The following is a 115,011-nucleotide window of genomic DNA, read 5'->3' as shown; positions in this document are numbered from 1 at the left end:
GCCGGTCAACAAGGCCGCCGTGGCCAAGGCCAAGCCTGAGGTCGTGGAGTTCTTCGGCACGCTCAAGCAGCAGGACATCGACTGGAACTTCGTCCAGGAGAACATGGGCGCCTGGGTTGAAAAGATCGAACTGGAATACATGAGCTGAGCTGATCCGGGGTCGCAGCCGGGCAACGCTGCCGGCTGTGACCCCGGATCCGGTTCACCACCAGCCGCCGACTGCCGCCAGACAAGACAGGTTCCCATGATCCGTTTCGAGAACATCGAGGTCACTTTCGGTGACTTCACCGCCATCCCCCAGCTGAACCTGGACGTGAAGCAGGGCGAGTTCTTCACGCTCCTCGGTCCCTCCGGCTGCGGAAAGACGACGGCGTTGCGCACCCTGGCGGGGTTCATTGAGCCCTCCGCCGGCGAGGTCTACGTCGAGGGCAAGGCCGTTACCCGGCTCCCGAGCGACAAACGCCATGTCGGCATGGTCTTCCAGAACTATGCCCTGTTCCCCGGCATGAGCGTGTGGGAGAACATCGCGTTCGGGCTGCGGGTCCGGAAGGAGAAGCCGGCCGAGGCCGACCGGCTGGTCCGCGACATCGCCAGGCGTGTTGACCTCTCCGAAGAACAGCTGGGCAAGAACGTGGCGGAGCTGTCCGGCGGGCAGCAGCAGCGCGTCGCCGTCGCCCGGGCGCTGGTACTGCAGCCCAAGATCCTGCTGCTGGACGAGCCGCTCTCCAATCTGGACGCCAAGCTCCGCCACCAGCTTCGGCAGCAGCTCAAAGACCTCCAAAGCGAATTCGGCATCACCACCGTCTACGTCACCCATGACCAGGACGAGGCGCTGGCGATGAGTGACCGGGTAGCGGTCTTCAACAAGGGAGTGGTGGAACAGATTGGCACTCCACAAAGCATCTACGACCAGTCCGCTACCGAATTCGTCTGTAATTTCATCGGGGACAGCTCCCGCCTCACACCCGAGTTCGTCGCGGAACTGAACCGGCAGTCGAGTCAACCCCTCGATCCCGCGGCCAACTCCTACTTGCGGGTGGAAAAAGCGTCCCTCGAGCCCTCCGGCGGGGATGCCCCGGCCGTCCCCGTGGCGGGAACCGTGGTCTCGAAGACCTATCACGGGCAGCACAGCCGATATGTTGTCCGCTGCCACGGCTCCGATATCCGGCTGCTGGTCAAGGAAGACGGCGGTGCCCAGCCGGACACAGGCAGCCAGACCACGGTGTACGTCCAGCCGTCCCGCGTTCTTCAGTACCACCCGGAAACCGGCGCCGCCCTCGGGAGCCGGCCACAGGAAGCGGTCCGCCTGTGAGTAACGGAGGCAGCGCAAATGGGGCAAGCACGCGGAGCATGCTCCGCTCGCCAGCCGTGCTGGTCGCCGGGGTGGTGCTGACCTGGTTCATCGCCGCTTTTCTGGTCTGGCCCAATGCGAACGTGCTGATCCAGACGTTCTTTCCGGACGGGAGCTTCTCCGGGCGCGCGGCCGAAAAGCTCTTCTCCTCCCAGCGGGCGATGAAATCACTGGGGAACAGCTTCCTGCTGGCCATCGCGCTGTCCATCACCGTCAACGTGGTGGGCGTCTTCATTGTGTTGGTCACCCAGTACTTCAAGATCCGCGGCTCCAGGATACTGTTCCTCGGCTACGCCACGACCTTCATCTATGGCGGTATTGTGCTGGCGGCCGGGTACAAGTTCATTTACGGGGACAAGGGGATTGTCACCGGCTTCCTGCTGGGGATGTTTCCCGGCATGGAGCCCGGCTGGTTCTCCGGTTTCCTTGCCGTTCTGGCCGTGATGACGTTCGCCACGACCACCAACCACATGCTGTTCGTCACCAATGCCCTCAAAGGCGTGGACTACCAGACCATCGAAGCGGCCAGAAACATGGGGGCCTCCACCTGGACCATCCTGCGGCGGATCGTCCTGCCGGTACTCAAACCCACCCTCTTTGCCGTGACCGTCCTGTCCTTCCTGACCGGCCTGGGCGCGCTGTCCGCGCCGCAGGTCCTCGGCGGGCGGGACTTCCAAACCATCACGCCGATGATCCTCACCTTCGCCAACAGCCCGACGTCGAGGGACCTCGCCGCGCTGTTGGCCGTGATCCTCGGCGTGGCCACCATGCTGATGCTGGCGTTCATGACGCGGCTGGAAAAGGGGGGAACCTACTTCTCGGTGTCGAAGGTCTCCTCCGGGCTCCAGAAGCAGCAGATCCAGAACCCCGTGGCGAACGTGGCGGTCCACGCCGTCGCGTACCTGCTGTTCGCTGTTTACACACTCCCCGTGGTCCTGATCGCGCTCTACTCGTTTGCCGACGGCGCCGCGATCCAGACCGGACAGCTGTCCCCCGGCAGCCTCACCTTAGAGAACTACATCCGGGTGCTTACCCAGCCATCGGGCCTGCGCCCTTTTATCATCAGCATCGTCTACAGCGGGCTGGCCGCCGTAATCGCCGTCGGCGGCCTGCTGTTTGTGGCCCGGCTCCTGCAGAAGTACCGCAACTGGGTCACCAGCGTCTTCGAGTACCTGCTCCACATCCCGTGGATCCTTCCCTCGGCATTGCTCGCCCTGGGCCTGATTCTCAGCTACGACCATCCGAATCCGCTGGTCGGCGGCGCAGTGCTGACCGGTACCACGGTCATCCTGCTCATCGCGTTCGTGACCGTGAAGATCCCTTTCACCCTGCGGATGCTCAAGGCCTCCTTCGCATCGGTCAACACCTCGCTCGAAGAAGCCGCCAGCCTCATGGGCGCCGGGACCCTGTACGTGTTCCGCCGGATCCTGCTGCCGATCGTACTGCCGGCGGCCACGGCCATCACGGCGCTCAACTTCAACAGCATGCTGGACGACTACGACACCGCGGTATTCCTCGCCCACCCGCTGTTCCAGCCTCTGGGCCTGGTCATCAAGGCGAACACGGACGGCGCCGACGGCGTGGACGGGGTTTCAAACACGTTCGTGTATACGGTGCTGCTGATGGTCATCACCGGAGTGACGATGTATCTGGTCTACGGCAGGGCGGGCCGGAAGCCGGCCAAGTCGCCCAGGACCGGAGCGGCCGGCAAGGACGGCACGACGCCGGCACGGGTGGAAGCCGCATTGGACGAACACGTCCCCATCCCCTGACGGCGGACGAGTTCATTGGCCTCCTCCGGTGCGGGCGTGGTCATCGCCGTCCGCCGACGGCCCGCGCCCGGAGTTACAGGACCCGGCGCTACAGGGCCCGGGTGAGGCTGCGGCGCAGCAGCCGGGCGCCTACCAGGAGCAGGAACGCCGCCATCAGGGCCAGCACCCCCAACTGGGGAAGGATGTCAGCCAGGGTCCCTTCGTGGCGCTGGATGTCGGCGAGGGCGTCATAGGCCCAGCGGTGCGGGGTGGCGTAGGAGACGGAGCGGAGCGCCGCCGGGAAGAACTCGGGCGGGACCATGGAGCCGCCCAGCCCGCCCAGCACCAGACCGCCGCCGACCCCGATTCCGGCGGCGGCGGCGTCGTTGTCCATCACCGAGCCGACCACCATCGCGGCGGCGGCCGAGACGGCGCAGAAGAGCGTCAGGACGAGGGCGGACAGCCAGAGGTTGCCCCACGCAACGCCGAAGAGCACTGCTGTGCCGATCATGATGTAGGCGCCCTGGACCAGGGCAATGGCGAACCGTCCCAGCGCCTGCCCCGCCACGGTCTGCCCGCTGGAAACGGGTGCGGCCATGACCCGGCCCACCACACCGAACCGCCGGGCCTGGATCAGCGTTGCCGCGCCGGTGAGCGAGCTGAGGAACACAAACAGCAGCAGCTGCTGCGAGGCGCCCAGATCGAACCGGCCCAGGCCCCGGAACTCCTGCGAAATCTCGTTGGTGTCCGTGATCTCCACCGTCGGCACCACGGCCAGCTGCCTGGCACGGTCCAGGGCGTCCTTCGCCTGGCCGGCCGGGATTCCGGCGCCGGTCAGGGCCGCGAGCTGGCCCTGTTCCATGCTCACGGCCTGCACGGCGGTGCGTACCTCCTGCATGACGGCCTGCGCGGACGGCTGGGAGGCCATCACGACGGCGAGCCCGGCCGGCCGGCCGGCGTCGAAGTCCGCCGCAGCGGCGCCGTCGATGAACAGCCCCACGTCGGTGCGTCCGCGGCTGAGCTCCGCCCGGACGGTGTCCGCATCGGCGAAGATGACCTCGGTGCCGGAGGCAGCCAGCTTGGCGGCCAGGGCGTGCGGGAGCGCGCCGCCCGGGCCGGAGATGCCCACGCGGGCCTGGCCGCTGCCGGCGCCGAACTGCGAGCCAAGCAGCAGGATCAGGACAAGAGGAAAGATGAACACAAAAAAGATGTTGGATTTGTCGCGCAGGAACCGTCGCAGTTCGACGCCGGCGATCGCCAGGATGGCGCTCATGCCTGCGCTCCCCGGTCCGGCAGGACGCGGGAGAGGAGGGTCCCGGCCACCGCGAAAACCAGCATCACTCCTATCGGCGCCACGACGTCGGCGAGGTTGCCGCCGCCGGCCGAGATGCCGAGGCCGCGGATGAACGCCCCGATGGGGTTCAGGTCAAGGAGCGTCGCGGCGAAGCCGGTGCCCTGGACCGGGAAGAACGCGCCGCCGGCGATGCCGAGCACCATCGCCAGGATGGATTGGGCCACGTTGGCCTGCTCCGCCGTCCGGACCAGGCGCGCGACGATGAACGTCAGGCTGGTCGCTGCCGCTACGACGCTGAGAATCAGGGCGGCCACCACCAGCGGGGAGCCGAAGGAGACGCCGAAAAGCACGGAACCGGCGGTGAGCAGCACCGTGGTGGCCACGACGCCGAGGACGAAGCCGGTGCAGGCCTTGGCCGTGACCACGGTACCGGCGCTGATCGGCATCGACCGCAGGCGGGCCAGGGTCCCCTGTTCGCGCTCCGCCAGCAGCCCCAGTACGCCGAACCCGACCGTGAACATCAGGAACAGCCCGGCCTGGCCGGCCACCAGGGTGCCGCGGAGCGAGAGCTGCCCGGCGGCCGCCTGCCCTTCGGCCAGCGTGATCAGCGGCGCGCCGGCCGCCGCCCGTTGGGCCAGGGCCGCGAGCTCCTGCGGCGGAAGCCCTGAGATGCCGGCGGCGGATGCCGTGACTGTTCCGGCAGCGAACTGGTCCACTACGCCCTGGACCACGGAAATGAGCACGCTCGTCTCCAGACTGGCGCCGTTGCCTTCGACGAGCCTTACGGCCGCCGGCTGCCCGGACAGCACGGCGGCGCTGAAGCCGTCTGGGACGATGATGCCGAGGTCAGCCCCGCTGGACTGGGTCTCGCTGCGGACCTCGGTGGCGGGCACCCTTTTGACCGTGACGTCCATGGTCTCGAGCGAATCGACGGCGCCTAGCAGCGCGGCCCCCAGCTGGTCGGCGTCGTCCGCGCTGGCGACGACGGTGGCCGGCTGAAGGCCCGCTGTGTCATCGCCGAGTCCGCCGAAGAGGAGGCTCAGCACGCCCATCAGGGCGAGCGGGACGACGAGGGAGAAGATGATGACGGATTTGTCCCGGATGCGCTGGCGCACATCACTTGCCACCATGGTCCACAGCCCGCGCATCTCAGTCCCTCAGCGCCTTGCCGGTCAGGTGCAGGAAGACCGATTCAAGGTCGGGCCGGACGATTTCCACGGAGGTCACGGACATTCCGGCGTCCCCGGCTCCCGTCACGATGCCGGCGAGGGCGGTGGGCCCGTCGCTGACCGTGAGCTCCAGGCCGGCGCCGTCGCTGTCTACATGCTGCACGGCAGGCAGCCCGCGGAGGGCATCGGCCGCGCGTGCGGTATTGCCGCCGCCGTGAAGCTTGATCCGGTCCACGCCGCCGGTGAGCCGGATCAGCTGCTCCCGGGTGCCTTCGGCCTTGATCCGGCCCTCATCAATGATTGCGATCCGGTCGCACAGCCGCTCCGCTTCCTCCATGTAGTGGGTGGTGTACAGGACCGCCATGCCTTCCACGGAGAGTTTTTCCACGGATTCCAGGATGGCGTTGCGGGACTGCGGATCTACCCCCACTGTCGGTTCGTCCAGGATCAGGAGGGCGGGCCGGTGGAGCAGGCCGATGCCGATGTTCAACCGGCGCTTCATGCCGCCCGAGTATTTTTTGGTCAGGTCCCCTGCCCTGTCGCTCAGGCCGATCAGTTCAAGCACCTCGTTGCAGCGCCGGGTGAGTTCCTTGCCCGTCAGTCCCTGCAGCCGCCCAAAGAACAACAGGTTCTCCCGCGCGGTCAGGTCCGGGTAGATGGCCAGGTCCTGGGGGACGAGACCGATGTTCCGCTTGGCCGCGGTTTCGGTCGGGGTCATGTCCCGGCCCGCGACGCTCACCGTGCCGGAGCTGGCGGGGATCAGGCCCGCCACCATGGAGATGATGGTGGTTTTTCCGGCGCCGTTGGGGCCCAGCAGCCCGAAGGTTTCGCCGCCGCGGATATGGAACGAGACGCCGTCGACCGCGGTCAGGTCGCCGTAGCGCTTGACGAGCCCTGCAACGGCCAGGACGTCCTTGATTCGTGTCTGTACCACTTCCATCGGCGCTCCCCCATGCATCGCTGTACGCCGATGCTCTGCGCCGACGTGTCCAGACTAGCTTTCCGGCTGGACCGCCGGCGGGACAGTGCCGTTGGACCCGGGCGTGACCGGGCTCTACACGCTCGGGGCGGTCATCCGGAGGGTCAGGGCGTTGTGCTCCACGGTGACTTTCAGGTGTTGGGCCTTGCCCAGGTGGTCGCCGTCGAGCTGGAATTCCTGCTTGTGGTCGAGGGTGATTTCTGCGGATTTACCGGTGAGGTATTCCACGGACTTGTTTTTGTTGTTCTTCCGGCCGAACACGCCGGCAATCACCTTCAGCCAGCCGAATCTCCCGGCGGGGGCCAGGATCACGACGTCGAGGATGCCGTCGTCGACCTTTGCGCCGGGGAAAATTTCCACGCCGCCCATGATCTTGCCGCAATTGCCCACCATGACACTGCGGATCCGGCGGCGTACCTCAGGCTGCCCGTCGATGCTGATTTTCGCCCTCACGGGTTTCCCCGGCAGGTGCCGGATGCCGGCCTCAACGTACGCGAGCCAGCCCACCCGGTCCTTGAGCTCATCCACAGTGTTCGCCATAATGGCCGCGTCATAGCCGAGCCCGGCCATCACCAGGAAGAGCTGTTCGTCCCCAGAATGGTCCAGGACAGCCTTCACCACGTCCACGGTGGCGTCCGTGCCGTTGAGGACGTCGCGGCTGGCCGCCATCGGATCCGTGATGTCGATCCCGAGGTTGCGCGCCAGCAGGTTGCCGGTCCCCAGCGGCACGAGGCCCATCGGGGTGCCGGTGCCCGCGAGGACCTCGGCCACGCAGCGGACCGTGCCGTCGCCGCCGGCGGCAATGACGACCTCGGCTCCCGCCTCCAGGGCCTGGCGCGCCTGGCCGAGGCCGGTGTCCTCTGCGGTGGTCTCCAGCCAGAGCGGCTCGGCCCAGCCTTCGTCCTCGCACAGGCGGTGGAAGGCTGCCTTGAAGTCTTCCCCCGAGGATTTCATCGGGTTGATGATCACGGCGGCGCGCCGCGCCTGTGTTGTGCTGTCAGGCGCCGTTGTTCTTGCTGGCGCGGTTTGGCTATCAGGTGCAGGAGTGTTCTCTGACATGGCGTCCTTCGGGGCAAGGGGGCGGGAAGTGGCCCAGACTGAAATCCTAGCCGGACTCGCGGCGTAACCTCCACAGCGAACTTCCGCAGCCGGGCCCCCGATCATGGACGTTGAGCCGCCCGGTCAGTAAACTGGCCATGCTTATGTTCTGGAGCATGGCGCCCGGTGATTGATAGCCGGCCGGAACCTGTTGGGATTTCCCCGGCAGGCGCGCTCCAGGCGCGGGAAGAGGGGGCACATGACCGAACCACAGGAGAACTACTCGGCCGAGGCGGAGGCGTCCAGCATGGATCCCCATGACTGGGGCAGGGCGATGTCACTGGCGGTCACCCGGCTGGCTGAGCAGCTCGCCCCTGAGGACAGCGAGGACATCCACGCCACGCTGGTGGGCAGGGATCTGCATCTCAAGATCCGTGACGACTCCACCGGGGTCACTATCACCGTGTCGACGGCCCCGGTTCCGGACAGCGACAGCTGACTGCCAGCGACCTCCGGAGAGATCAGCGAAGACGGGATCGGCTGAGACGAGTCCTGCGGTGGCCACTGCCGCCTGACGCGCCGAACGGACCGGGCGCACCATCGGGTCAGTCCCTGCCGGTCCCCAGCACTGCGGCCAGATCGTAGCTGACCGGTTCCTCGAGCTGTCCGTAGGTGCAGGAGCGCGGATCCCGGTCCGGCCGCCACCGCACGAACTGCGTGGTGTGGCGGAACCGCTCGCCTTCCATGTGGTCGTATTTCACTTCGACGACGCGTTCCGGCCGGAGCGGGGTGAAGGAGAGGTCCTTGCCCCCGCTCCACCGGCTGCCCTCGGCATTGCGCGGCGTCCGGGCCCCCTCCTCCTGCCGGGCCCAGGCCCAGGGGTGCCCCTCGAAGCCGGTCACGAGCGGCTGGAGTTCCTCGAAGAGTTCTTTCCGCCGCTGCAGCGGAAAGGCGCCCGCGACCCCCGCGTGGGCGAGTACGCCGCCGTCGTCGTAGAGTCCCAGGAGCAGCGATCCGATCCGGTCCGGCCCGCTCGTGTGCACTCGGTATCCGGCGAGAACGCAGTCCGCGGTGCGTTCATGCTTGATCTTGAACATCGCGCGCTTGTCCGGCTGGTACGGCCCGTCCAGCGCTTTGGCGACGATCCCGTCAAGGCCTGCCCCTTCAAACTGGCGAAACCACTTCCCGGCAGTCTCCCGGTCCTCGGTCGCTGCCGTCAGATGGATCGGCGCGGCACTGCCGGCGAGGACCTGCTCCAGCGCGGCCCGCCGCTCGGCGAAGGCACGCGCGGTGAGGTCCTCGTCGTCGAGGGCCAGCAAATCGAATGCGACAAAGCTCGCCGGAGTCTGTTCGGCCAGCAGGCGGACCCTGCTCGCGGCGGGATGGATCCGCTGCTGAAGCCCGTCGAAGTCGAGCCGGTCCCCCGCGGCTCCGAGCAGGATGATCTCGCCGTCGAGCACACAGCGCGGCGGGAGGTTTAGCTTCAGGGCCTCGACGAGTTCCGGGAAGTAACGGGTAAGGGGTTTGCCGTTGCGGCTGCCGATCTCCACGTCCTCGCCGTCGCGGAAGATGATGGACCGGAAGCCGTCCCACTTCGGCTCGAACAGCATGGCTCCCTCGGGCAGGGAACTCACGGCCTTCGCCAGCATCGGCGCGATCGGGGGCATCAGCGGCAGTCGCATAGGCCCATTCTGGTCCCGCAGGCCGCTGCCCGCCAGAGCCCACCCGTAGGGCTCTCCTTGAGTCCCGGTCCACCGCATCGTGCCGGCACGCAAACCTTACCCGCCGCTTACCGCGCCGAAACGCCGCCGCAACATTGACGCAGGACACTGGAGGTGCCGGCAAGAGCAGGCACCAGCTCCAGTCCAGGAGGCCCCGTCATGGTGAAAGACGCCAAAGCCCATGTGACCCGTATCCGCGCCCTGGGCCAACTGCACCGCGGCGACGAGATCGAAGCCCGCCTGAAGGTGGGCCGCGACTACGACAACGTCGTGATCCACCGCGGCATCGTTCGGGAAACCGCACCCGGCATCGGCGTCGTGTGGATCATGGACCGGCAATCCGGACTGCGCAAGGCTATCGACACGGACGAGTGCACCCTCTGGCGCGTCGCCTGAGGCCGTCAGCCTCCTGCGACCGACTGAAGGATCAGGATCTCCTGGCCCGGCACCACTTTGGTGGCGAGGCCCTGGAGCCGGCGGATTTCATTCCCGTTGACGTATATGTTCACGTAGCGTCGGACCGCCCCGGTCTCGTCCCGCAGCCGCCTCGACAGTGCCGGGTGGTCCCCGGTCACCGAGTCCAGCACTCTCTCCACGGTCACCGCCCCGTCGGCGGGCGAAGTCAGGATGGATTGCCCGCCGGCGAGCGGCTGAAGCACGCTGGGCAGCAACACAGAGATATCAGTCATAAAAGCGCTCAGGCGTTCATGGCGGTGGCGGTCACGGCGTCCGGCACCCGCGCAGACCGCACGGCCGCGGCACGGACACACAAAACGTCGGGCAGGTGCGCAGCGATCTCGGCGAAGTGTTCGCCTTCATCGGCACTTGCGTAGACGCATCCGCCGCGCGTTCCGAAGTACACGCCGGCCGGCTCCGCGGCATCAACACACGCGGCGTCGCGGAGCACGGAGTTGAACTCGGAGTCCGGCAGTCCGTCGTCCAGCCGCTTCCACGTCCTGCCGGCGTCATCGGTCCGATGGACCGCCAGTTTGCCGTCCGGCGGGATACGCTCGCCGTCGGCTTTGAGCGGGATCACCCAGGCAGTACCCGCCCGGCGCAGGTGCGTGAGCATCACAAAGCCGAAGTCCGCGGGCAGCCCCTCGGCGATCGAATCCCAGTGCTCGGCATCGTCATCGCTGCGATAGACGCCGTGGTGGTTCTGCGCATAGAGACGGCCGGCGACGGCGGCGTCGGCCGCGATTTTGTGGACGCACTGGCCGAATTCCGGATTCGGATCGGGCATGAAGTATGCGGAGATCCCGTTGTTGCGGGGCTCCCAGGACGTGCCGCCGTCGAGCGAGCGGTAGACCCCGCCGGTACTCATGGCCACGTGCACTCTCTCGCCCGAGGGATCGACGACGATCGAGTGCGCCGCGGCGCCGCCGTAGCCGGCACCCCACTCGGTGCGGTGCGGGTGGTCCCAGAGCCCGCGATTGAGTTCGAAGTGTTCGCCGCCGTCGGTCGACTTCCAGACTGAGATCGGCTCGCAGCCGGCCCAGACCACGCCCGGGCGGGATTCGGTATCGGGATGGATCTGCCAGACGCGCTCCAAGGCGGCATCGGTGCCCTCGGGGAAACGGATGGCGCCGTGCTCGGGCTCGTTCCACGTTTTTCCCAGGTCATCGGAGTGGAAGACCGTCGGGCCCCAGTGCTCGGACCGGACGCCAACAAGGATCCGGGTCCGGCCGTCGCGGGTGTCGATGCCGATGCTGGGGATTTCGCTCATCAGGAAATGCGGGCCGGAAAGGGACCAGTCTTTGCGGTCCGGGCTGGTTGCCAGCCAGAGCCCTTTCTTGGTTCCGATCGCCAGGACGTAACTCTCTGCAGTAGCCATGGCCCCCATGCAACCACCCCGGCCCGAAGGCCGCAATGCTTTCTTGCTTCCTGTTTGTCTGCCGGGCGCGGTCAGTCCACGAATTCGGACTGCGTCTCGATGAAGTCCCAGTCGGCGTCAGTCAAGACCCCGGCCACATTGTCCGGGTGGGGGCCGCCGGCCTCCGCAATGCCCTGCAGAACCGGCAGCGGAAGTTCCGCGGCGCGCAGGTTCTCCCGCAGCCACTCCTTGCTTGCCAGATCCAGATCCAGCCACCACATGAAGATTTCCACCGCGGTCACCCTTTCCCTAGTTCTCCAACGTTAGGCCGGGTCAGGCGTGGGTTCAAGAGCCGTCGCCCAGGCCGGATCCGGGGCATAACAGCCCGGTCAGAACCTCGGCGGTCCGCTCCAGTGCGCCGGGCACGAGGGAGTAGTAGGCCCAGGTGCCCCGCTTCTCGCGGTTCAGCAGGCCTGCGTCGACGAGGATCCTCAGGTGATGGGAGACTCTGGGCTGGCCAAGGCCAAGCGGCTCGGTGAGATCGCAGACGCAGGACTCACCGCCGTCGGAGCCCTTGACGATGGATAACAGGCACAGCCGGGTTCCCGGGCGAGTTCGGCAGGAGCGGCAAACCACCCTTTCAAGCTGCGCCATAGCGCCATTCCGGGCTGACACTCACAGTCGACCAGACCGGGCGGGGGCCCTCGATAGGCTGTCGCGGCAATGTGGACGACGAAGTCCATTACTGGAACCGATTCCCGGGCGGTTTCGAAATCGACCTCCCGAGAGAGCAATTCAGAAGTCACCGCATCATTGGGGAGTCCCGCGTCGTCGTCCGGCCATCAGGAGGGCCACGAGAGTACGTCAGCGAGTACCAACTGCTGCATGCGAGGGTGTTGTCTGCACTGAACCTCTGAACGCTGCGCTGATAGAGCATCCGCTGACGAAACCTCTAACAAGCACGCGGGCTCCTACTTTCGTGCGCGAGAGCCGGGACAATGACTTCATGCGCCTCTATCTGTCGTCGTACCAGCTTGGTGACCATCCCGAAATGTTCACGGGCATGGTCCGGGGGCGTCGGCGCGGGTGGGTCATCATGAACGCTGTCGACGGGGCCGATCCTGAGGTGCGGCGGCTGGAGACAGAACGTCAGATGGTGAATCTCGAGGGCATTGGGCTCGCAGCGCGTGAGCTCGACCTTCGGGAGCACGATGCCGAGAGCCTTTCTGTGAAGTTTGGCCAACCTGACTTTCTTCGGGTTCGGGGCGGCAATGTCTTCATGCTCCGGGCGGCTCTGGCGCGATCGGGGGCCGACGCGCTCATTAAGGATCGTCTCAGAGCGGATGAACTGGTCTACGCCGGCTTCAGTGCGGGGGTGTGCGTCCTCGCCCCGAGCCTGTTGGGCCTCGAAGAATGTGACTCAACGGAGGATGCCTTGTCCATGTATGGGGCCGTCGAATTTGAGGGCCTCAGCATCCTGGATCGATCCGTCGTGCCCCACCTTGGATCTCCGGGTCACCCCGAGAGCGAGGCCCTAACCCGGGTGGCTGCCGCTTACACCCAGGAGCGCAAGCCCTATTGGGCCCTTCGCGACGGTCAGGCGTTGGTGGTCAATGGCAACAGTGTTGTGCTTCACTGAGCGATCCCCGCCGGGCTGGCCCTCGACCGTTCCCGCGAAGGCTCAACAACGACCCGGCCGGAAGGCTGCCCGGACAAGCCGTGGCCCCCCGGGAAGTAAGGCCCTGTTCAAGCCGGTGAGCCGGGGAAACAATTGACTATGTCTGCAGATAGTTTCAGCGGCACGCCGCCCCTCGTCGCCGGCGTGCTTCCAGGACAGAGTCCCGAGGTGCTGCAGACTGCCGCAGCCCTTGCCGGCCATCTCGGCGTCCCGCTGATCTGCGCGTTCGTGGACGAGGCGAGCTACCTTGTGGAGTGGGATCCGGCCCGGTCCGCGCACCGGCTTTCACTGCACCCGGAAACAGACAACGCCGAAATCAAAGCGGTGACGCAGGAGCTGCGGTCCGCCATCGGGACGGCCTGCGGCGGCCCCGGGATCAACTGGACGCTGCGGATTCTCGCCGGCGATCCGGCCCGGGCACTGGGTAGACTGGCCGCGGACACCGGGGCTGCGATGATCATCGTGGGAACTCCCGAACCGGGCCTCGGACACCGGATTAGCGCCGCACTCAACGGCTCCGTGGCCGCGTGGCTCAGCCACCACCAGGAGCGCCCGATCCTGATCGTGCCGGTCCGGGCTGCGGTCCATCACCGGACACGCCGCGGCACGTGACCGCACCGCTGGAACGGCGGCCCAGGCAGGAGAATTCGGCGGAAAAGTAAAGTGAAAGAACTTATCCGGGGTGCTGGCTTTACTCCACTACCGGCTAGTAAGCTGAAGATCGTAGGCCGCCAGGAGGCCTGCCCAACTGCTGCTCCGGAGTGCGTATCCCCCAATAACGCACTCCGGAGCTCTTTAATGTCCGGACCGCTTTCCTCAACCACCGGCCGCAGATACCCCCTCCGGGTACTTGCGTCATACCCCTAGGGGGTATATGTTGAGGGTATGAATAAGTCTGAGATCCCTGTTATGGTGCCGGCAGAGGCGGAGCATCAGCAGCACGGCTACGCCGCCAACAAAGAGGCGTACTTGCGGCGGCTCAAACGGATTGAGGGGCAGGTGCGGGGCATTGCCCGGATGGTTGACGACGACAAGTACTGCATCGACATCCTCACCCAGGTCGCCGCCGTCACCAAGGCCCTGCACGCCGTTAGCCTGGGGCTGGTGGAAGAACACATCGGTCACTGCGTCGTCGGTGCAGCGTCCGAGCCGGATCCCGCACTCCGTGCGGAAGCCATCGACTTCAAGGTCAAGGAGGCCACCGATGCCATCGGGCGCCTGCTGCGGTAGCGGCAACACCACTCACCACACGATCGGGCTGCGGAACCACCAGCAGCCCACCAACAAGGAGCAAGCCATGGACACCGTTTCTACTTCCGTCAGCGTATCCGGCATGACCTGCGGCCACTGCGTCTCCTCCGTCAGCGAAGAGCTCGAGTCCCTCGCCGGCGTCGAGAAGGTCGACGTCGACCTCAACTCCGGCGGCATCTCCACCGTCACCATCACCTCCACCGGGGCGCTGTCCTCCTCGGAGATCGGCGAAGCCGTTGCCGAAGCTGGCTACATGGTGGTGGCCAACGAAGCCTGAGCACCGTCTCCACAGACCGTCGCCAGGCAGCGCACAGCACCGGAACAGACAGGAAACACCTTGAGTAACGAACAACTGCTGGACCAGCCCGGAAGCCGCGTGATCGAACTCGACATCGAGGGCATGACCTGCGCCTCCTGCGTCGGCCGGGTCGAACGCAAGCTCGGAAAGCTCGGTGGCGTCCAGGCCTCGGTCAACCTGCCGCTCGAATCGGCCAGCGTTACCGTCCCCGGGGACATCACGGACGAGCAAATCACGGCCACGGTAGCCGCGGCCGGCTACAAAGCCACCATCCGCGGAGGTGAGCTGTCCGGGAGCGCCGCCGGTGCCGGCATGCGGCAGCATGCGTCTAAGCGAGGCACGAGCGAGCATGCCGAGCATGGCGGACCGGCGGTGCGCAGCGCCCCCCACACTGGTGACCACCCGGCGTCCGCGGCGGCAGCCAAGCTCCGCCCGCGCCTGATCGTGGCCGCGGTTCTCACGGTCCCGATCTTCCTGATTTCGATGTTCCCGGCCTTCCAGTTCGCCAACTGGGGCTGGGTGGCAGCTGCCCTGGCCTTGCCGGTGGTCAGCTGGGCGGCGTGGCCGTTCCACCGGGCTGCCGCCGTGAACGCACGGCACTTCGCCTCCACCATGGACACGCTGGTCTCCATCGGCGTGACCGCGGCGTACGTCTTCTCGGCCTGGCAGCTCATCGAGGACCCGCGGATGACCGACCACCTGCGGGGAATGGAAGGGATGGAGGGCATGGGCTCCGGCGGGCTCTACTTCGAGGTCGCCGCCGTCGTCACCACATTCCTGCTGCTGGGACGCTATCTGGAGGCCAACGCCAAGCAGAAAGCGGGCGATGCCCTCAAGGCGCTGCTGGACCTGGGTGCTAAAGACGCCACTGTGCTCCGCGACGGCAAGGAATACCAGGTGCCGGCCGGGCAGCTGGTGGTGGGCGATGTGGTTGTGGTCCGCCCCGGTGAGAAAATCGCCACTGACGGCGTCGTCGTCGAGGGTTCCTCCGCAGTCGATGCCTCCCTCGTGACGGGCGAATCGGTACCGGTGGAAGTCGGCCCGGACAGCCCCGTCACAGGCGCCACCATCAACACCTCCGGCCGGCTTCTGGTCCGCGCCACCCGCGTCGGTTCCGAGACCACCCTGGCCCAGATGGGCCGGCTGGTCTCCCAGGCGCAGACCGGCAAGGCTCCGATCGCACGCCTGGCGGACCGCATCAGCGCCGTCTTCGTCCCGGTGGTTCTCGTTATCGCCGCCCTCACCTTCGGCGCCTGGCTGCTCGCGGCAGGCCCGGTCATCAGCGATGCCGAGCTCCGCACGGCGTTCACGGCCGCCGTCGCTGTCCTGGTCATCGCGTGCCCCTGCGCGCTGGGCCTCGCCACCCCGGTGGGTCTCCTCACCGGGACCGGCCGGGGCGCCCAGCTCGGCATCCTTATCAAGGGCCCGCAGGTCCTTGAGGACACCCGGACGGTGGACACCATACTGCTGGACAAGACCGGCACCGTGACCACCGGGCACCTCTCAGTGGACGGCACCGACGCGTTCGGTTCCTTCGGTGAGTCCGAGATCCTGCGCCTCGCCGGTGCCGTGGAGGCCGCTTCCGAGCATCCCATCGCCCGCGCCATCGCCGCGGCGGCGCTCTCGGCAGAATCCGGCCAGCACGACGCCGGCCAGCTTCCCGCCGTCGCCGGCTTCCGCTCAGCACCGGGCGGCGGGGTCCGGGGCACCGTTGAGGGCCGGCTCGTGACCGCCGGCCGGACCGGCTGGCTGCAGGAGAACGGAATCGCCCTGGCTCCCGGCCGGCTGGAGATGCTCCGGCGCGCCGAGGAATCCGGCGCCACCGCCATCTGGCTTGCCGTGGACGGGGAACCGGCCGGCATCATCAGCCTGCGGGACACTCTCAAACCCGGCTCGGCCGCGGCGATCGCCCGGCTCCGGAAGCTCGGGCTCCGGCCGATCCTGTTGACCGGGGACAACGCCGCGGTGGCCGCCCAGGTGGCCGCCGCCGTCGGCATCGCTCCGGAGGACGTGTTTGCCGGCGTACTGCCGGAGGGCAAGGTCGAGGCCGTACGTCAGCTGCAGGCCGCCGGCGCCACCGTGGCCATGGCCGGCGACGGCGTGAACGACGCCGCGGCGCTGGCGCAGGCGGATCTGGGCATCGCGATGGGCTCCGGAACCGACGTCGCGATCGAAGCGGCCGACCTCACGGTCATGGGCAACGACCTCGGGCAGGTGGCCCAGGCCATCGAGCTCTCCCGCCGGACGCTCGCCACAATCAAGACCAACCTCTTCTGGGCCTTCTTCTACAACGCCGTCGGGATCCCGGTGGCGGCCCTGGGCCTGCTCAACCCGATGATCGCCGGTGCCGCGATGGCTGCCAGTTCCGTTCTGGTGGTGGCAAACTCCCTCCGGCTGCGCAGCTTCGGCAAGTAGCCGGTCCGACGGCGGATATGGGGAGCGGTGCCCATCGACAGGTTTTTTCCGGGCGCGGTAGGTTCAGGGCAATGGACCTTCCCGAGAAGCCGGGGGCCGCTGGGGATGCCGAGGATGATCGGATCCGGGTAAGGGGAGATCGCATAGCTATTTGGGGCGCAGACATTGCTCAACTCAAGACACTTGGGACGAAGCTGCAGACGGGTTCGTCGGAGATCGACAAGCAGAAGTCGCTGCTGACCAAGGTGCTCGAGGGCACCGACTGGAAAGGTCCGGACGCGGACTAGTTCCGCAGCGAGTGGAACGGCCAGCACACCGCGTCGCTGGCGAAGGTCTCGCAGGCGCTGCAGGAGGCCGGCAAGCAGGCCAGCCGCAACGCGTCCGAGCAGGAGAGCGCCTCGCGCTAGTCGGCATTTTCGTTAGTTCGTCGCGGGTTCAGGCAGCGCCAGGACACTTTAGCGCCGGGGGGACATGCCCATTCTTTGCCCCCGGGACTGGGCAGAATGGGACTATGTCCACCGGCCGGCCCGGGCGCGGGGCATGTCCGTTGGCACGGAGTCCAGTCCAGCGGGACATGCCCATTCTCTGCCCCCGGGACTGGGCAGAATGGGACTATGTCCACCGGCCGGCCCGGGCGCGGGGCATGTCCGTTGGCACGGAGTCCAGTCCGGCGGGCACGTCCCGTCCGTTGGGTATTTTCGTTGGCCTGGCCGGACGCAGGTGGCCGTTTGCGGCGCTCCTTCCCGGTTACCTGCCGCCACGCCTCCTTTCGGCCCAGGGAAGGCCCGGATTCCCGCGGGCTCGTGGTGCCGGGCGCCGAAGTAACTGGGCAGGAACGTCGCGGCCCGTCGCGTTGGGCTGGTCCGGTCCGGCTTTGGGCGGGTCCGGCGGCTTGGAATCTGGCGCTTTTCGCGCCGCGGGAGGACATGTCCATTCTTCGCACCCGGGACCGGGCACAACGGGACTGTTCCCATCCGCGCACCCCGGCGCGGGGAACGTCCCTGAGCTGTGCCCTCCCGGCCCCCGGGCCAAGACCCCCGACGAACTAACGAAAATGACCGCTAGTCGGCCCCGAGCAGGACAGCATCTTTTCGCCGCTTGGCCCGGACGCACCACGCGTCGGGCCAGCGCTTTTATGCCGGCTACGGAACGGGTTCGACGTCGTTCGCGTGGTCCAACGCCGGCGTCAGCAGGGCCGCACCGCCCGGACCGGGGGTCCGCAGCTCGTCCACCCGCACCAGCACCACCCCGCCGACGATCAGCAGCCCACCCAGGAGCTGGACGGGGCCGGGCAGTTCGCCGAGCAGCAGCCAGGCCCAGATGACCGCAAACAGGACCTCGGTGAGGGAGACAAAGGACGCCACCTTTGAACCGAGAGCACGCGCGGCCATGATGCCGGAGACGTAGGCCAGCACGGTGGCCAGTACCACCAGTCCGCCCAGGGGCACCCACCAGGGTGTGACAAACAGGCCAAGGCGAGTGTCAGCGGTGCTGAACGCCATCGGCAGCAGACCGCTTGCCGCGGCAAGCCACATCACAACGGCACCTGTCAGAAGGCCGCCGGAGGCCAGGACGATCGGCGGGAGGGTGTCGTTTTCCCTGGCGGTGATGAAGAAGTAGATGGCCAGGCAGACGGCCGCCGCCATGCCCCACAGCACACCGATGACGTCGATTTTGACCGCCCCGGTGAGGTCCAGGACCAGGACCAGGCCGCCCAGGGACAGCAGGGTTCCGGCGATGGTCAGCGGCCGCGGGCGTTTCCGGCTGGCGGCCCAGAGCCACAGCACGATGATGACCGGGGCCAAGTATTCCAACAGTAGTGCGACGCCGACCGAGAGCCTGGACACGGCGTTGAAGTAGAACAACTGACAGGCGGCGACGCCCACCAGGCCGAAGAGCAGGATGGTGAGCCAGTTGTCCTTGAGCTGGTGCCAGCGGCCGCGCAAAGCGGGAATGGCGGGGATGGCCAGGATCAACGCCGCGCCCGTCAGCCGGGCTGTGACCGCGGCACCGGGGGTCCAGCCCGTTTCCAGCAGCGCCTTGGCGAACGAACCGGACAGGCCGAAGACAGCGGAAGAGAACAGGGCAACGCCGAGGCCCGAGGCCATGAACCCCGAGGCCGCGCCGGGCGTCCCGGCACCGGACGTTGAGGCACGGTTTCCGGCAAGGTTGGTGGCCGGTACTTCGGCGGGACGGCGTGCGGCAGACACGGAGTGCCTCCTGTCAGGAGTAAAGTAGGGTTATGGTCATGACACTACGCCGCGGCCATGTAAGGAGTCAAGATGGTTTTTACCCCTGACACGGAAGTTGCCCTGCGTTCCGTGGTCAACCTCATCAACAGCGCGGCCAACGGCTTCGAACAGCTCGAATCGACGGCGGCCCTGGACCACTTCCTCAGCGCCGAAGGCTTTACCGGCTCCAGGACCCGTGACGCGGCCGAACTGGCCAGCGTGCACCGCCTCCGGGGCGAACTGGCCGAGCTCTGGCTTGCGGACGAGGGCGCCGCCGTCGACACCGTGAACCGGCTGCTGCGGGAGGCCAGAGCCCTCCCCCAACTGGTGCAACACGATGAATGGGACTGGCATCTGCACGCCACCGCCCCGGAGGCGCCGCTGGCGGACCGGATGAGCACCGAGGCGGCCATGGCTCTCGTCGACGTGATCCGCAGCAGGGAAATGGACCGGATGCTGGTGTGCGCGGCGGAGGACTGCGACGCCGTAGTGCTGGATCTCAGCCGGAACCACTCGAAACGCTATTGCGATACCGGCAACTGCGCAAACCGCGTGCATGTTGCCGCCTACCGCGCACGCAAGGCCGCCTCCTGAGCTGCCTCTTGGGCCGCCTTTTTGGGGAGAGTCACATCCATGGACTGCGGAGCGCCGCGGAGGCGCCGCGGCCGGAATTCCCCATAGACTGGAATTATTCGCGAAGCCATCAGGCCGGCGAAACCCGATCTAGGGATATACCTTCACATGGCACAGCGTCCACAGCTTCAAAAAGTCACGGCAGCACTGGGGATCACCGGAATCTTGGCAGTTGGACTGATGGGTTGTGGCGGGGGTGGCACCTCACCCGCTGCCAGCGGTACACCGGAGCCGGCCTCGCCCTCGGCCAGCTCAAGTTCAAGTGCCAACCCTGCCTCGAGCGCAACGGCATCGTCGGCTCCGGCGGCGGCAGACGGCAAGCTCACCGCTCCGGGAACGAAACTCAAGGGCGGCGAAACCGCCGTTACCCACAGCAACACGGGCAAGGACGCGGCCGACCCGAAGTATGTGGAAGCCGTTTTCACCTCCGCCCTGACCAGCGTGGTGGCCGGCACCGAGGCCGATTTGGCCAAGTTCAAGGACGCGGCCAAGTACGCCGGCCAAACCCCGTATTACGTCTCGGTTACGCACCGGATGGACAGCATCAGCAAGGCTGCCGTCAGCATCAGCGAGCCTAAAGTCACTGCCCAGCTCAAGGACGGTTCCGACGCCCAGTCGCTCATTGTCTTCGGCGCCTTCGACCAGTGCAAGAGCACACGCTTCGCAACGACGGGCACCGGTGATTCGCTGAGCCTGGTGGCGGGCAGCAGCATGGTGTCCTGCCAGGTGTTCCTGGCGCCCACCGGCGACGAAGTGAAAAGCGTCGAATATGAAGACTCCCGGTTCAACTACGCCAAGTACGGCGACAACCCCTACCTGAAGAACCCGATTTCCTGGTCCAAGTAGGAACCCGATCCCGCTGACAACCCCGGCCGCCCGGGGGCGGCCGGGGTCGGAGTGCCACTGGGAGGAAGGGGGCGACGGCATCCGCAAAGCTAGCCCGGATTTCGTTGCGGGGCGTCCCGCCGCTGTTGGTGTCGGCCGGGCCGCCGCCTGATCCGGGCATTTTCTTTAGTTCGTCGGGGGTCAGACGCAGCCCGGACCTTGTCGCTCCAGCGGGACATGCCCATTCTTCGCACCCCGGACTGGGCAAAATGACACTATGTCCGCCCGCTGCCCCCGGCGCGGAGCATGTCCCTTGGGCCGCTGTCCAGTCCGCGCGGGACATGCCCATTCTTCGCACCCGGGACTGGGCAAAATGACACTATGTCCATCCGCTGCCCCCGGCGCGGGGCATGTCCCAGAGCCCGGCCACCGCGCCCAGACCCCGACGAGCTAAAGAAAATGACCCCTAGCGGATGTCGTCGCGGGGCGTCCCGCCGCTGTTGGTGTCGGCCGGGCCGGCGCCTGATCCGGGCTGTGCCGGGCTGCCGCCGTGGCCGCCGCTCCGGGAGCTCAGGTTCACGCCGGATCCCTTGCCCAGGTGTTCGGCGTTGGGCTTGTGGCCCATCGACAGCATGGCCAGTACCACCAGAATCACGATGAAGGCGATACCCGCCGCGGTGAGGGCCAGGTCAAAACGGGGGGTTTTGGCGCTGCCGCCGGAGGCGAAAATAAGGGTGGCAACGAAAGCCACGACAGCCCAGAACGCGGAGAACATGAGTGGTCCCTTGACCGAGGTGCGCAGGCTGCGCGGTTCTCCGGATTTCTGCTGTCCCACGGTGCTTTCCTCCTGCAGCCGACGCCCGGAAGGCGTGGCAGTTGTGATGCCGCAATCGTTCTACGCAAGGTAGAACCTGTCGGTACTAGTTTACGGCCTCCGAGGAATCGCCCCGCTCATCGTGCCGCAACGACAGCCCCGCCAGCGTCCACAGCACGCCGCTGATGATGGCACCGCCGCCGGCGACGCCGAGCAGGGCGTGCGGGCCGAGGTCGACAAAGAACGGCAGCAAGACCGCTGTGCCGACGCCGATCACACCGGCGGCGATCCAGTCGCGCGCCAGCACGGACCGGCCGCGGAGTCTAACACCGAGGGACAGTTCCGCGACAGCGGCCAGGCCAAGACCCAGCGCCGCAATGATGCCGAAGACGAGATTGGAAGGGATCAGCGCGACAGCCGCGCCGGTCCCGATCAGCACAGCACCCGCGGCCGAGAGGACCTTGCCGGCGCGGGAGGTGCCGGCGAAACCGGCCTTCCTGATAGTCCAGATCAGCACCAGTCCGGTGGCCAGCAGATAGAGACCGCCGGCCCAGCCCATGCCTGCCGTCGAGGGCGACGCCCAGAACACGGTCAGCGCGCCGAAGCCGAGCGCAATGGCAGCCCGGACCAGCACCGGCTTCCAGAGGTCCGCCGCGGCGGGCGTGGCGATGGAGGCGTCAGGGGATGCGGGGAGAGTCACCCGTCCAGTTTAGTGCGAAGCCGGTCCGCTGCGCACCGGGAACTGAACCGCGGGCCGGACGGGCCAGACGGGCCAGACGGGCCGGACGGGCCAGACGGGCCGGACGGCTCAGTGCGCGCCGAGCACCATCCATCGGTCCGTCCGCGCACGGAGGCCGAGCGTTAGCGCCCGCGCCAGCATGTACCCCAGCGAGAAGGCTGCCCACAGCCAGAGCAGCCCCGCACCGCCGTCGACCCCGGAGAAACGGACTGCCAGCAGCAGCGGCAGATATAAGGCCAGATTCACGACGCCGGCGATCGCCAGGTACTTCGCGTCCCCTGCCCCGATCAGCACACCGTCGAGGACAAAAACATACCCGGCGATCGGCTGGCCGGCGGCAAGCGCCCACAGCGCCAGCGTGAGCGCCGCCCGGACCTCGGCGTCGGACGTGAACAGCAGTCCCGCCCACGGCGCCGCGACGGCCAGCAGGATCCCGGTGAACACCCCAAACCCGAGACCCCAGCGGATCATGGTGCCGGTGAGTTCGCGTGCCGCGGCCGGGCGGGCCGCACCAAGCTCCTTGCCGATCAGGGCCTGGGCCGCAATGGCCAGGGCGTCCAGGGCGAACGCCAGGAGCGTAAAGACGGTCATCGCCAGCTGGTGGGCCGCCAGGTTTACGGGCCCCTGCGCCGTGACCACCACGACCGTGGCGAGGATCCCGATGCGCAGGCTCAGCGTGCGCAGCATCAGCCAGGAGCCCACCCTGGTCAGGGCCCGGACGCCACGCCAGTCCGGCCGCAGGGAGACGCCGTGGGTGCGGGCCTTGCGCCGGACCGTCAGCACGTAGACCAGGGCCATGGCCCACTGCGCGATGCTGGTGCCGATCGCGGAGCCGGTGACGGAGAGCTGCAGCCCGTAGACCAGGACGAGGTTCAGCACGATATTCAGCGTGAAGCCGGCGGCGGCAACCACCAGCGGCGTCCGGGTGTCCTGCAGACCGCGCAAAACCCCGGTGCCCGCGAAGATCAGCAGCATCGCGACGAGTCCCGGCATGGACCAGCGCAGGTAGTCCACCGCGAAGATCCGCACCTCATCCCGGGCCCCCATCAGCTCCAGAAGCGGTTCGGCGGCAAAAAGGCCGGCAGCGGCCAGGACGAGCCCCAGCAGCAGTGCCAGCCAGACGCCGTCGCGCCCGGCCGCGAGGGCCTTGGGCAGCTGGCCGTTGCCGATCGCCCGCGCCACAGCCGGGGTGGTGGAGTAAGCGAGGAAGACCATGAGTCCCACCGCCGTATGCAGCACCGCGGAGGCCAGACCAACGCCGGCGAGCTGGGCCACGCCGAGGTGGCCCACGATCGCCGAATCCGCGAGGAGGAACATCGGTTCGGCGATCAGGGCTCCGAACGCCGGAACCGCAAGGCGCAGGATTTCCCGCCTGCGGCCTGCCGGGGACGGGAGGGTGGCGGGAGTCGGGGCGGGGGTGGGCACGGGTCTACCCTAACGGCCCTGCCGGCGCTGAACGGCTTCCGCTCCCACCCGCGTTTTCGCAGCCCGTTAGTACACTCACTTGCATGAGTAAGACTGCCGGCAATGCCGTGACCCTGCGATTCCTTGCGGCGCCTACCGACGTTGGCCATAGCGGTTCGGTCGACGCCGGCACCGTGCTCGAGTGGGTGGACAAGGCGGCCTACGCCGCCGCCGTCGGCTGGGCGAAGTCCTATTGCGTGACGGCCTATGTGGGCAACATCCACTTCGCGCATCCGGTCAACAGCGGGGACATGGTGGAAGTCGAGGCCACGATCGTTTACACGGGCCGGTCCTCGATGCACATCCGCACCGTGGTGTCCTCGGGCGACCCCAGGGGCGGCCCGGCGACGATGCGCAGCCAGTGCATGGTGATCTTCGTGGCCGTCGGCGGGGACGGTAAACCCAATCCGGTGCCGCCGTTTATGCCAACAACGCCGGAAGCAATCGAACAACGGGACCATGCGCTGGCCCGGATCAGGGTGCGCGAGGACATCGTCCAGGCCATGAACGGACAGGAATATACCGGCGCGGGCACCGCCGAGAAGGTGATTCTCCGGTTTATGGCGGCCCCCACGGATGTGAACTGGGGCGGTAAGGTGCACGGCGGCATCGTCATGAAGTGGATCGACGAAGCGGCCTACGTCTGCGCCTCGCGCTACTGCGGGATGGACACGGTGGCCGTCTTCTCCGGCGGGGTCCGGTTCTACCGGCCCTTGCTGATCGGACATGTGGTGGAGGTGGAGGCGCGGCTGGTCTACACCGGCACCAAAGGTATGCACATTGCGGTACATGTCCGCTCGGGGGATCCCAAGGGACGCGAACTGAACCTCACGACTTACTGCCTGACGGTTATGGTAGCCCGCGACGAACATGGCACCTCCGTCCCGATCCCGCAATGGGTTCCGGTATCCGGGGAGGACAAACGGCTGCACGCCCATGCCCGTGAGCTGCTGGAGATCCGCGGAAGGGCACCCGGGAACAGGCTGCCCAACCACCTGCTGCGGGCGGGTGGCCAGTAACGGCCGGAAGCGGCCTGAAGCGGCCTGCCGCTGGTCGGAAGCGGTCGGCGCTGGCCGGAAGCGGCCTGCCGCTGGTCGGCGCTTAGAAGCCGCCACCGGCGTCGGCCGCCATGTTCGCAAACCTCGAGTAGTGGCCCTGGAACGCCACCACTATGTCCTTCGTGGGACCGTTGCGGTGTTTGGCAATGAGGATGTCCGCCTCGCCGGCGCGCGGCGATTCCTTGTCATAGACGTCTTCACGGTGCAGCAGGATAACCATGTCCGCGTCCTGCTCGATGGACCCTGATTCACGAAGGTCCGAGACCATCGGGCGCTTGTCCTGGCGCTGCTCGGAGCCACGGTTCAGCTGCGAGAGAGCAATCACCGGAACCTGCAGTTCTTTGGCGAGCAGCTTCAGCGCACGCGAGAATTCGGAAACTTCCTGCTGGCGCGATTCCACCTTCTTGCCCGAGCTCATCAGCTGGAGGTAGTCGAGGATCACGAGTTTGAGGTCGTGCTGCTGCTTAAGGCGGCGGCACTTGGCGCGGATTTCCATCAGCGACATGTTGGGGCTGTCATCGATGAACAGCGGGGCGTCGTTCATCCGGCCCATGGTGGTGGCGATCTTGGACCACTGTTCGTCCTCGATGGTGCCCTTGCGGAGGTCCTGGAGGCCGATCGTGGCCTCGGCGGACAGCAGGCGCATGGCGATCTCGTTCCGGCCCATTTCCAGGGAGAACATGACGGTGGCGAGGTTGTTCTTGATCGCGGCGGAACGCGCGAAGTCCAGGGCGAAGGTGGACTTACCGACGGCCGGGCGGGCCGCGATGACAATCATCTGCCCCGGGTGCAGGCCATGGGTCAGCTCATCCAGTTCGTAGAAGCCGGTGGGCACACCCGTCAGCCCCTCGCCGCGGTGGCCGGAGGCCTCGATCTCGTCGACAGCGGATTCCATGACGTCCTTGAGGACAACGTAATCCTCGGCGGTGCGGCGTTCGGCCACGGCGTAAATCTCGGCCTGCGCCTGGTTGACCAGGTCCTCGACTTCGCCATCGGCGCCATAGCCGAGCTGGACGATCTTGGTGCCGGCGTTGACGAGGCGGCGCAGCACTGCCCGCTCGCCGACGATTTCAGCGTAATAGCCGGCGTTCGCTGCTGTCGGGACCGTCTGGATCAGCTCGTGCAGGTAGGCGGGGCCGCCAATGCGGTTGATCTCGCCCCGCTTGGTCAGTTCATCCGAGACGGTGACGGCATCGGCGGGTTCGCCGCGGCCGTAGAGGTCGATGATGGCCTCGTAGATCGTCTCGTGGGCCGGACGGTAAAAGTCCTGGCCACGCAGGATTTCGACGACGTCGGCAATGGCGTCCTTGGACAGCATCATGCCGCCAAGAACGGATTGCTCCGCGGGGATATCCTGCGGCGGCTTGCGGCTGCCTTCGGATCCCCTCGCGCCCTCGACTGAGTCCAGATGCGTAACTGACAAAACTGCCGTCCTCCATTGTGTGCCGCGGCGGATGTCCGTTCGCGGGCGACGTGTGAGCCGTGCGCCGTGGTGCCGGAGCCCTTCGAGCGTCCGGAGTCGATGGCCGTATGACGCCCATCTCCGCGAATTCCGACTGTCCTAGTCCTATCAGCGGGCTCCGACGGTTTGCCTGCAGCCCTGAGCTGCGGGTATTCCACAGCTCAGGATTCTGGAGCAGGTCCACTGGCTGCCGGGAACCTGATCGACTCGCATCATGTAACGATCCCGGGATCGTCCGGATCCACGGGTCGATCTCCAGCTACGGTAGCCGTCGATCGGGCTGGCACCAACCCGACCGGGCACCAACCCTGTGGATAAAGTGTGCACTACCGGCTCCAGCTTGTGCACAGCCTGTGGGAACACCTGTGGATAAAAAAATAGTTTGACCACGCATATGCTCCTGACCTGCGAAAACAGAGACTTCACCTTGTGGACACAGAACTATTTTGGCAAAGCTTCATCCACAGTTTGTGGGCTATAGCTGGGGATACTGGACGGAAGACGAGGCCACATTTGGGGTCAAATATGCACATTCAGTGATGGGCCTCACCGGAAAACCCCGAATTGGCGGCACCGTGGGGCGCGCTGTATACGCCGGTCCGAATATGCTGTGGATAGCGGGGATCTGGCCTAAGCTCTACCCATGGGCGATGTCTTGTTAGTCATACTGCCTGCCCTCATCCTGGCGGCAGTCCTCTGGGCGTTTGCCACGGCTCTCAGACCCCGCGATTTTGGTCTGTCCGACGCCGACCGCTATCAGCAGGAGCTGGCGGTCCGCTCCCAGGCCCACTACACGGCGCAGGTGCAGGCCGCCACCGCCGCGCGGGCCCGGGTGGACGCCGCCACCCGTCCCAGCCAGAACGAGCAGCAGCAATCACAGCAGGCCGATCATGCCAGAGCAGCGCTGCGCGCCCAGACCGGCTCCGCCCCGGCCGTGGGACAACCCGGCTATCAGGGTCCGATTTTGCCCGGCGGCCAGCTTAACCCGCAGTTTGCCCTGCAGCTTCAGTCGATGGCCCGGAGCGGCAAGAAGATCCAGGCCATCAAATTGTTGCGCCAAGCGACGCATTCGGATCTTTTGACCGCCAAGAAATATGTAGATCGGCTCTAGTTTCATGGAATCCCTGATCGTCCCCGTCCTGATACTCGCGCTCGTCGGCGCCGGCGTTCTGCTGGCCGTGCGGGCCCTTGGCCGCCGTCGTGCACCGTCCCGGCCCGACGCGCCGTCCCGGCCTGACGCGCCGCCCCAGCCGGTCCGCGACCCGGTTAGGCTTGCCCGCTCGGCCGCGGCGAGGCTCAACCAAGAGCAGCACCGGCGCCTGTACGCGCTGATCGCACAGGGGCAGGCCATGGCCGCGATCAAGCTCTACCTCGAGGCCACCGGCGACGGCCTGCGGGCCTCCCGCGACGCCGTCGGTGCGCTGGCGGCCCATCCGCAGCCCTTCCGGCCTGCAGCCCCCGAACAGGCGCCCGGCGACGACGAAGACGATGCCCCGCAGCGCTTCGCCTATCGCTACCGCGCTATCGCCAGCAAAGGCGATGTCACCCGTGAGGTCAGCAGCAACATGCTCAACGACGAGATCTACGGCAGGATCCGGACGCTGGCCAGGAGCGGCGACGCCGAGGCGGCCGCAATGGCGCTGACCCGCCACTCGGAAATCTCCCTCAAACAGGCCCGGGAGTTCATCGCCCTGCTGGACGACTGAGCCACGGGCGGCGCCGCCAAGCGCGGGTTGCTGACTGGGCAGCCCGCCGCCGTACCGCAGCCGGCAGCCTTTTCGACGAATGGTCCGCCACCCGGTGCGGGTCTCCGTCCGAGGACGCGGAGTGACTATCCTGTTTCTGCAGTCGCTCCCGGCGACCGGGCCACGTCATTGTGAATTACCGGCGCCGGAACGAAGGGATCGGACGTATGCTGCCGGCGTGATCCCTGCCGCATTTCGGAAGTCACTGGTGAGGTGCGCCTGATCGCCGTAGCCAAGTTCCGTCGCCAGCGCGGCCAGGTTGTCAGCACCTTCGGACGCGAGTGCCCGGGCGACCTCCTGGAGCCGAATGCGCCGGCTCACCCATTTGGGTCCGTGCCCCAGCGTCGACCGCAGGGCGCGCTGGATGGTGCGCTCACTCACCCCAAAGGCGTCGGCGACGGACGCACCGGACCTTGAGCGGATCCGCGATAACAATTCGGTCATGACTGCGTTTGCCAGCAGGAGCTCCTGCCCGGGAGGCCGCGCGTCGACTAGTGCGCCAATCGCCCTGTCGGCGAGCCGCGCGCGGGCTTCCGGCATCCCGGCGTCGGCGATATGACTGAGAAGACGGGACAGGCGCGGGTCAAGCTTTGGCGTGAGTGGAAGTGTTCGGTCGGCAATCTCCTGCGGGCTCAGATCGCTCAGGACGGCGAGGCCGGCAGGCCGCAGACGGATCGCGAACACCGACCCCGCCCCGCTGATCCGGCGCTTCCACGCCCGACTCTGCAGGCCGGTCACGACGAGCGGCGCCGGAACGTTGCCCTCTTCGGCCGTCAGAGTGACCGCTGGCAGGTCGATAATGCGTTGTTCAATGGATTCACCCGCTGGCAGGCTCCATTGGGCGTGCCAGTACTGGTCGACGACGGCACTTACCGCCGGGTCCGGATCGAACCAGCCTGCTCCATACCGCTTTAGATTCTGCGGGTATAGGACGCCGGAACGCTCGCCGGGCTGGATCGGACGCTGGCGACCCGTGTTGTTGGCGGTGGCGGTCATACGGCTAATTGTGACTCATGTCGGTTTTCTTCAAGACGGGCGGTCCTTCGCGGACTGATGATGGTGTTCCGGGCCAGCACGGTCAGTACCCTCAACCGTTGGAGAGAGACGTGACAACGACGAACTACATCAACACCTTTATAGAGGTAGCGGACGACTGCCCGACTGCAGTCGCAGAGCACCCGCCTTCCCCGGGCACGAGCAAGTCCGTTGCAGCGCTCCAGCACGAACTCATCACACGTCATCCGTTCGAATTCACCTCCGACGACGTCCTCTTCGAGGTCTTCGCGGTACGGCACGGTATCCCGGACGCAGAAAAACCGGCCCGGCGGGCGCTCTTCTTCGCGAAGGACCAGGCCGGCCTCCGCTCCTCACCACTGGGAAAGCGCTACGGATGGGGAATCCATCATGATCACGCGGGCCGCATCGCGCTGGTCGCCCTTGACTCAAGCGAGTATCAGGCGCTATGCGGGAACGATTCGCTTAAGCACGTCAAGGCACTGCGTACACGGCGGGCGTGAACGACCATGATCGACGGGCTCGCCCACCTCAACTGGCTCAGTGTCGCCCTCGCCACCCTGGCCTCCTACCTGCTCGGGGCCCTGTGGTTCACGCCTCTCTTCGGAAAGGCCTGGGACGCCTCGCTTGGCTTCCGCAGAACGAAGAACCAGCGCTTCACGATAAGCTACTACGTCGTGCCGCTCATCTGCAGCCTGCTCGTCGCGGTGGCCACCGCCCTGCTGGCCAACGCGCTCGAGCTGCAACAACTACCGGACGCGCTGCTGCTCGGCGGCATCGTCGGCATCGGCTACGCCGCAAGCGCCTCTCTCAACGGCGCCATCACGCCTAACAACCCAAGGCCGTTTTTGTTCGCGGCAGTGACGGGTGGCTACCACGTTGTGGGATCCATTATCGTCTCCGTGATCATCGTGGCTATGAGGTGACCCCGTGTAGCCGGCGGCCGCTGGTGCTACCGCCGGCCCGAGATCCCGGCTAGTAACACCTCGAACGGCAGCGACGCCAGGGTTGCCGGCTTCTGTTGCGGCTGCGGGCCCTGCAGCAGTCCGGCGAACTCCCCCGCCGCCCGGTCGATCCGGGACGAGAGCGGAGAACCGCCGCCGTCACTGTTTCCCCAGTCTTGGGGGCCTGCAAACACCGCGGTGGCGGCGATCCGGGTGCGCAGGTAGGTGAACAGCGGCCGCATCGCGAAGTCCAGCACCATCTGGTGCCGGTCTGTGCCCGCGGTGGCCCCGAGCAGGACGGCCTTGCCGTCGAGGGAGTGCGGATCCAGGACATCGATGAAGGACTTGAACAGCCCGCTGTAGGAGGCGCTGAAGACGGGGCTGACGGCGATGATCCCGTCGGATGACTCGACGCCGGCGATCGCTTCGGCCAGCCGCGGGCCCGCATAGCCGGTCACGAAGTTGTTGGCGATGTCCACGGCCAGATCCCGAAGTTCCACCACCTCGATATCGACGGCGCTGCCCTCCGCCGCGAGCCGGCGTTCGGCCGCGGAAGCCAGCTGGTCCGCCAGCAGGCGGCTCGACGACGGGACGCCGAGTCCGGCGGAGAGAACGGTGATGCGGCGGGTTTCCACGGGTGCTCCTAGATTGGTTCGAGGTCAGCTACGCACATACATGCGTTTGCATCTACCTATGCAAGCGGTGATCCGCTCGGTTTATTCCCCCGGCGTCGTGGCGTCCCGAAGACGCTGACAGGGGCCCTCCGTTCTGCCAGACTGCCCTCATGGCTGAAAACAAGACCGAGAACAAAACTGCAGCGACCGGTGCATCCGTGGACGCATACCTTGCCGCCGTCGAGCATCCTGTCCGACGCCGGGACGGACTCCGGTTGCTGACGCTGATGGCAGAGGTGACGGGCCGACCGGCCGAGATGTGGGACCCGACGATTGTGGGCTTCGGCCGATACCACTTCAAGTACGAGACCGGGCGCGAAGGCGACGCACCGGCGGTCGGCTTCTCCCCACGGAAGGCCAGCCTGTCACTCTACGGCCTCACCTACGCTCCGGAGTCGGCGGGACTGCTCGCGCGGCTGGGGAAGCACAGAACAGGCGCGGGCTGCCTCTACGTCAACAAGCTCGACGACGTTGACGAGACGGTGCTCACCGAGTTGATCCGGACCGGCTACCGGCACGTGACCACGGTTCTGAACCGCGGCTAGTCCCGCCCACATGAAACAACGCGGGGTCACTTCGCGCCCATGGCGCCGCCCACAATGGGCGCGAAGTGACCCCGCGTTGGGTTAAAGCAGATGGCCCCCGCGTCCGGATCCTTTGAGGAATCCGGAGGCGGGGGCCTCCCGGCAGTTCAGGACTGCGCAGCCGGTAAGGGCTACTTGCCTGCGACTACGTCGAGTTCGATCACAGCGGCAACGTCGTCGTGCAGACGGACGTTGGCCTGGTAGGAACCAACCGACTTGATGTGAGCCGGCAGTTCAACCTTGCGCTTGTCGATCTTGCCGAGACCAGCGGCCTCAACAGCATCGGCCACGTCGGCCTGCTTGACGGTGCCGAACAGGCGTCCGGTCTCGCCAGCCTTGACCAACAGCTTGACCGGCTTGGCGGAGAGCGCGGCGGCCTGCTTCTGAGCGTCTTCCAGGGAAGCGTGCTCGCGGGCAACGCGGGCAGCCTTGATGGACTCAACCTGCTTCTCGCCACCCTTGGACCAGGTCAGGGCGAAGTTGCGGGGCAGCAGGTAGTTACGTGCGTAACCGTCCTTGACCTCGACAACATCGCCTGCAGCACCGAGACCGGTTACTTCGTGGGTCAGAATGAGCTTTGCCATGTTAGTTAATCCCTTCCTTAGCCGCGGCCAGCGCCGGAGTAAGGCAGCAGAGCAACTTCGCGGGCGTTCTTGATTGCCTGGGCGATCTTGCGCTGTTCCTGCACCGTGACGCCGGTGACGCGACGGGCGCGGATCTTTCCGCGGTCGGAGATGAACTTGCGCAGCAATGCTACGTCCTTGTAGTCGATGACAGTGATGTCAGCGGCCTTCAAGGGGTTGGACTTTGGTTTGGGCTTACGGAGTTCAGCCTTAGCCATCGTGGAGCTCCTATTCGATGGAGCCCGTGGATATTGATCCACGGGATGGTGGTGATCCAACGCAGGTCTGCACCCGGCCGCCTTGCGGCGTCCCGGCGGGTCCCGGCGTCGAACCTTAAATGTTGTTTAAAAGGGAGGTTCGGAATCGGGGCCGTTGCCCCAGCCGCCGCCCGCATTGCTGACACCGGGCGTAGCCCAAGGGTCATCCTGCGCTGCCGCGGGCTGGTTGCCGCCCCAGGTTCCGCCGGAGTTGCCGCCCTGGTTTCCACCAGAGCCACCGCCGCTGTTGCCGCCGCCGAAGCCACCCTGGGCACCGTTGCCAGCCCCCCCACCGCCTGAGCGCTGGGTGCGGTTGACCTTGGCGTTGGCGTAGCGCAGGCTCGGGCCGATTTCATCGACCTCGAGCTCCATAACGGTGCGCTTCTCGCCTTCCTTGGTTTCGTAGGTACGGCTCTTCAAGCGGCCGGAAACGATCACGCGCATGCCCTTGGTCAGGGACTCGGCGACGTTTTCGGCTGCCTCACGCCATACCGACGCGCGGAGGAACAGGGTTTCCCCGTCCTTCCACTCATTGGACTGGCGATCGAAGGTACGGGGCGTAGAAGCGATGGTGAAATTCGCTACTGCCGAACCTGACGGTGTGAACCTCAGTTCGGGGTCATTGGTGAGATTACCTACGACCGTAATAGTGGTTTCGCCTGCCATCTACTGCCTCCTTATGCGTTCCTGCGGGGATGAAGAGTGAAAATCTGGAGCTGAAGTTATTCAGCAACAACTTTCTGTACTTCGGGGCGGGTGATCTTGGTGCGCATGATGGTCTCATTGAGACTCAGCTGGCGGTCAAGTTCCTTGGCGGTAGCCGGCTCAGCGGTGAAGTTCACCACGGCGTAGATACCTTCAGACTTCTTCTGGATTTCGTAAGCCAGGCGACGACGGCCCCAGATGTCAACCTTTTCGATGGTTCCACCATCGGTGGTGATGACACTCAGGAACTTCTGAAGCGTTGGCTCGACGGTACGCTCTTCGACCTCGGGGTCGATGATTACCATCAATTCGTAAGGACGCATATGTGAACCCACCTCCTTTGGGCTAAGCGGTTACGGCATTTCCGTAACAGGAGGTTCATTTGCGGTGCCTTGTGCCCGCTACACCCCCAGAAACGGGGGCAGGGCGCAGCACAGACTCCAATAGCTTAGTGCATCGGGAACGGATTCCGCGATTCCATCCTGGTCCAGCGTAGGCGCAGCCGTCGGGTCCCGGAAGCGTAGCCGGCCTCCCTGTGGATAACCGCCCCGGCGGGGCGGATCCCGGCGGGGCGGATCCCGGCGGCATGCCATGATCAAGGAATGACTACAGGCTCCCCGTCCCGACGTTCCGTGCGCACCCGGAGGAGCCGGCTGCGCTTCGCCATCATGCTGCTGGGCGGACTTCTGGCAGCGGCGGCGGCCGGTCTGGCCGGCCGCTGGGTCCAGGCCCCGGCGATCGGCTGGTGCGGCGCTTCGCTGACCTACACGGCCTGGGTCTGGCTGGTTATCGGGCGGCTGGATCCGGCGGAAACACAATCCCACGCCACGGCGGAGGATCCGGCCCGGGGCACCACGGATCTGCTGATCCTGGCCGCGAACGTCGCCAGCCTCGCGGCGGTGGCGGCCGTCGTCGTCGACTCCCACAACAACGCCGACGCCGTGTCCCGGCTCGGCGGCGGGCTGCTCGCGCTGGTCTCGGTGGCACTGTCCTGGATACTGGTCCAGACGCTTTTCACCCTGCGCTACGCGGAGCTGTACTACAACACGGGCCGGAAGGCCGGCTCCGGGGTGGGCGGCATCGACTTCAACCAGAGCCGTCCGCCGCAGTACACCGACTTCGCCTACCTGGCCACGAGCCTGGGCATGACCTACCAGGTTTCAGACACGGCCCTGCAGAACCACGGCATCCGCGCCGAAGCCCTCAAGCACAGCCTGCTGTCGTACCTGTTCGGGACAATCATCCTGGCCGCCACGCTCAACCTCGTCATCGGTCTCGCCTTCTAATCCGGCCGGCCAGGTATGTCCTGAAGACTTAGGCCTCTGTCCGGAAAAACTGTTCGGTCACCAGCGCGAGCCGGTGCGGGTCCTCGACGCCGCACAGCTCGCGCGCGGAGTGCATGGAGAGCAGGGGCACGCCGACGTCGACCGTGCGGATACCCAACCGGGTAGCGGTCAGCGGGCCGATCGTGGAGCCGCACGGCATCACGTTGTTGGAGACGAACTCCTGGTAGGGGATACCCGCGTCGGTGCACAGCCGGGCCCAGAGCGCGGCGCCCGTAGCGTCCGTGGCGTAGCGCTGGTTGGCGTTGATCTTCAGCAGCGGCCCGCCGTTCAGGGCCGGCCTGTTCGCCGGGTCGTGCCGCTCGGCGTAGTTCGGGTGCACCGCGTGGCCGGCGTCGGCTGAGACACAGAACGACGCCGCGAAGGCCTGCCGCCGCTGGCTCACCGAGGCACCCAGTCCGTCGGAGATGCGGACCAGAACATCCTCGAGGATGGGGCCGCTGGCGCCCGAGCGGGAGGCGGAGCCGATTTCCTCATGGTCGAAGGCCGCGAGCACGGCGATCGGGGCATTGGCCGGGGCACCCTCCGGCAGCGGGCTCGAACCGTGGGCGATCAGTGCGGTGAGTCCGGCGTGCGTCGCCGAGAGGTTGTCCAGCCGGCCGGAGGCGAAGAACTCGCCCCTGGCCCCGAAGACGGCGGGCGCCTGGGTGTCCGCGATAACGACGTCGTAGCCACCGATCTGCGCAGGGTTGAGGTTTGTCCCCGTGACCCGGACGGCGAGCAGTGCCAGCAGGTCTTCACCGGCGGGATCGCCGAGGCCGTAGACGGGGTTCATGTGCTGCTGCTTGTCGAGGGCGAGCCCCTCGTTCACGGCGCGGTCCAGGTGGATGGCCAACTGCGGGAAGCGCAGCAGCGGCCCGGTGGCGGTGAGGTGCTGCGTGCCGTCCAGCATCACGAGGCGACCGGCTAGTTGGAGTTCGCGGTCCAGCCAGGAGTTCAGCAGCGGGCCGCCGTAGACCTCGACGCCGGCCTGCAGCCAGCCGAACTTTCCGGTGGTGGGCCTGGGCTTGAGCTTGAAGGACGGCGAATCCGTATGCGCGCCCAGGATGTTGAAACCCGTGGTGGGGCCGGCCGTCCCGGGCATCACCCAGGCGATGAGGGCGCCGTCCCGGATGATGTAAAACTTGCCGGCGGTGCCGGGCTCGGCAGAGGCGGCGCCGTCCCAGGGCTGCAGCTCGTCCAGGCCGGTGAAGCCCGCCGCATCCAGCCGACGGGCGGCCTCGTGCACCGCGTGGAAGCTCGACGGCGAGGCGGTGACATACGCGCCGAGGTCCTGGATGTGGTCTGCGGCAGTGGAATGTGTTGGCATGGCACCGAGTCTAGCGCCGCGCCTACACGCTGACCTTGAGCCCGGCCGTGTAGCCCCCGGACGTCGATCCGGCCATCGTGGCGAGCTGGTAGATCCCGCCGTCGTTGCCGAAGGCGTTGTCCGATTTCAGCGTGGTCCGGGGAAGTTCTTCGCACCGGCTGCGTGGGGCACAAACAGGTACCTCAGGGGCAATCTGATATGTGCCGGAGCCCACTAAATCAGTAGTCCGGGTTGCTTGGCACCACGAGGCCGGTTTCGTAGGCGTACACAACGGCCTGGACCCGGTCGCGCAGATGGAGCTTCGCGAGGATCCTGCGCACATGCGTTTTGACGGTGGCTTCGGAAAGGAAGTACCGGTGGGCAATCTCGGCGTTGGAGAGTGCCTCGGCCATCGCCCCGAGCATCTCGGTCTCCCGCGGGGTGAGGTCCTCGAGCAGCGGGTCCGTGACCGCCCGGGCCGCGGGTCCCGGGGTCCCAAGACCGCCGGCGTCGCCCGCACCGCCCGCACCCGGGCGCGTTCCCCGGACATATGTTTCCAGCAGCCGCCGCGTCACGCGCGGGGCCACGACGGCGTCGCCGCTGGCCACCACCCGGACGGCGCTGATCAGCTCGGCCGGCGCCACGTCCTTGAGCAGGAAGGCCGAGGCCCCGGCCCGGAGCCCGGCGAAGGCGTATTCGTCGAGGTCGAAGGTGGTGAGGATGATGATTCTGGCGGCCGAACCGGCGGTGGTAATGGCCCGCGTGGCTTCGATCCCGTCCAGTACCGGCATCCGCACATCCATCAGCACGACGTCCGGCGTGAGCGCCCGGACGCGGCGCACCGCCTCGGCGCCGTCGGATGCCTCGCCCACGATGCACAGGTCATCCTCCCCCTCCAGGATCAGACGGAACCCCATCCGCAGGAGCGGCTGGTCGTCCACCAGCAGGATGCGGATCCGTGCGGTCTCGCTCATTGTTTCCCCTTGCCGTTGCAGTTCAGGACGGCGTGCACGCGCCAGCCGTCGTCGATCCTGCGCCCGGCCTCCACAGTGCCGGCGTAGATGCGGGCGCGCTCCCTCATCCCGGGAAGGCCCTGGCCGGCCCCCGGCCGCCACACGGGTCCCTGCGGGTCCTGTGTCCCGGCCGCCGGGGGGCCGAAGCCGCCGGGGCCGAAGCCACCGGCACCCATGGTCCCCTTGCCGTCGTCGGCCACGTCGATGGTGACGGTATCGCCGTCCCGGGAAATCGCCACGTCGACCCGGCCCAGCGACCGGCCGTAGCGCAGCACATTGGTCAGCGATTCCTGCACGATCCGGTAGACGGTCAGCTGGAACGCGGCCTCATCGGGCAGCGCCTGGCCCGTGTGCGTGTAGTGCAGCGGCAGACCCGCGGTGCGGAATCCGTCCAACAGCTTGGCCAGGTTGCCGCCGGCCACCAGCGGTTCCCTCGGCGCGTGGCCGGCGGCGGACTCATCGCGCAGCACTCCGAGCACACGCCGCATGTCCGCCAAGGCGGCACGTCCGGTGCGGGACAGTTCGCCGAGTACCTCGGCGGCCCGCTGCGGATCCTTCTTCACCACGACGGCGGCACCGTCGGAGAGGCTGATCATGACCGTGAGCGAATGCGCCACGACGTCGTGCATTTCCCGGGCGATCCGGTTCCGTTCGTTGACCGAGCCAAGCTGCGCCGCTCTCGCGGCCCAGGCGGCGATCTCAAGTTCGTGCTCCCGCCGCTGCCGGACCGAGATGCCGATAACCGTGGCGATGACGTTGGACAGGGTGATAACGATGCCAACCGCGAGGCTCGCGATGAGCTGGAAGTTCTCCGGGGTGCGGGCGGAGGTGTCCGGCAGCCGGCCGTCCAGCGGGCCTCCGGCTGCGAGGAAATACAACAGCGCCAGCGGCGCCGTGGACAGCGCCAGGGCGATCAGGGCGAAACGCCGCGTGCGGACCACGGCCACGGCGTACAGCGCGAACCAGAGTCCCGCGGAGACGTTGGAGCCCCAGGGATGGAGCAGGGTGACGGCCACTTCCAGCATGGTGACTGCCGCCACCACCGGGACCGGGTGGCTCCGGCGGAAGAGAAGGGCCGCGGCAACCGCCGCCAGCAGCGCGGCGGCCGGCCAAGCGCCGTCGGTCACTGCTTCCACCGCGGTGGGGGTGGCAAGGAGGACATAGACGAAGACGACGATGGCGTCCGTGACCCGCGGGTGCTGGAACAGGTAGCGCCGGAGCCGGCCCCGCCTTCGGGCGGTGATTTCCGCGAAGGACGCGTCAGCCTGGCCGGCTGCCGCGTCCGTCACTGATACTGCATGGATCATGCTCTGAGCCTAGACGGCGGGCCCGCCGGCTTAGACGTCGCGCCTTTTGAGCAGGACACCGGCGAGGACCACCGGGATGAGCACCCAGGCGCCAAGGACCAGGGCTGCCTGCCAGGCTTCCAGGGTCTCCGCGGCGTGCTGCGCAGCAGTCATCGGCTCTACCGTGTTGCCGGGCAGGTACTTCCGGGCTTCCACGAAGAAGTCGCCCGGAATGAGCTGGAAGGCGATCGGCGCCACGAAGAACAGGGCCACCAGGCTCATGATGCCGCCCGCGGAGTTCCGGATCAGGGCACCCAGCGCCATGCCGATTGCAGCGACGGCTGCGACGTAGAGGCTGCTGACCAGCAGCAGTTTGACCGACTGGGAGCTGGCGAGGTCCAGCTTGAGGTTGTAGTTGTCCAGGATTGGCAGCGCCACCAGGCCGGCCAGGTACACGGAGACCGTGGTGACAGCAAACGCGGTCACGGTAACCACCAGCAGCTTCGCGATGAATGCGGGCGTCCGCCTGGGCACCGCCGCAAACGTGGAACGGGCCATCCCGGTGGTGAACTCCGAACTCATCAGCAGCACGCCGAGCGAGCCAAGGATCAGCTGGGCGAAGACGATGCCGGAGGTGGGGACGCTGACGGCGAGCTCCCCGCCCTGGGCGGCGAACGCGGCGGCCGCCTCCGGGTCCTGGGTGGCAGCCTCGGCGAACTGACCGGTTCCCCAGGCGGAGAGTGCGCCGAAGCCCACCATCACCAGCGCGGTGGAGCCAAGCAGGATCAGCGTGGAGAGCAGGGTGCGGAACTTGATGAATTCGGAATTCAGGACCCGGAAGAAGCCGGGGCCCGGGCCGGTGCTGGTGCCGTCGCCGGCCAGAGTGGCCTTGGCGCCCGAGTGGGCTCCCCGGCTGGAGGGGACGGGGTCGAGGGTGGTTGAGCTCATGGCTTAGTTGCCTCCGGAGGTGACGGGAGCAGCGGCTCCCGTGGTGATCAGCGAGTGGTATTCGACCTCATCCTTGGTCAGTTCCATGTAGGCCTCCTCGAGGCTGGCCTGAAGCGGGGTGAGTTCGTAAATCATGACGCGGCTTTCGAAGGCCGCCCGGGCAATCTCGCGCGGGTCGAGGCCCTTGACCTCCAGGAGTTCGTGGTCCTGCAGTTCCACCGAGATGCCGGTGCCGGCCAGCAACTGCATCAGTTGGTCCGGCTGATCGGTGCGGACGCGGGTGCGGCTCTGGCCCTTGCCGTTGATGATGTCCTGGATCGGGGCATCGGCGATGATCCGGCCGCGGCCGATCACGATCAGGTGATCGGCGGTGACGGCCATCTCGCTCATGAGATGGCTGGAGAGGAACACGGTGCGTCCCTCGGAGGCCAGATACTTGACGAGGTTGCGGACCCAGACCACGCCTTCCGGATCGAGGCCGTTGACCGGCTCGTCCAGGATGATGGTCTGCGGATCGCCCAGCAGCGCCGCGGCGATTCCCAGCCGCTGGCCCATCCCGAGCGAAAAGCCGCCCACCTTCTTCTTGGCCACCTCGGCCAGGCCGGTCATCTCGATGACCTCGTTCACGCGCTTCTTCGGGATGCTGTGCGTGGCGGCCATGGCCAGCAGGTGGTTGTAGGCTGAGCGGCTGGTGTGGACGGCCTTGGCATCCAGTAGGGCGCCGACGTCGCGCAACGGCGCGGCGTGCCGGGCGAGCGCGGCACCGTTGACGGTGACAGAGCCCGACGTCGGGCGGTCCAGTCCCATAATCATGCGCATGGTGGTGGATTTGCCGGCTCCGTTGGGTCCCAGGAAGCCGGTGACCCGGCCGGCCTGGACGGTGAAATTGACGCCGGCAACGGCGGTCTTGTCGCCGTAAACCTTGGTCAGGCCTCGTGCTTCGATCATGAACGCGTTCCTTTGCGTAGCAGTGGGAGTGTGTACGCACCACGCTACCGAGCCAGCGGGCGGATTTCGCCGGTCTCAGGGATGATTCAGGGTCGGTTCAGGGTAGTCCCCAAGGATGACAGGGCGGCTGTCAGGATGCCGGCGAGTAGTACGTCAAGGCGCCCGGCTTCACCGTGAACTCGACGGCGCGGACCCCCGGCATGACCTCCCCGTCCACCGCCAGGACCATGGTGGTGCCGCCCGGTTCCACCCGGATCGTACTGGATTCGCTGAGGTGGGTGATCCGGGACGTGGCGACGGTTCCGGTCAGCACGGACCACAGCAGGCGCAGCCGGGCGAACGATTCGTCTGCCGTGATCATCCGAAGGTCAAAGACCCCGTCGTCCAGGACCGGGCGGACCAGCGGGGCGTGGTCGCGCGGGTAGTAGCGCCCGCGGCCGATGTACATAATCCAAAGTTTGTGCCGCACCCCGTCGACAATCAGGGTGGTGGGTGTTCCGGCGGCGAAGGTCCGGAGCATCGCGACGACGCCGGCCAGCGGCTTGCCCAGTGCGGGCTGGAGGAGTTCCCGGCGGCGGACCAGGTTCGGGTAGAGGCCGATGCTCGCGGTGTTGAGCATGGTCAGGTGCACCCGCTCGGGACTGTCGGGAAGGCCGCGCTCCACCACGACGTGTCCAACGTCGGCCCGGGCCGCCTCGCCGCGGGACGCGGCGTCGACGGCGGCCTCAAGGCTGGGGATTCCGGCGTCCCGGGCGAAATGGTTCAGTGTGCCGCCGGGCAGCACCAGCAGCGGGAGGGAGAGTTCGACGGCGGCCGCAGCTGCCGTACCCACCGTTCCGTCTCCGCCCCAGACGCCCAGGGCCAGGATGTCCGGTCGTGTGGCCACCGCGGCGATGTCGGCATCGATGTCCTTATCCTTCGCGATTTCCCGTATATACGCCTTAGGGAATACTTTCTGAAGGGCGGCCGCTGTCTCCGCGGCGTAGGAGCCGCCGAGGGTGTTCACGGCGATGCCCAGGCCCTGACCCGCGGGCAGTTCCGCGGCCCGTACGGCGGTCCGCCGGGTTTCCGGGAAGGGCGGCCGGGCGGGCCACCACGTCCGCGTCACGAGGGCGGCTCCCGCTCCGATCGCCGAGCCGAACAGCACGTCGGAGGGCCAATGGGCTCCCGTGTGCACCCGGGAGTAGGCCACACCGGCAGCGACCGGGGCCAGCGCGGCACCCAGCCCCGGGCGCACGAGCCCGACGCCGAGGGCGAACGCCGCGGCCGAGGCGGAGTGGCCCGAGGGCATCGAGGAACTGGTCGGCTGGGGATGGACAAACCGGAAGGCCGGAAGGTGTTCCGGGAGCGGACGGGCACGGGGGAGCAGGGTCTTGAACCCAAGGTTGGTGACACCCGAGGCCAGGCCCTGTGCAAGGAGTCCGTGAACGGCCGCGCGGCGGACCTTCCCGGGGAACATCGCCATGATTCCGGCAGTGCCAAGCCAGAGTTTTCCGTTGTTCGCAGCCGCGGACAGCTGCCGGAAGAACTTGTCATGGTGTCCGCCCGGGAGCGCGGACACGGCCCGCATCAGTTTCCGGTCGAGTCTCCGCAGCCGTCCCGGCGCTTTCCTCAGCATGCTTCGCATCCGACCACCTTACTGCCGGTGCCGGCGCGCACACTGTCGGACAGGGGCGGAAGCGCCGGAGGATCCCGTGTCAGCAGGGTTCAGCCCGTCGGGGCGTCCGGTTGGCTAGGATGAGTCGATGACCCGAGTGCTGGATCCTCAGCGGCTGCCGGCTAGCCGCATCACTGCGGTCAGCACCGTACTGCTGACGGTCGGCGTGATTCTCGCCGGCCTGCTGCTGACCGACGTCGCACATCCGCCATTCCAGGGGCCGGATGAGGGCTGGGCCGGCTGGATGGCGTCCCTGCGCAGTCCATTCTGGGACGGTATCAATGCCTTCCTGAACCTGGCCGGCTACCGGGGCGTGCTGGTGCTCCACGGACTGCTCGTCGTGGCCCTGTTGCTGAGGAGACGCCCGCAAGCCGCGGTCTTCGGCGCCGCGGCCGGCATCACCGTCCTGATCCTGACCCAAATCCTCAAGGCGGGCATCCTCCGGGACCGGCCGTCCAACACCATCGTGCTGACCGACACCGGATCCTTTCCTTCGGGCCACGTGGCCACCACAACAGCCTTCGTGCTGGTGGTGGCGATACTCACGGGCCGGGCCTGGGTCTGGGTGCTCGCGGCCGCCGGGGTCCTGGCCATGATGGCCAGCCGCACATATCTGTCCGCCCATTGGCTGACGGATACCGTGGGCAGCGTGTGCCTGGCTGTGCCCGTGGTATTCCTGCTGTGGTTGTTCTACCGGGACATATGCATTCAGGAGAATGGAGACGCGCGGCGGCTGCTTACCTGGCGCGCAAGGGCTTCGCGGCGCCGGCGAGCAGCAGCGCCCCCAGAATCGGGACTCCAATAGCCAGCAGGGCCAGCCGGATTCCGGTCACGTCGCCGAGGTAACCCAACAGCGGCGGTCCGGCCAGGAACGCGACGTAACCTACCGTCGAGACCACTGCCACCCGGGCGGCGGCGTGCCTGGGGTCGTCCGCGGCGGCGGACATACCGACCGGGAATGCCAGGGCGGCTCCCGCCCCCCAGAGCACAGCACCGGCCGTGGCCAGCCAGATGTTGCCCGCGAGTACAAAGAGCGCGAGCCCTGCGGCGGCGGCTGCCATGCTGGCACGGAGCACCGCCACGCGGCCATAAGCGTCAATCGCGCGACCGCCAAAGAAGCGCGTGGCCGTCATCGCCAGGACGAAGGCGGCGAACAGCAGCGCGCCCGTGGACTGTGAGGCGCCCAGCCCGTCCACGGAGGCCTTGGCGATCCAGTCGTTCCCGGCGCCTTCTGTCAGTGTGGCGCCCAGGACCACCATCCCGATCAGCAGGGTGCGCCCGTCGCGCCAGGCCGAGGGGCCTTTCGCCGGCTTCGCTTCCCCGGCCGGCGGAACAGGTGCCGCAATGTGCGGCAGGAAGTAGCGCGGGGCCAGCGTGGTCAGCACGGCGACGACGGCGGCTATCACCAGCAGGTGCGCCGGCAGCCCGACGCCGAGACTGGACAGGCCAGCGCCGATCAGCGCGCCAAGGAAGGCGCCGCCGCTGAACGCGGCGTGAAACTGGGGCATGATGGTGCGCCCGAGCCTGTGCTCGACGTCGGCCCCCTCGATGTTCTGGGCCACGTCCCACAGCCCGATGCCGATGCCGAAGAAGAACAGTGCGACGGCCGTCCCGGGAACCGATTCGGCCAGCAGGGCCAGGGCGATGCCGACTCCGGCGGCCGCTGCGGCGAGTCCGGCGGCGCGTACGGTGTTTGCCGTCCCGATCCTGCCCACCACGAGCCCTGCCGACGGTAGGGCGATCAGCGAACCGACCGCCACGCACAGCAGCAGTGTCCCCATCTGGCCGGAAGTAATGTGCAGGATGTCCGTTACCGCCGGGATCCGGGCCGCCCAACTGGCGAACACGAGCCCGTTGATCCCGAAAATCAGGAAGGTTGCCGCAGCAGCGGCCTTGAGCTGCGGGCGGGTTGCCGTCATGGTCATACGATCACTGCTTCCACCGAGTGTTGGGCGAGCTGGGTAAGTTCGTTGGGGCTGAGGACCCTGTCCGTGACGAGGACGTCCACGGCCTCGAGGGCCGCGACGAGCGCGACGGCGCTGGCGTTCCATTTGGATCCGGAGCAGGCGACGATCACCCTGCCCGCGGATTCGAGCCCGGCGCGCTTCACGGCGGCGTCGTCGAGGTCGTGGGCCAGCAGCCCGTCCCGGAGGTTCAGGGCGCAGGGCGTGACCACGGCGGTGTCGAAGCGGAGCGAGCGGATATTGGCTTCCGCCATCGGTCCGCGGAAGGACAGTTCGCCGGGAATCAGGCTCCCGCCGGGAAGCAACAACTCGGGGCGGCGCCCGGCCGGGGCGTCATCTGCGGTCAGAGCGCTGGCGGCCCGCAATGACATCGGCATGATCGTCATCTCCCGCCGCCGCAGCTGGCGGGCGATCTCCGTGGCCGTGGTGCCGCTGTCCAGCCAGAGGTGCCCCCGGTCCGTGAGCATTGCCGCTACCCCGGCAGCAATCCGCACCTTGACGGCGTGGTCCTCCAGTTCGCGCTGCCTGTACTCCGGGTTCTCTCCCCGCAGCAGCAGGCTCACGGCCCCGCCGTGGACTCTCCGCAGCACGCCGTGCAGTGCCAGAACGTCAAGGTCGCGCCGGATGGTGGCACCCGAGGCGCCGCATTCCGTCATGAGTTCGTCCACAGTCATGTGCTCCCGGCTGCGAAGCAACTCGCCGATCAGGCGGTGCCGCTCATCAGTACTCATAGTCATATGCTAACGAATTCTGCATATTTAATCATTTCCTGCGCAAATGAAGTCCATCAGTCCAGCCAAAGAGCAACGCGGGGTCACTTAGCGCCCATAATCCCCTCGGGAATGGGCGCTAAGTGACCCCGCGTTGCTCCGGGTTACCGGGTGACTTCCTCCAACAACTCCAGTACGTGGCGGTACTGGGCACCCGTGGCCCGGGTCATTCCCAGTTCACAGGTCCGGTTGCATGAGGCGTGGGCGGCCGCACCCATGTCCGCCACCTCCGCAGCCTGTTTCGCGGTTGCCGACGCCGTCAGTTCGGGATGCAGCATGCCCCGGTCGCCGGCGAACGCGCAGCAGCCCCAGCTCTCCGGGATCTCGACCCGCTCGGCCACGGCGCCGGCGACGGCACCGAGGGCGTCGTTGAGTCCCATCCGGGTGGACGAGCAGGTGGGGTGGAGGGCCAGCGACTCCAGCTTTCCGTGCTCGGGCAGCCGGGGCAGGATGTGCTCGGCGGCGAAGTCCACGGCGTCCACCAGGCGCAGGGCACGCTGGCCGGCCGCCGGTATGTCCGATTCCGTGGCCTGGCGCAGGCCCTCGGTGCAGGAGGAAGCGTCACACACGATGGGAAGCACGCCGTCCCTGGTTGCCACCCGGAGGGCGGCCAGGGTCTTGTCGCGCATCGTAATCTGCCCGGCGGCCATGCCCTTGGAGGACCAGGGGGTGCCGCAGCACAAACCGTCGATGCCCGCCGGAACCAGGAGCGTGAGTCCGGCCCGGGCACAAAGCTCCTCGAAGCTGTACTGGACGCCGCGCGCTTCGGCGCCCGGACCTGCTTCGGCGGGCCCGAACATGGTGCCAACGCAGGCCGGAAAGTAGACAGCGTCAACCTCGCCCGACGGCGTCGGACGCTTCCGCACGGAACCGCCGCCCGGCAGCTCGGCGGAATACAGCGGCACCGTGTCCGGTCCCAGCACTGCCCGCGCGGCCTTGTTGGGCGGGGCGATGGCGGCGGCCGGGAGCTTGTCCACCACCGTCAGCGCCAGGGAAGCTCCCCGGGTGACACCCTCCCAGTGCTTCGCGGCGGCGTTCCAGGCCCCGTTGGCGAGCGGACCGGCGCCGGCCTTCCGGAGGCGTTTCACCAGCGATCCGGTGTTGATGTCCACCGGGCAGGCGGTCTGACACATCCCGTCCACGGCGCAGGTGTCCACGGATTCGTACTCGTAGTCCTTTTCCAGCTCCCTGACCAGCGCCGTGTCGCCGGCCAGCCGCGCGGATTCGATAGCGCGCAGCGTGACGATCCGCTGCCGCGGCGTGAGAGTGATGTCCTTGCTGGGGCACACCGGCTCGCAGTAGCCGCAGGAGACGCACCGGTCCACTTCCTCGGCCACGGGCGGCGCGGTCTTGATGTGCCGCAGATGCGCCAGCGGGTCCTCATCCATCACTACCCCCGGGTTGAGCATCGCGGCAGGGTCGAAGAGCTGCTTGATGGCGCGCATGACGTCGTAGAGCTCATCGCCGTATTGCCGGCGGACGTATGGGGCCATGACGCGCCCGGTCCCGTGCTCGGCCTTCAGCGATCCGCCCTCGGCAAGGACCAGGTCCACCATGTCTTCCGTGAAGGCGCTGTAGCGGTCCAGTTCGGCCGCGGTGGCGAAGCCGTCGGTGAGCATAAAGTGGACGTTCCCGTCCTTGGCATGGCCGAAGATCACGCTGTTGCTGTAGCTGTATTTATCGAAGAGCCGGATCAGTTCCCGGCACGTGCGTCCCAGCACGGGGACCGGGACCACAATGTCCTCCAGCAGCGCGGTGGTGCCCTGGGGCCGCGCGCCGGCGACCGAGGCGTAGAGGCCCTTGCGCAGCTGCCAGAGCTGCCCGCGTTCCCGGGTGTCGCCGGTGAACCGGGCGGGGGCGGACAGCCCGAGACCCTGGAGGATGCCCTCGCCGTGGCCCTGGAGTTCGGCCAGGTGTTCGGCACTGCCGGCTGAGTACTCCACGAGCAGGGCCGCGTGGTCCAGGACCGTCAGGTCCTGCACGACGGCGGGTGTTCCCTTCAGCGTCTGGCCCACCCTCAGCGACAGCGCGTCCATCAGCTCAACCGTGGCTGCTCCCGTCTCGACGAGGGCGGGCAGTGCCGCGTTGGCCGCCTCGAGGTTCGGAAACACCAGCAGGCCCGCGGCAGCGTGCTGGAGCCGCGGGATGGTGCGGAAAACCGCCTCGGCCACGAAACCCAGGGTCCCTTCGCTGCCGACGATCAGGTGGGCCATGATGTCCACCGGGGTCCGGAAGTCCAGCAGGGAGTTCAAGCCGTAGCCCATGGTGTTCTTCATGGCGAACTGCTGCCGGATCCTGTGCACGGAGTCCGCATTGTTCCGGACCCGCCCGGCCAGCCGGGCCAGGCCTGCGTAGAGGTCCGGCTCGAGGGCACGGAGCTTCTGGTCGGCGTCGGCCGCACCGGTGTCGATCACGGTGCCGGAGGGCAGCACCACGGTCAGCGACTCCAAGGTGCGGTAGGTGTTGTCCACGGTGCCGCAGTTCATGCCGGAGGAGTTGTTGGCCACCACGCCGCCGATGGTGCACGCCGCCTCGCTCGCCGGATCGGGCCCGAATTTCCGGCCGTAGCGGGCAAGCCTGGCATTGAGTGCCCGGACGGTGACGCCGGGCTGGACGCGGACCCGCGCGCCGTCGTCGAGCACTTCGATGTCCCTGAAATTGCGGCGGACGTCCACGAGCACGCCGTCGGTGACCGCCTGGCCGCTGAGGCTGGTCCCGCCGGAGCGGAAGGTCAGCGGCACGCCCTGGGCGGCGCTGGCCCGCAGCAGCCTGCCGACTTCGGCGGCATTGCCGGCCACGACAACGGCCTGCGGGATCAGCAGGAAGTGCGAGGCGTCATGGGCGTTCGCGTGCAGGTCGATCGCCCGGGTCTTCACCTGGGCGGGATCCTGCACCGCCGAGCGGAGGCCTGCCAGGTCCAGCGGAGCCATCAGGGGACCATCCAGCCCAGCACGGGGGTGGACTGCAGGAAGATCAGCACGGTGATGAGCGCCAGCAGGCCCAGGCTCCAGCCGATCAGCTTGCGGAAAAGCGTCCCCTCCGCGCCGTCGAGGCCGACGGCGGCGGAGGCAACAGCCAGGTTCTGCAGAGACACCATCTTGCCCATCACGCCGGCAGAGGAGTTGGAGGCGGCCATCAGCACAGGAGACAGACCGGTCTGCTCCGCGGCGGTGGCCTGCATCTGGCCGAACAGCGAGTTGGAGGACGTGTCGGAGCCGGTGAGGGCGACGCCGATCCATCCGATCAGCGGCGAGAGGATGGCGAAGAAGCCGCCCGCCGAGGCCAGCGCGAAGCCCAGGGTGGTGGTCTGGCCTGAGAGGTTCATCACGAAGGCCAGCGCCAGGACGGCCGTGACGGTAACGATCGTCCAGCGCAGCTGTCCCAGGGTGTCCCGGTAGATGCGCAAACCCCGTGACGCGGTGATCTTGTACAGCGCCATGGTGATCAGCCCGGACAACAGGAGCAGGGTCCCGGTCGCCTTGAAGTGGTCGAGTTTGAACTTGGTGGCCGCCACCGGCTTGCCGGCCGAATCGGTGATGTCCAGGCCGGGCCAGGCAAAGGTCACGCTGCCTACCTGGCCAAGCCAGTTCTTGACGAACGGAATCTGGGCCACCGAGAAGACCGCGATGATGATCAGGTAGGGAGCGATCGCCATCCAGATCTGCCGCGGTTCCGGGCGGGAGTTGTCGGTGGGCACCGCAGTGGCTGCGGCGGGGTGTCCTGCGGCGGGGTGTCCTGCGACTGGCGTGGCGGCAGACTTGCCCTCAAGGGAGGTGTTTCCGGTCTTGACGGCGACGGCTTCGTGCTCAGCTTCCGGGGCGCCCTCGACGGCGCCCTCCATCCCGACGATTTCTTTCGGCTGCCAGAACTTCAGCATCAGCAGCACGGCGGCCACTGTCACGACCGCGGCCACAACATCGGTAAGTTCCACGGCGAAGAAGTTGGATGTGACAAACTGCGCCACGCCGAAGGCTACGCCGGCCACGAGGGCCACAGGCCAGGTCTGCTTCACACCGCGCCGGCCGTCGACGATGAACACCAGCAGCAGCGGAACGATCAGCGCGATGAACGGCGTTTGGCGTCCAGCCATTGAGGACAGCTCATTCAGCGGGAGCCCGGTCACGCCGTTCAGGGCGATGATGGGCGCGGCCATGGCGCCGAAGGCCACGGGAGCGGTGTTCGCCAGCAGCGAGACCACAGCCGACTTCAGCGGTTTCATGCCGGCAGCCATCAGCATGGCGGCGGAGATCGCCACCGGGGCGCCGAAGCCGGCCAGGGATTCCAGCAGGGCGCCGAAGCAGAAGGCGATCAGGATGGACAGGATTCTAAGATCGTTCGAGATCGAACGGATGGTCCGCCCCAGCACTTCGAACCACGGGGTAGCGACGGTGAGCCGGTAGATCCAGAGCGCGTTGACAAGGATCCACAGGATCGGGAACAGGCCGTAGAAGATGCCGGCGGCGGTGGCACTCAAGGCCTGGTTCACCGGCATCTGCCAGCCGACGATGGCCAGTATGAGGGAGAGGGCCAGGCCGGCCAGGGCCGCCTTGGGGGCCTTGACCTTGAAGACGCCCAGCAGGACAAAGAGCAGGACAAGGGGAAGCGCCGCGCAAAGGGCGGAAATCACTAGGGACCCGGCGATGGGGTCAAGGATCTGCTGAAACATGTGTCTCCAGATTGTGTTAGGCGTCACAACTCCGTGGCGCCCTTTTATTGTCTTACAAGTACGCATGATGGTCAAGAGTGGTTTGATATCTTGTCTGGCAAGATGAGGAGTGAATCAAGAAATTCTTGGCGGAAACGGAGCTCCAGTGGCTGGCCGAATTACAGCAGTCTCGATCGTGGAAGCGGTCGCCGCTGATCTGCGGAGCCGGATCTTTGCCGGTGAACTGGGCTCCGGGGTGTCACTGACGGAGTCTGAGGTCGCCTCCTCCTATGACGTGGCCCGGCCGACGGCGAAGGCCTCGATCGAGAAGCTCGTGGCCGAGGGCCTGCTGGACCGGGGGACCCACAAAACCGCCCGGGTGGTCGAACTCGGCCCGGACTCCGTGCGGGATATCTATCTCGCACGCGCATATCTGGAAAGCGAAGTGCTCCGCCGGCTCGCCACCACGCGGCTGGTACCGGAAGCGGCGGTGCAGGCCAACCGCGACATCGCGGCGCTGCAGACCGACGCTCCGCTCGACGTCGTCGAACCGGACATGCGGTTCCACACCAGCCTGATCGACGCCGTGGGCAACGAGCGGATCAGCGGGATGTACCGCTCGCTCGTGGGGGAAGTGCGGCTGTGCATGGTCCGGGTCCAGTCCCTGCACCTCCTGGACACCGCACTGATCCGCGCCGAACACCAGAAAATCCTCGAACTGATCGGCGCCGGCGAGGGCGAGGCCGCAGCCGAACTGCTCGACGAACACCTCGCACGCGCCCGGGAACGGCTGGTCGACGCCATGGGAGGCACCGCCGGCCCGGAGGCCAACCAGCCGTCCGGGCTGCTGCCGGGGTAGACGCCACTGCAACGCGGGGTCACTTCGCGCCCATAAACCCCCCGGAAATGGGCCGTAAGTGACCCCGCGTTGCAGTGGCTTAGCGGGCTCGCTCGACGCGCTTCTCATCCCAGACCGGCTCGGCGGACTCATAGACCTTGCCGTCGGAACCGAAGATCAGGAAGCGGTCGAAGGTCCGGGCGAACCAGCGGTCGTGGGTGACCGCCAGGACAGTGCCCTCGAAGTGGTCGATGGCCCGTTCCAGTGCCTCGGCCGAGTGCAGGTCCAGGTTGTCCGTGGGCTCGTCGAGGAGCAGCAAAGTGGCCCCGGAGAGCTGCAGCAGCAGGATCTGGAACCGCGCCTGCTGGCCGCCGGAGAGGGATTCGTACTTCTGTTCCGACTGCGGGGCCAGGCCATAGCCGTCGAGTGCGCCGGCCGCGGCTTCGCGGCCCATCCCGGAACGGTGCTCGTCGCCCCGGTGCAGAATCTCCAGCAGGGTCTTGCCGAGCAGATCCGGGCGGACATGGGTCTGCGCGAAGAAGCCGGGCCGGATCCGGGCGCCGAGCTTCACGGTGCCCCTGTGCGGAACCTCGGCAATCTCGACGTCCGACACCGGCAGGTGCTCGCGTTCCGGGTCGGTGCCGCCGGTGGCGAGCAGGCGCAGGAAGTGGCTCTTGCCGGAGCCGTTCGAACCCAGCACGCCGACGCGGTCGCCGAACCAGACCTCGGTGGAGAACGGTTTCATCAGCCCGGTCAGTTCCAGTTTTTCGGCCACGACGGCGCGCTTGGCGGTCCGGCCGCCTTTGAGCCGCATCTGCACATTCTGCTCGATCGGCAGCGCCTCGGGAGGCCCGGCTGCCAGGAACATCGCGAGCCGCGTCTGCGCCGCGTGGTAGCGGTTGGCCATGTCCGAGCGGAACGCGGCCTTGTTCTTGTACATGTTGACGAGTTCCTTGAGCTTCACATGCTCCTCATCCCAGCGCTTGCGGAGCTCCTCGAAGCGGGCATTGCGGTCCGCTCGGGCCTCCACGTAGGAGCCAAATCCGCCGCCGTGCACCCACGCGCCGGCGCCGTTGATGCCCGGCTCGAGGGTGACGATGCGGCCCGCGGCATTGTTGAGCAGCTCGCGGTCGTGACTGATGAAAAACACGGTCTTCTTCGACTCGTTGAGCTTGGACTCGAGCCAGCGCTTACCGGGCACGTCGAGGTAGTTGTCCGGCTCGTCGAGGAGCAGCAGCTCGTCGGGGCCGGCGAAAAGCGCCTCCAGCACCAGCCGCTTCTGCTCGCCGCCGGAGAGGCTCGACGCCGGGCGGTGCTGCGCGCGGTCGAACGGCAGTCCCAGCGCGGCCATGCAGACCTCGTCCCAGACGGTCTCGACGTCGTAGCCGCCGGCGTCACCCCAGTCCACGATCGCCTGGGCATACGCCATCTGGGTGGGCTCGTCGTCGTGCTCCAGCATGGCCAACTCGGCCTCATCCACCGTGCGGGCTGCGGCCGCCAGGGCCGGCGGCGCTGCCGAGACCAGCAGGTCACGGACGCTGGAATCATCCCGGACCTGGCCGACGAACTGGCGCATGATCCCCATGTTGCCGGAGCGGCCGATCACACCTTCGTCCGCGATGAGGTCGCCGGAGATGATCCGGAAGAGGGTCGTCTTGCCGGTTCCGTTGGGCCCGATCAATGCCGTTTTGGTCCCGTCCGGGACCTTGAAGGTCACGCCGTTGAGCAGCTGGGTGCCGTCGGACAGGAAGTAGTCGATGCTGGAAACGTCAATATGAGCCACGCTTCCATCTTCCCACGGCCCTGCGGGCCTGCTGCGGGAGCCGGCTGCGGCTAGCTCAGCACCAGCAGATCCGGACGGCGCCCTGCCCAGGGCCGCACCTGCTCCACCGCGGCGCCCACCGCGAACACTGTGGCGTCATCGAAGGGATGGCCCACGATCTGCACACCCGTGGGGATGCCGCAGTCGGCCATGCCGCTGGGCACCGCGAGCACGGGGCAGCGGTTGGTGATGTTGAACGGTGCCGTCATGTGGCCCTGCCAGTAGTGCTCAAGCCGCACGCCGCCGGCATCGATCCCGTCAAGGTACATGCCGTCCGCGTCCAGCGCGGCTACGGCGGAGGCGGGGCAGATCAGGGCGTCGAAGCCGGCCATCGCCGCGGCGAGCTGGGCCTGGGTGCGGGTTTCCGCCCGGATGCCGTCGATATAGCGGTTCTCCCGGGCGGCCTTGCCGGCGTCCGTCATGAACTGCCGGGTATACCCGGCAAGAAGTTCCGTTGAGCCTCCGGTTTCATCCATCATGGCCGGACCCAGGAGGTAGCCGAAATGCGTGAACATCGTCCGGCTGATGACCTCCATGGTCCAGGGCAGTTCGATTTCCTCAACCACGGCGCCCGACGAGCGGAGGGCGGAGGCAACGGCTCGCGTATTGGCCTCCACGTCCGCGGCCACGGGATAGTTTCCCAGCCGGATGCACAGCGCGATCCGCAGGCCGGCCACGGACGCGACGGCGTCGGCACCCGGCGGGACGCACAGCGCCTGACTCCCGGCGAGCGACGTGTGGTCGCCCGGATGCCGGCCCGACATCACGTTCGCCAGGAGGGCCGCGTCCGCCACGGTCCGCGCCATCGGACCGTCCCCGCGGTAGTGGTCAGCGGAGAGCGGCGCCTGGCCCGGAATTCTCCCGTAAGGTGCCTTGTAGCCCACAGTTCCGGTGAACGACGCAGGCAGCCTGGTGGAGCCGGCGATGTCAGAGGCCGTGGCGAGCGGCGCCAGCCCGGCGGCCAGTGCCGCCGCAGATCCCCCCGAGGAGCCGCCCGGGGAGTATTGCCGGTTCCAGGGGTTGCGCGTGACACCCCACAATGGGCTGTGGGTCACCGTGGCGCAGCTGTATTCCGGCGTGGTGGTCCGCGCGTGAATGATTCCGCCGGCACGCCGGATCCGGTCGATCACGGGATGGTCCTCCTGTGCCAGCTCCCCCTTGCGGGCCACGAGTCCCTGCGAAAGGGTCCGCCCCTTGAGCCCGTGCTTTTCCTTCGCGGCGACCGGAAGTCCCAGGAGAGGCGTCAGGTCCCGGCCGCGGGCGTAGCTTGCAGCTGCCTGCCGGGCAGCGGGCATCGCTTCCTCAAACAGAGTTTCGGTAAGGGCGTTGATGCCCCCGTTGACGTCCCCGGTCCTGGCGATCACCGCGTCCATGAGCTCGACGGGCGAGAGCTCCCGGGAACGGAAGAGCCGCAGCGCCGAGGCGGCGTCGAGGTAGTGCAGCTCTGTCATGCCAGGGCCGCTGCCGGCAGGGCCTGAGCGTCGATGAGGGCCCCGGCTACGAGCTCCCGGGCCACACCCGTGAGCATGTCCAGTCCGGTCACCATGTCGGCGTCGGTAGTGAATTCCCGCTCGCAGTGCGATACGCCGTCCACGCTGGGAACGAACAGCATAACGGACGGCGCCACGGTGTTCATGGCAACGGAATCATGGCCGGCCATGGTCTGGAGGCGACGCGAGGAGAGGCCCAGATCTGCCGCGACTTTGTCCGCGAGTTCCAGGCCAGCCTCGGGGAACCGGCGGATCGGGCGGACGTCGAAGTCCTTCACGTTGACCTTGATGTTGTGCTCCCGCGCCAGGACGTCCATGTCCGCGATGAGCCTGGCGCGGGCCGCTTTGACGATGTCCGGGTCGCCGGAGCGGAGGTCCGCCACGAGGTGCACCCTGCGTGCCACCACAATCGGCGAGTTCGGCTCCAGGGTGAGCTGCCCCACTGACGAAACCAGGGCCCCTTCCGCGAAGTCGGTCGTGACATCGTGCACCATAAGAATGATCTTGGACGCTGCCACCAGAGCGTCGTGCCGGTCGGCCATTGCTGTCGCCCCGGTATGCGACTGTTCTCCCAACACCTCAATGTCCAGCTTCTGCGTGTACCAGCTGCTGTCCACCAGGCCAATGGCGATCCCTTCCCGCTCCAGGATCCGGCCCTGCTCGATATGGATCTCGGCGTAGCCTGCGACCTCGGGCCCCTCGTCCGTGCCGAGGTATCCGATGGCGCCAAGGGCGTCGCGGACCGTGGTGCCCGACAGATCCGGCACATCCAGCATCTGTTCCCGCTGCAGCAGTCTCGCAAACACCGAACTCCCCATGATGCTCGGCGCGAACCGGCCGCCCTCCTCGTTGAACCAGTTCACCACCGCCAGGTTGAACCGGGGCGCAGTGCCGCCCTCGGCAACCTCGGCGTCCAGTCGCCGTGCGGCGTGCAGCGCGGCGACGACACCGTAGGCGCCGTCGAAACGCCCGCCCAGCGGCTGGCTGTCCAGGTGCGAGCCGATCAGCACATACGGTGCCCCCGGTGTCCACTCGAGCAGCCCGAACATGTTGCCGATTCCATCCACCCGTAGTTCCCAGCCGGCGTCGCGCACCTGGGCGGCAAACCAATCGCGGGTCTGCGCGTCCTCCGCGGTGGCGGCCTGGCGGTCTACGCCGCTGTTCGCGGTGGCACCGATGGTGGCCACGTGGTGGAAGTCTTTGAGGAAAGCTGCTGAGTTCATGGGAAGTCCTTTGCTACTTAGCGGTGAAGAGGAAGGGGGCAGCGGGATCAGCCCATGCGGCCGCGCGTCTCGGGAACGTTAGTGAACAGCACCAGAAGGAGCACGACGACGGCGGCGGCTGCCATATAGAAGCCGGGGGCGTGCGGCACTCCGGTGCCGCCGACGAGCGCCGTGCCGATGAACGGTGCGGTGCCTCCGAAGAGAGCGTAGGCGCCGTTATAGCTGATCGCCGCCGATGTGAAGCGGGTCTTGGTGGAGAAGATTTCAACGAAGAAGGTGTAGCAGCCGCCGCCATAGATGCAGAGGGCGACCACGAAGAGGGTCTGTCCCAGAAGGGCGAGGGGAAGGCTGCCGCTGGTCACGAGCATAAAGCTCGGCACCGAGAGAAGGGCCAGGGCCGCTGAGCCGGCAATGAGCATCGGTTTGCGGCCGACGCGGTCGCCAATCCGGCCGCCGAGGGGGAGCAGGACGGCGTAGAGGGCCAGGGCGGCGGCATTGACCAGGAGCGACTGCTCACGGCTCAGGCGGCCCGTGGTTTGGACGTAGGACACAAAGTAGGCCGAGAGGAAATAGAAGCCCATGGCGGTGAGGCCCATCACGAAAATGACCTGCACCATGCGGAGCCGGTTTTCGCGGAAAGCCTCCCGGACCGGGCTGAATTCCTTGGTCTGGGCCGCCTTGGCCTCGTTGAACGCGTCACTTTCCACGGTGCGGCTGCGGATCCAGACGCCGAAGAGGGCCAGCGGCAGGGCCAGCAGGAACGGCAGGCGCCAGCCCCACGCCATGAAGGATTCGTTGGACATGGACTGGCTCAGGATCAGCATCATGGTGCCGGCGACCACCGAGGGCAGCGCGGTGGCTGCGATGGTGATGTTGAGCCAGAACCCTCGGCGGCTGACGGGGGCATGCTCAAAGACGAACGACGGCGCCCCCACGGATTCGCCGCCCGCAGAGAAGCCCTGGATGAGCCGGCAAAGAACAAGCAGCACCGGCGCCCATGCGCCGATCTGGCCGTACGTGGGGAGCAGCCCCATGAGCGCGGTGGCACCGCCGATGGCGATGAGGGTGATGGTCAGGACCTTGCGCCGGCCGATCCGGTCACCGAGTGCACCGAAGAACAGCCCTCCGATGGGGCGCACGACGAAGGCGACGCCAAAAGTGGCGAAAGTGGCCAGCATCGCCGTGACGGGGTTGCCGCCGGGGAAAAACATCTGCGAGAAGATGACGGCGGTGAGGCCGTAGAGGGTGAAGTCGTAGAACTCGATGAACTGGCCGATGCTGCCGCCTGCCAGGACCCGTTTCTGCATCTTAGTGATGCCGAGGGGTCCGGACGGCGAGGCATCCCTGGCCAGGGCGGGGGCGGCCAGGGCGGTTTGGGAAGCGGACTCCGGCTGGTCCGTGAGGTCGTTGATGGTCATGACAGCCACGCTAGCGGCGCCGTGTTTCCGATGTCCGCTGGCTTGTTTCGGGCTTGGGAAATGAAATCTGCTGATGTTGCCGCAGTGTTGCCGGCATGCCACTGACCGGACATACTCCGGACACTTTGGCCGTGATTCGGAACCATTGAATCTCCTTTGATCAACATGGTTGTAGCGCTTCGGGACTCAGCCAACGGCCGTCATTGCGAGGGATTTTGCCGCTCGGCCCTCGCCGTCACCGCCGCACTGCACCAACTGTGTGTGATCCGGTTCACATCTGTCCAATTGATAGTTTTTGCTGCACCGATCGATATTATCGATGCCAAAAACTCCTAAAGTCCTTCCGTCAGCAGTACCCGGAGGGGTCGGGGGGGGACATGCCCATTCGTCGCACCCGGGACTGAGCATAATGACACTATGTCCGCCCGCTGCCCCAGGCGCGGGGCATGTCCCTGAGTCCGGCCACCGCGCCCGGACCCCCGACGAACTAACGAAAATGCCCACTAGCGCCGCCCGGCGCCGTAAAGGCGGATGCACGTCTCCTCGAAAGCGAGGGCCCTGCGGGTGGGTTGCACGCCCTCCGGCCGGACCAGCATGACCTCGATCGGCGGGAAATCGTCCGTCAGGGCCAGGGCCACAACTCTCCCGCCGGAGTATGTCAGGTCGCTGTGCAGCCTCTGGTTCAGCATGGCGTAGCCGTGCCCCTTCGCAACAAAGGAGCGGACCGTTTCATAACCGGCGAAGCGGTGCCTGACGTTGGGTACCACTCCGGCGATTGCGTAAAGCTGCTCATAATATTCCCGGCTGTGCGGGAGATCCAGCACCACCGAGGGTTCGCCGTCGAGATCCTTCAGCGCGATGCTCCGATCGGGCCGTGACGCCGCTGGGTGTTCGGCATGGACCAGCACGTGCGGCGGAACCCGCTCCAGCACGGTACGCGTGAATCCCCGGCCAAGGCCAAGGTCGTACGTCAGCGCCACATCACATTGCCCCTCAAGAAGGGCCGCCTGCAGGCTCGCCAGATCAGCTTCGAGGAAGGAGACCGCAACACCCGGATGCTGGACTTCGAAGGTCTGCAGGATTGCAGGCAGCCGGAACGGCGCCAACGGGGAAAAGACGCCCACCTTGAGCTCCCCGACGAGGCTGGTCGCCAGCCCCCGCGCCGACTCATACAGGGAATCCGCATGTTCGAGGAGGACCTTGATGTCCTGGGCCAGTTGCCTGCCGGAGGGGGTCAGCCGCAGGCCGCGCGTCCTGAGCCGGACGAACAACTGGGTGGACAGGCTCGATTCAAGCTGGGCCATCGCTGTGGACAGCGTGGACTGGGTCACCAGCAGCCGCCCGGCCGCCGCCGTCATGTTTTCGAGCTCCGCCACCACCGCAAAATACCGCAGCTGGGTCAGGGTAAAGGGCTTGGCCATCTGTCAATGCTCGCATCCTGCCCGGGACCGGCCGCAATCCTGACGGTCACAGGGCCCGGAGCCGGTGCAACAGGAGGGCCACATGCAGCGAGGTCCGCGATTCTGCGTCGCCAAGGTCCACGCCGAGGACGTCTTCCAGCCGGGACAGCCGCGCATATAGCGTCGGCCGGCTGAGGAAGCCGTTCCTGGCCAGGGCCGCCTTGTTTCCCCCCGAGTCAAGGTATTGGCCGAGCAGCTCCATGTACCCGCCCCCGCCGGCCCGGGCGTCGGCCGCCAGGACGCCCTCGAGCTCGGATTCCACGAACTGCTGGACGCGGGGGTCCTTCCGAAGCAGGGCCAGCAGCCCCCGAAGGCGGACGTCGGTGGCCCGGTAGAACGATTTCCGGCCTTCCCGGAGGGTCGCTGCCGTTTCGGCGACGTGGGCGGCCTCATCGACGCCCGCGGCCGCTTCGAGCAGGGAACCCCGGAGCTGCCCGACGCCGATGCTCCACTCCACTTCCGCCGGGCCGGCGGGCGGCCTGACGGGAGGGCCGCCGGCCGGTCTGCCCGCCAAGCTGCCCGCCGGGCTTCCGGGCGCGCGCCCGGCGGGCGTGACGTTGCCCGCCAGTGCGTCGGCGAGCCGCTGCAGCGTCGGATCCTCCAGTTGCTTCGCGGGAATGGCCAGGATCATGCCGACCGAGCCGGGCCGGATACTCGCGGTCAGGGCGCTGCCCGACACGGATTTGAGCGCCCTCGCAAGCTGGTCCAGCAGCGCGCGCTCTTCCTGCTGCCCGGCCAGCGGATCGTCACCGGATGCCCCCTGCCGCGAGGGATCCGCGGCTGTTGCGCTGCTCCGGAATACGAGCGGCACGTAGTACGGCGCCCGCCTGAGCCCCAAGGCAGCGGCCCTGGCCTGCGCCTCGTCCTCTCCCAGACCCCGGGGCTGGCGCAGGGCGTTGAGGAGCCCGGCCTGCGCCTGGTGGCTCAGCTCACGCCGGTCCCGTTCCGCCAGCCGGTTGATGGCCAGTGTCTGCGCGGCGCGTTCCAGCACCATGGCCGCCGCATCGTCGTCGTCAAGCGGCACCGGAACCACCAGCCGGCCCCAAAGGTTCCGCCGGACGCCCACCGGCGTCTGGAGCCAGTCCTCGGGGCCGGTCCGGGCCGTCCCGGACGGTGACCGCGTGGTCCGCGACCGCCGCTCCCAGTCGTTGAGCAGCTCGGTTGTCTGGAGCTGCCGGGCCGAGTACGCCAGCACCAGGTGGGAAAGGTCCTCCAGGACCACGGGCGCACCGATCATGGCGGACGCCTGCTCCACCACCTGCTGAGTCCCCGCGCTTTCCAGGCTGAGCACCGTGAAGGCCTCGTGGACGTCGCGGGCGCGCTCCACCCGCTCCAGCTGTTCGGCGACGATCATCCGGTGCACGATCTCGGTGATCTGCACAAACCGCACCCGCTGTTCCACCACCATCACGGGCAGGGCCGTGCCCAGCGCGGCCGTGCGCAGGGCGTCCAGGCTGAGCTTCCGGTTTCCGATGAGTTCCACCAGCAGGCCGGAAGCTCCCGCCTGCTCGAGGGATCTGATGAACGACGCCGTCAGGCCGGGTTCCTTTTCCAGTTCCAGGCCGGTGGTGAGCACCAGCTCGCCGCCGGACAGCAGTCCGGAAAGGTCGAGCAACTCGCTCACATGGACCCAGCGCACCGGGTTGTCCAGCGCGCCGGTGCCGCCGAGCAGGAGCGGAGCCGCCTCGCGGAGCACGGGCAGGTCAAGGATCGAGCGGACGGTGGGCAGCATTGACACAGTGTAAACCCGAACCCGGATTTCTTTACACCTAGGCCCTTACGGCACCGGCATCCGGCGGAAACACTGAATGCAACGCATCCAAGTTACGCATGAGGAGAAACCGTGAACACCATTGAGCACTGGATCAACGGAAGCTACGCCCCGGCCGGCGGCCGCACGGCGGACGTCACCAACCCGGCCACAGGCAAGGTGACCGGCGAAGTTTCACTGGCTTCCGCGGAAGAGGCCCACGCCGCCATCGCCGCCGCCAGGGCCGCGTTCCCCGCCTGGCGCGACACCTCCATCGCCCGCCGCACCCAGGTCCTGTTCGCCTTCCGCGAGCTGCTCAACGCCCGCAAAGGCGAGCTCGCCGCAATCATCACCTCCGAGCACGGCAAGGTCCTCGACGATGCACTCGGCGAAGTGACCCGCGGGCAGGAAGTCGTGGAATTTGCCTGCGGCATCCCGCACCTGCTCAAAGGCAGCTACACGGAAAACGCATCCACCAGCGTCGACGTCCATTCGATCCGGCAGGCGCTCGGCCCGGTCGCCATCATCAGCCCGTTCAATTTCCCCGCCATGGTGCCCATGTGGTTCTTCCCCCTCGCCATCGCCGCCGGCAACACCGTGGTCATCAAGCCGAGCGAAAAGGATCCCACGGCCGTCAACTGGATGGCGGAACTCTGGAAGGAAGCCGGACTGCCGGACGGCGTCTTCAACGTCCTGCACGGCGACAGGGTGGCCGTCGACGCCCTCCTGACCCACCCGGATATCAAGGCCGTCTCCTTCGTCGGCTCCACGCCGATCGCCAAATACGTCTTCGAGACGGCAACGGCCCATGGCAAACGGGTCCAGGCCCTTGGCGGCGCCAAGAACCACATGATTGTCCTGCCCGACGCCGACCTCGACCTCGCCGCGGACGCCGCCATCAACGCAGGCTTCGGCTCCGCCGGAGAACGGTGCATGGCCATCTCGGCACTGCTCGCCGTCGGCGGCATCGGCGATGAACTGGTGGCCAAAATCGCCCAGCGGGCCGCAACGCTGCGCACCGGAGACGGCCTGCGCGGCTGCGACATGGGCCCGCTTGTCACCGCCGCGCACCGGGACAAGGTGGCAGGCTACATCGACGCCGGCGAAGCGGCCGGTGCCGGCCTCGTCGTCGACGGCCGATCCATCGCCCCGGATGCGGAAGGCGACGGCTTCTTCGTCGGCCCCACACTCTTCGACCACGTCACCACGGACATGTCTATCTACACCGATGAGATCTTCGGCCCCGTCCTCTCCGTCCTCCGGGTGGACAGCTACGACGAGGCGCTCACCATGATCAACGCCAACCCCTACGGCAACGGCACCGCCATCTTCACCAACGACGGCGGCGCGGCCCGCCGCTTTGAGAACGAAGTGGAAGTTGGCATGGTGGGCATCAACGTCCCGGTGCCGGTCCCCATGGCCTACTACTCGTTCGGCGGCTGGAAAAACTCGCTGTTCGGGGATACCCACGCCCACGGCACCGAGGGCGTCGGTTTCTTCACCCGCGGCAAAGCCGTCACCTCCCGCTGGTTGGATCCAAGCCACGGCGGCATCAACCTCGGCTTCCCGCAGAACGCCTGAGCCACCCGTACCCGAAAGGCACCCGACATGACTTCCACCCTTGAAAGCGGAGCCCTACTGCAGCAGCAGGCCTCCGACGGCGCCCGCCGCGCCTACGAACTGGACCGCAAGCACGTCTTCCACTCCTGGTCCGCCCAGGACCTCCTGGATCCGATGGTCATCACGGCGGCCGAGGGATCGCACGTCTGGGACGGAGACGGCAACAAGTACCTCGACTTCTCCTCCCAGCTGGTCAACACGAACATCGGCCACCAGCACCCCGCCGTCGTGTCCGCCATCGCTGCCCAGGCCGCCAAGCTCTGCACCATCGCGCCGAGCTACGCCAACGACGCCCGTTCGGAGGCTGCCCGCCTGATTGCCGGACGCACACCGGGTGAGCTGGACAAGATCTTCTTCACCAACGGGGGCGCCGATGCCAACGAGCACGCCGTCCGCATGGCCCGGCTGCACACCGGCCGGCACAAGGTCCTCTCGGCCTACCGCTCCTACCACGGCGGGACGCAGCTTGCCGTCAACCTCACGGGCGACCCGCGCCGCTGGGCCAGCGACAACGGCAGCGCCGGAGCCGTCCGCTTCTTTCCCCCGTACCTGTACCGCACGGCCTTCCACGCCACGACGCAGGCGGAGGAAAGCCAACGGGCGCTCGAGCACCTGGAACAGCTGATCAGCTTCGAGGGTCCATCCACCATCGCTGCACTGATCCTCGAATCGATTCCCGGGACCGCCGGGATCTATCTGCCCCCGCCGGGCTACCTGCAGGGCGTCCGTGACCTGTGCACCCGGCACGGCATTATCCTCATCGCCGACGAGGTGATGGCGGGCTTCGGCCGGACCGGAAAGTGGTTCGCCGTCGAACACTTCGGCGTTGTCCCGGACCTGCTCACCTTCGCCAAGGGCGTGAATTCCGGGTACGTGCCGCTGGGCGGTGTTGCCATCAGCCCCGAGATAGCGGCAACTTTCGGAAAGCGGGTCTACCCGGGCGGCCTGACATACTCCGGCCATCCGCTCGCAACGGCGGCCGCGGTCGCCACCATCAACGCCATGGCTGACGAGAAGATCGTGGAACACGCAGCGTTCCTCGGCGAGACCGTGATTGGCCCGGCCCTCGCCGGCTTCGCCGAAAACCACCGTTCGGTCGGCGAAGTGCGCGGCACGGGCGTCTTTTGGGCCATCGAGCTGGTCAAGGACCGCACGACGCGCGAGCCGCTGGCCCCCTACGGAAGCTCCAGTCCGGAAATGAACCAGCTCGTGGCGGCCTGCAAGTCCCGCGGCCTGTTGCCGTTCGCCAACTTCAACCGCATCCACGTGGTCCCGCCCTGCAACACCAGCGTAGAAGACACCACGTCCGGCCTCGCCATTATCGACGAAGTCCTGGACATCGCAGACGGTTTCGCCGCCTGAGACCCTCACCCACCTCCCGCGATCCCTGAACGGACGCCCCCTCACATCAGGTGCGGGGGCGTCCGTGGTTTCGGCCGCAAAGGCGAGAGAACGTCCAGGGATCGGGTCAGCCGGCAGCGGTCAGGAACTCTTTGAGCAGCGGTCCGGAGGTGGTGGCGCCGAGGCCGCCCTCCGCCACGAACACGGCGACGGCGAGGTCCCCGTGCACGGCCACGATCCAGGCGTGGGTCTTGGGCGGGGCGTCCATGCCGAATTCGGCCGTGCCGGTCTTGGCACCCACGGGAGCGCCCGGAACGGACGCCAGGAAGCCGGCATGGCCGGAGGTGACCACGGCGCGCATCATGTCCGCCAGGGCGGCGGCCTCCGCTGCCGTGACCGGCGTACCGGAGGTCTTCGCGGGGGCCGGAGCGGCCGACGGCGTCGGACCGGCTGTCGGGGTCGGACCGCCTGTCGGGGCGGCCGGGGCGCGTGCCGCTGCTTCGCCGCCGGCGCCGGGGTTCAGCACGAGCTGCGGCAAGACGGGGGCGCCCTTCGCCACCGAGCCGGCCATGATCGCGGCTGCCAGCGGGGACATGAGCACCTTGCCCTGGCCGATCATCGAGGCGGCATGTTCGGTGCCTTCGGCGTCCCCGGGAACGGCACCCAGGAACGCGACCGCCCCCAGCGAAGGGGCTTCCACGGCGACACCCAGGGAGGTGGCAGCGGCTTCCAGCTGGGCCTGCTTAACAGTGCCGCGGGCGTTGATGAACGCGGTGTTGCAGGAGTGGGCGAAGGCATCGCGCAGGCTCACGGAACCCAGCGATGCGGCGGGGTAACCTTCAGCATTTTTGAACGTCCGTCCGTCCACGGTGAGGGTGGCCGGGCAGTCAACCTTGGATTCCGGGGTCGCGCCGTTGCGGAGCATGGCCAGCGAGTCCACAATCTTGAAGATCGAGCCGGGGGCGTACTGGCCCAGCATAGCGGTGTCGTAGCCGTTGCTGCCGGGGCCGGAGGCTGCGGCAAGGACTGCGCCTGTGGACGGGCGAAGCGCCACGATCGCCGATGCCGGACCCACCTTGCCCAGAATGTCCTCGGCGAGTTGTTGCAGGTTTGGATCCAGGGTGGTCTGCAGCGGAGTTCCCGGCTTCCCCTGAACCTGGAACAGGACCCTGCGCGGGTCCGGAACCACCCTCAGCTCTTCTGCGGTGAGCCCTGCCTTCTGGGCCCGGATCACGGTCGAATCGGTGCCGCGCAGCTGGGCATCATACCGCTGCTGGAGTCCGCCGGTGCCGGTGGTGTCTCCTGGTTTCAGCGCTCCGCTGGATTGTTCGATTTGCTCCGCACTGGCCTCGGAGGCGGTGCCCAGCAGTGCGCGGGCGAACGTGCGGGTGGGGGCCAGCGGGAGCGAATCCGGGATGGCCCGGGCGCCGGGAATCGCCGCAATTTGGGCGTCGGTGATGGTGCGGCCGTCCGTGCGCAGGGTGATGGCGGCTACGAACGCCTCCGGTCCGGATGCCTTCACCTGCTGTACATAGGCAGCCGGGTCGATGCCCACCAGCTGGGCGAGCTGAGTGGCCGGATCCGCGGCATCGGCCCCCGCGAGCTGCGGCTTGTCGATGCCGACGTTTACCACCGCCCGGTAGGTGACCAAGGGAACGTCCCCGGCGCCGAGGATGGCAGCCCGCTGCGGTGATTCCGCCGACAGGCTGAGGATGTCCCCGTCCGCCAGCCCAGGCACCAGCATGGCTGGATTCCAGACGGTCAGCCACTTGTCGCCGGACTTCTTCAATTGGGCGGAGACCGTGTAATTCCACTCGTCCGGGCCCACAGTCCAGCTGTAGTTCAGCGGCACCGTGGCGGTGTCCGACTCCAGCGTCAGCTCACCAGCCTGCACCGACGGCTTGTCCGGTTCCAGCGCCTTGAAAACGGCCCTGACCTGCTCATTGGCCGCCGCAGCATCCTTGCCCGCAAAGGCAACGGAGCCGACGTCGAGCGCCGCCACGGCAGACGCAAGCTGCTTCGCTGCATCCTGCGCGCCGGCGCGCCCGTCCGAACATCCCACCAGGGAGGCGCCAAGAATGAGCCCGACAAGGACAAGTGACAGTTTTGATGAGTTCCCCATCGCGCCATTATGCCCCGAACTCCGGACAATTCCCTTGTCACGCTCCTTGTCACACACTGCTTGCACCGACGCTCCCGCCCGGTTACTCGGCGCCCGCCTTCCTGCCTCCCGCGGATTCCGGGCGTTTTACCGGGACGGCCGGTAGTCCCGGGACTGGTAACTGGGAAGGAGCGCAGTGGAGACGCCCGGTCTCCCGGCCGGCGGCGGGCCGCTCCGGCAACGGGGACCAGATGCTGGGCCCCGCTGCGCCCGAGCGTTGAAGCTTTACAGACTCAGCCCCGGCACGGGAAGGTCGAATATGTCTTTTAGGGCATATCTTGCGGCGTGGAAGCCGGGCATGCCGGTCACCCCAGGTCCCGGAGGCGTGGATGAGGAGGCCAGGTACACGCCGGGCAGCGGTGTTCGCCACGGCACAGGGCTCAGCACAGGCCGCCGCAGCAGTCCGCGGAGGTCCATCAGGCCGGCGCTGAAATCGCCGCCGACGTAGTTTTCGTTGTAGCTGGCCAGGCCGGCCGCCGTCGTCACGTGGCAGCGGACCACAAGGTCCCGGAATCCGGGTGCGAAGCGCTCCAGCTGGGCGATGACGGCCTCGCCCATATCCACCGTGGAACCGGCCGGAACGTGGCAGTAGCTCCATAGGATGTGGCGTCCGGCCGGGGCCCGGCCGGCGTCGAAGCGCGACGGCTGCGAAACAAGGACGTAGGGCCGTTCGGGGTGTCGGCCGGCGTCCACGAGGTTCTCCGCTTCGGCCGTCTCCGCCCGCGTCCCGCCCACGTGGATGGTCCCCGCGTCGGCGAGGCCGGGCGCCGCCCACGGAACCGGTCCGGACAGGATGAAATCAACTTTGCAGGCGGCGTTTCCGAAGCGGAAGGATTCCAGCGCCCGGCGGTAGCGCACGGGGAGCCGTCCGTGGGCGAGCCGGAGCAGCCCGGGCGGGGCCACGTCCAGCAGCGTGGCCCGGACCGGCGGCAGTTCGGCCAGCGATCCGATCCGCGCCCCTGTTTCCACCACCCCGCCGTGGGCTTCGATGTCCGTCACCATGGCCCGGGAGATCGCCGCGGATCCTCCCATGGGGATGGGCCAGCCGCCGGCATGTCCCAGCGCGCCCAGCATGAGTCCGGCCCCGGCCGCCGTTAGCGAGGGCAGCCTGGAGACGGCGTGCGCCGCGGCCCCGGCCAGCAGGGCGGGCGCCAGTTCCTCCCGGAACCTCGCCCCCCAGAGCGGGGAGCCTTGTTCCAGGGTCCGGAGCCCGAAGATGACAGCCGCGCGGGGGTCTTTCGGCAGCCGCAAGAGCTGGTTCAGCGTGAACTCCGCGATGCCGTCCACCCGCTGCACCAGCGGCGCCATCAACCGGTGATAGGCGGCGCCGTCGCGCCCCAGTTCGGCGGCCGTCCGCTCCAGCGACCGGTACGCGACGGCGGCGCTTCCGCCGTCGAGCGGGGAGCCGTAGGACACCTCGGGCACGGCCAGGCGGATCCGCCGGGACAGCTCGAACTCCCGGAAGAAGGGCGAGGCGAGGACCATCGGATGCACCGCTGAACAGATGTCGTGGAAGTGGCCGGATTCCATCAGCTCCGAAGTCCGCAGGCCGCCGCCGGGGGTGCCGGCCGCCTCGTAAACGTGCACCTTAAGCCCGGCCCGGGCCATCGTCACCGCGGCCGCGAGCCCGTTCGGGCCCGATCCGACGACGGCGACGTCAGGCATCCGCCGCCGCCTTGCGCCAGGGCAACAGGGAAGCCGAGGGGCGCGCCGGATCCAGCCGCAGCCAGTCAGGTGCGCGGTCGAAGGGCCCGCCATGAGGATCGTCCAGGCCGTGCCGGCGGATGACGTCGTTGCGTGGATCCCAGATGTCCCAGGCCACGCGCGCCATCAGGTAGGCGGTGGCCAGCATATGGCAGACGACGGCCAGGACGTAGTAGGGCATGTCGATGTTGTGCTGGGTGGCACCCCCGCTGGTCACCTGTCCGAGGTACATCCAGACGGCGGCCCAGTGCAGCGCCTCGACGGCCTGCCAGATCAGGAAGTCCCGCCATCCGGGCCGGGCGAGGGCCAGCAGGGGAACGAGCCAGATGACGAATTGAGGTGAGTACACCTTGTTGGTGAGGACGAAGGCCGCGACAATCAGGAAAACCAGTTGCGCGAGCCTGGGGCGCCGCGCTGCTGTGAAGGCCAGCACGCCGATCATGATGCAGGCCAGGACGAAGAGGTTCAGGGCCAGGGTGTTGATGGCTACGGCCTGCAGCGGCACCCAGCCAAGGCGGCCAGCCACCAGGTTGTAGGCAAACCAGGGCGAGCTGTAGCCGGCGGGGCGTTCCTCGGTGAACTGGTAAAAGTACTTCCAGCCGGCCGGGTCGAGTGCCGCGACCGGCAGGTTCACGGCAAGCCAGGTTGCTGCGGCGGCTCCGGCGGTGACCAGGAAGGCACGGAAGCGGCCTGTGCGGAGGGTGAGAAGCAGTACCGCACCGAGGATCAGCAGGGGGTAGAGCTTGGTTGCCGTGCCCAGGCCGATGAAGATCCCGGCCAGCGCAAGCTTGTTCCGGGAGAAGCAGTACATGCCAACGGCCAGCAGCGCGACGGCCCACATGTCCCAGTTGACTGTGCCGGCCAGGACGATGCCGGGGGCGACGGCCACCATGGCGGCGTCCCAGGGCCGGCGGCGGGTCATCCGGGCCGTGGCCAGGACGGTGACGATCCAGACGGCGGCGATCAAGGTGGCGTTGACGTCGAAATAGCCGAGGATGCGTGCGTCTGTGACCCCCTCGCCGGGTACCAGCAGCGCCGTGGCGCCGGCGATGTATCCCATCAGCACGGGGTATTCGAAGAAGGTCCCCGCCGTGACGAAGGGGAAGGCACCGTCGCCGAGTCCCCGGTTCCTGAACAGCTCGGGGAAATCCGAATAGCAGGAGGCATAGAACTGGCCGGGCGTTTCCCAGCCGTTGCTTCGGCAGTAGGACTTGAGGAGGATCCCGGTCAGCGCTGCCAGGACGGTGAGTAGAATCAGGACCCGTTCCACGGTGAAGAATCCCGGGGAGACGATGCCCGGTGCCGAGCGGTGACCCATGGGTCCGCCGATGAGTTCTGTGAAGTTCCTCAGCAGCGGGTCGCTGCGGCTCGGGATGACCAGTCGGGCCCGCTTGCGGTGCTCCGGCGGCTTTGTCTCCTGCATGCCCTTGAGCTTACCGGGGCGGCGGCCGGCCGTGCTTCGCCATGCGCCCGGCGACCCGACGGCGCCCCCGGGAACAGCAACAGAAAAGAGGGAGCCCACGCGCCGCCGCGAGGGCTCCCTGCGGATCAGTTTTGCCGCGGGACATTGTGTACTGCGTCAGCGGAGAAGACCGAACTGGTGCAATGCGACGTATACGTCCTCACGCTTCTGGTCGAGGAGTTGTCCGTTGAAGAGTGTCGTGTGCCGCTGGGCCGGCCTGCGGCCGAAGCGCAGGACCGCCCGGAGGTTCTGCATCATGGTTGTCACCTCCTGCCGGTGGCCTGAAAGACGGTGGCCTGAAAGTCGGTGGGTCGTGGATCGGTGGCCGGGGGGCTGCGTTGGAAAGCCGCGTGCCGGCGTGCTGCTGGCGGTAGTCACGGGGAACCTTTCATGGGCACTGCTGTGGAAATGGGAAAAAATCAGGCATGACAATTAGAGCCCCATTCGAAGAAGGACTTATTAGCGGATGAAACGCCCCGAATTGGGCGCGGAAATACCCGGCACTGATGAATTGATTTCGCCAGGCGAAAGGCTGGCCCCTGGACGCATGAGCGCCGCAAACCCCAACAAGAAGCTGGGTTCCGAACTATGGGGATGCTGCGCAACCGCGTGGTTCCGCCCGGTCAGTCCACTGTCAAGGACTTCGCGGGAAGTCCCGGCATGGCCCTGGCTCCGCTGCCTAGCTCAAAGTCGCTAGGCCCGAAGCGGGAGGGTCAGGAGGCAGTCGGTCCGACACTTGGGCGCGGTTCAGCAGCAGAGGCCGGGATTGCGGTGAGGGTATACATCCATCCGCTAGTAAAAGTAATCATTTTCCCAACCTCCTTTTCTGTTCTGCCGCAGCTCCGGATGACTGACCGGGCGGCGCGCGCCGTGACCCCGGCAAATCGCTCTGGGGTCAGAATTAAAAATACACCATGAATGCAGCGTTTGACTACCACATTCATAAACTTTCTTAGAGTTTTTCCTAAACCGTATTTATAGGCCCCAGCGGACCACTGCCGGCGTCTTCTTGTCCCAGCCCAGCGTGCAGACTTTCGCGGTCCCCAGGACGAAGTGCCGGCCCTCGTGGGCATCAAGCCCGAGCCAGCGAGCGGTCAGGATCCTGGAGAAGTGTCCGTGCGCCACAATCAGCACATTGTCCAGCCCGGATTCCAGCACGCGGGCCACGATCTTGTCCGCCCGCGCAGCCACGTCGTCGAGGGACTCGCCGTTGGGCACGCCGTGGGTCCAGATCAGGTAGTCCGGGTTGTCTTTGCGGATGAGGTCCGAGCTGATCCCCTCATACTCGCCGTAGTCCCACTCCACCGCCAGGGGTTCCGCTTCGGCGCCGGGATACCCGGCGAGTTCCGCCGTCCTCCGCGCCCGCCGCAGGGGAGAGGTCAGCACCAGATCGAAGTCGACGGCGTCGAGCACCGTCCGGGCCTCAACGGACTGCTGCTCGCCCTCCACTGTCAGCGGAAGGTCGGTGAGCCCGGTGTACTGACCGCTCTTTGACCATTCGGTTTCGCCGTGCCGCAGGATCCACAGCTGCGGACGGGGGCCGTTGGACGGTGCAATCACTTAGGACTCCTCGGTGGTGGACGGTTCGACAGTGGATTCCGGCTGCGCCGCCCACCATTCGCGCAGCTTGGACTCGGCCACGTCAGGATCCAGCGGGCCGTGCTCCATCCGTTCTTCCAGCAGGAACTTGTAGGCGCGGCCGACAACAGGGCCGGGCTTGAGCCCCAGCAGCGCCATGATCCGGCCGCCGTCCAGGTCCGGGCGGACCGCCTCGAGGGATTCCTGCTCGCGCAGTGCCGCGATCCTTGCCTCCAGGTCGTCGTACGCGAAAGAGAGCCGCTCGGCCTTGCGCTGGTTGCGTGTGGTCACATCCGAACGGGTCAGCAGGTGCAGCCGGTCCAGGAGCGGCCCCGCGTCGGTGACATACCGGCGGACGGCGGAATCGCTCCAGCCAGCATCGCCGTAGCCGTAGAAGCGCATGTGCAGCTCCACCAGTTGGGCCACGGCCTTGATCGTGTCGTTGTCGAAGCGCAGTGCCTTCATCCGCTTCGTCGTCAGCTTGGCACCCACCATGTCGTGGTGCCGGAAGCTCACCGCGCCGCCTGGCTCGAAGCGGCGGGTCGCGGGCTTACCGACGTCGTGCATGAGGGCAGCAAACCGCAGCACGAAGTCCGGGCCGGGCACGGGGCCGTCCGCGTCAGTCTCTCGGGCGGCGGCCTGCTCCAGAACCTGGAGCGAGTGCTGGTAGACGTCCTTGTGCCGGTGGTGCTCATCCGATTCCAGGCGCAACGCGGACACCTCGGGCAGCACAAACTCGGCCAGCCCGGTATCCACGAGCAAGTCAATCCCCGCGCGGGGGTGGGTGGCGCAAATGAGCTTGACCAGTTCCTCACGCACCCGTTCCGCGGAGATCATGGAGATCCGTTCGGCCATCCGGGTTATGGCCGCACGGACGTCCTGGTTCACCTCCACGCCGAGCTGGGCGGCGAAACGGGCGGCGCGCATCATGCGCAGCGGGTCGTCGGAGAAGGACGCCTCGGGAGCCCCTGGAGTGGCAAGGACGGAGGCGTGCAGGTCACGGACGCCGCCGAACGGGTCCACGAGCTCCAGTGCCGGCAGGCGCAACGCCATGGCGTTGATGGTGAAGTCCCGCCGCTGCAGGTCATCCGTCAGTGAGTGCCCGAACGCGACCACCGGTTTGCGCGAATCCGGGTCGTAGGCTTCCGCGCGGTAGGTGGTGATTTCGATCTGAAAACCTGCCTTGCGCATCCCGATGGTGCCGAAAGCGCGCCCGATCTCCCAGTAGTTGTCCGCCCACTTCCTGATCAGCGCGACAGTCTGGTCAGGGGTGGCGTCGGTGGTGAAATCCAGGTCGGGGGATACCCGGCCCAGGAAGAGGTCACGCACGGGACCACCCACCAGCGACAGTTCATGGCCGGCGTCGACGAACCGCCGTCCGAGCTCCAGAACCACCGGGTCCACCTGGAATTCGACAGTGTGCGGGTCAGTCTTGTGATGTGCATGCGCCATAGTTTCTTAAGCTTGTCAGAAAAGAGCGCCAGCACCACACCGGATCCTTCCCGGCGGCCCGCCGTTGGTGCCGGGCGCGGCGGCGGCGGACACAATCGACTTTCCCTGCCGTCCACTTTCCTGTCATGTTCAGGTCATCAAGTGAGGACAAGTGTCGTTAGAGTGGACATCATGGCCCATCCCGTACCGAGCGCTCCCGGCAGGAGGACAAACGCACCGTTGCCATCGGCAATCGGCGGCAATGTCGCGCCCGTGCAGCACCTGGGCCAGGCCTCCCTTCCCACCGTCGAGGAAGTCTCCGCCGGCGGCGTCGTTGTGGACACGTCCGACGCCGAACTGCGGGTTGCGATTATCGCCCGCCTTAACCGCGGCGGACGACTGGAATGGTGCCTGCCGAAGGGCCATCCGGAAGGCCAGGAAAGCAACGAGGAAGCCGCCGTGCGTGAAATCGCAGAGGAAACCGGCATCGAAGGCAAGATCCTCGCGCCGCTGGGAAGCATTGACTATTGGTTCACCGTCAGCGGCCACCGCGTCCACAAGACCGTCCACCACTACCTGCTGCAGGCCACGGGCGGGGACCTGACGATTGAAAACGATCCCGATCAGGAAGCCGTGGACGTCGCCTGGGTTCCCATCCAGGAGTTGGCCCGCAAGCTCTCTTTCCCGAACGAACGCCGCATCGCGGATCTCGCCAGGGAAGTGCTCCCCGAAATCGGCTGACGGGCGGGAAAGCGGCCGCAATCGGGCGCGGATAGCACCTTGTGCCATGCCCGGGTGAGACGATGAAGAGGATGTCATCTGCCAAGCCCACCCCAGCGCACTCCGGCCCCGCCGATTCTACAGCTGTCCAGTCCGGAGAGGCCCGTTCCAGCGCCATCATGGCGGCGGGAACGCTGGTCTCGCGCTTCCTCGGTTTCGGCAAGACCTGGATGCTGGGCGCTGCCCTTGGCCTCGGTTCCACCGTCACTGACACGTTCATCAACGCGAACAACCTGCCGAACCTGATTTTCCTGCTGGTGGCCGGAGGCGTCTTCAATGCCGTCCTGGTGCCCCAGATCATCAAGGCCAGCAAGGCGCCGGACAAAGGAGCTGACTACATCAGCCGGCTGCTGACGCTGGCCGTGCTGGTTCTGCTCACCCTCACCCTGCTGGTGACGCTGCTGGCACCCTGGGTCATAGAACTGACCACGCAGGGTTACTCCCCGCAGCAGAAATCACTGGCCGTGTCCTTCGCATTCTGGTGCCTGCCGCAGATCTTTTTCTACGGTCTCTACGCCCTGTTGACCCAGGTTCTGAACGCCCACGGGGCCTTCGGACCGGCGATGTGGGCCCCGATCCTGAACAACGTCGTCGCGATCGCCGGGCTGGGCATGTTCATCGGCATCATGGGCGCCAACGTGACTAATCCCCACACCCTCGATAACTGGGGTTCCACCCAGACCTTTCTCGTGGCCGGCTTCTCCACTATTGGCGTGATTTCCCAGACCGCCATCCTGCTGATCCCGGTGTTCCGGCTGCGGCTTGGCCTGCGGCCGCGCTTCGGCTGGCGCGGCGTCGGTCTGGGACAGGCTGCCAGGCTGAGCGTGTGGACGCTGGCCACAGCCGCCGTCGGGCAGCTCGCCTTCCTGTACGTCATGCGCATCGCCACGATTCCCGGGGCCGAGCGTCTCCGGCTCGAGCGGGCGGGCGATCCAGCCGCGGAAACGCTGCCGGGCAACGCCGTGCTGGAGGTGGCAAGCCAGCTCTATCTGCTGCCGCACTCCATCATTGCGCTGTCGCTGGCCACCGTGCTGTTCAACCGGATGACCCGGGCCTCGCAGGACGGGGACCGGAACGCGCTGCGCGACGCCCTCTCGCACGGACTGCGGACCATGGCGGTGGCCACCGTCTTCGGAGCACTGGCGCTGTTCGCGCTTGCCGGACCGCTGGGCATGTTCTTCTCCGGCGGTGAGCGGCAGGACGGCGCCATGCTCGCCCAGACGCTGACGCTCCTGGCACTCAGTACCCCGTTCATGAGCGCCAACTTCATGATGTCCCGGGTGTTCTACGCCAACGAGGATGCGCGGACTCCGTTCTTCATCCAGCTGGTGCTGGCCCTGGTCAATGTTGTGGCCGCTTTCCTGATCCAGTTCCTGCCGTACGACCAGATCATCTTCGCCATCGCAGCCCTGTACACCGGCGGCAATATCCTGTCCGTGATCGTCAGCGCGTTCTTCCTGCGCCGGCTCCTGGGCCATCTGGACGGTCCGCGGATCGCCAACTCGTACATCCGGATGGGCTACGCGGCCCTGGGCTCGGCCCTCGCCGGGGCGGTGGGCCTGTGGCTGCTGGGCAGCTACAGCCCGGAAGGTTTCGCCTGGAGCAGCCGCCCGGCCGCACTGGTAACAATCGTCGTCGTCGGGCCGGTCATGCTGGCCGTCTACCTCGTGCTGCTGAAACTCTTCCGGGTCACTGAACTCCGGGATCTGCTGCAGCCGCTGCTGGGAAGGCTCCGCCGTCCGGCAGTCCCTCCCGGCGCCGGGGACAGTCCGGATGTCACCGTTGCGGCACGTACGACGCCGGAACGGGCCACAGTCTCCGTGGATACCGGGCTCATTCCGAGAATTTCGGGCGAGTTTGATGCCGTGTCCTTCCGTGCCGGTCCAGACCTGGGTGATCAGGATGACCGGGCCGGACGGACCGGGCCGGACGGCGGTTACCTGCCCGCTGAGGACGTGCCCAGCACGGCTCAGGGCGGTCTGGGGCGCGGCGACGTTCCATTGCCGGGGCGCCGGACCTATCAGGGCCCGGCAGGGCACAATCCGCATTTCCCGTTCGGCCGGAAGAAGAAAAAATAGCGTCCGCCGGTTGCGCAGCCCCGTGCTCCCGCGGCCGGGACACCGCATCGGCTACGATCGAATACTAAGAAGGGGAGTTGCAGACCAGCGGTCAACCGGCTTTGCCGGGGGACTGTGGGTCAGTGATGAAGTGGTCAGCTCGGCAGCCCCGGACAGTCTAGGAGGAACCCGTGTCCCACCCGATCGATGTCGGATCAGTGCTAGGTGGCCGTTACAAGGTCACTGCCACCGTACTGACCTCGCATGACCAGGATCTGGTGCTGGACGGTGTGGACCAGGTGCTGAACCGTGCTGTCAGCATCCTTGTGGCCGGCCCGGGCAACGCCGATCAAGTGGCCCACAGCGCCCGCGAGGTGGCCACGGGCGAGCGTCCCGGGAGCGTGCAGATCCTCGATCTTGGTGTCAGCGATTCCACGACCTATCTGATTACCAACCATGCCTCGGCGGCTGATCTGCTGGACCTTGTGGTCTCCGCCAACCCGCCCTATGTGGAGCCGTTCTTCACGGACACCCTGGGCAGCGAGATCTTCGGGCAGGCGCGTTCCAAGGAACCGGAAACCTACGACGGTATCTACGACGACGAGGAAGTCGACGCCGGGTTCATCAACTACGGACAGAACCTGTCGCCTGCGGCGCCGGAGAAGGCAGCCGCGCCGGTGTCCCCGTCCCGCGTCACCGCTCGTCCGGCTGTGTCCCCGTCCGACGCGGCAGGTGCCGGTCACGGAGCGGCCGCCGCGGCAGGCGCCACAGGTCTGGCTGCCGGAGCTGCTGCGGCCGGCGGTTCCAGATCTCCGGAGACCGCACCGCAGGAGACTGCCGCGCATGTAACGGCACCCCAGCCGGTCCAGGCCGGTGCCGCTAACGGTGACGCAGCGGGCCGCGGCTCCAGTTCGACGCCGCCGGCTCCGACGGAGACGCCCAAGGTGTCCCTCTGGTCCGGCGATGACTACGCCTCTGCCGGTTCAGAGGATCAGCGTATTTCCCGCCAGGGGCAGGTGCAGGAGTATCCGGCTGCAGCAGGCCCGGGTGTGGCCTCCCCGGACCGGACTCCGGGATTCTTCCCGGCCTCGGCCCGGAAGAACGAGTCTGCGGCCGGCGACGATTACTACGAACAGGAGGAGGAGGAGCCGCCGCGCGAACCCCGCTCCATGCGCTGGCTCGTGGGCGGCCTGCTGGCCGCCGTCCTGGTGGTGGGGCTGATCCTTGCCGTGACCAATCTGGGCAGCCTCTTCAAGAGCAACCCCCAGTCCACAGCAGGCGGCAGCACGTCCACCAGTACTCCCGGCCCGACGTCGGCGGAACCAACCGGAACTGCCAGCTCGGCACCCGCCGCAGGCCCGCCCGCGATCGAAGGCGTCACGCGCCTGGGTAACTTCGACTTCGCGGGGACGTACGACGGCGACCTGGTCAAGACGTTTGACGGAAACGGCGCCAGCTACTGGTCGGACATGGAATTCGCCACCGACAACTGGGGTGGCCTCGCCCCCGAGGTTCCGCTGGTCATCAAGCTCAAGAGCCCCTCGAAGGTCTCCTCGGTCACGCTGAGCCAGCTGGGTGCATCCGGCGGAGGCATCAGCGTGTTTACCAACGACCGGCCCTCCCTCGACGGAGCCAAGCAGGCAGGCAGCAACAGCTTCACGTCCCCGGATCTGACCATGCCCCTGCAGGAACCCGTCACGGCGCAGTACGTGATCGTCTCCATCAAGACCCTCCCCAAGCTGACGGCACCGAAGACGCGCTTCGGGTTTGGCCTTCGGCTGGCGGAGATCAAGATCCAGTAGCACGCCTGGTGCCCCGATCACGCGCCGGTCAAGCCTTTCACCCAACGGTTCCTGATCCGGCCGTACGGGGCCAGAACGTTACCCTGGGTGGTGGCGTCCCCGTGGTGCCCGGCTCCATCGGAATATTCAGCACCAAGTACCAGTTGTGCCATGTGGCCGGCCACCCGGGCGGGCGCATCGACAAAGGAAGAGGTTCACCGTTCAGTGAGCAACGCAGAAAACACCGCGTCCGATGTACGTGATGTCATCATCGTCGGCTCAGGCCCGGCGGGCTACACCGCTGCGGTATACACGGCGCGTGCCAACCTGAAGCCGCTGCTGCTGGCGGGCTCGGTTACCGCCGGCGGCGAGCTGATGAACACCACCGACGTCGAGAACTACCCGGGATTCCCCGATGGCATTATGGGCCCGGACCTGATGGAGAACTTCGAGAAGCAGGCTGCCCGATTCGGCACTGACATCCAGTTCGAGGACGTCACCGAACTGGATCTCGACGGCGACGTCAAGACGGTCACCATCGCGACGGGGGAGGTTTTCAAGGCCAGGTCCATCATTCTTTCCACGGGCTCGGCCTACCGTGAACTTGGTCTACCCAATGAAAAGCGGCTCTCGGGCCATGGCGTCAGCTGGTGCGCAACCTGCGACGGTTTCTTTTTCAAGGACCAGGACATCGCCGTCATCGGCGGCGGCGACTCCGCGATGGAAGAGGCACTGTTCCTCACCAAATTCGCGAAGTCCGTCACCGTGGTGCACCGCAGGGACACCCTGCGTGCCTCCAAGATCATGGCGGACCGCGCCCAGGCCCACGAGAAGATCACCTTCATCTGGAACACCGGCGTCGAGGACATCATCGGCCAGGACAAGGTCACCGGGCTGCGGTTGACGAACCTCCTGGACGGGACCGGATCCGAGCTGGCCGTCACCGGTGTTTTCGTGGCGATCGGCAACGATCCCCGCACGGATCTCGTCAAGGGCAAGCTGGCGCTGACCCCCGAAGGCACCATCGCCGTTGAGGGCCGCACTTCCAGGACCACCGTCAGGGGAGTCTTTGCGGCCGGCGACGTCATCGACCCGACCTACCGCCAGGCCATCACGGCCTCGGGGTCAGGCTGTGTGGCCGCACTTGACGTCGAGCACTACCTCGCAGACTTCCACGCCTAAACGGCGCGCAGCAACCAACTGAAGAGAGACAAAGTTATGAGCAACGCAAAAGACGTAACAGACGCCAGTTTCAGCAGCGACGTACTGGCATCCGAGAAGCCGGTCATCGTGGACTTCTGGGCCGAATGGTGTGGCCCGTGCCGCAAGCTCGGACCAATCCTCGACGAAATTTCAGTCGAGTACAGCGAGAAGGTGGACGTCGTGAAGGTGAACGTGGACGACAACCCGGCCATCGCCGCTGAGTATGGGATCACCTCCATCCCGGCCGTCTATCTGTTCCAGGGTGGAGAAGTGAAGGCGACCGTCATCGGCGCCCGCCCGAAGCAGTATTTCGAGAAGGAATTCGCGGACGTCCTGTCCTAATTCCAGCCGGGCTGTGCCCCGCACAGACCCCACAAGTGGCCCCACTTCCCGGAAGTGGGGCCACTCTTTTGTGGGATCCCACATTCCTGGCTCCCGGAAAATTGTCGCCAGCGCGGGTATTTTCCTTGGTTCGCCGGGGTTCAGGCAGCGCCAGGACGTTGTAGCGCCGGGGGACATGGGGGGACATGCCCATTTTTCGCACCCGCTACTGGGCACAATGACACCATGCCCACCCGCCGGCCCCGGTGCGGGGCATGTCCCTTGGGACCGTGTTCAGTCCAGCGGGACATGCCCATTCTTCGCACCGGAAACTGGGCACAATGACACTATGCCCACCCGCCGGCCCGGGCGCGGGGCATGTCCCGCCCAGCGGGGCAGATCCGCTGGGTACGCCGCGTCCGGCGGGCATTTTCGTTGATCTGGCCGGACGTAGGTGGCCGTTGGCGGCGCTCCTTCCCGGTTACCTGCCGCCACACCTCCTATCGGCCCGGGAAAGGCCCGGATTCCCGCGGGCTTGTGGCGCCGGACGCCGAAGTAACCGGGCAGGAACGCCACGGCCCGTCGCGTCGGGCTGGTCCGGTCAGGCGTTGGGCGGGTCCGGCGGCGTGGAACCTGGACCTTTTCGCGCCGCGGGGGACATGCCCATTCTTCGCACCCGGAACTGAGCATAACGACACTATGTCCGTCCGCTGCCCCCGGCGCGGGACATGTCCCTGAGCTGTGCCCTCCCAGCCCCCGGGCCAAGACGCCGATGAACCAACGAAAACGCCGACTAACGGTTTCCCGGGTCCGGAGGATGTCTACTGACAGTGAGACTCGAATGGTTTCTGAACCTTCTGAGGGTTGATTGCTCTGCAATGAATCCACTGGCGACCTTCACATATCCCCGTGGATCGATGAGTTCCTACATCTTAGCGAAATCGTGGTGAGCACGTCCCGCGAGCCGGACGTCGCGTTTCACGAGAAGCAAAAAATGTCGTTGTGGCTCGCGCTAGTCGTTGCGGCTCGCGCCATTTCGAAGTCGCCGCAGACTGCCAGCAGTCACCATCCGCATGGTTGTGCTTCCGGGAGTTCCCATGTTTCACGTGAAACATCCTGGGACCCGGAGCTGGTGGAACCAATCCGTGTCGCTTGGTGATTTGCGAGGTAGCACGTCGTACTCGAGTATTCATGCACGCCCACCGGCCATCGTCTGGGCTGCAATCGCCTTCAGTCGCCAAGTCGATGCCCAGGCCACGACCTGTCGCAGTCTGGCAGGGCAACGCACCTCCTGGCCTTAGATGGCACTACAATGCAATCCAACATCGCGGCCTTCTATGGCGCGATTACGATTCAACCCACCCCTTCAGAAGTGCGACTGGTCAGACAGTGCGGGCCGCTACGCCGCCGCATCCCTACCTGAAGAAGCCAGGATCGCTCCGCGCATTGGAGGGAATCAACTGATTAGCTCGACGAGAACGTCAATCCAAGTCACTCTGTCTGCTCCGACTATTAGGGCGAGTGTGAGGCCCATTTGGGCTCCATTTGCACCCATGACTATTGCCTTTGAGGATCGGAGACAGAAGCCCGCTCATCTGCAATCGGCGGTGCCGCGGTGCCATCTGATCGGAGGCGGATGTTTCACGTGAAACGTGCACCCAGTGCTTGAAACCAATTCAGGCCGGGCTCCGGATATGTTTCACGTGAAACATAGAGTTCAACGGTAGCTCGCGCCACTTGGAACGGCCGTTCCCTGCACGCCCGCAATCCCCACCCGATTCCGGGCAAGTCGAAAAAAGTTCCTGCGAACAACCGAGCGTTCAACGCTTCCGCAGGGCCGGCCAGGGGACTGCCGTCCGATCATCTGAGTCTTGCATCGAAGCCCGAGAAGACCAGAGATCCGGGACTCTTCACCTCCGGCCTCGTTCCGAGTTCGTGAACTCACGACCAAGAACCACATCAAAGGCACTGGAGGGGCATCAGTGCTGTCTTGGTGACCGCGGCATCTGGGCGACACCGGCTCTAGCCTGTGTTACGAGGAGTATTCTCCGGCCGCCCCAGGGAGCAGCATCCAAGCGGAGCCCCTGTACAAGATCCGATCTCGCAGCCTTCCATACCCCTCGCGTCCTCCACTGGCGCCCGCCAGGTACACGGCGGGGAAGGACGGGACAGGACGGAGCGAGTAGAAGCAAAGCAGGGCGAGGGTACGGCGGAGTAAGGGCACGGCGGGGCATGGCAAGGCAGCGAGATAGAAACCGGGTTCGCCAATTCGGAAGACTCCAAATGTCCGGCGCCCAGTCGCGCGGGCTACATATTGCGTTGCGAAGCTACGGCGTGGCGGTCCCCGGAAATCGGGCGCCACAGGTTTGGTCGGAATCACAGAGTGCAGGGCAAGGCAGTCGATTGACTAGCAAAGCGATGGTCTGGAAGCCGGCAAATGTGCATTGCAGACCTCAAACGCTGGCCGCTCACGAGCCTCAACCGAGGTGTCCGGCAGAACCAGCCATACTCACACACTCCACTCCAGGGGGCGGTGGGCAGCAGCCATCACGGCGGTCTGACGTCCTGTTGCGCCCCCAACAGACTATAGTGGCCGTCTCTCGGAATTTCCGGCTTTTCCCAATGTTCCGGCTGTTCCGGGTCGGATTTCGACCTTGGGGGGAGTGCCCCTATCTTCGCAACCCCGTTCATCCGGTGGCTTCCCCGGTAGCAGAGGACGGCGCCAAGTGAATAGGCTGATCGGGCTGCTCCGCTTGCGTCTCGACAATATCCGGCCTTGACCCCCACGCCACCAGCGGCAGCCGGTCACGGGACCCCAGTTGACCAATCACGGCGCCGATGTTTCGTCCCCGCTGGTTTCGGTGACGCATTCATGTGAGCCTGGGGCCAAAGCCTCGAAGCGCCGTTCCCGGCCAATGGGCCATAAACTCCCGGGCTGCGGGGGAGAATTGCGAGCAGCAGTAGACTGCAGAAGAACGCGGGAATGTGCAGCAAAGACACGGCATGGAGAGAATAGCCGGACCTGCTTGTGCGGGTCCAATTGCCGGCTCCTGGCTGCGGCGCAGAATCATTGGACGGGCAGTATGAGGTGCTTTCCACAGTCTTTTCCACAGCGGTTATTCACACGCTTATCCACAGGCGCCAGGTGATCGCCACAGCCCGTGCATCCGGAGGTTGACCGTTCAAAATCGACCTTAGCCTCGTTCACGGGACCACCAAATATAGGGCAGGCGTTGGAGGGCCTCATCTGGAAAGTCCTTTGCGCACACCGCCTCCAGAGCTGAGCGTCGCCATTTGTTCGAATCAGGCTGAAAATTAACCATTGGCGGGGGATTGAGTAAGCAAGGTCGGGCGAAAATACGTTGCCCGTCTCCTGGAAGCGGTATGTTTCACGTGAAACAGCGCAGCGTTGACCCACGGCAGCACCGGGGGCTGCGTCTGCAAACAAACTAAAGATGTCCACGGCCAGCCCTAAGGTTTGGCCGGGGACTGGGACTCATCCACAAAGTTATCCACAGCGATGTCCACCGGCAAGTCAGCCGAGATGGCCACCGGAGAAAAATAGACCAGGGCCACCTAGACAACGCCAAATGTACAGAGTTCAATGTTTGTGCCCGACATCAGAGGAGCAAATCGGGATCGGCCCAACCGGAAGGCATCCGGACGCGGGTCTGCCAGGGCAAGGGTCCGCCAGACCCGGGGGAATGAACCACGACAGCGGCAGTGTCGAGCTCTGGACGGTGAGAATCGGCTTAGGATGTGACAGCAGCAGTGGCGCTGCCAGGGGAAGCCACAGCAGGCCAGGACCGCAAACAGAGCCTGCCAACAGCCCCACAGCCGAAGCCTCCAGGGCGGTCTCGACGACACCAGCAGAGTCCCCAACGGGAACGTCCGTCACTGCGGTCGCCATGTTGTGGGCGAGTGGACCGGCGTCCGGATTTTGCAGCCGCCACGGCGGATCGGGTGCCTGGAAAGTGATCTTGAGTCACTTCGCCGCACCTTCAGCACACACTGAGCATCTGAAGAGTGAATTTGGTGCCATGCGTGAACTAGTGGGCACAATCGGTTGCCCCCAAGCAGAGGTACGACTACCACTATCGAAATCTGGCATCCGGTGTTTGTTCACCCTGATAATCGACCCGCTGCTAACGGCCGCGGGCCTCGACAGCATCACGATTTTGGGGGCTTGAATCGGCGGCAAGATACGTGACACAGGGAACGACGGAGCACAGGGCATCATCGCTGACCGTTGGTTGCCTTCACGCCCGTACTCCGTCACCACAGACCCGGCGCGGGGAACCACAAACCTGAGGCTGACATAGTATGAGGGTCCTCGGGTTGAAGTTTCTTCCGGCTGGATTCGAAGACTCCTAAGGCAGGACACCTTTGGAGGCCCTGCGGCCGCGACAGCGGCATACGCGGTAGAGGTATTTGTCCGGGTATCATTTAGGTCGGGCTGGACCACCAAGCATTGTCGGGCCACCGTAGGTCGCCTGGGGCGTCATTAGGGCGCTGCTCCTCCCGAAGGTCCCGGCCCGGCAATGGAGCCCGCAGCGCGCGACCTAAGGGGTACTACAAACTTCGCGGCTGCATAGCTCCGGAGATCCGCAGCGGAATCTCAGACCCACAAATCACGGTAGTGTCCATAGAACCGCCACCTCAAGCGGACAGCAGATTGTTTCACGTGAAACGGTCGCGCTTCTCCGCGGCTTTCAGGACCAGTCGCCTCCCGTAGGCGAACAAGGCTGAGATTGATGGTTGAGACCGTGCTGTCAAGGCCTCGGGGCCTGCCACCAAGAGAGCACCGATCCATTGGGGAGGGAGCGTCGTCCAAGGAAATACTTCCCACCAATCCCATCGCAAAACAACTTCGCGGTCCATCGTCCGCATTGGCCGCCCCCGGCCCGTCTCCACCGAGGCGATGTTGACGTTTCTGAAGACGTATCACCCGCAGACAAGGGTCTACTAGGACGTTAGGGTCGCCGCCGGCATTGCCACCGAATTGCCGCATCACCCAAGTGAGACTCCCAGACAAGACTCCGAACTATCGATTTCCGCCCGCTGATATCGCCGGAGATGAGCGTCAGTTGAAGCGTGACGGGGGGAATTGCCGCCATACTACTAAAACCGTGATTGGAAGACTACTCATGTTTCACGTGAAACATATTTCCCGCTCCTTTCACAGCAAGCACCTCGAAAGCACAGCACCAAAGATGCTAAGAATAGGGGCCGGCTCCATGGGTCACAGCATCCGCTCACGCTCCCTCCGCAAGCGTCAAGGCATCAAACTCTGACCAGCTGACCTGTCTAAGTTAACAATCCAGGTCCTTCTTTCCACCCGCTCCGCCCATACAAGGCAATTTGATCGCGTCTGCTAGCCCGGATCCAGGCGCAGAGTCCAAGAAAGGGAGCATGGTTGCCCCGGCTACGGCCCCGAGACCACCAATCCAGTGAGATCTGCCGGCAGCATCCAGCAAATAGCAATGGGGTCTGTTTCACGTGAAACAGACCCCATGGGGAAGTACAAAATTCTGCTAGCCCGGAGAACCAGGCGTCAGGACATCCATGATGCGGTTCAGGTCTTCCACGCTGGCAAATTCAATGCTGACCCGTCCCTTTCGCGCACCCAACGATATCTTGACGTTGGTATCGAGACGATCGGAGAGAGACGATGCCAGGTAGTCCAGTCGCTCGTGCCGCGCCCCCGGGCGGGGAATGTTGTTCTTGTTCGGCGAAGCGGGGCTCTGGTACAGCGTGACGGCCTCTTCAGTGGCACGCACCGACATACCTTCAGCAACAATCTTCTGCGCCAGGCGTTCCATTGCCGCTGCATCCGGGAGGGCGAGGAGTGCCCGGGCATGGCCGGCCGAGATCACACTCGCGGCCACCCGCCGCTGTACCAGGGGAGGTAGCTTGAGCAGCCGAAGCGTGTTCGAGACCTGGGGGCGGGAGCGCCCGATCCTGTCAGCCAGCTGCTCGTGCGTCGTTCCGAAGTCTTCGAGCAGCTGCTGGTAAGCGGCGGCTTCTTCGAGCGGATTCAGCTGGCTGCGGTGCAGATTCTCCAGCAGAGCGTCCCGGAGTAGATCATCATCGGTAGTGTCACGAATAATTGCGGGGATCGTTTCAAGGCCTGCAGCCTGTACTGCCCGCCACCGGCGTTCGCCCATAACGAGCTCGTACGGTTCCCCACCTATTTCGGTAGATGTTCGGACCACAATTGGCTGGAGCACGCCAATTTCCCGCACCGAATGGACAAGCTCCGCCATATCGTCCTCATCGAAGACAGAACGCGGCTGTTTCCGGTTCGGATGGATGTCAGTCACCGGGAGCTCGGCGAAGCGGACGCCCGGCACCTCAACCAGCTGAACGCCGTCGTCCTCGGCCCTGGATCCCGCTTTACCGGGAGTCGCAGTGGAAGCGGACTCATCCTTGGCATCACTCATGTCAGCCGCAGTCCTGGCCGCGGGAGCCTTGTGGGCCGGGGACTTCTTGGCCCCCGCACTCGAGCCGGCCTTGTTCGCCGTGGTGCCCGCTTCCGGGCCAGCGCCGGACTTGACTCGTGACGCCTGCGCCGTTACTGTGTCGACATCCGGCGTGCCGGTGACCGAATCGTCAAGTACCGGCATGTCCGCCGCGGCGGTACGCTTCCTCGCCTCGGGAAAGAAAAGGTCAACAGGACGCGACGGCGCTAAGCCGTTTCCCGAAGCAGAGGCGGAACTTGGAATGAGTGCCCCAAGTCCACGTCCGAGGCCACGTCGCTTGTCGCTCATGGATAAATCCCTCCATTGGAAGAGCCGCGGGTCACAGGGCTCTAGCTAGTGCAATTCTTGAAAGAGAGTCTAACGTTCCGCGATTTCCGCTGCGGCTTCCAGATAGGACAGGGCCCCGCTGGAAGAAGGATCATACGTCATCACGGTCTGCTGATAGCTGGGAGCCTCAGAGATGCGCACGGAACGCGGAACCACCGCACCCAGGACCTGCTCGGGGAAGTGCTCCCGAACCTCCGCTGCCACCTGGGCGGCGAGGTTGGTCCGGCCATCGTACATCGTCAGCAGGATCGTTGAAACAACCAAATCCGCGTTCAAATGCTTCTGGATCATCTCGATATTCTTCAGCAGCTGGCTCAGGCCCTCAAGCGCGTAATACTCGCACTGGATTGGAATGAGCACCTCGTCGGCGGCACAAAACGCATTCACCGTCAGCAGTCCCAGGCTCGGCGGACAATCGATGAAGATATAGTCCAGCCGCTCGTCGCCATTTTTGGCCCGGTCCTTGGCATAGACGTCGATCGCGCGCCGTAAACGCTGTTCGCGGGCTACAAGGCTGACAAGCTCAATTTCTGCGCCGGCCAGATGAATGGTGGCGGGGGCGCAAATCAGATTGTCGATGTCCGGACATGGCGCCACAACGTCCCGCAATGGAAAGTCGTTGATCAGGACGTCGTAGATGCTGTCAACGTCGGCGTGGTGTTCAATTCCCAGCGCCGTAGAGGCATTCCCTTGCGGATCAATATCGATGACCAGCACGTTGAGGCCCGCTGCGGCCAGAGCAGCTGCAATATTGACGGTGGTGGTCGTCTTGCCCACACCACCCTTTTGATTGGAGACCGTGAAGATTCTGGTCTTACCGGGTTTCGGAAGTTCACGGCCCAGGAGGCGTTCACGGCGCTTGTTCTCGCGGGTGAGTTCCCGGGCAATCGGACTGGAGTCGTCCAAGGAGTCCAATGCACCGGCGCCGGTCGCCGCGGTTGTTTCACGTGAAACACTCGCCTTGCCGGTGCTCTTAACAACCGAAACAGTGTGATTTCCGGATTGGTTGAGGGTGGTTGAGGGTGCAACAAAGGCCCGAGCGGATCCCAGGGACAGAAACGGGGGAATCCGCTGTGTGGAGGCTTCGCTGCTGGTCACTGTGACACACTCACTCTCATTCGGCGTTTGCTGCCGCTTACTAGCCTAACCTCTTAGCCTTCGGGCCCTAGGGTGCCGGGCTCTCGTTAGGTAATCTTTTGAGGCTTATTCACAACTATTCGGACAACGGTTGTGGGTTCTTCCAGGAGGCCCTCGCCCACCAGTACAACAGCGGTCTCTTGGCCGCCTAGCTTCCGGATCACCTTGGCTGCTTTTTCGATTTCTTCACCAGCGCTGCGGCCCTTGATGGCAATCACCAGACCTTTGCCGGCCAGCAGTGGGATAGTCAGGCCCGCGAGATTGGACAGCGCCGACACGGCCCGCGCCGTAACGACGTCTGCCTCCACCATGCCCACGGCCAGTTCAGCGCGGGTGCGCATGACAGTCACATTTTCCAGGCCGAGATCATCCACAACTTCCTGAAGCCAGATAACGCGCCGCTCGAGGGGTTCTATCAGGGTCAGTTCCAGATCCGGGCGGGCAATCGCGAGGCAGAGGCCCGGCAGTCCGGCACCGCTGCCGACGTCGGCCACATGGCTGCCGGGGGGAATCTGGCTCTCGATGACGGCACAGTTCAGCACATGACGGCTCCACAGCCTGGGAACTTCACGGGGCCCGATCAGGCCACGCTCGGTGCCGGACGTGGCCAGGTGTTCCACATAGCGTTCGGCGAGGTCCAGCCGGCCGCCGAAGATCCGCTGGGCTGCCTGCAGTTCAGCTGCCGTAATTTCAACCATCAAAATTATCCGGCGGCGTCAGTCTGCGGAAACGACGATGTGACGGTCGGCGCCTTCGCCCTGGGACTCACTGATGAGTCCCAGATCGGCGACGGCGTCGTGCACTATCTTCCGCTCATAAGCGCTCATCGGGGCAAGGGCAACGGCGTCACCGGCATCTTTAACCGTAGCGACGGCGTCTTCCGCGATCTTCTGCAGCTCACCGGCGCGCTCGGAGCGGTAACCGTTGATATCCAGCACGAGCCGGGAGCGGCTTTCCGTCGCGGAGAGCACGGCCAGGCGGGTCAGCTCCTGCAGGGCTTCGATGACTTCGCCGTCCTTGCCCACCAGGTGGTCGAGACCATCCGATTTTTCCTCGGCAACGATAGAAATATAGGTGCGCCCGTTGCGGACCTCGATGTCAATGTCGCCGTCGATATCGGCGATGTCCAGCAATTCCTCAAGGTAATCCGCGGCAACATCCCCCTCTTCCTCCAGACGGCTGGCGGAGACACCCTTGACCGGATTGCCGTCGTCGTCCAGAGCGGATTCCTGGTCGGCAGGCGCGGCTGCGCCCGTTGTCCCGTCGTCGACGACCTCGGCGGAAACTGTCTGTTCGGTGCTCTCGGCGGACATTATTTCCTCTTCCTGTTCTTACGTTGTGGCTGGACGCGCTGGCTCTTGGCCACCAGGGCCGCAGCGGCAGCCACCTCGGCGGCGGCGGCGTCCGCCTTCTGCGCACCTGTCAGGGGCAGGGCAGGCAGGCCCTTGGCGGCGCGGCGCTCGGCGAGGGCCTTGGCAGCGGGAGATCCCGGGGTCGGCATCCGGCGGATCACAAAGAACTGCTGCGCCATCGTCCAGAGGTTGGTGGTGGTCCAGTAGATAAGGACACCGATGGGGAAGTTGATACCACCCACACCGAAGACGACCGGCAGGATGTAGAGCATCATTTTCTGCTGGCGCATGAAAGGGCTGGCCATGGCCTCTTCAGACATGTTCTTAGCCATGATCTGCTTCTGCGTGATGAATTGCGAGGCCGTCATGGCCAGGATCATCAGGATGGAGAGGACGACGACCGCCACATTGGTTGCTCCGCCATGCAACAGGGCGGCAGACAGCGGGGCACCAAAGATGCTCGACTGATCGAACTGCACCACCTGATCGTGACTCATCGCCCCGATACCCAGGCCCTTGTTGGCAGCCGATGTAATGCCCGACAGCACAGTGAAGAGGGCAAAGAAGAACGGCATCTGGATCAGCATGGGCAGGCAGGCCGAGAACGGGTTGGTGCCGTGTTTCTTGTACATCCCCATCTGTTCCTGCGCCATGGCCTGGCGGGACAGCTGGTCAGTCTTGCCTTTGTACTTGTCCTGCAACTTCTTCAGGTCCGGCTGCAGCAGCTGCATGCCGCGCTGGGCCTTGATCTGTTTGACGAACACGGGAATCAGGGCGGCGCGGATCACCAGCACCAGCCCGATGATGGACAGCGTCCAGGTCCAACCATTGTCGGACGGCATTCCGACGGCGCTCAGGCCATCGTGGAAGACCACCATGATGGCGGACACAAGCCACTTGAACGGAAACATGATTGTTTCAAAGAAGTCCATACGATATCCCTATTCGTCAGGCCGCATTACGGCCTTCTCCATCAGACCGAGCAGCCAGGTACTTGTCCGGGTTATTCAGCACAACAATTGTGGGGGTGCGGTCGTCGGCCCATTGGCGATGGCCGGCGGGGACATGGTCCACTCCGCCGGCATTCCAGGGATGGCAGCGCAGCAAGCGCCTGACCGCCAGCCAGCTTCCCTTCACGGCGCCGTGCACTGTGATCGCCTCGAGGGCATAGGCCGAACAGCTGGGGAAGAAGCGGCAAACCTGCCCGTACAGCGGGGAAATCACCTTGCGGTACGCCAGAAGAAGCAGGATGAGGATATTGCGGGGCAGATTCCAGATGGCCCGGCCCAGCCAGGCTGCTGCCGCTTTCAGGGCGGATGGCGGGACAGGGACAACCTCAGGGTCAGGGACGACGGCGGCTGCTGAGTTAAGCACGCTGTGTCCCTTCCTGTGTTATCTCGTCCGAAACTGAAGAGCCGGCCTGTGCAAGGCGGCTGCCCAGCCGTTTGATCGTGGTTTCCAAGGCGGCATCGTAGTCCGAGAGCAGTTGGTCCCAGCCGGCACCCGCCGCGGCGGGCAATGCACGAACCACAATCGCGAACCCGCTGCCGTATTTCTGCAACGACAGCGCACCGGCTTCTCTCAGTCTTCTCTTAACGAGATTCCGGACCACGGCGTTCCCAACACTCTTGGAAACAATGAATCCGATCCGGCTTGGTTCATCGGCAGCGAGAGCTGCTGCATATAACACTACGTTCCGGCGTCCATTGCGGACACCGGAACGTACAGTTCTTGAAAAATCAGTTGATGTCCGCAGACGGTTACGAGTGGCTAGCACCGTTCAACTCGCACAGGGATGTACACCAACGAGTCAGTTGTTTAGGCCGACAGCTCGATGCGGCCCTTGCCACGACGGGCTGCCAGGATGGCACGGCCGGCACGGGTACGCATACGAAGGCGGAAGCCGTGCTTCTTGGCTCGACGGCGGTTATTCGGCTGAAAAGTCCGCTTGCTCACGTTAGTTACTCCAGTGGGATCAAAGGTGCGCCACCCGATCAAGGGGAAGAACTGGTCGACGCTAAGTTTTGGCTGTGCCGCTTCCCTCGACTCGACTCACAAGACGCGGGACGTCGGGGAGAGATTCTGATGAGGGCGAAAAGCTGACACTAAGGACTTCATAACGTTAGGGCTCTTGGCCCTCCCGAGTCAAACTGGGACACGCTCAGCAGCCTTTTCCCAGCTGTGGCTAACTCCCGCCGCGGCCTGTGGATGAAGTGGCTCGCGTGCCCGATCTGGAACTACAACGGTGTGATTATCCACAGGACAGAACCCAGCTATCTTCTGGTCTTTTGATCCCCTAGAGTGTCCCAGTAGCCGATTATCCACGGACTGTGCATAACCCTGTGGATTAAACCGGGACCAGCGCACTGGTTCAGGACTTGTGGCTGCAGGTAATGCAGGCAAGCAAGTTTGAGGAACTGATTGATGACAGTAGACGAAGCCAACCAAGCCAACACTGTCGGAAGTTCCTGGCGTCGGGTCGTCAGCCTGATGGAAAACGACCACCGGGTAACACCGCGGCAGCGCGGCTTCGTCATCCTGGCCCAGGCACAGGGCCTGATCGGATCCACACTCCTGGTAGCGGTACCGAACGAGCTCACACGCGAGGTCCTCCAGACTCAGGTCAAAGAGGCTCTCGACGACGCCCTCCGGAACGTCTTCTCCGACGAAATCCGCTGCGCCATCGACGTCGACACCGATCTGGTGCCGCTGCACACCGAACCTGAGCCCGCCGTCGAACTTTCCCGCAGTGCCGATCCGACCGTGGAACTGAAGCCGCAGCCGATGCTGCCGAGCACCTCCCACGAATTCGGCCGCCTCAATCCGAAGTATGTCTTCGATACTTTCGTGATCGGTTCCTCCAACCGGTTTGCGCACGCGGCCGCCGTCGCCGTGGCCGAAGCGCCGGCGAAGGCCTATAACCCGCTGTTTATCTACGGTGACTCCGGGCTCGGAAAAACCCACTTGCTGCACGCAATCGGCCACTACGCCCGCCGGCTCTACAGCGGCATCCGCGTCCGCTACGTGAACTCCGAGGAATTCACCAACGACTTCATCAACTCCATCCGTGACGATGAAGGCACCAGCTTCAAGACGACCTACCGCAACGTCGACGTCCTGCTGATCGATGACATCCAGTTCCTGGCCGGCAAGGACCGCACGCTGGAGGAGTTCTTCCACACCTTTAACGCCCTGCACAACAACAACAAACAGGTGGTCATCACCTCCGACCAGCCGCCCAAGCTGCTCGCGGGCTTCGAGGACCGGATGAAGTCGCGCTTCGAGTGGGGCCTGCTGACGGACATTCAGCCGCCCGAACTGGAGACCCGGATCGCGATCCTCCGGAAAAAAGCCCTCAGTGAAGGCCTCTCCGCCCCGGACGACGCGCTGGAATACATCGCTTCAAAGATTTCCAGCAATATCCGCGAACTTGAGGGCGCCCTGATCCGCGTGACCGCCTTCGCGAGCCTGAACCGCCAGCCGGTGGACGTGGCCCTGGCCGAAATGGTACTCAAGGACCTCATCACGGATGACGGCGCCCAGGAGATCACCTCCGCGCAGATCCTCACCCAGACGGCCGACTACTTCAAGCTCAGCATGGAGGAGCTCTGCAGCAAGTCCCGGACCCGGACCCTGGTGACCGCACGCCAGATCGCCATGTACCTGTGCCGCGAGCTCACGGACATGTCGCTTCCCAAAATCGGGCAGGAACTCGGCGGCCGGGACCACACGACGGTAATCCATGCCGACCGCAAGATTCGTGAGCTGATGGCCGAGCGCCGGGTCATCTACAACCAGGTGACCGAGCTGACCAACAGAATCAAGCAGCAGCAGCGCAATTCCTGAGCCGTCCGGACGAGCAGTCCTAACCTTATTAACAGGGTCCTGTGGACAACCCTGTGGATAGTTAAGGGGACAACCGCGCTCAATGGGCTTAAAACCCTTAAGCCACCTGTGGATCAAGGCCAGGACAGAAAATGTTATCCCCACCCACACCCTGTTTAAAACCTGCTCCGCCCACACTCCATGAACAGGACTCAACCCCGGATCTGCACCGCGAAACAGGGTTATCCACAGTATCCACAGCAGTTATTAACACTACTAATCCCTAAGAAATGAAATTCCCTCAAATAACAACTTCGCTCCGGCCTCGCAGACCCGGACCGGGGATCCGCCCAAACCACTCGGATGCAACCCCGGAGACAGCCGAGGATGGGAGAAACACTCCTCTTACGGCTAAGCTGTCTGCAGTGTGTCCGTCCTGGACATCTTTTGTAGTTCCCAACGCCAGTTGGGCCGATTTTTCGTGATAACAGCAGCATTGAAAGGCGGCACCCTTCCGTGAAGTTCAGAGTCGAACGGGACGTCCTGGCAGAAGCCGTGACATGGGCCGCCCGGTCGTTGTCTCCGCGGCCGCCGGTTCCCGTACTTTCAGGTCTGCTGCTCAAGGCTGAAGCGGGCACTGTCAGCCTCTCCAGCTTCGACTACGAGACCTCCGCAAGGCTCGAAATCGCCGCTGATATCACCATTGAGGGCACCATCTTGGTCTCCGGACGCCTGCTGGCAGACATCTGCCGCAGCCTGCCGTCCGCACCCGTGGAGGTAGAGACCGACGGCAACAAAGTCACCCTGACCTGCCGCCGAAGCAGCTTCCACCTCGCCACCATGCCGGAAGCCGAATACCCGCCGCTCCCGGCGCTGCCCCCGATCAGCGGTACAGTGCCGGGCGATTCCTTCGCGCAGGCCGTCGCCCAAGTGATCATCGCTGCCAGCAAGGACGACACTCTTCCCATCCTCACCGGCGTCCGGATGGAAATCGAGGACGATCTCATCACCTTGCTTGCAACGGACCGCTACCGTCTTGCCATGCGCGAATTGCCCTGGAAACCGGTTACTCCCGGAGTTTCCACGAGTGCCCTGGTCAAGGCCAAGACCCTGAACGAGGTCGCGAAGACTCTCGGCAGCAGTGGTGATATCCACCTTGCCCTCGCCGACGACGACAGCCGTCTCATCGGTTTCGAGAGCGGCGGCCGCACCACAACATCTCTCCTGGTCGACGGCGACTACCCCAAGATCCGCTCGCTGTTTCCGGATGCCACCCCGATCCATGCGGCCGTGCAAACCTCGGAACTCGTAGAAGCTGTACGCCGTGTCTCGCTCGTGGCCGAACGCAACACTCCCGTCCGTCTTGCGTTCACCCAGGGCCAGCTGCACCTCGACGCCGGAACCGGTGAGGATGCCCAGGCGTCGGAGGAACTCGAGGCCCGGCTCACCGGTGAGGACATCACCGTCGCATTCAACCCGCACTACCTGATCGAAGGCCTGAGCGTCATCGAAACCAAGTTCGTGCGCTTCTCGTTTACATCCGCGCCCAAACCCGCCATGCTGACCGCCCAGCACGACGCCGACGGTGAAGACCAGGGCGATTACCGCTACCTCGTTATGCCGGTACGGCTGCCCAACTAGCTTGCGGCAGGGGCCGTTCTTGATCCTCAAAAGGGCCCCTGCTGCGAGTCATTTCGGTGGCATTCCACCTGTAACCCCCAGCGCAGAAGAGAGTTCATACCGTGCACATCGGACTGATCGGCCTTGGCAAAATGGGTTTCAACATGCGCGAACGGCTGCGCTTGGGCGGAATCGACGTCACCGGCTTTGACCGCAATCCCGAGGTCACCGATGTGGGGAGCCTCGCGGAACTGATCGCCGTCGTCCCGGCGCCCCGCCTGATCTGGGTCATGGTTCCGTCCGGTGACATCACCGACTCCGTGATCACCGAACTCGGCGAAGCGCTCGACGCCGGCGACCTGGTGATTGACGGCGGCAACTCCCGCTACACCGAGGACCAGAAACACGGTGCGGCCCTGGCCGAAAAGGGTATCCGGTTCGCTGACTGCGGTGTCTCCGGCGGAGTCTGGGGCCTCCGGAACGGCTACGGCCTGATGGCCGGCGGCGATGCGGCGGACATCGAGCAGGCCCTGCCCGTCTTCGATGTGCTCCGGCCCGAAGGTGACCGCGCCGACAGCTTCGTCCATGTCGGCGGCATCGGCGCCGGCCATTATGCCAAGATGGTCCACAACGGGATCGAATACGGCCTGATGCAGGCCTACGCCGAAGGATATGAACTCCTGGCCGCAAAGGACATTGTCACCGATCTGCCCGGAACCTTCCGGGCCTGGCAAAAAGGAACCGTTGTCCGGTCCTGGCTGCTGGACCTTATGGTCAAGGCCCTGGACGAGGATCCCGGCCTGGCATCCATCGACGATTACGTCGAGGATTCCGGTGAGGGACGCTGGACGGTGGAGGAAGCGATAGCCAATGCCGTTCCCGCACCGGCCATCACCGCCGCACTGTTTGCCCGTTTTTCCTCCCGCGAAGACAACTCACCGGCCATGAAGATGGTCTCCGCGCTACGCCATCAGTTCGGCGGTCATGCCACCCGTCCGGCCAAATAGTCGTGCCCTGAAATCCTGAACCCGGCGTGTACCTAGAACAACTCTCACTCACCGACTTCCGCAGCTATGCCCAGGTGGACCTCAGCCTGGCGCCCGGGGTCACAGTCCTCGTGGGATCCAACGGCATTGGCAAGACCAACCTGATCGAAGCGGTGGGCTACCTCGCGACGCTCAGCTCGCACCGTGTCAGCTCCGATGCCCCGCTGTTGCGTTTCGGCACCGAACGGGCCCTGATCCGGGCCAAACTGGTCCGCGGGGAGCAAACGACCGTGCTCGAACTCGAAGTTAACAGCATCCGAGCCAACCGTGCCCGGATCAACCGCAGCAACCCGGTCCGGGCCCGGGACATCCTCGGAATCTGCCAGATGGTGCTGTTTGCGCCGGAAGACCTGGCGCTGGTGAAGGGCGATCCTTCCAGCCGCCGTCGTTTCCTCGATGAACTCCTGGTCAGCCTCATTCCGCGGCATGCCGCGACCCGCGGTGACTATGATCGCGTGCTGAAACAACGCAATGCGTTGCTCAAATCGGCGAGGGCAGGTAAATTTACTGCCGGCCACGAAGCGACGCTTGATGTCTGGGACCAGCACATGGCCCGGGCGGGCGCGGAGCTGCTGCATGCGCGGCTTGAACTGGTTGAACGGCTCCGGCCGCACCTGAAGAGCGCATATGCGCAGCTCACCGACGAATCCAAGGAGGCCGGGGCCATCTACCGGTCGACGCTGCACGATGTGCTGGACGACGACGACGTTCGGGCGCCGGCCGCGGAACCCCGCGGGCAGGAGGATCTCCGGCGGCTGTCCGTCGACGAACTCACGGACCGCTACGTCCATGCTTTCGCGGCGTCGCGCCGTAAGGAAGTGGAACGGGGAATTTCGCTGGTGGGACCGCACCGCGATGAACTCGAACTGGTGCTGGGAACGGCACCGGCCAAGGGCTATGCCTCGCACGGTGAGACGTGGTCCATCTGTCTGTCCCTGCGGCTGGCCTCGTACTACGTGATGATGGACGACGTCCGCACGGGCGGGTCCGCGCCGATCCTGATCCTGGACGACGTCTTTGCCGAACTTGACGTCCAGCGGCGGCGTAAACTGGCTGCAATAGTATCCGGCGCCGAACAGGTGCTGGTGACTGCCGCCGTCGAGGACGATATCCCGGCGGAACTGGCCGGACGGCGGGTAAAGGTCATCCCGGGAGGAATCGATGAGCCGGAATCTCGATGAATAAGGATACCGACGGCGGACTCCAGCCGGGACGGGACCCCGACGACATCGACGCCGCGCAGTCGGCGCTGAATAGAATGCGCGCCGCCGCCGCGTCCCGGGGCGAGATCCGGCGAAAGGCCCCGCCGCGTCCCGGAGCCGGTCCGCTGAAACCCGGCCGGACATCGGCGGGAACCCGGGGATTCGGCCAATTCCACGGCACCGGCCGAGATCCGCTGGGACTCGGGAAAGTCGTGGGCCGTCTCATTGCGGAGCGCGGCTGGACATCACCGGTGGCAGTCGGATCCGTTATGGCGGAGTGGGCCACCCTGGTCGGCCCGGAGATCTCCGCGCACTGTACCCCGGAGAGTTTCACCGACACCACCCTGCATGTACGCTGCGATTCCACCGCCTGGTCCACCCAACTGCGCCTGCTCAGTAGCAGCCTCCTGGAGAAGTTCCGGGCGGAACTCGGCGATGGCGTCGTCACCAAGATCCATGTGCTGGGACCGGCGGCGCCGAGCTGGCGGAAAGGGGCCCGGACGGTCAACGGACGCGGGCCCCGGGACACCTACGGATAACCGGACGGGTACCCGCGGGGCGCGGGATGTGAGGCACTCCTCGCAAAACTCTTGAAAAATCGACAAACGGCGTGTAGGGCGCTTAGACATCGCCGGGCCGTATAGGCACCCTAGGTCAGGACCCCTGGGGCCTTGTAGGCGGAGCCTACGCCCTCCCAGTGGCACTTTCCCCGCCGATTGAGGGCCCTGGATGCGGGTTTCGACCAGCTGACACGGTAGAATTGCGGTTGATAACTGGGCGCCGGCGAAACGTTGACTGAGTCCGTTTCCGACGCAATACCCGCGTGCGGTAGACGGTTTCTCGAGCATTACAGCCGGTGCAGACAGTGACGTGCCTGTTGGCAGAAGCCCTTCCCTGCGGGGAGCGGCAACGGCCGGCCTTCAACGAATACAGAGGAGTCGACAGCGCCTGTGGCTAACGACAATGCAGATATCCCGGCAGCGGAACCCCTAGCGGAAGAAGCGGTGACGGCGGACGCGACGGCGGAGGCCGATACACGTCATGGCTACGGTGCGAGCGACATCACGGTTCTTGAGGGCCTTGAAGCTGTCCGCAAACGGCCGGGCATGTACATCGGCTCCACCGGGCCCCGCGGTCTGCACCACCTTGTCTACGAGGTGGTGGACAACTCGGTCGATGAGGCGCTGGCTGGCTATTGCACACACATCGAAATCGTATTGCGGGCCGACGGCGGCGTCACAGTCGTCGACAATGGCCGCGGCATCCCTGTTGATATGCACCCGACCGAGCACAAGCCAACGGTGGAAGTCGTGATGACGATTTTGCACGCGGGCGGGAAGTTCGGCGGCGGCGGCTACGCCGTTTCCGGCGGCCTGCACGGCGTGGGTATTTCCGTGGTTAACGCGCTGTCCAGCCGCGTCGACACCGTGGTCCGGCGCCAGGGCCATGTGTGGGGGATGTCCTTCGCCGACGGCGGCAAGCCCCAGGGCGGACTGGTCAAGGGTGAGGAAACCGAGGAGACCGGCACCACGCAGACTTTTTACCCCGACGACAGCATCTTCGAGAGCACGGAATTTGATTTCGAGACGCTGCGCGCCCGGTTCCAGCAGATGGCGTTCCTGAATAAGGGCCTGCGCATCACGCTGACGGATGAGCGCCGCGCCCCGGAAGAACCGTCCGAGGACGACGACCTGGATCTGGACAGCGTTCCCACCGAAGGCGAAGTCCCCGCCGAGTTCCACACGGTGGTCTACCAGTACGACGACGGTCTGCTGGACTATGTGAAGCACCTGAACTCCGGTAAGAAGGTCGACGTGGTCCACGAGGACGTCATTGCTTTCGAAACCGAGGATACCGAGCGCCACATCGCCCTGGAAATGGCGATGCAGTGGACCAACGCCTACTCCGAGAGCGTCCACACGTACGCCAACACCATCAACACCCACGAGGGCGGTACCCACGAAGAGGGCTTCCGCGCCGCGATGACCTCGCTCATCAACCGCTATGCGCGGGAGAAGAGCATCATCAAGGAAAAAGACGACAACCTCACCGGGGACGACATCCGCGAAGGCCTGACGGCTGTTATCTCGGTCAAGCTGGCCGAGCCGCAATTCGAAGGCCAGACCAAGACCAAGCTCGGCAATTCCGAGGTCAAGGGTTTCGTGCAGCGCGTCGTCACCGACGGACTCGGCGACTGGCTGGAACGCAACCCCGGCCCGGCCCGTGATGTGATCCGCAAAGCCATTTCCGCGGCGCAGGCGCGCATGGCGGCCCGCAAGGCGCGCGACAATGCGCGCCGCAAGAGCCCGCTGGAATCCTTTGGCATGCCCGGCAAACTCTCGGACTGCTCCTCAAAGGATCCTGCCAGGTGCGAGGTCTACCTCGTGGAGGGCGATTCCGCCGGCGGTTCCGCCAAGCGTGGCCGCAACCCGGAGACCCAGGCCATCCTGCCCCTGCGCGGCAAGATCCTGAATGTGGAGCGTGCCCGGCTGGACAAGGCACTGGGCAACACTGAGGTCCAGTCGATGATCACCGCGTTCGGTACCGGCATCGGTGAGGACTTCGATCTAGCCAAGCTGCGGTATCACAAGATCGTTCTGATGGCCGACGCCGACGTCGACGGCCAGCACATCACGACGCTGCTGATGACGCTGCTGTTCCGCTACATGCGGCCGCTGATTGAGAACGGCTATGTGTACCTCGCCCAGCCGCCGCTCTACCGGATCAAATGGTCAAATGCCCCCCACGACTACGTGTACAGCGACCGCCAACGCGACGCAAAGCTGCTTTCCGGCCAGGCCGCAGGGCGCCGCATTCCCAAGGACAACGGCATCCAGCGCTACAAGGGTCTCGGCGAAATGGACTATACGGAACTCTGGGACACCACCATGGACCCGGATCACCGAACCCTGCTCCAGGTCACCATGGACGACGCCCTGGCGGCAGACCAGACGTTCTCCACACTCATGGGTGAGGATGTGGAAGCCCGCCGTAACTTCATACAGCAGAACGCCAAGGACGTTCGGTTCCTCGATATTTAGCCGCCGGCAAGCAGCTTAATATTCCCGAACCGATATATACCTGAAACGGAAAATACAGACTATGAGTGACGAAAAACCCGAGGTCCCGGCCAAAGCAACCGGCCCTGATGTTGTGCTTGAAGGCACTGTTCTTGGCACCGATGTGCTGACCGACCGCGTCGAACAGGTTGATCTGCAGACGGAAATGCAGCGCTCCTACCTTGACTACGCCATGGCGGTGATCGTGGGGCGCGCCCTGCCGGATGTCCGCGACGGCCTCAAGCCCGTGCACCGCCGGGTGCTGTACGCGATGTTCGACGGCGGCTACCGCCCGGAACGTTCCTTCAACAAATGCGCCCGTGTGGTGGGCGAGGTCATGGGCCAGTACCACCCGCACGGCGACACCGCCATCTACGATGCGCTGGTCCGCCTGATCCAGGACTGGACCATGCGCTACCCGCTGGCGCTGGGACAGGGCAATTTCGGTTCACCCGGCAACGATGGCGCAGCAGCACCGCGGTACACGGAAACCAAGATGGCGCCGCTGGCCATGGAAATGGTCCGCGACATCGACGAGGAAACCGTCAATTTCCAGGACAACTACGACGGTAAAAACCAGGAACCCACCATTCTGCCCGCGCGGTTTCCCAACCTGTTGGTCAACGGTTCCTCAGGGATCGCCGTCGGGATGGCCACCAACATCCCGCCGCACAACCTCCGCGAGGTCGCTGACGGCGTGCAGTGGTACCTAGCGAACCCTACAGCCAGCCGCGAGCAGCTGCTCGAAGAGCTGATCGTGCGCATCAAGGGCCCCGACTTCCCGACCGGGGCCACCATCCTGGGTCACAAGGGCATCGAGGATGCCTACCGCACGGGCCGCGGTTCCATTACCATGCGGGCCGTCGTCAATGTGGAGGAACTCCAGGGCCGCACCTGCCTCGTGGTTACCGAGCTGCCCTACCAGGCGAACCCTGACAATCTGGCGATTAAGATCGCCGAACTCGTCAAGGACGGCAAGATCTCCGGCATCGCGGACCTCCGCGACGAAACGTCCGGCCGAACCGGCCAGCGCCTCGTGATTGTGCTCAAGCGCGACGCGGTCGCCAAGGTGGTGCTGAACAACCTCTATAAGCACACGCAGCTGCAGGACAACTTCGCCGCCAACATGCTGGCGATCGTGGACGGGGTGCCCCGAACACTGAGCCTGGATGCGTTCATCCGCCATTGGGTCACCCACCAGATGGATGTCATCGCACGCCGGACGCGCTACCGGCTGCGCAAGGCCGAGGAGGAAGCACACATCCTTCGTGCCCTGCTCAAGGCCCTCGATGCGCTGGATGAGGTCATTGCCCTGATCCGGGCCTCCAACACCACCGAGGCTGCCCGCGACGGACTGATGCAGCTACTGGCCATCGACGAACTTCAGGCCCGCGCCATCCTTGACATGCAACTGCGCCGGCTTGCGGCCCTGGAACGCCAGAAGATCCAGGACCGCCACTCCGATCTTGAGGCCCTGATTGCCGAGTACAACTCGATTCTGGCCTCCCAGGAGCGCCAGCGCGAGATCATCAGCACCGAGCTGGCCGAGATCGTGGCCAAGCACGGGGATGACCGCCGCACCCGGGTGCTGCTGGGCTTCGACGGTGACATGTCGATGGAGGACCTGATCCCCGAAGAGGAAATGGTGGTCACCATCACCCGCGGCGGCTACGTCAAGCGCACCCGCAGCGACAATTACCGTTCGCAGCAGCGCGGCGGCAAGGGCATCAAGGGCGCGCAGTTGCGCGGGGACGACGTCGTGGAGCACTTCTTTGTCACCACCACGCACCACTGGCTCCTGTTTTTCACGAATCTGGGCCGCGTCTACCGGGCCAAGGCCTACGAACTCGCCGAAGCGGGACGTGATGCCAAGGGCCAGCACGTGGCCAACCTGCTGGCTTTCCAGCCCGATGAGCACATCGCCCAGGTGCTGGACCTGCGGGACTACCAGCACTCGCCGTACCTCGTGCTCGCCACCAAGCGCGGCCTCGTCAAGAAGACCCGGCTGGAGGACTACGACACCAACCGTTCCGCCGGCGTGATAGCAATCAATCTGCGCGACGGCGACGAACTCGTCTCGGCCCAGCTGGTCTCGGAAACGGACGACTTGATGCTGGTTTCACGGATGGGCCAGTCCATCCGTTTCACCGCCACCGATGAGGCGCTGCGGCCGATGGGCCGCGCAACTTCGGGTGTCACCGGTATGAAGTTCCGCGAGGACGACGAACTGCTGGCGGCCGACGTCGTGAAGGACGGATCGTTCGTCTTCGTCGTCACCGAGGGGGGCTACGCCAAACGGACTGCCGTGGAGGAGTACCGACTTCAGGGCCGCGGCGGGCTTGGAATCAAGGTGGGCAAGTACCAGGAGGAACGCGGACACCTCGTCGGAGCCCTCATTGTCCAGGAAGAGGACGAGGTCCTGGTGGTCATGGAAGGCGGCAAGGTGGTGCGTTCATCGGTGGCCGGAGTGCCCGCCAAAGGCCGTGACACCATGGGCGTGATCTTCGCCAAACCGGACAAGAATGACCGCATCATCGAGGTGGCGCGCAACATCGAACGAGGCCTCGAAACGGACGAGTCGACCGAAGGTGATGACGCCGACGGCGGTGCCGAAAGTCAGCCCTCGGCGTCGGATGACGTAACGTTGGCTCAAGATAAAGGATCGCACGAGGGGTCCGAAGCGGCAGAATCAGCACCGGCCCCGGAGTCAGATGAGTCATCGGGGGATGCCAAGCTGGACGAAGACAACACCGGAGGTAACGAGTGAGTAATTCCGACTCATATCCCAAGCCGAACAGCGGCGTTCCCGGCGGGATGCGGCAGCCCGCATCGGCACCGGGGGTTAGTGCGCCGTCGCGCCCGCAGCAGCGCCCCGGCGCATCCGGCGGGCCCGTCGATTCAGGACAGCGGCCGCCGGCCCCCGGGCAGCGCCCCGACCAGGGCCGTCCTGCGGCTCCCGGCCAGCGCCCGGCAGCTCCCGGGCAGCGTCCCGGCCAGAGCCGTCCGGGCCAGAGCACGGCAGGACTCATCAAACCGGCCCCCAAAGCCAAGGTGCGCCGCGCGCGCCTGCTGGTGAGCAAGGTGGACCCCTGGTCCGTGCTGAAAATGTCATTTCTTCTCTCCGTTGCGCTGGGCATCGTGACCGTTGTCGCCGCAATCGTGCTCTGGACGGTCCTGGACCTGACCGGTATCTTTGACCAGGTGGACAGCCTGCTGGGGACCCTGGCGGGTTCCGAAGGTGGCGGCTTCGAACTGAAGAAAGTCGCCTCACTGGGACAGGTGGCATCCTTTGCCACCATCATCGCCGTCATCAATGTTGTCCTGCTGACCGCCCTCTCTATGCTCTCAGCCGTGCTGTACAACATTTCCGCCACGCTCGTCGGCGGTATCGGCGTGACCCTCACGGACGACTGAAACCCGCACCTTTCCTTTCGAATTCTGCGGTAAATTTCCTCGATTTGAGATCGGGCCGGGATGTACTGTAAAGTCGTATCTCGGCCCGATGAGGCATCGGGGCGTATAGCTCAGGCGGTTAGAGCGCTTCGCTGATAACGAAGAGGTCCCAGGTTCAAGTCCTGGTACGCCCACGGAACCTGCACAGGTTCAGGTAGGGAATGAGTGATGGTTCAGGTAAGCCGGAACCGGAACGGGGTGCGTGTGAAGAAGTTGCTGGTTGTTGCAGCCACGATCGCAGGCGTCTTGCTCTACCGGAAAGTGCAGGAATCCGAAGCCCGGAAAGCGGTCTGGAGCCAGTCGACCGATACGGTCGACTAGTCCGGATTACCGGAACGGGGAGCTGGCGAACAGCTCTTCGAACCAGGGTATGATTGCTGGGTTGCTTCTTATGGGGGCATGGCGCAATTGGTAGCGCACCTGCTTTGCAAGCAGGGGGTTCGGGGTTCGAGTCCCCGTGCCTCCACCATAGGAAAGCCCCGGACCGCCGAAACGCGGTCCGGGGCTTTTTGCATCTCCGAATACTCACGCCGGGCGCCGTCCGGTCCGGAAGCGTCCACAGAGATTCCTGCCGTCCAACTACTGTTGGACCGTGACCTTCTTCCTTGCCGCCGTGGGAGTGCTCGGCGTGGCATCCTCCGGGCCGCTCATTGCCGCTACCCTCGGTGCCACCTCGGTCAGTGCCCTCGCCATCGCGTTCTGGCGCAACGCGATCGGGTCCGCCGTTATGGCCGGGCCGGTGCTGGTCCGCAACCCGGGCCACTTCGGCCGTGTCACCGGCAGGGAGTTCCGCTGGTCCCTTACGGCCGCCGTCGCCCTGGCGCTGCACTTCGCCTTTTTCATCACCTCCCTGCAACTGACGTCCGTGGCGGCAGCCACCGCCCTGGTCTGCCTGCAGTCCGGCTGGATCGCGATCTTCCAGCTGTTCCGGGGCGTCAAACACCGCTGGCCGGTCCTGGCCGGCCTGGGCATCGCCTTCGGCGGCGTCGTGGCGATCACCGGGTTCGATATGGGCACCTCGCCCGGGGCGCTCCTGGGCGACCTCCTCGCCGTCGCTGGGGGTGCCCTGGCAGGCATCTACACGCTGGCAGGGGGAAAGGCCCGGCAGACCATGAGTACAGGTGTGTACACGACGCTCTGCTATGGCATGTGCGCCGCCGTTGTCGCGGTGCTGGCGCTGTTTTCCCGGCAGCCGCTGGCAGGGTTCGACGCCGGCGGCTGGCTGGGTATCCTGGCCATCACTGTCTGCGCGCAGCTGATCGGCCACACGGCCTTCAACCACCTGCTTGCCACGATGAGTCCGCTGCTGGTTTCCATGATCATCCTGCTTGAGATTCCGGGCGCCGCACTGCTGGCCGCCGCGTTCCTGGCCGAGACGCTGCCGGCCGGAACCTACGCCGGGCTGGGAATGATCATGGCGGGGCTCGCCGTCGTCGTGCTGGGGCAGCGCGGTTCACGGTCTGTGAAGCGCAATGGCGCCCGGGTCGCGGAGCTGGGAACCGACTAGACTTACTGGCCGCCGCGCCGTGCGGGCTGGGCCGTGTTCACGGTGTGGAGGGCGCGCAGAAGCTTCGCGGGGAAGTAGACCGAGAAGAACACGACCATCGGGGCTTTCAGCGCCATCTTCTTGACGTTGTGTGCCTTGTACGTGCGATCGAAGCGCGTCACGTAGTAGCGGTAGTCGCGGGGTGAATCCTCGAGGCGCCTGGCTGACATCCCGGAGACCATCTGGGGCCAATACTGGATCCGGAGCTCGTGGTCCGCGAGGTGCAGGGACAGATCGATGTCTTCATGCATCTCGTCCTTCTCGTCACGGCAGGCCTCGCTGCGGATGATCTCCCAGGCGGAGCGTCGCAGGGCCATATTGGACCCGAAGAGAAAGTGATACTGGTGCTTGGCGAGCTTGAGCATCAACTGACGCATCTTGTCGTCGGCCTTGAGTCCAAAGCGGCGCATGGGCATGTCGTAGTAGACCACCGGGCCGGTTGCGGCGTGGACAGACTCGTCGGCGAAGGCCTTTTGCACCTGTTCCACCCAGTCCGGTTCCAGCACGGAGTCGGCGTCGATCCGTCCGAGAATTTCGCCGGTGGCGTGGTCCAGGCCGAAGTTGCGGGTGGGGATCAGGCCCTGATCCGTGGCCTGGCTAAGCAGGATGATGGGACTCTCCGGGTATTCCAGCTGCATCTGCCGCACGATCGCGGCGGTGTGGTCTGTGGACATGTTGTCCACCACGATGATCTCGTGGGCCGGAACGGACTGGTACACGGCCGCAATCAGGCACTGCCGGATGACACTTTCCTCGTTATAGGCCGGGACGACAATGGATACGGCCGGTGGCAACACAGCAGGGTGTAAGGCATCCTCGGGGGATCTAACGGGTGACATCCCCATCAATTTAGCACCTGCCCCACAATCCACGGCCGGTGCCCTGCCTTTCAGGCGGGAAAGATCCTCAGGAGGATCATGCAAAGTCGGGAGGATCAGGAAAGAGAAAGGAGCAGGAAAAATCGGAAGGAGCCCGCAAAAGAGGGAGGGATCGCGCCGGTGGCGCAATCCCTCCCTCTCCGGCGGCCTGAATGCGGCCTACAAGTTCAACTACTTGCCGTTCTTGTCCGCTTCGGTTTTGTCCACGCCGGATTTATCCGCTTCGTGGGTCAGGCTGGCGGCGATGTTCCGCACGGCGGTCTTCGCGTCGGTTGCAACCTTGGCGGAGGCGGCCTTGGCATCGCCGGCGTCCGGTGCGGCATGCCTGGCCTTGTCTGCGGCCGTATCGACAGCATCATCCGCAGAGTCTGCGGTCTCAGCGGAAACCTTGGCGGCCTTGTCCGCCGCCGCTACAGCCGCGGTGCCTGCCTGGCCGGCGGTCTCCTTGAGGGAATCCTCGACCTCAGTGACGGTGGTGGCCGGGACCGGTGCGGGCGTTACGGGCGCCGGTGTCTTCCACGGGTCTTCGATCGGCTTGGAAGCCTTCCAGGCGGCAACGCCCGCGGCAGCCGCTGCGGCGATGACACCGAAGATCAGCAGTCCGCGGTGTTTTTTCGGCTTCTGCGGCTTGGCGATCTCGCCGCTGACCGCCTTGCCGGCCTTATCGGCCACGCCCTTGAGCTGCTCTCCGGCGCTCTGCGCCTGCGCCTGGATATTATGCATGACGCCTGAGTCGACGAGTTTCTGCGCGACGGCATCGACCCGGGCCGGTGTGCCTTCCAGCGTGCGGTGCACTGCTTCTGAGGCCTGGCCGATCTGATCCGAGAGCCTGGGCAGGTAGTCGTCGACGACGCGGTCGCGGGCGCTGGCGATCACCGGCGTCGCCTTATCCAGGGCGCCGTGAAGCCGCGGGGCCGCGGAGTCGACGGCGTCGTTGATCCTCGGCGCCAGCTGGGACAGGCCGTCCTGGATGCGCGGGGTCACCGTGGCTACGCCGCCGGCCAGATTGTGGGCCGCCGATTTGAGTCCCTCCTGGATTCTGGGAGAAGCGCTATCCAGGCCATGCTGCAGACGCGGAACAGCCCAGTTGACTGCTGCCTCAACCCGCGGGGCTGCCCAGTCCTTGGCGTTCTCTACTCCGGTGCTGACTGACTGCTCCAGCTCACGGGCAATACGGTCCGTTTTCTTCACAACTACCTCCCGATTAATGTGACGCTTCTGGAGTTAGCCTACGTGTCCCAGACCTCACCCGCTATTTTTCATCCCTATTCGGGGGCGATTTCACCCAGCGCGGAACTGGCCGTCCGCCCCTGTCTGTATTGGCCCTTCATGGAAGAATAGGGCCTATGACTGCCATCGCAACTGCAAAAGCAACCATCCACACGAGCCTGGGCGACATCGTCGTCAACCTCTTCGGTAACCATGCCCCCAAGACGGTAGAAAACTTCGTCGGACTGGCCACCGGAGAGAAGGCCTGGACGCACCCGGAAACGGGCGAGGACAAGACGGGCACGCCGCTCTACAACGGCACCATCTTTCACCGCATCATCAAGGATTTCATGGTCCAGGCCGGCGATCCCCTGGGCCGCGGCGTTGGCGGACCCGGCTACAAGTTCGACGACGAGATCCACCCGGAGCTCACCTTCAACGCACCCTACAAGCTGGCCATGGCGAATGCCGGCGTCCAGATGGGCCGCGGAACCAACGGATCCCAGTTCTTCATCACCACCATCCCCACCGGCTGGCTGCAGGGCAAGCACAGCATCTTCGGCGAGGTTATCGATGAGGACTCCAAGAAGGTCGTCGACGCCATCGAGGGCGTCCGCACCGGAATGGGCGACCGTCCGGTCGAGGACGTCACCATCAACAGCATTGACGTAGAAAAGCTCTAAGCCCAGCCCATGAGCTACGGACTTCCGGCGGCAGAGCCGTCCGCGCAGATCCCGGTGTGCCCCCGGCACCCGGACCGGCCCGCCTATGTGCGCTGCCAGCGGTGCGGGCGCCCTGCGTGCCCCGACTGCCAGCGGGCGGCCGCCGTCGGATTCCAGTGCGTTGACTGTGTCAACGAAACAAAACGTACGACGCCGGACGTCAAGACCGTCTACGGCGGGGCCGTGGCCACCGGCAAGCCCGTGGTCACTTTCGCCATCATCGCGGTGTGCGCCGTGCTCTACATGCTGCAGTGGCTGATTCCCAGCGACGGGATCTATGGGAACCTCGCCTTCGCCACCGTGTATGCCACTCCTGAGTACGGGGTGTTCGAGCCATGGCGCATGGTGACGTCTGCGTTCCTCCATTCCCAGGGCTTCATCCTGCACATCGTCCTGAACATGTACACGCTGTGGATCTTTGGCCAGGCCCTGGAGCCCCTGCTGGGCCGGATCCGGTTCCTGGCCGTGTATATGCTCTCCGCTCTGGGCGGGTCGGTAGGGTTCTTCCTGCTGACGCCCGCCTACAGCCCCGGCCAGCCGTTGACCGGAGTGGTCGGCGCATCGGGCGCCATCTTTGGCCTCTTTGGGGCCATGCTCGTGGTCCAGCGCCATCGCGGCGGGGATACACGGCAGTTGTGGGTCCTGATAGCCATCAACGGCGCTATCGGTTTTGTGGTCCCTCAGATTGCCTGGCAGGCACATCTCGGTGGCCTTGTTACGGGAGCCCTCTGCGCTGCCGTCATCGCCTACACTCCCCGCGGCAAGCGGCAGGGCCTGCTGCAGGCCGGCGGCCTGGTCCTCGTCCTCGCTCTGCTGGTCGCCGCCACCATGTTTCGGATGTCCAACGCCTAGCGGTCATATTCGCCGGTTATTCGAAGTTCAGCCTGGGCCTTTTCGCGCCGGGGGGACATGCCCACTCTTCACACCCGGGACTGGGCAGAATGGGACTATGTCCGCCCGCCGGCCACGGCGCGGGGCATGTCCTTGAGCCTGGCCACCGCGCCCGGAGCCCGCGCCCGGACCTCCGGCGAACCAACTAAGATGCCCACTAGCGCCGCGCTGGCATGTCCTACGTTTCGCCGCCCCGCCGTTGCACGCCCTGCCTGGTGCGCCCCGCCCCGCCTCATCGGTTCGCTTCCCACGGAGCATCTCGTGAATGACGGCAAGAAGGTCACGCCCGCGGATGAGCCCGGAGGCGCCGCGAGAGTTGTCCACAGGGGTTATCCACACTGTTGGTAACTTACATCGATGTAGTTCATAGAGGCCACCCGGATCTGACGGCCACTACTGGCGATTTTCCGCCGATACTGCCGATTCTGTCCACAATTGTGGATAACTTTAATAGAGTGCCCTGTGGTTAAGTGGACAAACCCCGGGTTCGGGGTTCCCTTTGGACGGATCAAGGCGAGCCGTGGCGGCAAGAAAGCCTTGAACACAGGCGGTAGCGGACGGTCCCTCTACATTGAGACCCGATGTCAACAGAGTTGTTCACAGTTCTGAGACCTTGATGGTGAAACTATCCCGCCCTGCATCGCTTGTCCTGGGCCCCGGGACGGAACATGAGCGACCGGGGAGCGGAGCGTTTTCCCCAACTGTGGATAACTTGTGGGTACTGCAGTGTTGTTAAGTGGATAACTCTCCGGTGTTCGACCAGATGTTTCAAATCCCTGACGGACCTTAGTCCTTCGAGTTCACGCGGGATGTGATCCCAAAGCTCGGGGACTTCAGCTCGTTGAAGATCCCGACGCAGGCGCGCACGGTGCATTGGGGTGTGATCGGCAGGGCCGATACTGTCAGCCCCGAGCTGTCCACCGCCAGCGCTCCGCCAGAGCCATCGGAGACCCACACGCCCTGCTCGCCGTCGGTCACCGCGGCGAGCATCTGTGAGGGTTTGCCCGATGCGGGACTGGCAAGGATCGGGTTCAACTCGTCGGCGCCGCCCGCCCAAACCGGCACCAGGGTGATCCTCAGGGGGCTGGGCGTCACGACGCGCGTCGGAGTGCGCACCTCCACGCCCTTCATCCGCTGGACGGGATAGGCGGCGCTCTTGACGGCGGGGTCCTGCGTCGCGGCCGTCGTCGACCCGGACGCGCTGCGCAGCTACGCCTCGAGTGCTTTATAGTCCGCGGGCCACCGACACCGTAGCGAGTACACCTACGACGACGCCGGCCGACTGACGGGCGTGGTGCCGTTCCCGGCTTCTGAGTATTGGAATTCCGACGTAATACGCCATCACGCGGTGGTCCGTGGCCGGAGGCCCGGCGTGAGTGATGATGATGCCGCGGGGTCCGCGGTGGCTGTTCGGGTTCGGCCGGGCCCACCGCGCCTCTAGTGCTTTGCATCGAATGCTGTGCACCGGGCGTCGCACGAAGGATTGGCCGGGAAATTTATCCACAGGCTATCCACAGTGTTAGTAACTCACACGGTTGTAGTTCACCCTTGGCTTCTGTGTGGGATGGGCGCGTGGACGGCAACAGCGCGCCGTGCCGGCGGTCATCCGGGCCGACCGCCCCGCCGGTTTATCAACAAGTGTGGACAACTTGTGCAAAGTTGTACACACCGGCGCGGACGGTGGTCAGCGCGTCCAGACCCGGGAGCTGCCGCGCCGATGGCTGTCGAGCAGATGGGTATCAACGATCCCGATGGCTTCCATCAGGGCATACATGGTGGTGGGGCCGACGAAGGCGAACCCCCGCTTGCGGAGTGCTTTGGACAGTGCAATGGATTCCGCCGAGGTTGTGGGGATCTGGTCATGGGATGTCGGCTCAGGAGTGGAATCCGGTTGGAACGCCCACACGAAGTCGACCAGACCGCCGTCGTTCCTCAGTGCGATTGTTGCCTGGGCGTTGGTGATGGCCGCCCGGATCTTCAGCCGGTTCCGGACAATCCCGGCGTCCAGCAGCAGGCGTTCGACGTCGGACTCGGTGAAGGCCGCTACCGTCTCGGGATGAAAGTGGTGGAACGCGGTCCGGAACGCCGGCCGCTTTCGAAGAATGGTGGCCCAGGACAGCCCCGCCTGGAAAGCCTCGAGGCTGATGCGTTCATACAGGCCCTGTTCATCGCGGACCGGCAGGCCCCACTCAGTGTCGTAATATTCGCGCAGCATCGGGTCGGCCGACGCCCACACCGGACGGGCCAGGCCGTCCTCGCCGATCACGGTGCCGTTGACGCCCGGAGCCATACTCTTCCTCACCAGCAGTTGGTAGTGGCCGAATCAGTACAGTTCCCACAGCCGGACTATGCCGCGGACGGGAGTCAGTCCTCCGTGGGGCGGTTGGCTCAGGAGCGCCAGCGGGTGGTCATCAGGAAGCCGACGATTGCGATGCCGAACCCGGCCACAATGTTCCCTGCACCCCAGGCCTGCACCGGAAAGACACCCTCGCTGATGTAGAAGGTGATGATCCAGAACAGCCCAATGATCATGAGGCCGAACATCACCGGCTTGAACCAGACCGCGTTTGGCTTGTTGGCCTGCGCGGCCGAAGTCTGCGGCGTCTCGCGGGCAGTCCTCTTACGCGGCTTTGACTCGGGCACGGGTCCTCCTAGGCGGCTGGAACAGGAGCGGCACCGCGGCTTGATATCCTGCAAGAAGGTAAAACGCCGGCGGCCAACACGCTCTTGATCAAGGGTGAATGCTTACTCGCAGCCAATTCTAGCTGTAGTTCGGGCCACGCCCGTGCCCGCCGCGACCGTCCAGAGGGAGAAGCCGGATGCTGCAGTTGCAGGAGAGATCCGCCGTCGGGAAACTTCGCCGTGGCCGGCCACCGGCAGACGCACGGCGCCGTCCTGTTCAATTTCGACGCCCTGACGCCCTGCTGCCCGGCGACAGGTTTCGCGTCGTCACCGCGCTGGTGCTGGCCGCCGGGGTGCTGGTATTGATGGTTCAGCACCTTATTCCCTGGATGGCACAATTCACCCAGTTCACTGATTCAACGATTGGTTCGGCAAGGCACCCATGAGCGCTACCAAAATTCTGGTCGTCGACAACTACGACAGCTTCGTCTACACCCTGGTGGGATACCTCCAGGAACTCGGCGCGGAGACCACCGTTGTCCGGAACGACGACGTTACCCTCGCCGAGGCGACCGGGCTGGCGGAAGCGCGCGACGGCGTTCTCATCTCGCCGGGCCCGGGAACCCCCGCCGGGGCCGGGATCTGTATCGATCTGATCAAGTGGTGCGGCGGCCACGACAAGCCGATGCTCGGCGTGTGCCTGGGGCACCAGGCTCTGGCCGAGGCCTACGGGGGAACAGTCACCCATGCCCCGGAGCTCATGCACGGCAAGACCTCGCTCGTGGAACATCGCGCGACCGGCCTTTTCGCCGGACTTCCTTCCCCCTTTACCGCTACGCGCTATCACTCCCTGTCGGCCGTCCGGGAGAGCATCCCGGAGATCCTGGAGGTCACCGCCGAGACGGCGACCGGCGTCGTGATGGGGCTGCAGCACCGCACCGCACCACTGTGCGGAGTGCAATTCCATCCGGAGTCCGTGCTGACCGAGGGCGGCTACCAGATGCTCGGCAACTGGCTCGAATCTTTGGGAATGGCCGGCGCCGCCCGGCGGGCATCGGAACTGAGCCCGCTGATCAAGCACTGAGGCCGGGGACAAGCCCCTACTTGCTGGGGGACGGCGAAGGGGTCGGTGTTGGGGTCGGTGTTGGGGTCGGCGGGGGTACCGGGGCCTTGGCCACCGTGACGGTGATGGCTTTTCCCTGTTCGACCTGGGCTCCCGCAGCGTCGCTCTGGCCCGTGACCTTCCCCGGTTCCACCTGGGAATTCTCGACTTCCGTGACCTTGAGGATCAGTCCGAGCTCCTTCAGGGCAGCTTCCGCCTCAGCCTGTGGCCTGCCGATGAGCTGGGGAACGGCTACTTTTCCCGTGGAGACGATGAGCTCCACCGTGCTGCCGACGGCCACATTCTGGCCCGGCGCGGGGTTCGTGGAGATCACCAGCCCGGCCGGCACCGTGGGGCTGTTGGACATGGTGGTCCCCGGCGCACCGGTGAGGCCCTTCTGGCGGAGGACATCGCGCGCAGCTGCCTCGGTCCGGCCGGGCAGGTCCGCGGGGATGGTGACGACGCTTGGACCGTCGGAGATGTTGAGCGTGATGGCCGAATTTGGGTCCAGGGAACTGCCCGCGGACGGTGCCGTGCCGATCGCGCTGCCCTTGCCGATGGTTTCATCCTGCATCCGGTTGAGCTGGGGTTTGAGCCCAACGTTGTAGAGCTTCTGCAGCGCCTCGGACTCCGTGAGTGACGTCACCGTCGGAACCAGAACTTTGGCTACCGGCGGCGGGGCCTGGTTCATCATGTTGTAGAGCCACAGTCCGCCGCCGGTCAAGACCAGGACCGTGAGGATGGCGAGGGTAGTAATCCAGGTCCGGCGGCGAGACAACTGACGCGGGGTACGCTCGCGTCCGGCCGGGAGGACCAGGGGCAGGCTGCCCGTGTCCGAGACGCCATAGCTTTGGACCGGAGGGGCATTGTGGTCACCTAGGGCTTCCGGGGAAGGCCGTCGCCTGCCGCCAGGTGTCTCGTCAAGGAACTTCGCCCCGGTCATGGTGAAGGCTGCTGTCGGTGTGCCGTCCGACGCCGGAACATGGTCGTTCGGGTCGGTCGGGGCCTCACTGGCGGCGAGAGGCGCAACGCCGACGCCGCTGCGCGCGGCCCGGAGCGCCCGGCGGAAGGCTGCGGCATCCTGGAAACGGTCCGCCCGGTTCTTCTGCAGCGCCTTCATCAGGACACTGTCCAGGGCTTCGGAGATGTCCGGGTTCAGGCTGCTGGCGAGCTCCGGGATCTCCCGGACATGCTGGTAGGCCACCGACACCGGGCTGTCCCCGACAAACGGAGGGCGGCCGGTCAGCATCTCGTACAGCAGGCAGCCGGCCGAGTAGAGATCGCTACGGGCGTCCACGGTCTCGCCTCGGGCCTGCTCAGGTGACAGGTACTGGGCGGTGCCCACCACCGCCTGGGTCTGCGTCATGGTGGCACCCGAGTCCGCCATGGCGCGGGCGATGCCGAAGTCCATGACTTTGATGCTGTTGGTGTCCGGGCAGAACATCACATTGGCCGGTTTGATGTCGCGGTGGACGATTCCGGCCTTGTGGCTGTAGTCGAGCGCCGAAAGGACACCCAGGGTGAAGTCGATCGCCTGATCGATCGCGATTTCCCTGGCCCGGATAAGCTCGCGGATGGTCTTACCGGGCACGAACTCCATCACGATGTAGGGCACCCGGACGGTGTCCTCGTGGTCGCCGGGTACGGCATGGTCTCCGGTGTCGAAGATGGCGACAATGGAGGGGTGGTTGAGCGCGGCGACGGCCTGCGCCTCGCGCTTGAACCTCGCCTGGAATTGCGGGTCCCTGGCCAGGTCCGGGCGCAGCAGCTTCACCGCGACGGTGCGCCCCAGACGCGTGTCCGTGCCGCGGAACACATCCGCCATGCCGCCGCGTCCGATCAGTTCGCCCAGCTCGTAGCGCCCACTCAGGACGCGCTGGGTGTTCACGGGGCGGCGGTCCTCCCGGTGTGACGGTGTGCGGGGTGAATTAGTCATCATGACCTACGGGGTGGCCTTTTTGCAGGTGGGCGGGGTCCCGGGCGGCTCGGTTGCCTTGCAGTCCGGCAGGGGGCCGGCGGCCGGAGCCGGGGCCTTGGCCAGGTGGTAGGTCACCAAGGATCCGGCCGGGGCTTTGGCCCCGGAAGCAGGCTCTGAGCTGACAAATGTGCCGGCGGGCTCCTTCTTGGACGTGGGATCCATGGGATCCCCCTTGGCCCAGCGGAAGCCGGCGTTCTGGATGGCCTGCTGCACTGCAGTTTCGCTGGCACCGGACTGGATGGGTGGGACCGGGACGGACTCCGGCGCCTTTGTTTCCGGTCCCTTGGAGTACGTCACCGTGATGGTCTGCCCGGACTGCACCTGTCCCGAAGGGTCAATATTTGTGACAGTTCCAGGAGTCGCGTTGTTGAAGACCTCGGCGCCGGTGACTTGCAGCTTCATTCCGATCAGCTCGCTGCGGACATCGGTGAAGGGCCGGCCCAGGAACTCCTCCGGGACCAAGACGATCGCAGGCGGGGTGGACTGCGTGGGCGTCGCGGAGCTGCTGGTGGGGCTGGGGCTCTTGGACGTGGGCGGGGCGCTGGTGCTGCTGGACGTGGTGTTTGCGGTAGCACTCGTGGATACGGCGCTGCTGCTGGCCGGCGACTGCGGCGGGAAGAGGATTCCGGCCTGGGTCAGGACGACGCCCACGAGGGAAAAGAGCACCAGCAGGATCAGGGCGATCAGCGGCCACGTCCAGGGACTCCGGCCGCGGCGCCGCGGCTCATCCACCGGCTCGTCGTAGTCGTCGTCCTCCTGCTCCCAATTGCGTTCCGCCGCGAGGGCGTCGGCGCGCGAGAGGGTGTTGCTCGTCCCGGCGTCGGCCGCGCCGGCGCCGGCCGCCAGAGCTGCGGCGGCACCTGCGCCGGCGGAGCCCACCACAGGAAGTGCGGAGGTGGCCGACGTCGAACGGTCTGCCGCGCCGATCACCCCCGTAGCCGCGGTGGGGATGTCCACCGGCGCCGTGACGGCGCCGGGTGCCGCCTCGTAGAGCAGCATGCCGGGGACGGCGGCGTGGGCCGCAGGGATGTCGCCGTTGCGGATGGCTTCAGCTGCCTCGGAGAGCTTGAGGGCGTCGGCCGGGCGGTTCTTCGGATCCTTCGCCAGCATCGACATCAGCAGGGCACGGACGGGCCTGGGCAGGGTCTCCGGAAGCGGCGGCGGGGCGTCGTTGACCTGTGCCAGAGCGATGGCGATCTGGGATTCGCCGGAGAATGGCCGGTGGCCGGTGAGGCACTCGTAGCCGATCACGCCGAGCGCGTAGATGTCCGAGGCGCCGGTGGCGAGCTGACCGGTGGCCTGCTCCGGGGCCAGGTACTGGGCCGTGCCCATAACTTGTCCGGTCTGGGTCAGCGGAACCTGGTCCGCCAGGCGGGCGATGCCGAAGTCGGTGACCTTGACGCGGCCGTCAGGGGTGATGAGCAGGTTGCCCGGTTTGACGTCACGGTGCACCAGACCCTGCTTGTGGGCGACCGAGAGGGCCCGTGCAGTCTGCGCGATCATCGACAGGGTCCGGTCCGGGGAGAGCACCTGTTCGTGTTCGATAATGCTGCTCAGCGGCTGGCCCGGAACCAGTTCCATCACGAGGTAGGCGGAGCCTTCTTCCTCGCCGTAGTCAAAGACGTTGGCGATTCCCACGTGGTTCAGGAGCGCGGTGTGGCGCGCCTCGGCCCGGAAGCGCTGGAGGAAGCCGGGGTCGCCGGTGTACTCCTCCTTGAGTACCTTGATGGCCACGATGCGACCCAGTATCAGGTCCTTGGCCTTCCAGACCTCTCCCATGCCGCCGATCGCAATGCGTGTGGTCAGCTGGAATCTGCCGCCGAGGGTGATTCCCGATGTAGGCCTCACTTGTTCAACACCGCCTCAAAAATCTTCTTCGCGTTCGGACTGGTTAGCTGCGCGCCGGTGGTGATGTCTACGCCTTCCATGACGATGGTGACAGCCACTTGCGGGTCATTCGCCGGGGCAAACCCGGTAAACCATGAGTTGTTCAAACCGTTGCCGAGCTCCGCGGTGCCGGTCTTGCCGGCTACCTTGAACCCGGGTACGGCAGCCCCGCGGGCGATGCCGTCGGTGACTACACTGACCATCCACTCGTTGATCTGCCGCGCGATCTCCGGCGTCGTGGAGGTCCGCAGGGTCCGGGGTTTCGGCTCGCTGATGGTCCGCAGGTCCGGGGATCGTACGGCCTTGATCAGGTTAGGCTGCAGCTGGACTCCGCCGTTGGCGATTGCGGACGTCATTTGGTTGATCTGGAGCGGGGTGGCCCGGACATCACGCTGGCCGATCGCCGACTGGGCCAGCGAGGCGTCGTCGAGGTCCGTGGGGAAGCCCTTTGTGGCGGCGTCCAGCTTCAGCTGGTCGCCAATCTCCTGGCCGAAACCGAATTTCTCCGACTGGTCGGCGATCGCCTTCTCGCCCAGATCCAGGGCGATGCTGGCGAAGGGAGTGTTGCACGACTGCTGCAGCGCAAACGCGAAGGTGGCCGTATCCCGGGTGTAGCAGTTGCCGCCGGCGTAGTTGGGGAGTTTGTACTGGATGCCGGGGAAGGGCATTTCCGCCGGGTTGGGCAACACACTGTCCTTGTTGTATTTGCCCGAGCTGAGCGCCGCCGCCGTGTCCACGAGCTTGAAGACCGAGCCGGGGGCCAGCAGGGCGCCGGTGGGCCCACTGACGTTCTGGTTCAAGTTGATCCCGGGGACCTTGTTGAGTTCATTGATGTTGGCGGCCTCGGCATCCGTGTCCTGGGTGGCAATCAGGTTGGGATCGTAGGACGGCTTGGACACCATCGCAAGGATGGCGCCGGTTTTCGGGTTCGTCACCACGATCGAACCTCGCTGTCCGTCGGGGATGAGGTCGTAGGCGAGCTTCTGGATCTTGGGGTCGAGCGTCAGTTCCACCGAGGCGCCCTTGGGCTGGTTACCCAGGAAGAGCTGGCCGATCCGGTCCAGGAAGAGCTGGTCCGAGCTCCCCTCGAGCTCCCGGTTCATTGCCTTCTCCAGCCCCGTCAGGCCGAAGCTCCTGGAGAAGTAGCCGGTGATCCCGGCGTACAGCTGCGGCTGGGTGTAGGTGCGCTGGAACTGGCAGCTCTCGGTGGCAGGCACGGACTCGGCAACCGGGGTGCCGCCGACGATGATCGCGCCCCGGTCGTTGCAGTAGTTCTGCAGGAGGGTGCGCTTGTTCCAGGCATTGGCCTTGAGGTCGTCGGCACCGATCACCTGGACGAAGCTGAGCGCCCCGAAGATCAGCGCAAACATGGTGATCGCGGCTATCCATGAACTGCGAATGGCCTGGTTCACAGCTGCTTCACCGCCTCGGTGGGGGCTTCCGGACTGTTCCGGCCGGCCTGGCTGTCCCGGCCGGTGCCGGCGGAAGCGGGCCTCGAAGGCGCCGCAGGGGTGTCCTTGCCGGCATCCGGCACCTGGCCGGGCGGCAGCGGTGTGGTGTCCACGGGGCCCCGCGCCGTGTGCGAGATCATCAGGAGCAGACCCACGATGATCCAGTTGGCCAACAGTGAGGACCCGCCGGCCGCGAGGAACGGCGTCGTGAGTCCGGTGAGCGGGATGAGCCGGGTGACGCCGCCGATGACCACGAAGCACTGCAGTGCGATGGCGAAGGAGAGCCCGGTTGCGAGCAGTTTCCCGAAGGCGTCACGGGTTCCCAGGGCGGCGCGGAAGCCGCGCGTGAAGAGCAGCAGGTACATCAGGACGATGGCGAAGAGCCCGATCAGTCCAAGCTCCTCGCCGAAGGAAGCGATGATCATGTCGCTGTTGGCGAAGGGCACCAGATTGGGACGGCCCTGGCCGAAGCCCGTGCCGACCAGTCCGCCGTTGGCCATCCCGAAGAGGCCCTCGACGATCTGCAGGCTGCCGCCGAACTCGCGTCCGTAGACTTCGTCGGTGAAGGCGTTCATCCAGCCGTCGATCCGCAGCGCCACGTGGGAGAACGCCCGTGAGGCGACAAAGCCGCCGGCTGCGATCAGAACGACGCCGATGATCACCCAGCTGATGCGGCTGGTGGCGACGTAGATCATCACAAGGAAGAGTCCGAAGAACAGGATCGAGGAGCCCAGGTCGCGCTGGAAGATCAGCACGCCGATGCTCACAAGCCAGGCCGCGAGCATGGGGCCCATGTCCTTGAACCGGGGGAACTGGACCGGCCCGATTTTCCTGCCGGCCAGCAGGATGAGGTCCCGGTTCGAGGAAAGATACCCGGCAAAGAATATAGCGAGGGTGATCTTGGCAATTTCGCCCGGCTGGAAGGTCATGGAGCCGAACCGGATCCATACCCTCGCACCCAGGATTTCACCGGCGGTGATGCCGGGGACCAGCGGCAGGATCAGGAGTACCGCGCTGGCAGCCAGCGAGATGTAGGTGAAACGGCGGAGGACCCTGTGGTCCTTGAGGAACCAGATCACGGCGATTGAGACGGCCATTGCCACCAGCGTCCAGCGCAGCTGGTTGTTGCCGGTGTCTTCGCCCACCCTGTCCAGCCGGTGGATCATGGCGAGGCCGAGGCCGTTGAGTGCCACCACAAGCGGAAGTATTACCGGGTCGGCATATTTGGCCCGGAGGCGCAGCACGACGTGGAAAGCCAGCGCTGCGGCGGCCAGCAGGCTCGACTGGAACCAGAAATCCGTATCGAAGGCTTTCTGCTTGTCCACGCCAACGAGTGCCTGCGCACCGATGCCGACGACGAGTGCGAGCACCAGCAGGACGAGTTCAACGT

At 65.7% G+C, this 115,011-nt stretch carries 103 protein-coding genes, 2 tRNA genes and 1 pseudogene (2 of these 106 running past the window's edge); 46 read left to right on the top strand and 60 right to left on the bottom strand.

The genetic code is table 11. The annotated features are described in order from the left end of the window. The 3 genes from AC50X6_RS05735 to AC50X6_RS05725 all read left to right on the top strand — a co-directional run. Positions 1-148: the end of an extracellular solute-binding protein gene (locus AC50X6_RS05735; protein ID WP_494965291.1), read on the top strand. It extends 953 nt beyond the left edge of the window; the window shows 148 of its 1,101 coding nt (coding positions 954-1,101); the start codon falls outside the window, past its left edge; the stop codon is at positions 146-148. A 96-nt stretch (positions 149-244) separates the two neighbouring features. Then, positions 245-1,312 (top strand): ABC transporter ATP-binding protein, encoded by a 1,068-nt coding sequence (locus AC50X6_RS05730; RefSeq protein ID WP_494965290.1) that lies wholly within the window; start codon positions 245-247, stop codon positions 1,310-1,312. A gap of 38 nt (positions 1,313-1,350) precedes the next feature. Then, on the top strand, positions 1,351-3,123 hold the full coding sequence (locus AC50X6_RS05725; RefSeq protein WP_494965289.1) for an ABC transporter permease: 1,773 nt from the start codon (positions 1,351-1,353) through the stop codon (positions 3,121-3,123). Positions 3,124-3,211: 88 nt separating this feature from the next. Here AC50X6_RS05725 and AC50X6_RS05720 read toward each other — a convergent pair whose 3' ends face one another. The 4 genes from AC50X6_RS05720 to AC50X6_RS05705 form a co-directional block, all read right to left on the bottom strand. After that, the gene (locus AC50X6_RS05720) at positions 3,212-4,375 is read right to left on the bottom strand and encodes an ABC transporter permease (RefSeq protein WP_494965288.1); all 1,164 of its coding nucleotides are present in this window, start codon (positions 4,373-4,375) and stop codon (positions 3,212-3,214) included. Then, a complete protein-coding gene (locus AC50X6_RS05715; RefSeq protein WP_494965287.1) occupies positions 4,372-5,526 on the bottom strand; it encodes an ABC transporter permease in 1,155 nt (384 codons plus the stop codon). Before AC50X6_RS05715 ends, AC50X6_RS05720 begins: the two co-directional genes overlap by 4 nt. A 19-nt stretch (positions 5,527-5,545) precedes the next feature. Then, positions 5,546-6,505 carry an ABC transporter ATP-binding protein gene (locus AC50X6_RS05710; RefSeq protein ID WP_494965286.1) on the bottom strand — a complete coding sequence of 320 codons (960 nt, stop codon included), beginning with the start codon at positions 6,503-6,505 and terminating at the stop codon, positions 5,546-5,548. A 114-nt stretch (positions 6,506-6,619) separates the two neighbouring features. Continuing rightward, on the bottom strand, positions 6,620-7,603 hold the full coding sequence (locus AC50X6_RS05705) for a diacylglycerol/lipid kinase family protein (protein WP_494965285.1): 984 nt from the start codon (positions 7,601-7,603) through the stop codon (positions 6,620-6,622). A 238-nt stretch (positions 7,604-7,841) separates the two neighbouring features. Here AC50X6_RS05705 and AC50X6_RS05700 point away from each other — a divergent pair, with 238 nt between their 5' ends. Beyond that, positions 7,842-8,081, top strand: a complete 240-nt coding sequence (locus AC50X6_RS05700; RefSeq protein ID WP_494965284.1) for a hypothetical protein — start codon at positions 7,842-7,844, stop codon at positions 8,079-8,081. A gap of 106 nt (positions 8,082-8,187) precedes the next feature. On the opposite strand, the gene AC50X6_RS05695 is transcribed toward AC50X6_RS05700, so the two are convergent. Beyond that, a complete protein-coding gene (locus tag AC50X6_RS05695) occupies positions 8,188-9,264 on the bottom strand; it encodes an ATP-dependent DNA ligase (protein ID WP_494965283.1) in 1,077 nt (358 codons plus the stop codon). Positions 9,265-9,462: 198 nt separating this feature from the next. On the opposite strand from AC50X6_RS05695, the gene AC50X6_RS05690 reads away from it, so the two are divergent. Beyond that, positions 9,463-9,699: a hypothetical protein gene (locus AC50X6_RS05690; protein ID WP_494965282.1), complete on the top strand. Its 237-nt coding sequence runs from the start codon at positions 9,463-9,465 to the stop codon at positions 9,697-9,699. 5 nt (positions 9,700-9,704) lie between these two features. Here the strand turns inward: AC50X6_RS05690 and AC50X6_RS05685 are convergent, their stop codons facing one another. From AC50X6_RS05685 to AC50X6_RS05670, 4 genes are all read right to left on the bottom strand, one after another. Beyond that, positions 9,705-9,992, bottom strand: coding sequence for a MoaD/ThiS family protein (locus AC50X6_RS05685; protein WP_494965281.1), 288 nt, complete (start codon positions 9,990-9,992; stop codon positions 9,705-9,707). 8 nt (positions 9,993-10,000) lie between these two features. Beyond that, a complete protein-coding gene (locus tag AC50X6_RS05680) occupies positions 10,001-11,146 on the bottom strand; it encodes a WD40/YVTN/BNR-like repeat-containing protein (protein ID WP_494965280.1) in 1,146 nt (381 codons plus the stop codon). Positions 11,147-11,208: 62 nt separating this feature from the next. Continuing rightward, the gene (locus AC50X6_RS05675) at positions 11,209-11,409 is read right to left on the bottom strand and encodes a hypothetical protein (RefSeq protein ID WP_459319819.1); all 201 of its coding nucleotides are present in this window, start codon (positions 11,407-11,409) and stop codon (positions 11,209-11,211) included. 52 nt (positions 11,410-11,461) lie between these two features. Then, positions 11,462-11,770, bottom strand: coding sequence for an ArsR/SmtB family transcription factor (locus AC50X6_RS05670; protein ID WP_494965279.1), 309 nt, complete (start codon positions 11,768-11,770; stop codon positions 11,462-11,464). A gap of 71 nt (positions 11,771-11,841) precedes the next feature. On the opposite strand from AC50X6_RS05670, the gene AC50X6_RS05665 reads away from it, so the two are divergent. From AC50X6_RS05665 to AC50X6_RS05635, 7 genes are all read left to right on the top strand, one after another. Continuing rightward, the gene (locus AC50X6_RS05665) at positions 11,842-12,033 is read left to right on the top strand and encodes a YunG family protein (protein ID WP_494965278.1); all 192 of its coding nucleotides are present in this window, start codon (positions 11,842-11,844) and stop codon (positions 12,031-12,033) included. 89 nt (positions 12,034-12,122) lie between these two features. Continuing rightward, on the top strand, positions 12,123-12,755 hold the full coding sequence (locus AC50X6_RS05660) for a Type 1 glutamine amidotransferase-like domain-containing protein (protein WP_494965277.1): 633 nt from the start codon (positions 12,123-12,125) through the stop codon (positions 12,753-12,755). A gap of 138 nt (positions 12,756-12,893) precedes the next feature. After that, positions 12,894-13,406 (top strand): universal stress protein, encoded by a 513-nt coding sequence (locus AC50X6_RS05655; RefSeq protein ID WP_494965276.1) that lies wholly within the window; start codon positions 12,894-12,896, stop codon positions 13,404-13,406. A gap of 273 nt (positions 13,407-13,679) precedes the next feature. After that, positions 13,680-14,024 (top strand): metal-sensitive transcriptional regulator, encoded by a 345-nt coding sequence (locus AC50X6_RS05650; protein WP_494965275.1) that lies wholly within the window; start codon positions 13,680-13,682, stop codon positions 14,022-14,024. A gap of 67 nt (positions 14,025-14,091) precedes the next feature. Beyond that, positions 14,092-14,322 (top strand): heavy-metal-associated domain-containing protein, encoded by a 231-nt coding sequence (locus tag AC50X6_RS05645; RefSeq protein ID WP_494965274.1) that lies wholly within the window; start codon positions 14,092-14,094, stop codon positions 14,320-14,322. Between the two features lie 123 nt (positions 14,323-14,445). Further along, positions 14,446-16,758, top strand: a complete 2,313-nt coding sequence (locus AC50X6_RS05640) for a heavy metal translocating P-type ATPase (protein ID WP_494965373.1) — start codon at positions 14,446-14,448, stop codon at positions 16,756-16,758. A 71-nt stretch (positions 16,759-16,829) separates the two neighbouring features. Continuing rightward, a complete protein-coding gene (locus tag AC50X6_RS05635) occupies positions 16,830-17,045 on the top strand; it encodes a hypothetical protein (RefSeq protein ID WP_494965273.1) in 216 nt (71 codons plus the stop codon). Between the two features lie 855 nt (positions 17,046-17,900). Here the strand turns inward: AC50X6_RS05635 and AC50X6_RS05630 are convergent. Continuing rightward, complete coding sequence (locus AC50X6_RS05630; protein WP_494965372.1) at positions 17,901-18,866, bottom strand: EamA family transporter; 966 nt, start codon at positions 18,864-18,866, stop codon at positions 17,901-17,903. 174 nt (positions 18,867-19,040) lie between these two features. Between AC50X6_RS05630 and AC50X6_RS05625 the strand changes: the two genes are divergently transcribed. Together AC50X6_RS05625 and AC50X6_RS05620 are read left to right on the top strand one after the other, a co-directional pair. Next, positions 19,041-19,583 carry a CGNR zinc finger domain-containing protein gene (locus tag AC50X6_RS05625; RefSeq protein ID WP_494965272.1) on the top strand — a complete coding sequence of 181 codons (543 nt, stop codon included), beginning with the start codon at positions 19,041-19,043 and terminating at the stop codon, positions 19,581-19,583. Between the two features lie 147 nt (positions 19,584-19,730). Beyond that, positions 19,731-20,468, top strand: coding sequence for a hypothetical protein (locus tag AC50X6_RS05620; RefSeq protein ID WP_494965271.1), 738 nt, complete (start codon positions 19,731-19,733; stop codon positions 20,466-20,468). A 445-nt stretch (positions 20,469-20,913) separates the two neighbouring features. Here AC50X6_RS05620 and AC50X6_RS05615 read toward each other — a convergent pair whose 3' ends face one another. The 3 genes from AC50X6_RS05615 to AC50X6_RS05605 all read right to left on the bottom strand — a co-directional run bounded on the left by AC50X6_RS05615 (position 20,914) and on the right by AC50X6_RS05605 (position 23,425). After that, entirely contained in the window at positions 20,914-21,282 is a 369-nt protein-coding gene (locus AC50X6_RS05615; RefSeq protein WP_494965270.1) for a hypothetical protein, read from the bottom strand. Between the two features lie 85 nt (positions 21,283-21,367). Continuing rightward, positions 21,368-21,961 carry a hypothetical protein gene (locus AC50X6_RS05610; RefSeq protein WP_494965269.1) on the bottom strand — a complete coding sequence of 198 codons (594 nt, stop codon included), beginning with the start codon at positions 21,959-21,961 and terminating at the stop codon, positions 21,368-21,370. A gap of 108 nt (positions 21,962-22,069) precedes the next feature. Then, positions 22,070-23,425 carry an MATE family efflux transporter gene (locus AC50X6_RS05605; RefSeq protein WP_494965268.1) on the bottom strand — a complete coding sequence of 452 codons (1,356 nt, stop codon included), beginning with the start codon at positions 23,423-23,425 and terminating at the stop codon, positions 22,070-22,072. An 83-nt stretch (positions 23,426-23,508) separates the two neighbouring features. Between AC50X6_RS05605 and AC50X6_RS05600 the strand changes: the two genes are divergently transcribed. Next, positions 23,509-24,483 carry an acyl-CoA thioesterase gene (locus AC50X6_RS05600; protein WP_494965267.1) on the top strand — a complete coding sequence of 325 codons (975 nt, stop codon included), beginning with the start codon at positions 23,509-23,511 and terminating at the stop codon, positions 24,481-24,483. Positions 24,484-24,565: 82 nt separating this feature from the next. On the opposite strand, the gene dnaB is transcribed toward AC50X6_RS05600, so the two are convergent. Continuing rightward, positions 24,566-25,945 carry a replicative DNA helicase gene (gene dnaB, locus AC50X6_RS05595; RefSeq protein ID WP_494965266.1) on the bottom strand — a complete coding sequence of 460 codons (1,380 nt, stop codon included), beginning with the start codon at positions 25,943-25,945 and terminating at the stop codon, positions 24,566-24,568. 682 nt (positions 25,946-26,627) lie between these two features. On the opposite strand from dnaB, the gene AC50X6_RS05590 reads away from it, so the two are divergent. Both AC50X6_RS05590 and AC50X6_RS05585 read left to right on the top strand, forming a co-directional pair. After that, complete coding sequence (locus tag AC50X6_RS05590; protein ID WP_494965265.1) at positions 26,628-27,095, top strand: hypothetical protein; 468 nt, start codon at positions 26,628-26,630, stop codon at positions 27,093-27,095. A 4-nt stretch (positions 27,096-27,099) separates the two neighbouring features. Then, positions 27,100-27,690 (top strand): hypothetical protein, encoded by a 591-nt coding sequence (locus AC50X6_RS05585; RefSeq protein WP_494965264.1) that lies wholly within the window; start codon positions 27,100-27,102, stop codon positions 27,688-27,690. A 165-nt stretch (positions 27,691-27,855) separates the two neighbouring features. On the opposite strand, the gene AC50X6_RS05580 is transcribed toward AC50X6_RS05585, so the two are convergent. Continuing rightward, positions 27,856-28,725 (bottom strand): helix-turn-helix domain-containing protein, encoded by an 870-nt coding sequence (locus AC50X6_RS05580; protein WP_494965263.1) that lies wholly within the window; start codon positions 28,723-28,725, stop codon positions 27,856-27,858. Positions 28,726-28,835: 110 nt separating this feature from the next. On the opposite strand from AC50X6_RS05580, the gene AC50X6_RS05575 reads away from it, so the two are divergent. Continuing rightward, a complete protein-coding gene (locus AC50X6_RS05575; protein ID WP_494965262.1) occupies positions 28,836-29,246 on the top strand; it encodes a DUF6157 family protein in 411 nt (136 codons plus the stop codon). 6 nt (positions 29,247-29,252) lie between these two features. Beyond that, the gene (locus AC50X6_RS05570; protein WP_494965261.1) at positions 29,253-29,669 is read left to right on the top strand and encodes a DUF1761 domain-containing protein; all 417 of its coding nucleotides are present in this window, start codon (positions 29,253-29,255) and stop codon (positions 29,667-29,669) included. Positions 29,670-29,695: 26 nt separating this feature from the next. On the opposite strand, the gene AC50X6_RS05565 is transcribed toward AC50X6_RS05570, so the two are convergent. Then, positions 29,696-30,322 carry an FMN reductase gene (locus AC50X6_RS05565; RefSeq protein ID WP_494965260.1) on the bottom strand — a complete coding sequence of 209 codons (627 nt, stop codon included), beginning with the start codon at positions 30,320-30,322 and terminating at the stop codon, positions 29,696-29,698. Positions 30,323-30,471: 149 nt separating this feature from the next. On the opposite strand from AC50X6_RS05565, the gene AC50X6_RS05560 reads away from it, so the two are divergent. Further along, positions 30,472-30,906, top strand: a complete 435-nt coding sequence (locus AC50X6_RS05560; RefSeq protein WP_494965259.1) for a DUF1801 domain-containing protein — start codon at positions 30,472-30,474, stop codon at positions 30,904-30,906. Positions 30,907-31,076: 170 nt separating this feature from the next. Here AC50X6_RS05560 and rplI read toward each other — a convergent pair whose 3' ends face one another. From rplI to rpsF, 4 genes are all read right to left on the bottom strand, one after another. Then, entirely contained in the window at positions 31,077-31,529 is a 453-nt protein-coding gene (rplI, locus tag AC50X6_RS05555) for a 50S ribosomal protein L9 (protein ID WP_326967054.1), read from the bottom strand. A gap of 17 nt (positions 31,530-31,546) precedes the next feature. After that, positions 31,547-31,786: a 30S ribosomal protein S18 gene (gene rpsR, locus AC50X6_RS05550; protein WP_003800144.1), complete on the bottom strand. Its 240-nt coding sequence runs from the start codon at positions 31,784-31,786 to the stop codon at positions 31,547-31,549. A gap of 126 nt (positions 31,787-31,912) precedes the next feature. Continuing rightward, positions 31,913-32,491 carry a single-stranded DNA-binding protein gene (locus AC50X6_RS05545; protein ID WP_494965258.1) on the bottom strand — a complete coding sequence of 193 codons (579 nt, stop codon included), beginning with the start codon at positions 32,489-32,491 and terminating at the stop codon, positions 31,913-31,915. Between the two features lie 56 nt (positions 32,492-32,547). Continuing rightward, positions 32,548-32,853: a 30S ribosomal protein S6 gene (gene rpsF, locus AC50X6_RS05540; RefSeq protein ID WP_326967052.1), complete on the bottom strand. Its 306-nt coding sequence runs from the start codon at positions 32,851-32,853 to the stop codon at positions 32,548-32,550. Between the two features lie 279 nt (positions 32,854-33,132). Here rpsF and AC50X6_RS05535 point away from each other — a divergent pair, with 279 nt between their 5' ends. After that, a complete protein-coding gene (locus AC50X6_RS05535) occupies positions 33,133-33,816 on the top strand; it encodes a DUF1345 domain-containing protein (protein ID WP_494965257.1) in 684 nt (227 codons plus the stop codon). A 28-nt stretch (positions 33,817-33,844) separates the two neighbouring features. On the opposite strand, the gene AC50X6_RS05530 is transcribed toward AC50X6_RS05535, so the two are convergent. From AC50X6_RS05530 to AC50X6_RS05500, 7 genes and pseudogenes are all read right to left on the bottom strand, one after another. After that, positions 33,845-35,182, bottom strand: a complete 1,338-nt coding sequence (locus tag AC50X6_RS05530) for a M18 family aminopeptidase (protein WP_494965256.1) — start codon at positions 35,180-35,182, stop codon at positions 33,845-33,847. A gap of 22 nt (positions 35,183-35,204) precedes the next feature. Further along, positions 35,205-35,324, bottom strand: a pseudogene (locus tag AC50X6_RS05525) (3,4-dioxygenase subunit beta); the annotation flags it as partial. Between the two features lie 76 nt (positions 35,325-35,400). Then, positions 35,401-36,135 carry a response regulator gene (locus AC50X6_RS05520; RefSeq protein ID WP_494965255.1) on the bottom strand — a complete coding sequence of 245 codons (735 nt, stop codon included), beginning with the start codon at positions 36,133-36,135 and terminating at the stop codon, positions 35,401-35,403. Next, a complete protein-coding gene (locus AC50X6_RS05515; RefSeq protein ID WP_494965254.1) occupies positions 36,132-37,481 on the bottom strand; it encodes a sensor histidine kinase in 1,350 nt (449 codons plus the stop codon). The genes AC50X6_RS05520 and AC50X6_RS05515 overlap by 4 nt, the downstream gene beginning before the upstream one ends. A gap of 30 nt (positions 37,482-37,511) precedes the next feature. Further along, a complete protein-coding gene (locus tag AC50X6_RS05510) occupies positions 37,512-38,408 on the bottom strand; it encodes an ABC transporter permease (RefSeq protein WP_494965253.1) in 897 nt (298 codons plus the stop codon). A 3-nt stretch (positions 38,409-38,411) separates the two neighbouring features. After that, on the bottom strand, positions 38,412-39,356 hold the full coding sequence (locus AC50X6_RS05505) for an ABC transporter ATP-binding protein (RefSeq protein ID WP_326967046.1): 945 nt from the start codon (positions 39,354-39,356) through the stop codon (positions 38,412-38,414). A 130-nt stretch (positions 39,357-39,486) separates the two neighbouring features. Continuing rightward, positions 39,487-40,983, bottom strand: coding sequence for a bifunctional phosphatase PAP2/diacylglycerol kinase family protein (locus tag AC50X6_RS05500; RefSeq protein WP_494965252.1), 1,497 nt, complete (start codon positions 40,981-40,983; stop codon positions 39,487-39,489). A gap of 118 nt (positions 40,984-41,101) precedes the next feature. Between AC50X6_RS05500 and AC50X6_RS05495 the strand changes: the two genes are divergently transcribed. Then, the gene (locus tag AC50X6_RS05495; protein ID WP_494965251.1) at positions 41,102-41,818 is read left to right on the top strand and encodes a phosphatase PAP2 family protein; all 717 of its coding nucleotides are present in this window, start codon (positions 41,102-41,104) and stop codon (positions 41,816-41,818) included. Here AC50X6_RS05495 and AC50X6_RS05490 read toward each other — a convergent pair. The 4 genes from AC50X6_RS05490 to AC50X6_RS05475 all read right to left on the bottom strand — a co-directional run bounded on the left by AC50X6_RS05490 (position 41,751) and on the right by AC50X6_RS05475 (position 48,413). Next, complete coding sequence (locus tag AC50X6_RS05490) at positions 41,751-42,938, bottom strand: MFS transporter (protein WP_494965250.1); 1,188 nt, start codon at positions 42,936-42,938, stop codon at positions 41,751-41,753. The two genes, AC50X6_RS05495 and AC50X6_RS05490, sit on opposite strands and share 68 nt — an antisense overlap. Next, positions 42,935-43,708 (bottom strand): DeoR/GlpR family DNA-binding transcription regulator, encoded by a 774-nt coding sequence (locus AC50X6_RS05485; protein ID WP_494965249.1) that lies wholly within the window; start codon positions 43,706-43,708, stop codon positions 42,935-42,937. The genes AC50X6_RS05490 and AC50X6_RS05485 overlap by 4 nt, the downstream gene beginning before the upstream one ends. A 143-nt stretch (positions 43,709-43,851) precedes the next feature. Beyond that, entirely contained in the window at positions 43,852-46,677 is a 2,826-nt protein-coding gene (locus AC50X6_RS05480; RefSeq protein WP_494965248.1) for an FAD-binding and (Fe-S)-binding domain-containing protein, read from the bottom strand. Then, positions 46,677-48,413: an L-lactate permease gene (locus AC50X6_RS05475; protein WP_494965247.1), complete on the bottom strand. Its 1,737-nt coding sequence runs from the start codon at positions 48,411-48,413 to the stop codon at positions 46,677-46,679. The genes AC50X6_RS05480 and AC50X6_RS05475 overlap by 1 nt, the downstream gene beginning before the upstream one ends. 145 nt (positions 48,414-48,558) lie before the next feature. Here AC50X6_RS05475 and AC50X6_RS05470 point away from each other — a divergent pair, with 145 nt between their 5' ends. After that, positions 48,559-49,251, top strand: coding sequence for a GntR family transcriptional regulator (locus AC50X6_RS05470; protein ID WP_494965246.1), 693 nt, complete (start codon positions 48,559-48,561; stop codon positions 49,249-49,251). A gap of 79 nt (positions 49,252-49,330) precedes the next feature. Here AC50X6_RS05470 and AC50X6_RS05465 read toward each other — a convergent pair whose 3' ends face one another. From AC50X6_RS05465 to AC50X6_RS05440, 6 genes are all read right to left on the bottom strand, one after another. Then, positions 49,331-51,013: an ABC-F family ATP-binding cassette domain-containing protein gene (locus tag AC50X6_RS05465; RefSeq protein WP_494965245.1), complete on the bottom strand. Its 1,683-nt coding sequence runs from the start codon at positions 51,011-51,013 to the stop codon at positions 49,331-49,333. 50 nt (positions 51,014-51,063) lie between these two features. After that, complete coding sequence (locus AC50X6_RS05460; RefSeq protein WP_494965244.1) at positions 51,064-52,503, bottom strand: amidase; 1,440 nt, start codon at positions 52,501-52,503, stop codon at positions 51,064-51,066. Then, entirely contained in the window at positions 52,500-53,765 is a 1,266-nt protein-coding gene (locus tag AC50X6_RS05455) for a M20 family metallo-hydrolase (RefSeq protein WP_494965243.1), read from the bottom strand. The genes AC50X6_RS05460 and AC50X6_RS05455 overlap by 4 nt, the downstream gene beginning before the upstream one ends. A 47-nt stretch (positions 53,766-53,812) precedes the next feature. Next, positions 53,813-55,183, bottom strand: coding sequence for an MFS transporter (locus tag AC50X6_RS05450; RefSeq protein WP_494965242.1), 1,371 nt, complete (start codon positions 55,181-55,183; stop codon positions 53,813-53,815). Between the two features lie 503 nt (positions 55,184-55,686). Further along, complete coding sequence (locus AC50X6_RS05445; RefSeq protein WP_494965241.1) at positions 55,687-56,604, bottom strand: LysR substrate-binding domain-containing protein; 918 nt, start codon at positions 56,602-56,604, stop codon at positions 55,687-55,689. 46 nt (positions 56,605-56,650) lie between these two features. Beyond that, the gene (locus AC50X6_RS05440; RefSeq protein ID WP_494965240.1) at positions 56,651-58,375 is read right to left on the bottom strand and encodes a PucR family transcriptional regulator; all 1,725 of its coding nucleotides are present in this window, start codon (positions 58,373-58,375) and stop codon (positions 56,651-56,653) included. Positions 58,376-58,486: 111 nt separating this feature from the next. On the opposite strand from AC50X6_RS05440, the gene AC50X6_RS05435 reads away from it, so the two are divergent. Together AC50X6_RS05435 and AC50X6_RS05430 are read left to right on the top strand one after the other, a co-directional pair. Beyond that, positions 58,487-59,974 carry a CoA-acylating methylmalonate-semialdehyde dehydrogenase gene (locus AC50X6_RS05435; RefSeq protein ID WP_494965239.1) on the top strand — a complete coding sequence of 496 codons (1,488 nt, stop codon included), beginning with the start codon at positions 58,487-58,489 and terminating at the stop codon, positions 59,972-59,974. Between the two features lie 27 nt (positions 59,975-60,001). Further along, on the top strand, positions 60,002-61,375 hold the full coding sequence (locus AC50X6_RS05430) for an aspartate aminotransferase family protein (RefSeq protein WP_494965238.1): 1,374 nt from the start codon (positions 60,002-60,004) through the stop codon (positions 61,373-61,375). A gap of 106 nt (positions 61,376-61,481) precedes the next feature. Here the strand turns inward: AC50X6_RS05430 and AC50X6_RS05425 are convergent, their stop codons facing one another. From AC50X6_RS05425 to AC50X6_RS05400, 6 genes are all read right to left on the bottom strand, one after another. Next, positions 61,482-63,476 (bottom strand): penicillin-binding transpeptidase domain-containing protein, encoded by a 1,995-nt coding sequence (locus tag AC50X6_RS05425; protein WP_494965237.1) that lies wholly within the window; start codon positions 63,474-63,476, stop codon positions 61,482-61,484. A 264-nt stretch (positions 63,477-63,740) separates the two neighbouring features. Beyond that, on the bottom strand, positions 63,741-65,180 hold the full coding sequence (locus AC50X6_RS05420) for a phytoene desaturase family protein (protein WP_494965236.1): 1,440 nt from the start codon (positions 65,178-65,180) through the stop codon (positions 63,741-63,743). Further along, positions 65,173-66,642: a glycosyltransferase family 87 protein gene (locus AC50X6_RS05415; protein ID WP_494965235.1), complete on the bottom strand. Its 1,470-nt coding sequence runs from the start codon at positions 66,640-66,642 to the stop codon at positions 65,173-65,175. Before AC50X6_RS05415 ends, AC50X6_RS05420 begins: the two co-directional genes overlap by 8 nt. Before the next feature lie 156 nt (positions 66,643-66,798). Beyond that, the gene (locus AC50X6_RS05410; RefSeq protein WP_494965234.1) at positions 66,799-66,939 is read right to left on the bottom strand and encodes a hypothetical protein; all 141 of its coding nucleotides are present in this window, start codon (positions 66,937-66,939) and stop codon (positions 66,799-66,801) included. Between the two features lie 717 nt (positions 66,940-67,656). After that, positions 67,657-68,241, bottom strand: coding sequence for a histidine phosphatase family protein (locus AC50X6_RS05405; RefSeq protein WP_494965233.1), 585 nt, complete (start codon positions 68,239-68,241; stop codon positions 67,657-67,659). Next, positions 68,242-69,711, bottom strand: coding sequence for a CCA tRNA nucleotidyltransferase (locus tag AC50X6_RS05400; protein WP_494965232.1), 1,470 nt, complete (start codon positions 69,709-69,711; stop codon positions 68,242-68,244). A 219-nt stretch (positions 69,712-69,930) separates the two neighbouring features. On the opposite strand from AC50X6_RS05400, the gene AC50X6_RS05395 reads away from it, so the two are divergent. The 5 genes from AC50X6_RS05395 to trxA all read left to right on the top strand — a co-directional run bounded on the left by AC50X6_RS05395 (position 69,931) and on the right by trxA (position 75,853). Further along, the gene (locus AC50X6_RS05395) at positions 69,931-70,431 is read left to right on the top strand and encodes an NUDIX hydrolase (RefSeq protein WP_494965371.1); all 501 of its coding nucleotides are present in this window, start codon (positions 69,931-69,933) and stop codon (positions 70,429-70,431) included. 71 nt (positions 70,432-70,502) lie between these two features. Then, positions 70,503-72,548: a murein biosynthesis integral membrane protein MurJ gene (murJ, locus tag AC50X6_RS05390; protein WP_494965231.1), complete on the top strand. Its 2,046-nt coding sequence runs from the start codon at positions 70,503-70,505 to the stop codon at positions 72,546-72,548. Positions 72,549-72,718: 170 nt separating this feature from the next. Then, positions 72,719-74,329 (top strand): ABC transporter substrate-binding protein, encoded by a 1,611-nt coding sequence (locus AC50X6_RS05385; RefSeq protein ID WP_494965230.1) that lies wholly within the window; start codon positions 72,719-72,721, stop codon positions 74,327-74,329. Positions 74,330-74,533: 204 nt separating this feature from the next. Continuing rightward, entirely contained in the window at positions 74,534-75,490 is a 957-nt protein-coding gene (gene trxB, locus AC50X6_RS05380; RefSeq protein ID WP_494965229.1) for a thioredoxin-disulfide reductase, read from the top strand. A 36-nt stretch (positions 75,491-75,526) separates the two neighbouring features. Next, a complete protein-coding gene (gene trxA, locus AC50X6_RS05375; protein WP_494965228.1) occupies positions 75,527-75,853 on the top strand; it encodes a thioredoxin in 327 nt (108 codons plus the stop codon). A 5,513-nt stretch (positions 75,854-81,366) separates the two neighbouring features. On the opposite strand, the gene AC50X6_RS05370 is transcribed toward trxA, so the two are convergent. The 8 genes from AC50X6_RS05370 to rpmH all read right to left on the bottom strand — a co-directional run bounded on the left by AC50X6_RS05370 (position 81,367) and on the right by rpmH (position 87,086). Then, positions 81,367-82,602: a ParB/RepB/Spo0J family partition protein gene (locus AC50X6_RS05370; RefSeq protein ID WP_494965227.1), complete on the bottom strand. Its 1,236-nt coding sequence runs from the start codon at positions 82,600-82,602 to the stop codon at positions 81,367-81,369. A gap of 69 nt (positions 82,603-82,671) precedes the next feature. After that, entirely contained in the window at positions 82,672-83,739 is a 1,068-nt protein-coding gene (locus AC50X6_RS05365) for a ParA family protein (protein ID WP_494965226.1), read from the bottom strand. An 86-nt stretch (positions 83,740-83,825) separates the two neighbouring features. Beyond that, entirely contained in the window at positions 83,826-84,476 is a 651-nt protein-coding gene (rsmG, locus tag AC50X6_RS05360; RefSeq protein WP_494965225.1) for a 16S rRNA (guanine(527)-N(7))-methyltransferase RsmG, read from the bottom strand. A gap of 18 nt (positions 84,477-84,494) precedes the next feature. Next, positions 84,495-85,091, bottom strand: a complete 597-nt coding sequence (locus AC50X6_RS05355) for a Jag family protein (protein WP_494965224.1) — start codon at positions 85,089-85,091, stop codon at positions 84,495-84,497. Beyond that, on the bottom strand, positions 85,091-86,062 hold the full coding sequence (gene yidC, locus AC50X6_RS05350) for a membrane protein insertase YidC (protein ID WP_494965223.1): 972 nt from the start codon (positions 86,060-86,062) through the stop codon (positions 85,091-85,093). Before yidC ends, AC50X6_RS05355 begins: the two co-directional genes overlap by 1 nt. Before the next feature lie 16 nt (positions 86,063-86,078). Continuing rightward, positions 86,079-86,504: a membrane protein insertion efficiency factor YidD gene (gene yidD / locus AC50X6_RS05345; protein ID WP_494965222.1), complete on the bottom strand. Its 426-nt coding sequence runs from the start codon at positions 86,502-86,504 to the stop codon at positions 86,079-86,081. Further along, positions 86,497-86,907 (bottom strand): ribonuclease P protein component, encoded by a 411-nt coding sequence (gene rnpA / locus AC50X6_RS05340; RefSeq protein ID WP_494965221.1) that lies wholly within the window; start codon positions 86,905-86,907, stop codon positions 86,497-86,499. Before rnpA ends, yidD begins: the two co-directional genes overlap by 8 nt. Before the next feature lie 41 nt (positions 86,908-86,948). After that, on the bottom strand, positions 86,949-87,086 hold the full coding sequence (gene rpmH / locus AC50X6_RS05335; protein ID WP_062008104.1) for a 50S ribosomal protein L34: 138 nt from the start codon (positions 87,084-87,086) through the stop codon (positions 86,949-86,951). Between the two features lie 468 nt (positions 87,087-87,554). On the opposite strand from rpmH, the gene dnaA reads away from it, so the two are divergent. The 12 genes from dnaA (at position 87,555) to AC50X6_RS05275 (ending at position 100,842) form a co-directional block, all read left to right on the top strand. Continuing rightward, complete coding sequence (dnaA, locus tag AC50X6_RS05330) at positions 87,555-88,976, top strand: chromosomal replication initiator protein DnaA (protein ID WP_494965220.1); 1,422 nt, start codon at positions 87,555-87,557, stop codon at positions 88,974-88,976. A 495-nt stretch (positions 88,977-89,471) separates the two neighbouring features. Then, complete coding sequence (dnaN, locus tag AC50X6_RS05325) at positions 89,472-90,596, top strand: DNA polymerase III subunit beta (RefSeq protein WP_494965219.1); 1,125 nt, start codon at positions 89,472-89,474, stop codon at positions 90,594-90,596. A 101-nt stretch (positions 90,597-90,697) separates the two neighbouring features. Further along, positions 90,698-91,582: a phosphogluconate dehydrogenase (NAD(+)-dependent, decarboxylating) gene (gnd, locus tag AC50X6_RS05320; RefSeq protein WP_326967012.1), complete on the top strand. Its 885-nt coding sequence runs from the start codon at positions 90,698-90,700 to the stop codon at positions 91,580-91,582. A 26-nt stretch (positions 91,583-91,608) separates the two neighbouring features. Next, positions 91,609-92,802, top strand: a complete 1,194-nt coding sequence (gene recF / locus AC50X6_RS05315) for a DNA replication/repair protein RecF (protein ID WP_494965218.1) — start codon at positions 91,609-91,611, stop codon at positions 92,800-92,802. Beyond that, a complete protein-coding gene (locus AC50X6_RS05310; RefSeq protein WP_494965217.1) occupies positions 92,799-93,362 on the top strand; it encodes a DciA family protein in 564 nt (187 codons plus the stop codon). Before recF ends, AC50X6_RS05310 begins: the two co-directional genes overlap by 4 nt. A 411-nt stretch (positions 93,363-93,773) precedes the next feature. Beyond that, positions 93,774-95,864 carry a DNA topoisomerase (ATP-hydrolyzing) subunit B gene (gyrB, locus tag AC50X6_RS05305; RefSeq protein ID WP_494965216.1) on the top strand — a complete coding sequence of 697 codons (2,091 nt, stop codon included), beginning with the start codon at positions 93,774-93,776 and terminating at the stop codon, positions 95,862-95,864. Positions 95,865-95,925: 61 nt separating this feature from the next. Further along, positions 95,926-98,649 (top strand): DNA gyrase subunit A, encoded by a 2,724-nt coding sequence (gene gyrA, locus AC50X6_RS05300; RefSeq protein ID WP_494965215.1) that lies wholly within the window; start codon positions 95,926-95,928, stop codon positions 98,647-98,649. Then, positions 98,646-99,296 carry a DUF3566 domain-containing protein gene (locus AC50X6_RS05295; RefSeq protein WP_494965214.1) on the top strand — a complete coding sequence of 217 codons (651 nt, stop codon included), beginning with the start codon at positions 98,646-98,648 and terminating at the stop codon, positions 99,294-99,296. Before gyrA ends, AC50X6_RS05295 begins: the two co-directional genes overlap by 4 nt. Before the next feature lie 99 nt (positions 99,297-99,395). After that, positions 99,396-99,469: transfer RNA gene (locus tag AC50X6_RS05290), tRNA-Ile, on the top strand. Between the two features lie 34 nt (positions 99,470-99,503). Further along, positions 99,504-99,656, top strand: a complete 153-nt coding sequence (locus AC50X6_RS05285; protein ID WP_442784793.1) for a DLW-39 family protein — start codon at positions 99,504-99,506, stop codon at positions 99,654-99,656. A 72-nt stretch (positions 99,657-99,728) separates the two neighbouring features. Then, positions 99,729-99,804, top strand: a tRNA-Ala gene (locus AC50X6_RS05280). Between the two features lie 123 nt (positions 99,805-99,927). Next, complete coding sequence (locus AC50X6_RS05275; protein ID WP_494965213.1) at positions 99,928-100,842, top strand: DMT family transporter; 915 nt, start codon at positions 99,928-99,930, stop codon at positions 100,840-100,842. A 2-nt stretch (positions 100,843-100,844) separates the two neighbouring features. Here the strand turns inward: AC50X6_RS05275 and AC50X6_RS05270 are convergent, their stop codons facing one another. Both AC50X6_RS05270 and AC50X6_RS05265 read right to left on the bottom strand, forming a co-directional pair. Further along, positions 100,845-101,720, bottom strand: a complete 876-nt coding sequence (locus AC50X6_RS05270) for a glycosyltransferase family 2 protein (RefSeq protein WP_494965212.1) — start codon at positions 101,718-101,720, stop codon at positions 100,845-100,847. A gap of 210 nt (positions 101,721-101,930) precedes the next feature. Continuing rightward, positions 101,931-102,950: a hypothetical protein gene (locus AC50X6_RS05265; RefSeq protein WP_494965211.1), complete on the bottom strand. Its 1,020-nt coding sequence runs from the start codon at positions 102,948-102,950 to the stop codon at positions 101,931-101,933. Between the two features lie 155 nt (positions 102,951-103,105). Between AC50X6_RS05265 and AC50X6_RS05260 the strand changes: the two genes are divergently transcribed. After that, positions 103,106-103,651: a peptidylprolyl isomerase gene (locus tag AC50X6_RS05260; protein WP_326967003.1), complete on the top strand. Its 546-nt coding sequence runs from the start codon at positions 103,106-103,108 to the stop codon at positions 103,649-103,651. 9 nt (positions 103,652-103,660) lie between these two features. Next, positions 103,661-104,542, top strand: coding sequence for a rhomboid family intramembrane serine protease (locus tag AC50X6_RS05255; protein ID WP_494965210.1), 882 nt, complete (start codon positions 103,661-103,663; stop codon positions 104,540-104,542). A gap of 825 nt (positions 104,543-105,367) precedes the next feature. On the opposite strand, the gene AC50X6_RS05250 is transcribed toward AC50X6_RS05255, so the two are convergent. The 3 genes from AC50X6_RS05250 to AC50X6_RS05240 form a co-directional block, all read right to left on the bottom strand. Continuing rightward, on the bottom strand, positions 105,368-105,697 hold the full coding sequence (locus tag AC50X6_RS05250; protein WP_494965209.1) for a hypothetical protein: 330 nt from the start codon (positions 105,695-105,697) through the stop codon (positions 105,368-105,370). 568 nt (positions 105,698-106,265) lie between these two features. Continuing rightward, positions 106,266-106,871, bottom strand: a complete 606-nt coding sequence (locus AC50X6_RS05245; protein WP_326967056.1) for a DNA-3-methyladenine glycosylase I — start codon at positions 106,869-106,871, stop codon at positions 106,266-106,268. Positions 106,872-106,969: 98 nt separating this feature from the next. Then, a complete protein-coding gene (locus tag AC50X6_RS05240) occupies positions 106,970-107,224 on the bottom strand; it encodes a cell division protein CrgA (RefSeq protein WP_326966999.1) in 255 nt (84 codons plus the stop codon). 176 nt (positions 107,225-107,400) lie between these two features. On the opposite strand from AC50X6_RS05240, the gene AC50X6_RS05235 reads away from it, so the two are divergent. Together AC50X6_RS05235 and AC50X6_RS05230 are read left to right on the top strand one after the other, a co-directional pair. Then, a complete protein-coding gene (locus tag AC50X6_RS05235) occupies positions 107,401-107,649 on the top strand; it encodes a hypothetical protein (RefSeq protein ID WP_494965208.1) in 249 nt (82 codons plus the stop codon). Continuing rightward, entirely contained in the window at positions 107,646-108,287 is a 642-nt protein-coding gene (locus AC50X6_RS05230) for an aminodeoxychorismate/anthranilate synthase component II (protein ID WP_494965207.1), read from the top strand. Before AC50X6_RS05235 ends, AC50X6_RS05230 begins: the two co-directional genes overlap by 4 nt. 16 nt (positions 108,288-108,303) lie before the next feature. Here the strand turns inward: AC50X6_RS05230 and pknB are convergent, their stop codons facing one another. The 4 genes in view from pknB to AC50X6_RS05210 are tightly spaced (at most 6 nt apart) and all read right to left on the bottom strand, a layout consistent with a single transcriptional unit that may run on beyond the window. Next, positions 108,304-110,241, bottom strand: coding sequence for a Stk1 family PASTA domain-containing Ser/Thr kinase (gene pknB / locus AC50X6_RS05225; protein ID WP_494965206.1), 1,938 nt, complete (start codon positions 110,239-110,241; stop codon positions 108,304-108,306). Between the two features lie 6 nt (positions 110,242-110,247). Further along, a complete protein-coding gene (locus AC50X6_RS05220) occupies positions 110,248-112,131 on the bottom strand; it encodes a protein kinase domain-containing protein (protein ID WP_494965205.1) in 1,884 nt (627 codons plus the stop codon). Further along, positions 112,128-113,582, bottom strand: a complete 1,455-nt coding sequence (locus AC50X6_RS05215; protein WP_494965204.1) for a peptidoglycan D,D-transpeptidase FtsI family protein — start codon at positions 113,580-113,582, stop codon at positions 112,128-112,130. Before AC50X6_RS05215 ends, AC50X6_RS05220 begins: the two co-directional genes overlap by 4 nt. Next, positions 113,579-115,011: the 3' portion of an FtsW/RodA/SpoVE family cell cycle protein gene (locus tag AC50X6_RS05210; protein WP_494965203.1), read on the bottom strand. Its footprint extends 37 nt past the window's final position; only the last 1,433 of its 1,470 coding nucleotides appear in the window; its start codon lies off the right edge, out of view — the gene reads right to left on this strand; its stop codon occupies positions 113,579-113,581. The genes AC50X6_RS05215 and AC50X6_RS05210 overlap by 4 nt, the downstream gene beginning before the upstream one ends.

This window comes from Pseudarthrobacter sp. HLT1-7 (assembly GCF_059383435.1).
This window is presented reverse-complemented; position numbering and strand designations above follow the sequence as displayed.

Excerpts from the sequence above, each read along its gene's own strand:
- murJ (WP_494965231.1), top strand. The coding sequence starts at position 70,503 with ATGTCATCTGCCAAGCCCACCCCAGCGCACTCCGGCCCCGCCGATTCT.
- AC50X6_RS05670 (WP_494965279.1), bottom strand. The coding sequence starts at position 11,770 with ATGGCGCAGCTTGAAAGGGTGGTTTGCCGCTCCTGCCGAACTCGCCCG.
- AC50X6_RS05660 (WP_494965277.1), top strand. The coding sequence starts at position 12,123 with ATGCGCCTCTATCTGTCGTCGTACCAGCTTGGTGACCATCCCGAAATG.
- AC50X6_RS05260 (WP_326967003.1), top strand. The coding sequence starts at position 103,106 with ATGACTGCCATCGCAACTGCAAAAGCAACCATCCACACGAGCCTGGGC.
- AC50X6_RS05680 (WP_494965280.1), bottom strand. The coding sequence starts at position 11,146 with ATGGGGGCCATGGCTACTGCAGAGAGTTACGTCCTGGCGATCGGAACC.
- AC50X6_RS05410 (WP_494965234.1), bottom strand. The coding sequence starts at position 66,939 with ATGATGCAGAACCTCCGGGCGGTCCTGCGCTTCGGCCGCAGGCCGGCC.
- dnaA (WP_494965220.1), top strand. The coding sequence starts at position 87,555 with ATGACAGTAGACGAAGCCAACCAAGCCAACACTGTCGGAAGTTCCTGG.
- yidC (WP_494965223.1), bottom strand. The coding sequence starts at position 86,062 with ATGGACTTCTTTGAAACAATCATGTTTCCGTTCAAGTGGCTTGTGTCC.
- AC50X6_RS05245 (WP_326967056.1), bottom strand. The coding sequence starts at position 106,871 with ATGGCTCCGGGCGTCAACGGCACCGTGATCGGCGAGGACGGCCTGGCC.
- AC50X6_RS05560 (WP_494965259.1), top strand. The coding sequence starts at position 30,472 with ATGGCTGAAAACAAGACCGAGAACAAAACTGCAGCGACCGGTGCATCC.
- AC50X6_RS05700 (WP_494965284.1), top strand. The coding sequence starts at position 7,842 with ATGACCGAACCACAGGAGAACTACTCGGCCGAGGCGGAGGCGTCCAGC.
- AC50X6_RS05655 (WP_494965276.1), top strand. The coding sequence starts at position 12,894 with ATGTCTGCAGATAGTTTCAGCGGCACGCCGCCCCTCGTCGCCGGCGTG.
- AC50X6_RS05355 (WP_494965224.1), bottom strand. The coding sequence starts at position 85,091 with ATGTCCGCCGAGAGCACCGAACAGACAGTTTCCGCCGAGGTCGTCGAC.
- AC50X6_RS05690 (WP_494965282.1), top strand. The coding sequence starts at position 9,463 with ATGGTGAAAGACGCCAAAGCCCATGTGACCCGTATCCGCGCCCTGGGC.
- AC50X6_RS05515 (WP_494965254.1), bottom strand. The coding sequence starts at position 37,481 with ATGATCCATGCAGTATCAGTGACGGACGCGGCAGCCGGCCAGGCTGAC.
- AC50X6_RS05645 (WP_494965274.1), top strand. The coding sequence starts at position 14,092 with ATGGACACCGTTTCTACTTCCGTCAGCGTATCCGGCATGACCTGCGGC.
- AC50X6_RS05710 (WP_494965286.1), bottom strand. The coding sequence starts at position 6,505 with ATGGAAGTGGTACAGACACGAATCAAGGACGTCCTGGCCGTTGCAGGG.
- AC50X6_RS05480 (WP_494965248.1), bottom strand. The coding sequence starts at position 46,677 with ATGGCTCCGCTGGACCTGGCAGGCCTCCGCTCGGCGGTGCAGGATCCC.
- AC50X6_RS05545 (WP_494965258.1), bottom strand. The coding sequence starts at position 32,491 with ATGGCAGGCGAAACCACTATTACGGTCGTAGGTAATCTCACCAATGAC.
- AC50X6_RS05715 (WP_494965287.1), bottom strand. The coding sequence starts at position 5,526 with ATGGTGGCAAGTGATGTGCGCCAGCGCATCCGGGACAAATCCGTCATC.
- AC50X6_RS05520 (WP_494965255.1), bottom strand. The coding sequence starts at position 36,135 with ATGAGCGAGACCGCACGGATCCGCATCCTGCTGGTGGACGACCAGCCG.
- AC50X6_RS05445 (WP_494965241.1), bottom strand. The coding sequence starts at position 56,604 with ATGGCCAAGCCCTTTACCCTGACCCAGCTGCGGTATTTTGCGGTGGTG.
- AC50X6_RS05725 (WP_494965289.1), top strand. The coding sequence starts at position 1,351 with ATGCTCCGCTCGCCAGCCGTGCTGGTCGCCGGGGTGGTGCTGACCTGG.
- rpsR (WP_003800144.1), bottom strand. The coding sequence starts at position 31,786 with ATGGCTAAGGCTGAACTCCGTAAGCCCAAACCAAAGTCCAACCCCTTG.
- AC50X6_RS05585 (WP_494965264.1), top strand. The coding sequence starts at position 27,100 with ATGGAATCCCTGATCGTCCCCGTCCTGATACTCGCGCTCGTCGGCGCC.
- AC50X6_RS05720 (WP_494965288.1), bottom strand. The coding sequence starts at position 4,375 with ATGAGCGCCATCCTGGCGATCGCCGGCGTCGAACTGCGACGGTTCCTG.
- rplI (WP_326967054.1), bottom strand. The coding sequence starts at position 31,529 with ATGGCAAAGCTCATTCTGACCCACGAAGTAACCGGTCTCGGTGCTGCA.
- AC50X6_RS05415 (WP_494965235.1), bottom strand. The coding sequence starts at position 66,642 with ATGCAGGAGACAAAGCCGCCGGAGCACCGCAAGCGGGCCCGACTGGTC.
- pknB (WP_494965206.1), bottom strand. The coding sequence starts at position 110,241 with ATGACTAATTCACCCCGCACACCGTCACACCGGGAGGACCGCCGCCCC.
- AC50X6_RS05650 (WP_494965275.1), top strand. The coding sequence starts at position 13,680 with ATGAATAAGTCTGAGATCCCTGTTATGGTGCCGGCAGAGGCGGAGCAT.
- AC50X6_RS05705 (WP_494965285.1), bottom strand. The coding sequence starts at position 7,603 with ATGTCAGAGAACACTCCTGCACCTGATAGCCAAACCGCGCCAGCAAGA.
- AC50X6_RS05270 (WP_494965212.1), bottom strand. The coding sequence starts at position 101,720 with ATGTCACCCGTTAGATCCCCCGAGGATGCCTTACACCCTGCTGTGTTG.
- AC50X6_RS05310 (WP_494965217.1), top strand. The coding sequence starts at position 92,799 with ATGAATAAGGATACCGACGGCGGACTCCAGCCGGGACGGGACCCCGAC.
- AC50X6_RS05635 (WP_494965273.1), top strand. The coding sequence starts at position 16,830 with ATGGACCTTCCCGAGAAGCCGGGGGCCGCTGGGGATGCCGAGGATGAT.
- AC50X6_RS05455 (WP_494965243.1), bottom strand. The coding sequence starts at position 53,765 with ATGAACTCAGCAGCTTTCCTCAAAGACTTCCACCACGTGGCCACCATC.
- AC50X6_RS05235 (WP_494965208.1), top strand. The coding sequence starts at position 107,401 with ATGCTGCAGTTGCAGGAGAGATCCGCCGTCGGGAAACTTCGCCGTGGC.
- AC50X6_RS05490 (WP_494965250.1), bottom strand. The coding sequence starts at position 42,938 with ATGACCATGACGGCAACCCGCCCGCAGCTCAAGGCCGCTGCTGCGGCA.
- AC50X6_RS05730 (WP_494965290.1), top strand. The coding sequence starts at position 245 with ATGATCCGTTTCGAGAACATCGAGGTCACTTTCGGTGACTTCACCGCC.
- AC50X6_RS05285 (WP_442784793.1), top strand. The coding sequence starts at position 99,504 with ATGGTTCAGGTAAGCCGGAACCGGAACGGGGTGCGTGTGAAGAAGTTG.
- AC50X6_RS05495 (WP_494965251.1), top strand. The coding sequence starts at position 41,102 with ATGACCCGAGTGCTGGATCCTCAGCGGCTGCCGGCTAGCCGCATCACT.
- AC50X6_RS05255 (WP_494965210.1), top strand. The coding sequence starts at position 103,661 with ATGAGCTACGGACTTCCGGCGGCAGAGCCGTCCGCGCAGATCCCGGTG.
- AC50X6_RS05475 (WP_494965247.1), bottom strand. The coding sequence starts at position 48,413 with ATGTTTCAGCAGATCCTTGACCCCATCGCCGGGTCCCTAGTGATTTCC.
- AC50X6_RS05600 (WP_494965267.1), top strand. The coding sequence starts at position 23,509 with ATGAGTAAGACTGCCGGCAATGCCGTGACCCTGCGATTCCTTGCGGCG.
- AC50X6_RS05450 (WP_494965242.1), bottom strand. The coding sequence starts at position 55,183 with ATGACCATCAACGACCTCACGGACCAGCCGGAGTCCGCTTCCCAAACC.
- AC50X6_RS05640 (WP_494965373.1), top strand. The coding sequence starts at position 14,446 with ATGACCTGCGCCTCCTGCGTCGGCCGGGTCGAACGCAAGCTCGGAAAG.
- rsmG (WP_494965225.1), bottom strand. The coding sequence starts at position 84,476 with ATGGTTGAAATTACGGCAGCTGAACTGCAGGCAGCCCAGCGGATCTTC.
- AC50X6_RS05530 (WP_494965256.1), bottom strand. The coding sequence starts at position 35,182 with ATGCCAACACATTCCACTGCCGCAGACCACATCCAGGACCTCGGCGCG.
- AC50X6_RS05580 (WP_494965263.1), bottom strand. The coding sequence starts at position 28,725 with ATGACCGCCACCGCCAACAACACGGGTCGCCAGCGTCCGATCCAGCCC.
- AC50X6_RS05590 (WP_494965265.1), top strand. The coding sequence starts at position 26,628 with ATGGGCGATGTCTTGTTAGTCATACTGCCTGCCCTCATCCTGGCGGCA.
- AC50X6_RS05440 (WP_494965240.1), bottom strand. The coding sequence starts at position 58,375 with ATGCTGCCCACCGTCCGCTCGATCCTTGACCTGCCCGTGCTCCGCGAG.
- AC50X6_RS05685 (WP_494965281.1), bottom strand. The coding sequence starts at position 9,992 with ATGACTGATATCTCTGTGTTGCTGCCCAGCGTGCTTCAGCCGCTCGCC.
- AC50X6_RS05430 (WP_494965238.1), top strand. The coding sequence starts at position 60,002 with ATGACTTCCACCCTTGAAAGCGGAGCCCTACTGCAGCAGCAGGCCTCC.
- AC50X6_RS05625 (WP_494965272.1), top strand. The coding sequence starts at position 19,041 with ATGGTTTTTACCCCTGACACGGAAGTTGCCCTGCGTTCCGTGGTCAAC.
- AC50X6_RS05420 (WP_494965236.1), bottom strand. The coding sequence starts at position 65,180 with ATGCCTGACGTCGCCGTCGTCGGATCGGGCCCGAACGGGCTCGCGGCC.
- AC50X6_RS05695 (WP_494965283.1), bottom strand. The coding sequence starts at position 9,264 with ATGCGACTGCCGCTGATGCCCCCGATCGCGCCGATGCTGGCGAAGGCC.
- AC50X6_RS05400 (WP_494965232.1), bottom strand. The coding sequence starts at position 69,711 with ATGGCGCATGCACATCACAAGACTGACCCGCACACTGTCGAATTCCAG.
- AC50X6_RS05510 (WP_494965253.1), bottom strand. The coding sequence starts at position 38,408 with ATGAGCTCAACCACCCTCGACCCCGTCCCCTCCAGCCGGGGAGCCCAC.
- rpsF (WP_326967052.1), bottom strand. The coding sequence starts at position 32,853 with ATGCGTCCTTACGAATTGATGGTAATCATCGACCCCGAGGTCGAAGAG.
- AC50X6_RS05535 (WP_494965257.1), top strand. The coding sequence starts at position 33,133 with ATGACTACAGGCTCCCCGTCCCGACGTTCCGTGCGCACCCGGAGGAGC.
- AC50X6_RS05425 (WP_494965237.1), bottom strand. The coding sequence starts at position 63,476 with ATGGGGAACTCATCAAAACTGTCACTTGTCCTTGTCGGGCTCATTCTT.
- gyrA (WP_494965215.1), top strand. The coding sequence starts at position 95,926 with ATGAGTGACGAAAAACCCGAGGTCCCGGCCAAAGCAACCGGCCCTGAT.
- AC50X6_RS05630 (WP_494965372.1), bottom strand. The coding sequence starts at position 18,866 with ATGGCCTCGGGCCTCGGCGTTGCCCTGTTCTCTTCCGCTGTCTTCGGC.
- AC50X6_RS05370 (WP_494965227.1), bottom strand. The coding sequence starts at position 82,602 with ATGAGCGACAAGCGACGTGGCCTCGGACGTGGACTTGGGGCACTCATT.
- AC50X6_RS05500 (WP_494965252.1), bottom strand. The coding sequence starts at position 40,983 with ATGCGAAGCATGCTGAGGAAAGCGCCGGGACGGCTGCGGAGACTCGAC.
- AC50X6_RS05460 (WP_494965244.1), bottom strand. The coding sequence starts at position 52,503 with ATGACAGAGCTGCACTACCTCGACGCCGCCTCGGCGCTGCGGCTCTTC.
- AC50X6_RS05570 (WP_494965261.1), top strand. The coding sequence starts at position 29,253 with ATGATCGACGGGCTCGCCCACCTCAACTGGCTCAGTGTCGCCCTCGCC.
- AC50X6_RS05620 (WP_494965271.1), top strand. The coding sequence starts at position 19,731 with ATGGCACAGCGTCCACAGCTTCAAAAAGTCACGGCAGCACTGGGGATC.
- AC50X6_RS05505 (WP_326967046.1), bottom strand. The coding sequence starts at position 39,356 with ATGATCGAAGCACGAGGCCTGACCAAGGTTTACGGCGACAAGACCGCC.
- trxA (WP_494965228.1), top strand. The coding sequence starts at position 75,527 with ATGAGCAACGCAAAAGACGTAACAGACGCCAGTTTCAGCAGCGACGTA.
- AC50X6_RS05485 (WP_494965249.1), bottom strand. The coding sequence starts at position 43,708 with ATGAGTACTGATGAGCGGCACCGCCTGATCGGCGAGTTGCTTCGCAGC.
- AC50X6_RS05230 (WP_494965207.1), top strand. The coding sequence starts at position 107,646 with ATGAGCGCTACCAAAATTCTGGTCGTCGACAACTACGACAGCTTCGTC.